Origin of the sequence: Massilia sp. BHUDP2 (genome assembly GCF_046236355.1) — a bacterium.
GTDB lineage: Bacteria > Pseudomonadota > Gammaproteobacteria > Burkholderiales > Burkholderiaceae_D > Telluria > Telluria varians.
This window is the reverse complement of the sequence record NZ_JBJUVW010000001.1, coordinates 570,720-686,062: the sequence shown is the minus strand read 5'-3', so window position 1 is coordinate 686,062 and position 115,343 is coordinate 570,720. Positions and strand designations below refer to the sequence as shown.

Annotated in this window: 87 protein-coding genes, 1 tRNA gene and 1 pseudogene (2 of these 89 cut by a window edge); 41 read left to right on the top strand and 48 right to left on the bottom strand. The window is 66.8% G+C overall.

The features are described 5' to 3' along the window. The 9 genes from ACK6C6_RS02960 to ACK6C6_RS02920 all read right to left on the bottom strand — a co-directional run. A protein-coding gene (locus ACK6C6_RS02960; protein ID WP_409265818.1) for a hypothetical protein crosses the window boundary here: on the bottom strand, nt 1–109 show its 5' portion. Its footprint begins 314 nt before the window's first position; 109 of the gene's 423 nt are visible here — the first part of the coding sequence; its start codon is at nt 107–109; the stop codon falls past the left edge of the window. After that, complete coding sequence (locus tag ACK6C6_RS02955; RefSeq protein WP_409265816.1) at nt 110–685, bottom strand: SCO family protein; 576 nt, start codon at nt 683–685, stop codon at nt 110–112. It lies immediately after the preceding gene. Beyond that, nucleotides 682–1,707, bottom strand: coding sequence for an ABC transporter substrate-binding protein (locus ACK6C6_RS02950; RefSeq protein ID WP_292039029.1), 1,026 nt, complete (start codon nt 1,705–1,707; stop codon nt 682–684). Before ACK6C6_RS02950 ends, ACK6C6_RS02955 begins: the two co-directional genes overlap by 4 nt. 70 nt (nt 1,708–1,777) lie before the next feature. Further along, complete coding sequence (locus ACK6C6_RS02945) at nt 1,778–3,640, bottom strand: glucokinase (RefSeq protein ID WP_409265815.1); 1,863 nt, start codon at nt 3,638–3,640, stop codon at nt 1,778–1,780. 223 nt (nt 3,641–3,863) lie between these two features. Then, the gene (locus tag ACK6C6_RS02940) at nt 3,864–4,880 is read right to left on the bottom strand and encodes an alpha/beta fold hydrolase (RefSeq protein WP_409265814.1); all 1,017 of its coding nucleotides are present in this window, start codon (nt 4,878–4,880) and stop codon (nt 3,864–3,866) included. A gap of 77 nt (nt 4,881–4,957) precedes the next feature. Next, a complete protein-coding gene (locus ACK6C6_RS02935; RefSeq protein ID WP_409265812.1) occupies nt 4,958–6,151 on the bottom strand; it encodes an ATP-binding protein in 1,194 nt (397 codons plus the stop codon). An 87-nt stretch (nt 6,152–6,238) separates the two neighbouring features. Further along, nucleotides 6,239–7,918 carry an alpha-amylase family glycosyl hydrolase gene (locus ACK6C6_RS02930; protein WP_409265811.1) on the bottom strand — a complete coding sequence of 560 codons (1,680 nt, stop codon included), beginning with the start codon at nt 7,916–7,918 and terminating at the stop codon, nt 6,239–6,241. A 25-nt stretch (nt 7,919–7,943) separates the two neighbouring features. Further along, nucleotides 7,944–9,587, bottom strand: coding sequence for an alpha-D-glucose phosphate-specific phosphoglucomutase (locus ACK6C6_RS02925; RefSeq protein WP_409265810.1), 1,644 nt, complete (start codon nt 9,585–9,587; stop codon nt 7,944–7,946). Between the two features lie 101 nt (nt 9,588–9,688). Continuing rightward, nucleotides 9,689–11,026 (bottom strand): MFS transporter, encoded by a 1,338-nt coding sequence (locus ACK6C6_RS02920; RefSeq protein WP_036214453.1) that lies wholly within the window; start codon nt 11,024–11,026, stop codon nt 9,689–9,691. Between the two features lie 212 nt (nt 11,027–11,238). Between ACK6C6_RS02920 and ACK6C6_RS02915 the strand changes: the two genes are divergently transcribed. Further along, the gene (locus ACK6C6_RS02915) at nt 11,239–12,105 is read left to right on the top strand and encodes an alpha/beta hydrolase (protein ID WP_409265808.1); all 867 of its coding nucleotides are present in this window, start codon (nt 11,239–11,241) and stop codon (nt 12,103–12,105) included. Between the two features lie 40 nt (nt 12,106–12,145). On the opposite strand, the gene ACK6C6_RS02910 is transcribed toward ACK6C6_RS02915, so the two are convergent. The 3 genes from ACK6C6_RS02910 to ACK6C6_RS02900 form a co-directional block, all read right to left on the bottom strand. Then, nucleotides 12,146–13,918 carry a DEAD/DEAH box helicase gene (locus ACK6C6_RS02910; RefSeq protein ID WP_409265807.1) on the bottom strand — a complete coding sequence of 591 codons (1,773 nt, stop codon included), beginning with the start codon at nt 13,916–13,918 and terminating at the stop codon, nt 12,146–12,148. Between the two features lie 156 nt (nt 13,919–14,074). Next, complete coding sequence (locus ACK6C6_RS02905) at nt 14,075–15,586, bottom strand: tryptophan halogenase family protein (protein ID WP_409265805.1); 1,512 nt, start codon at nt 15,584–15,586, stop codon at nt 14,075–14,077. An 88-nt stretch (nt 15,587–15,674) separates the two neighbouring features. After that, the gene (locus tag ACK6C6_RS02900; protein ID WP_209587627.1) at nt 15,675–18,578 is read right to left on the bottom strand and encodes a TonB-dependent receptor; all 2,904 of its coding nucleotides are present in this window, start codon (nt 18,576–18,578) and stop codon (nt 15,675–15,677) included. 555 nt (nt 18,579–19,133) lie between these two features. Here ACK6C6_RS02900 and ACK6C6_RS02895 point away from each other — a divergent pair. Both ACK6C6_RS02895 and ACK6C6_RS02890 read left to right on the top strand, forming a co-directional pair. Further along, entirely contained in the window at nt 19,134–20,996 is a 1,863-nt protein-coding gene (locus ACK6C6_RS02895) for a glycoside hydrolase family 13 protein (protein WP_409265804.1), read from the top strand. Continuing rightward, entirely contained in the window at nt 20,993–23,896 is a 2,904-nt protein-coding gene (locus ACK6C6_RS02890; RefSeq protein WP_409265803.1) for an esterase, read from the top strand. Before ACK6C6_RS02895 ends, ACK6C6_RS02890 begins: the two co-directional genes overlap by 4 nt. Here the strand turns inward: ACK6C6_RS02890 and ACK6C6_RS02885 are convergent. The 4 genes from ACK6C6_RS02885 to ACK6C6_RS02870 all read right to left on the bottom strand — a co-directional run bounded on the left by ACK6C6_RS02885 (nt 23,893) and on the right by ACK6C6_RS02870 (nt 27,397). Continuing rightward, nucleotides 23,893–24,882, bottom strand: a complete 990-nt coding sequence (locus ACK6C6_RS02885; protein ID WP_409265801.1) for a diacylglycerol/lipid kinase family protein — start codon at nt 24,880–24,882, stop codon at nt 23,893–23,895. The two genes, ACK6C6_RS02890 and ACK6C6_RS02885, sit on opposite strands and share 4 nt — an antisense overlap. A 75-nt stretch (nt 24,883–24,957) precedes the next feature. Further along, entirely contained in the window at nt 24,958–25,497 is a 540-nt protein-coding gene (locus tag ACK6C6_RS02880) for a GNAT family N-acetyltransferase (RefSeq protein ID WP_409265799.1), read from the bottom strand. Then, a complete protein-coding gene (locus tag ACK6C6_RS02875; RefSeq protein WP_409265797.1) occupies nt 25,494–26,018 on the bottom strand; it encodes a GNAT family N-acetyltransferase in 525 nt (174 codons plus the stop codon). Before ACK6C6_RS02875 ends, ACK6C6_RS02880 begins: the two co-directional genes overlap by 4 nt. A 92-nt stretch (nt 26,019–26,110) precedes the next feature. Next, a complete protein-coding gene (locus ACK6C6_RS02870) occupies nt 26,111–27,397 on the bottom strand; it encodes an amidohydrolase family protein (RefSeq protein ID WP_409265796.1) in 1,287 nt (428 codons plus the stop codon). Nucleotides 27,398–27,594: 197 nt separating this feature from the next. Here ACK6C6_RS02870 and ACK6C6_RS02865 point away from each other — a divergent pair, with 197 nt between their 5' ends. The 3 genes from ACK6C6_RS02865 to ACK6C6_RS02855 all read left to right on the top strand — a co-directional run bounded on the left by ACK6C6_RS02865 (nt 27,595) and on the right by ACK6C6_RS02855 (nt 31,959). Further along, nucleotides 27,595–28,314 (top strand): phasin family protein, encoded by a 720-nt coding sequence (locus ACK6C6_RS02865; RefSeq protein WP_409265794.1) that lies wholly within the window; start codon nt 27,595–27,597, stop codon nt 28,312–28,314. Between the two features lie 119 nt (nt 28,315–28,433). Continuing rightward, entirely contained in the window at nt 28,434–30,185 is a 1,752-nt protein-coding gene (locus ACK6C6_RS02860) for an ABC transporter ATP-binding protein (protein WP_409265793.1), read from the top strand. Next, complete coding sequence (locus ACK6C6_RS02855; RefSeq protein WP_409265792.1) at nt 30,175–31,959, top strand: ABC transporter ATP-binding protein; 1,785 nt, start codon at nt 30,175–30,177, stop codon at nt 31,957–31,959. The genes ACK6C6_RS02860 and ACK6C6_RS02855 overlap by 11 nt, the downstream gene beginning before the upstream one ends. Here ACK6C6_RS02855 and ACK6C6_RS02850 read toward each other — a convergent pair. From ACK6C6_RS02850 to ACK6C6_RS02835, 4 genes are all read right to left on the bottom strand, one after another. Continuing rightward, nucleotides 31,956–32,840 carry a hypothetical protein gene (locus ACK6C6_RS02850; protein WP_409265790.1) on the bottom strand — a complete coding sequence of 295 codons (885 nt, stop codon included), beginning with the start codon at nt 32,838–32,840 and terminating at the stop codon, nt 31,956–31,958. The genes ACK6C6_RS02855 and ACK6C6_RS02850 overlap by 4 nt on opposite strands. Before the next feature lie 44 nt (nt 32,841–32,884). Next, a complete protein-coding gene (locus ACK6C6_RS02845; protein WP_409265789.1) occupies nt 32,885–33,637 on the bottom strand; it encodes a DUF2243 domain-containing protein in 753 nt (250 codons plus the stop codon). Nucleotides 33,638–33,714: 77 nt separating this feature from the next. Then, entirely contained in the window at nt 33,715–35,268 is a 1,554-nt protein-coding gene (locus ACK6C6_RS02840; protein ID WP_409265788.1) for a hypothetical protein, read from the bottom strand. Beyond that, nucleotides 35,265–36,134: an ABC transporter ATP-binding protein gene (locus ACK6C6_RS02835; protein WP_409265786.1), complete on the bottom strand. Its 870-nt coding sequence runs from the start codon at nt 36,132–36,134 to the stop codon at nt 35,265–35,267. The genes ACK6C6_RS02840 and ACK6C6_RS02835 overlap by 4 nt, the downstream gene beginning before the upstream one ends. Nucleotides 36,135–36,368: 234 nt before the next feature. Between ACK6C6_RS02835 and ACK6C6_RS02830 the strand changes: the two genes are divergently transcribed. The 3 genes and pseudogenes from ACK6C6_RS02830 (at nt 36,369) to ACK6C6_RS02820 (ending at nt 40,098) form a co-directional block, all read left to right on the top strand. Then, a complete protein-coding gene (locus ACK6C6_RS02830) occupies nt 36,369–38,417 on the top strand; it encodes a diguanylate cyclase domain-containing protein (protein WP_409265785.1) in 2,049 nt (682 codons plus the stop codon). 112 nt (nt 38,418–38,529) lie between these two features. After that, nucleotides 38,530–39,162, top strand: a pseudogene (locus ACK6C6_RS02825) (histidine kinase dimerization/phospho-acceptor domain-containing protein); the annotation flags it as partial. A gap of 168 nt (nt 39,163–39,330) precedes the next feature. Next, nucleotides 39,331–40,098 (top strand): ATP-binding protein, encoded by a 768-nt coding sequence (locus ACK6C6_RS02820; RefSeq protein WP_409267296.1) that lies wholly within the window; start codon nt 39,331–39,333, stop codon nt 40,096–40,098. 20 nt (nt 40,099–40,118) lie between these two features. Here ACK6C6_RS02820 and ACK6C6_RS02815 read toward each other — a convergent pair whose 3' ends face one another. The 6 genes from ACK6C6_RS02815 to ACK6C6_RS02790 all read right to left on the bottom strand — a co-directional run bounded on the left by ACK6C6_RS02815 (nt 40,119) and on the right by ACK6C6_RS02790 (nt 48,479). Beyond that, complete coding sequence (locus ACK6C6_RS02815) at nt 40,119–40,415, bottom strand: hypothetical protein (RefSeq protein ID WP_229445986.1); 297 nt, start codon at nt 40,413–40,415, stop codon at nt 40,119–40,121. 80 nt (nt 40,416–40,495) lie between these two features. Beyond that, nucleotides 40,496–41,323 (bottom strand): hypothetical protein, encoded by an 828-nt coding sequence (locus tag ACK6C6_RS02810; protein ID WP_409265783.1) that lies wholly within the window; start codon nt 41,321–41,323, stop codon nt 40,496–40,498. An 8-nt stretch (nt 41,324–41,331) separates the two neighbouring features. Next, nucleotides 41,332–45,000, bottom strand: a complete 3,669-nt coding sequence (locus ACK6C6_RS02805) for a tubulin-like doman-containing protein (protein ID WP_409265782.1) — start codon at nt 44,998–45,000, stop codon at nt 41,332–41,334. Nucleotides 45,001–45,018: 18 nt separating this feature from the next. Further along, nucleotides 45,019–45,477, bottom strand: a complete 459-nt coding sequence (locus ACK6C6_RS02800) for a hypothetical protein (RefSeq protein WP_285378571.1) — start codon at nt 45,475–45,477, stop codon at nt 45,019–45,021. 36 nt (nt 45,478–45,513) lie between these two features. Next, nucleotides 45,514–47,004, bottom strand: a complete 1,491-nt coding sequence (locus ACK6C6_RS02795; protein ID WP_409265781.1) for a hypothetical protein — start codon at nt 47,002–47,004, stop codon at nt 45,514–45,516. After that, complete coding sequence (locus ACK6C6_RS02790; protein WP_409265780.1) at nt 47,001–48,479, bottom strand: hypothetical protein; 1,479 nt, start codon at nt 48,477–48,479, stop codon at nt 47,001–47,003. Before ACK6C6_RS02790 ends, ACK6C6_RS02795 begins: the two co-directional genes overlap by 4 nt. Before the next feature lie 221 nt (nt 48,480–48,700). Between ACK6C6_RS02790 and ACK6C6_RS02785 the strand changes: the two genes are divergently transcribed. From ACK6C6_RS02785 to ACK6C6_RS02775, 3 genes are all read left to right on the top strand, one after another. Next, nucleotides 48,701–49,762, top strand: coding sequence for a hypothetical protein (locus ACK6C6_RS02785; protein ID WP_409265778.1), 1,062 nt, complete (start codon nt 48,701–48,703; stop codon nt 49,760–49,762). 60 nt (nt 49,763–49,822) lie between these two features. Next, nucleotides 49,823–51,007 carry an ATP-binding protein gene (locus tag ACK6C6_RS02780; RefSeq protein WP_409265777.1) on the top strand — a complete coding sequence of 395 codons (1,185 nt, stop codon included), beginning with the start codon at nt 49,823–49,825 and terminating at the stop codon, nt 51,005–51,007. A gap of 77 nt (nt 51,008–51,084) precedes the next feature. Beyond that, a complete protein-coding gene (locus tag ACK6C6_RS02775; protein ID WP_409265776.1) occupies nt 51,085–52,515 on the top strand; it encodes a serine hydrolase domain-containing protein in 1,431 nt (476 codons plus the stop codon). Here the strand turns inward: ACK6C6_RS02775 and ACK6C6_RS02770 are convergent. Beyond that, a complete protein-coding gene (locus ACK6C6_RS02770) occupies nt 52,499–52,888 on the bottom strand; it encodes a MerR family transcriptional regulator (RefSeq protein ID WP_209587606.1) in 390 nt (129 codons plus the stop codon). The two genes, ACK6C6_RS02775 and ACK6C6_RS02770, sit on opposite strands and share 17 nt — an antisense overlap. Nucleotides 52,889–52,971: 83 nt before the next feature. Between ACK6C6_RS02770 and ACK6C6_RS02765 the strand changes: the two genes are divergently transcribed. From ACK6C6_RS02765 to ACK6C6_RS02735, 7 genes are all read left to right on the top strand, one after another. Then, complete coding sequence (locus tag ACK6C6_RS02765) at nt 52,972–53,421, top strand: hypothetical protein (protein WP_209587605.1); 450 nt, start codon at nt 52,972–52,974, stop codon at nt 53,419–53,421. After that, nucleotides 53,415–54,263, top strand: coding sequence for a phytanoyl-CoA dioxygenase family protein (locus ACK6C6_RS02760; protein WP_409265775.1), 849 nt, complete (start codon nt 53,415–53,417; stop codon nt 54,261–54,263). The genes ACK6C6_RS02765 and ACK6C6_RS02760 overlap by 7 nt, the downstream gene beginning before the upstream one ends. 129 nt (nt 54,264–54,392) lie before the next feature. Further along, nucleotides 54,393–56,762 (top strand): M1 family metallopeptidase, encoded by a 2,370-nt coding sequence (locus ACK6C6_RS02755; protein ID WP_292040235.1) that lies wholly within the window; start codon nt 54,393–54,395, stop codon nt 56,760–56,762. 83 nt (nt 56,763–56,845) lie between these two features. Then, nucleotides 56,846–59,221 (top strand): M1 family metallopeptidase, encoded by a 2,376-nt coding sequence (locus tag ACK6C6_RS02750; RefSeq protein WP_409265774.1) that lies wholly within the window; start codon nt 56,846–56,848, stop codon nt 59,219–59,221. Next, the gene (locus tag ACK6C6_RS02745) at nt 59,221–59,751 is read left to right on the top strand and encodes a DUF6702 family protein (RefSeq protein ID WP_409265772.1); all 531 of its coding nucleotides are present in this window, start codon (nt 59,221–59,223) and stop codon (nt 59,749–59,751) included. The genes ACK6C6_RS02750 and ACK6C6_RS02745 overlap by 1 nt, the downstream gene beginning before the upstream one ends. Further along, nucleotides 59,751–61,802, top strand: coding sequence for a TonB-dependent receptor (locus ACK6C6_RS02740; RefSeq protein ID WP_409265771.1), 2,052 nt, complete (start codon nt 59,751–59,753; stop codon nt 61,800–61,802). The genes ACK6C6_RS02745 and ACK6C6_RS02740 overlap by 1 nt, the downstream gene beginning before the upstream one ends. Nucleotides 61,803–61,849: 47 nt before the next feature. After that, on the top strand, nt 61,850–62,620 hold the full coding sequence (locus ACK6C6_RS02735) for a 2OG-Fe dioxygenase family protein (RefSeq protein ID WP_409265770.1): 771 nt from the start codon (nt 61,850–61,852) through the stop codon (nt 62,618–62,620). Between the two features lie 208 nt (nt 62,621–62,828). Here ACK6C6_RS02735 and ACK6C6_RS02730 read toward each other — a convergent pair whose 3' ends face one another. Continuing rightward, nucleotides 62,829–63,791, bottom strand: coding sequence for a DUF1800 family protein (locus tag ACK6C6_RS02730; RefSeq protein WP_409265769.1), 963 nt, complete (start codon nt 63,789–63,791; stop codon nt 62,829–62,831). Nucleotides 63,792–63,930: 139 nt separating this feature from the next. On the opposite strand from ACK6C6_RS02730, the gene ACK6C6_RS02725 reads away from it, so the two are divergent. Together ACK6C6_RS02725 and ACK6C6_RS02720 are read left to right on the top strand one after the other, a co-directional pair. Continuing rightward, entirely contained in the window at nt 63,931–65,115 is a 1,185-nt protein-coding gene (locus tag ACK6C6_RS02725) for an efflux RND transporter periplasmic adaptor subunit (RefSeq protein WP_409265767.1), read from the top strand. A 13-nt stretch (nt 65,116–65,128) separates the two neighbouring features. After that, a complete protein-coding gene (locus ACK6C6_RS02720) occupies nt 65,129–68,251 on the top strand; it encodes an efflux RND transporter permease subunit (protein WP_409265765.1) in 3,123 nt (1,040 codons plus the stop codon). 111 nt (nt 68,252–68,362) lie between these two features. Here the strand turns inward: ACK6C6_RS02720 and ACK6C6_RS02715 are convergent, their stop codons facing one another. Next, nucleotides 68,363–69,214: a YqjD family protein gene (locus ACK6C6_RS02715; protein WP_409265764.1), complete on the bottom strand. Its 852-nt coding sequence runs from the start codon at nt 69,212–69,214 to the stop codon at nt 68,363–68,365. Nucleotides 69,215–69,636: 422 nt separating this feature from the next. Here ACK6C6_RS02715 and ACK6C6_RS02710 point away from each other — a divergent pair, with 422 nt between their 5' ends. Both ACK6C6_RS02710 and ACK6C6_RS02705 read left to right on the top strand, forming a co-directional pair. After that, entirely contained in the window at nt 69,637–70,803 is a 1,167-nt protein-coding gene (locus tag ACK6C6_RS02710; protein WP_409265763.1) for a DUF2325 domain-containing protein, read from the top strand. 92 nt (nt 70,804–70,895) lie between these two features. Then, entirely contained in the window at nt 70,896–71,960 is a 1,065-nt protein-coding gene (locus ACK6C6_RS02705; protein WP_409265761.1) for an acyltransferase family protein, read from the top strand. A 100-nt stretch (nt 71,961–72,060) separates the two neighbouring features. On the opposite strand, the gene ACK6C6_RS02700 is transcribed toward ACK6C6_RS02705, so the two are convergent. The 3 genes from ACK6C6_RS02700 to pepN form a co-directional block, all read right to left on the bottom strand. Beyond that, nucleotides 72,061–72,136, bottom strand: a tRNA-Thr gene (locus ACK6C6_RS02700). 98 nt (nt 72,137–72,234) lie between these two features. Then, nucleotides 72,235–73,236 carry a class 1 fructose-bisphosphatase gene (locus tag ACK6C6_RS02695; protein ID WP_409265759.1) on the bottom strand — a complete coding sequence of 334 codons (1,002 nt, stop codon included), beginning with the start codon at nt 73,234–73,236 and terminating at the stop codon, nt 72,235–72,237. A gap of 29 nt (nt 73,237–73,265) precedes the next feature. After that, nucleotides 73,266–75,911: an aminopeptidase N gene (gene pepN / locus ACK6C6_RS02690; protein WP_409265758.1), complete on the bottom strand. Its 2,646-nt coding sequence runs from the start codon at nt 75,909–75,911 to the stop codon at nt 73,266–73,268. Nucleotides 75,912–76,105: 194 nt separating this feature from the next. On the opposite strand from pepN, the gene ACK6C6_RS02685 reads away from it, so the two are divergent. Beyond that, nucleotides 76,106–76,771 carry a DUF4136 domain-containing protein gene (locus ACK6C6_RS02685; protein ID WP_409265757.1) on the top strand — a complete coding sequence of 222 codons (666 nt, stop codon included), beginning with the start codon at nt 76,106–76,108 and terminating at the stop codon, nt 76,769–76,771. A 196-nt stretch (nt 76,772–76,967) separates the two neighbouring features. Then, nucleotides 76,968–77,621, top strand: coding sequence for a PEP-CTERM sorting domain-containing protein (locus ACK6C6_RS02680; protein ID WP_409265755.1), 654 nt, complete (start codon nt 76,968–76,970; stop codon nt 77,619–77,621). On the opposite strand, the gene ACK6C6_RS02675 is transcribed toward ACK6C6_RS02680, so the two are convergent. From ACK6C6_RS02675 to ACK6C6_RS02660, 4 genes are read right to left on the bottom strand one after another with little or no spacing between them, the layout of a single operon-like run. Further along, entirely contained in the window at nt 77,614–77,736 is a 123-nt protein-coding gene (locus ACK6C6_RS02675) for a hypothetical protein (protein WP_267872344.1), read from the bottom strand. The two genes, ACK6C6_RS02680 and ACK6C6_RS02675, sit on opposite strands and share 8 nt — an antisense overlap. After that, the gene (locus ACK6C6_RS02670; RefSeq protein ID WP_409265754.1) at nt 77,733–78,710 is read right to left on the bottom strand and encodes a quinone oxidoreductase family protein; all 978 of its coding nucleotides are present in this window, start codon (nt 78,708–78,710) and stop codon (nt 77,733–77,735) included. The genes ACK6C6_RS02675 and ACK6C6_RS02670 overlap by 4 nt, the downstream gene beginning before the upstream one ends. 22 nt (nt 78,711–78,732) lie before the next feature. Beyond that, nucleotides 78,733–79,113, bottom strand: coding sequence for a methylglyoxal synthase (locus ACK6C6_RS02665; RefSeq protein ID WP_409267295.1), 381 nt, complete (start codon nt 79,111–79,113; stop codon nt 78,733–78,735). Nucleotides 79,114–79,136: 23 nt separating this feature from the next. After that, nucleotides 79,137–80,057, bottom strand: a complete 921-nt coding sequence (locus ACK6C6_RS02660; protein ID WP_292040193.1) for a DMT family transporter — start codon at nt 80,055–80,057, stop codon at nt 79,137–79,139. A gap of 213 nt (nt 80,058–80,270) precedes the next feature. Here ACK6C6_RS02660 and ACK6C6_RS02655 point away from each other — a divergent pair, with 213 nt between their 5' ends. The 11 genes from ACK6C6_RS02655 (at nt 80,271) to ACK6C6_RS02605 (ending at nt 89,899) form a co-directional block, all read left to right on the top strand. After that, nucleotides 80,271–81,047, top strand: coding sequence for a DUF2182 domain-containing protein (locus tag ACK6C6_RS02655; protein WP_409265753.1), 777 nt, complete (start codon nt 80,271–80,273; stop codon nt 81,045–81,047). A gap of 112 nt (nt 81,048–81,159) precedes the next feature. Continuing rightward, nucleotides 81,160–81,885, top strand: coding sequence for a YebC/PmpR family DNA-binding transcriptional regulator (locus ACK6C6_RS02650; protein WP_036215836.1), 726 nt, complete (start codon nt 81,160–81,162; stop codon nt 81,883–81,885). Between the two features lie 79 nt (nt 81,886–81,964). Further along, nucleotides 81,965–83,230, top strand: a complete 1,266-nt coding sequence (gene purD / locus ACK6C6_RS02645) for a phosphoribosylamine--glycine ligase (protein WP_409265752.1) — start codon at nt 81,965–81,967, stop codon at nt 83,228–83,230. A gap of 58 nt (nt 83,231–83,288) precedes the next feature. Next, complete coding sequence (hemF, locus tag ACK6C6_RS02640) at nt 83,289–84,212, top strand: oxygen-dependent coproporphyrinogen oxidase (RefSeq protein ID WP_409265751.1); 924 nt, start codon at nt 83,289–83,291, stop codon at nt 84,210–84,212. Beyond that, nucleotides 84,209–84,868, top strand: coding sequence for a nicotinate-nucleotide adenylyltransferase (locus ACK6C6_RS02635; RefSeq protein WP_036215828.1), 660 nt, complete (start codon nt 84,209–84,211; stop codon nt 84,866–84,868). The genes hemF and ACK6C6_RS02635 overlap by 4 nt, the downstream gene beginning before the upstream one ends. Beyond that, complete coding sequence (gene rsfS, locus ACK6C6_RS02630) at nt 84,868–85,551, top strand: ribosome silencing factor (protein WP_409265749.1); 684 nt, start codon at nt 84,868–84,870, stop codon at nt 85,549–85,551. Before ACK6C6_RS02635 ends, rsfS begins: the two co-directional genes overlap by 1 nt. Before the next feature lie 7 nt (nt 85,552–85,558). Beyond that, nucleotides 85,559–86,029: a 23S rRNA (pseudouridine(1915)-N(3))-methyltransferase RlmH gene (gene rlmH / locus ACK6C6_RS02625; RefSeq protein ID WP_036215824.1), complete on the top strand. Its 471-nt coding sequence runs from the start codon at nt 85,559–85,561 to the stop codon at nt 86,027–86,029. Between the two features lie 13 nt (nt 86,030–86,042). Next, on the top strand, nt 86,043–86,660 hold the full coding sequence (locus ACK6C6_RS02620) for a Maf family protein (protein ID WP_409265748.1): 618 nt from the start codon (nt 86,043–86,045) through the stop codon (nt 86,658–86,660). A 95-nt stretch (nt 86,661–86,755) separates the two neighbouring features. Then, nucleotides 86,756–88,228: a ribonuclease G gene (rng, locus tag ACK6C6_RS02615; RefSeq protein ID WP_209587558.1), complete on the top strand. Its 1,473-nt coding sequence runs from the start codon at nt 86,756–86,758 to the stop codon at nt 88,226–88,228. 66 nt (nt 88,229–88,294) lie between these two features. Then, nucleotides 88,295–89,215 carry a CHAD domain-containing protein gene (locus ACK6C6_RS02610; protein WP_409265747.1) on the top strand — a complete coding sequence of 307 codons (921 nt, stop codon included), beginning with the start codon at nt 88,295–88,297 and terminating at the stop codon, nt 89,213–89,215. A 45-nt stretch (nt 89,216–89,260) separates the two neighbouring features. Continuing rightward, nucleotides 89,261–89,899: a DsbA family protein gene (locus ACK6C6_RS02605; protein ID WP_409265745.1), complete on the top strand. Its 639-nt coding sequence runs from the start codon at nt 89,261–89,263 to the stop codon at nt 89,897–89,899. Nucleotides 89,900–89,930: 31 nt separating this feature from the next. On the opposite strand, the gene ACK6C6_RS02600 is transcribed toward ACK6C6_RS02605, so the two are convergent. From ACK6C6_RS02600 to ACK6C6_RS02580, 5 genes are read right to left on the bottom strand one after another with little or no spacing between them, the layout of a single operon-like run. Next, a complete protein-coding gene (locus ACK6C6_RS02600; RefSeq protein WP_209587555.1) occupies nt 89,931–90,584 on the bottom strand; it encodes an energy-coupling factor ABC transporter ATP-binding protein in 654 nt (217 codons plus the stop codon). After that, nucleotides 90,581–91,288, bottom strand: coding sequence for an ABC transporter permease (locus tag ACK6C6_RS02595; protein WP_409265743.1), 708 nt, complete (start codon nt 91,286–91,288; stop codon nt 90,581–90,583). The genes ACK6C6_RS02600 and ACK6C6_RS02595 overlap by 4 nt, the downstream gene beginning before the upstream one ends. Then, on the bottom strand, nt 91,288–92,169 hold the full coding sequence (locus ACK6C6_RS02590) for a formate dehydrogenase accessory sulfurtransferase FdhD (RefSeq protein ID WP_409265741.1): 882 nt from the start codon (nt 92,167–92,169) through the stop codon (nt 91,288–91,290). The genes ACK6C6_RS02595 and ACK6C6_RS02590 overlap by 1 nt, the downstream gene beginning before the upstream one ends. Beyond that, a complete protein-coding gene (gene fdhF, locus ACK6C6_RS02585) occupies nt 92,166–94,967 on the bottom strand; it encodes a formate dehydrogenase subunit alpha (RefSeq protein ID WP_409265740.1) in 2,802 nt (933 codons plus the stop codon). The genes ACK6C6_RS02590 and fdhF overlap by 4 nt, the downstream gene beginning before the upstream one ends. Then, on the bottom strand, nt 94,964–96,679 hold the full coding sequence (locus tag ACK6C6_RS02580) for an NADH-ubiquinone oxidoreductase-F iron-sulfur binding region domain-containing protein (protein WP_409265739.1): 1,716 nt from the start codon (nt 96,677–96,679) through the stop codon (nt 94,964–94,966). The genes fdhF and ACK6C6_RS02580 overlap by 4 nt, the downstream gene beginning before the upstream one ends. A gap of 111 nt (nt 96,680–96,790) precedes the next feature. Between ACK6C6_RS02580 and ACK6C6_RS02575 the strand changes: the two genes are divergently transcribed. Continuing rightward, nucleotides 96,791–98,245: a class I adenylate-forming enzyme family protein gene (locus tag ACK6C6_RS02575; protein ID WP_409265737.1), complete on the top strand. Its 1,455-nt coding sequence runs from the start codon at nt 96,791–96,793 to the stop codon at nt 98,243–98,245. 104 nt (nt 98,246–98,349) lie between these two features. On the opposite strand, the gene ACK6C6_RS02570 is transcribed toward ACK6C6_RS02575, so the two are convergent. Next, on the bottom strand, nt 98,350–98,589 hold the full coding sequence (locus ACK6C6_RS02570; protein WP_409265736.1) for a hypothetical protein: 240 nt from the start codon (nt 98,587–98,589) through the stop codon (nt 98,350–98,352). Nucleotides 98,590–98,822: 233 nt separating this feature from the next. On the opposite strand from ACK6C6_RS02570, the gene ACK6C6_RS02565 reads away from it, so the two are divergent. Beyond that, the gene (locus tag ACK6C6_RS02565) at nt 98,823–101,087 is read left to right on the top strand and encodes a family 1 glycosylhydrolase (protein ID WP_409265735.1); all 2,265 of its coding nucleotides are present in this window, start codon (nt 98,823–98,825) and stop codon (nt 101,085–101,087) included. A 71-nt stretch (nt 101,088–101,158) separates the two neighbouring features. Here ACK6C6_RS02565 and msbA read toward each other — a convergent pair whose 3' ends face one another. After that, nucleotides 101,159–102,904 carry a lipid A export permease/ATP-binding protein MsbA gene (gene msbA, locus ACK6C6_RS02560; RefSeq protein WP_409265734.1) on the bottom strand — a complete coding sequence of 582 codons (1,746 nt, stop codon included), beginning with the start codon at nt 102,902–102,904 and terminating at the stop codon, nt 101,159–101,161. Beyond that, nucleotides 102,894–104,174: an O-antigen ligase gene (locus ACK6C6_RS02555; RefSeq protein ID WP_292040155.1), complete on the bottom strand. Its 1,281-nt coding sequence runs from the start codon at nt 104,172–104,174 to the stop codon at nt 102,894–102,896. Before ACK6C6_RS02555 ends, msbA begins: the two co-directional genes overlap by 11 nt. 55 nt (nt 104,175–104,229) lie before the next feature. On the opposite strand from ACK6C6_RS02555, the gene ACK6C6_RS02550 reads away from it, so the two are divergent. Beyond that, nucleotides 104,230–105,069 carry a glycosyltransferase family 2 protein gene (locus ACK6C6_RS02550; RefSeq protein WP_409265733.1) on the top strand — a complete coding sequence of 280 codons (840 nt, stop codon included), beginning with the start codon at nt 104,230–104,232 and terminating at the stop codon, nt 105,067–105,069. A 12-nt stretch (nt 105,070–105,081) separates the two neighbouring features. Here the strand turns inward: ACK6C6_RS02550 and ACK6C6_RS02545 are convergent, their stop codons facing one another. Next, the gene (locus ACK6C6_RS02545) at nt 105,082–105,654 is read right to left on the bottom strand and encodes a DUF7010 family protein (protein WP_209587547.1); all 573 of its coding nucleotides are present in this window, start codon (nt 105,652–105,654) and stop codon (nt 105,082–105,084) included. 144 nt (nt 105,655–105,798) lie between these two features. Between ACK6C6_RS02545 and ACK6C6_RS02540 the strand changes: the two genes are divergently transcribed. Beyond that, on the top strand, nt 105,799–106,872 hold the full coding sequence (locus ACK6C6_RS02540; protein WP_409265731.1) for a DUF5694 domain-containing protein: 1,074 nt from the start codon (nt 105,799–105,801) through the stop codon (nt 106,870–106,872). A gap of 95 nt (nt 106,873–106,967) precedes the next feature. Here the strand turns inward: ACK6C6_RS02540 and dnaE are convergent, their stop codons facing one another. The 3 genes from dnaE to ACK6C6_RS02525 all read right to left on the bottom strand — a co-directional run bounded on the left by dnaE (nt 106,968) and on the right by ACK6C6_RS02525 (nt 114,842). Further along, the gene (dnaE, locus tag ACK6C6_RS02535) at nt 106,968–110,465 is read right to left on the bottom strand and encodes a DNA polymerase III subunit alpha (RefSeq protein ID WP_409265729.1); all 3,498 of its coding nucleotides are present in this window, start codon (nt 110,463–110,465) and stop codon (nt 106,968–106,970) included. A 123-nt stretch (nt 110,466–110,588) separates the two neighbouring features. After that, nucleotides 110,589–113,531 carry an Ig-like domain-containing protein gene (locus ACK6C6_RS02530; protein ID WP_409265727.1) on the bottom strand — a complete coding sequence of 981 codons (2,943 nt, stop codon included), beginning with the start codon at nt 113,529–113,531 and terminating at the stop codon, nt 110,589–110,591. 177 nt (nt 113,532–113,708) lie between these two features. Then, nucleotides 113,709–114,842, bottom strand: coding sequence for an acyltransferase family protein (locus ACK6C6_RS02525; RefSeq protein WP_409265726.1), 1,134 nt, complete (start codon nt 114,840–114,842; stop codon nt 113,709–113,711). A 146-nt stretch (nt 114,843–114,988) separates the two neighbouring features. Between ACK6C6_RS02525 and ACK6C6_RS02520 the strand changes: the two genes are divergently transcribed. Then, nucleotides 114,989–115,343: the 5' end (the start) of a sulfurtransferase gene (locus tag ACK6C6_RS02520; protein ID WP_409265724.1), read on the top strand. Its footprint extends 518 nt past the window's final position; 355 of the gene's 873 nt are visible here — the first part of the coding sequence; its start codon is at nt 114,989–114,991; the stop codon falls past the right edge of the window.

Genomic DNA, 115,343 nt, shown 5'->3' with positions numbered 1-115,343 from the left:
TCTCGAACAGCTGGTCGCGCGAGGACGCCTGCAAGGGGGCGAACGCGGCCCAGGCGAAGCCCCCCGCCAGCAAGGCCACGATCAGGGCGATACCGATACGCGCCTTCATCTACTCGGCCGCCAGCACGTTCACGTCGTGCACCATCTCGTCGGCCGGACGGCCGAAGGGCATCAGCGCGCGCAGCATGCCTTTCTTGTCGATGAAATAGAGGTAGGACGAGTGTCCCATCTGGTAGCCGCTCTGCCCTGCGGGAGCGGCGAACTTGGTGGCCGTGATGCCGTAGTCCTTGCGGATCGCCGCCATCTGTTCGGGCGTGCCGGTCAGGCCGATGAAATCCTTGTCGAACTGGGCCAGGTAGGATTTGAGGCGCGCCGGCGTGTCGCGTTCCGGGTCGACCGAGATGAACACCACCTGCAGCCGGTCGGCATGCGGCCCCAGTTTCTGGCGCGCCTGGGCCAGCATGGCCAGCGAGGCCGGGCACACGGCCGGGCAATGGGTGAAGCCGAACTCCAGCACCACCACCTTGCCGCGCAGCGCGGACAGGCGGAAGTCGCTGCCGTCGGCAGCCTTCTGGGCGATTTCCGGAGCTACACGCGCCGGCGAGAAGGTACCGGACTTGAGGGCCGGCGCCGCCTGGACGGCTGCGGCGCACAGCAGCAAGGCTGCGAGCAGGACGCGCTTCACAAGGCCACCTTCACCGGTCGGATGTTCCTGACAAAACTCTCGTCCACGTACTGCTCGTAGCGTACCGGCCGCTTGAGCGTGCCGGCCTGCACCGAGAGCTGCATCAGCTCGTCGAATTCGGCACGCAGCATGCGCAGGTCGCCGTAGGTCACGCGGTCGCTCGGGTTCTGCATGACGAAGCGGATGATGTTGGGGTCCTGGTTGAAGAACTTGCGGTTCGACGCGATCAAGGCGGCCTTGTCGCGGTTGGCGGGCCCGGCGTCGAGCCAGTTGCCGGCGGCCTGCACGTAGTTCACCAGGTCCTGCACCAGCGGACGGTCGGTCCGGATGAGTTCCTCGCGCACGGTCAGCACGCAGCAGATGTAGTTGCGCCACTCGTTGCGCGTCATCGACAGCGGGCGCGCATAGCCGGCGCGCTGGGCCGCGGCGCCGAAAGGCTCGCCGGTGCAGTAGCCGTCCACGGCGCCGGCATACAGCGCGGCCGGCATGTCGGGCGGCGCCATCTCGATGATCTGCACGTCCTTGGCCGACATGCCCTCGCGCGCCAGCATCCTGCGCAGGAACAGGTAGTCGACGGCGAAACGGCTCGGGATCGCGATGCTTTTGCCGCGCAGGTCGGAGAACTTGCGGTAGGGCGAATCGGTGCGCACCATGATCACGGCGCCCGAGCGGTGCCCGAGCGAGACGATCTTCAGCGGGATGCGCCAGTCGGTCAGGTCCATGACCAGGGGTGCCAGCATGTAGGCCGCCTGGATGCGGCCCGTCATCAGGGATTCCTTGATCTCCGGCCAGCCCGAGAACTTGTTGTATTCGAAAGCGGTGAAGTGTGCATCCGGCTTGCCGTCGTTGACGGCGCGCGCCTTGCAGGCGATCGGCAGCGTCAGGTTGCAGGTGACCGGCAGGCCGCCGACCTGCAGCGGCCGGGGCGCCGGCGCTGCGCTGGCGCTCGTGCCCATGCCGGCCAGCGGCAGGGCCAGGGCGCCGCCGAGCAGCTGGCGCCGGCGCGGGGAATGCTCATGCATGGAAACGCTTCCAGAACCAAGGGGTGGCCAATTCTAGCACCATGTTGACCACGGTCAATACGTAAAGCCCTTATATATCTAAGTGCGAGATCAGGAGCCGGCGCTCGGCATCGCCGTCGCCCGCTTCGCCATTGCCGTTGTGGTTGCCGAGCGAAATGCCGACCGACATGATGTCGATCAGGAGCAGCTGCAGGATGCGCGAAATCATCGACAGGAAGGTCGTGCTGTCCTCGCTGTGATCCACCGCCAGGCAGACGGTCGACTTCTTCGCCAGCAGCGACTTGCTGCTGGTAATGGCGATGACGTCCGCCCCCGCCGCGCGTGCCGTGTCCACGGCCTCGAGCAGCTCCGGCAGCTGGCCGCCGGTGGAGATCGCGATCACCACGTCGCCCGGCCCCAGCAGGCCGGCGGCCAGCGTGAACAGGTGCGAGTCGCCGTACAGCGCGGCCGGGATGCGGAAGCGGAAGAACTTGTGCTGGCCATCCAGTGCCACCGCGCGTGCATTGCCCATCGCGTAGAACTCGACGCGGCGTGCGCGCCTCAAGAGCTCGATGGCGCGGTCGATCGCGTGCACATCTAACTGGTCGCGGAACTTCAGGATCGCCGACACCGTGTTGTCGATGACTTTCGCCGACAGGTCGTGGGTGCTGTCGCTCATGCGCACCTGGCTGTGGCGCACCGGGATGGTGCCGGTCAGGCTGCCGGCGAACTTGAGCTTGAATTCGGCCAGGCCCTGGAAGCCGAGCGAGCGGCAGAAGCGGATCACGGTCGGCTGGCTCACATCCGCCAGGCGCGCGATCTCGGCGATCGGCTCGGACAGCACCTTGCGCGGATGCTCCAGCACCAGGGCGGCCACGCGCTGCTCGGCCGGCGAGAGTTCGTGGCGCAGCTGCTGCACCCGGTCCATCAGGGTGTTGGCGCCGCTGCGGCCGCGCAGGTGCTCGGACAGGATCGCCGACACCCCGTGCAGGGCCGGGTTGGGCGTCATGATCACATAGGTGGGGATCTGGGCGATGTAGTCGGTGAAGCGGCCCTTGGCTTCGAAGCGGGCGCGGAACGGCGACGTGGCGAACCATTCGGCGATGCGCGGCACGATGCCGCCGCCGATGAAGATGCCCCCGAAAGCGCCGAGCGTCACCGCCAGGTTCGCCGCTGCGCCGCCCAGCATGCCGGCGAAGGTTTCCAGCACTTCCAGGCACAGGGCGTCCTTGTCGTCGAGCGCGCCGCTGACGATGTCGGCGGTGCTGCGCGCCGGCGCCTCGACGCCATTGCGCTTGGCCAGCGCCCGGTACATCAGTTCGATGCCGGGACCGGAGATCAGGCGCTCGTTCGACACGTGCGGCCATTCCTGCCAGGCGTGCTGCAGGATCGCGAACTCGCGTTCGTCGGCCGGGGCGAAGTTGACGTGGCCGCCCTCGCTGCCCAGGGTGACGAAACCGTCGATGGTCGGGATCACGCCCGACACGCCCAGGCCGGTGCCCGGCCCGAGCACGCCGGCCACCGCGTGGCTTTGCGGGGCGCCGCCGCCGACCTGCATCAGGTCTTTCGGCTCGAAGCCCGGCAAGGCCATCGCCAGCGCCGTGAAGTCGTTCACGATCAGGAGCGTCGACAGACCGAGGGTGCGGCGCACCTCGTCGGTCGAGAACTCCCAGTCGCGGTTGGTCATGCGGATGTAGTCGCCGCTGATCGGGTTGGCCAGGGCAAACGCAGCGTGGTTGATGCGCACCCTGCCGGTCTGGGCCAGGTACGCGTGCAGCAGCGGCACGATGCCGCTGTAGTCGTCGCAGAGCAGCACCGACACCTGGCGCAGCACGCCGGGCGCGGTCTCGAGCCCGAAACGCGCATGGGTGGCGCCGATGTCGGCGAGCAGGCGCGGACCGTCGGCGAAAGCGGCGCGGGAGGGTTTCAGTTCGGTATCGGGTTCAACAGTCATCGCGGTTCAGGGCTGGGCGGGACCTCGGCCCCGGATCGCGTTAGGATACCATTGAACGATTGGCAAGAATACGCTTGCTGCGCTACGGTTTACCGTAGGGTGGGCAGGTACCCTGCCCACGCGGCGATAGTTTGCAGCAAGATCATCGCGCCCGAGATCGGTGCCAGTAACAATCACCGCGTGGGCGGGAGACCCGCCCACCCTACGCAAAGCGACATCCGGCTTACCGAAGCAAGCCCTTCAGCAGCTCGCGGTGGAAGCGCGCCGGATCCTGCATCTGCGGCGCATGTCCCATGTCCGGGAAACTGACCAAGGTCGCCTTCGGAATGCTCTTCGCGGTCTGCTTCGCCAGTTCCGGATAATTGCCGAGCTTCGGGCGGATCTCCGCCGGCGCGGCATCCTTGCCGATCGCGGTGCTGTCCTTCAGCCCGATCAGCAGCAGCACCGGCATGGTCAAATGCGGGAACTCATACACCACCGGCTGCGTGTAGATCATGTCGTACAGCAGCGCCGAGTTCCAGGCGACGATCTGCTTGCCCGGCCCGCGGTACATCCCGGCCAGCATCTGCACCCAGGGCTCGTATTCCGGCTTCCAGGTGTTCACGTAATAGGTCGATTTCTCGTAGTTGCGAATGCGCTCGGCCGTGGTCTGCAGCTCGCGCTCGTACCACTTGTCCACGCCCAGCGAGGGAACGCCCACGGCCTTCCAGTCTTCCAGGCCGATCGGGTTGACCAGCACCAGTTGCTCGGACTGCTGCGGGTACATCAGGCCGTAGCGCACCGCCAGCATGCCGCCGGTCGAGTGGCCCATGACGATGGCGTTCTTCACACCGATCGATGCGAGCAGCGCATGCGTGTTCTGCGCCAGCTGCTGGAAGCTGTATTGGTAATGGGCGGGCTTGGTGGACTTGCAGAAGCCCACCTGGTCGGGCGCCACCACGCGGTAGCCGGCCCCGCTCAGCTCCTTGATCGTGCCTTCCCAGGTCGCGCCACAGAAGTTCTTGCCGTGCATGAGCACCACCGTGCGGCCGTTCGGCTTGGCCGGCTTGACGTCCATGTAGGCCATCTGCAGCTTCACGCCCTGCGAGGTGAATTGGTAGCGCTGGACCGGATACGGATAGTCGAAGCCTTCCAGCTCGGGGCCATAGGCCGGCTCGGCGGCAGGCTGGGCGGCGACGGGCAGCGCGAGGGTGAATGCGGCGCACAGCAGCGCGCCGGACAAGCGTGTCAGTACAGGCATGATGAGCAAGGGTGGGTTGGCGGAACGGCAAGAATAGCGGAAACACAGGACACCAACCTGACATCCGCCTTAAGGTCTCAGGGCTTGCCGGGCAGTTCCGGCTGCTCGGGCCGCTCGCGGCGGCCCTGTTCCGCGTCCGGTCGACGCAAGGGAATGCGCACCGTGAACTCGCTGCCCTTGCCCGTGCCTTCGCTGCGCACCTCGACCGTGCCCTGGTGCAGCGCGACGATCTCTTTCACCAGCGCCAGGCCGATGCCCAGTCCTGCGCCGCGGTCGGCGCGCCCGCTCTCGGCCTGGGTGAACACGTCGAAGATCTTGGGCAGCATCTCCGGCTCAATGCCCTTGCCGCTGTCCTTCAGGTAGCAGATGAAGTGGGTCTGGTCGACGGTGGCCGTCAGCCAGACGTCGCCACCCTGCGGGGTGAACTTGACCGCGTTGTTGAGCAGGTTGACGAAGACCTGCTGCATCCGGCGCGCGTCCACCTCGACCTCGATCGGCAGGGGCGGAAAGCTGCGGTGGATCGCGATCCCCTTGAACTGCGCGGCGGTGGCGCAGCCGTCCACCGCGTCGTTCAGCAGGGCCTGGTATTCGACCCGCTCGTAGTTGATGCTCATCTTTCCCGTACTGACCCGGGCGACGTCGACCAGGTCTTCGACCAGGCGTTCGAGCAGGCCGAGCTGGCGCTCCATCACCTGCAGGGGCCGCTCCATGGCGGCGGCGTCGCCCGCCTGCATGCGCATCAGCTGGACCGCCGTCTTGAGCGGCGACAGCGGATTGCGCATCTCGTGCGCGATGGTGCCCAGGAATACGTCGCGCCGGGATTCGCGTTCGCTGGACGCCTTCAGTTCGTTCTCGAGATAGCGGGTGCGCACGCGCAGGTGGGTGGCGTCGCGGAAGATCTTGACGAAGCCCGTCACCCGTCCTCCTTCGCGGTGCAGCGGCAGGCTGACGCCGCTCGACCAGAACCAGGAGCCGTCGCGCCGCATGTGCCAGCGCTCGTCCTCGCCGACCCCGACCAGGGCGGCCGTATTGGCTTCGTGCTCGTCGAGCTTGCGCTCGCGGTCTTCGGGAACGAACAGCATGGCGGTCGGCTTGCCCAGCACCTCGGGCGCGGTCCAGCCGGTGATGAACTCGGCGCCCGAGTTCCAGCCCGTGATGCGCAGCTCGGCATCGTAGAACATGATGCCGTACTGGCGGGTCTTTTCCAGCAGCAGGGTGTGCAGCGCGGCGGCGTCTTCGCGCTTCCAATACAGGGGTCCGGTGTCGGTCATGTCGACGTCAAAGCGTGATTGTCTCGGACACCATTGTATCGGGGCGCAAGCCGCGCACGGCATGGCCGTGGCGGCTTGTGGCGCGGCTCAGTCCTGCGCGATCAGGGCGACCGGCGCTGCCGCTGGGAACTGCACCTTGCCGCCAGTTACTACCGCGGTTTTGCCCGAGTACCAGTCGCGCACCGTCTGGCCGTCGTTGAACACGCCGGCGACCGAAATCGGCACCGCCTTGTCCTTCGGCAGGTCGAGCGCGACCACCACGCGGTCCGTCACGCCATCCTTTTGCCAGGTGCGCTTGAAGGTGTAGGGGCTGGAGGCCAGCATCTGGTGCACGCCGGCGCCGACGGCCGGGTGGGCGGCGCGGAAGCGGCCCAGCTTGGCCCAGTGCTCGCGTACCTCGGCCACCCGGTGGGCGCCGCGCTGTGCATTCGCTGCCAGCTCGTCCCAGTTCATGAAGGAGCGCAGCTTGGCGTCGCCTTCGGCGCCTTCGATGTTGAGCAGGCGCGCGGTCTCGTCGCCGTAGTAGATCTGGGCGGCGCCCGGCGCCAGCAGCAGCTTGTTGGCCGACTCGATCGGGCGCTGGCGCGCCGGGTCGAAGGGACTGCCGTCGTCGTGCGAGCTGAGGTAGTTCAGCACCCCGTAGCCCTTCATCGGGCCGTGCAGCGCCTTCGAGTAATCCGAGAACAGCTGTTCGTAGCCCTTGGCCGCGTCCGACTTCATGCTGAAGTTGATCATGTTGTCGAAGCCGTTGGCGAGCCAGTCGACCTTGACGCCGCCGCCCATGTCGAAGCTGCGGCCGTGGTGGATCGAATAGTTGTAGACCTCCGAGGTCATGAAGAACGGCAGGTCGCCGAGGCGCTTGGACGGGTTGGCGCGCTTCCATTCTTCATAGGCCAGGCTGGCTTCCTGCTTGAGTTCCTTCCACACGCCCGGCTCGGTGTGCTTGACGGTGTCGGCGCGGAAGCCGTCCACGCCATACTTGCGGATCCAGTCGGCATGCCACTTGATGAGATAGTAGCGCGGCGCGCGCGGGTAGCCGGTGCGCTTGAAGAAGTCGTCCAGCTCCTTCACCTCGCGCTCGTAGCGCCCTTCCTTCTTCCATTTCGCCACCAGGGCCGGCGGCAGGGCCACGTTGGCATTGCTATTGGTGAGGATGTCCGGCAGGTTGTCCACCAGCGTGCAGTCGACCGTGGTCGGCGCATCCTTGTAGGTGCACTTCGGCCCCGTGCGCACCCAGTCCTTGGGCCAGACCGGGTCCTGCGCGGTGACCGGGCCGGTATGGTTCATCACCACGTCGAGAATCACGCGGATGCCGTTCGCGTGCGCGGTCTCGACAAAGTTGCGGAAGTCCTTCTCGGTGCCCAGGTTGGCATCCACGGCGGTGAAGTCCTTGGCCCAGTAGCCGTGGAAGCCATAGGACAGGCCGGTGCCCTCGTCGGTCGGCCCATGGATCTGCTCGACCGGAGGCGTGAGCCAGATCGCGTTCACGCCGAGCTCCTTGAAGTAGCCGTCCTTGATCTTGGCCGTGATGCCGGCCAGGTCGCCGCCCATGAAACCGCGCAGCTTGGCGGCATCGGCCTTGCGGCCGTACGCCAGGTCGTTTGCCTTGTCGCCGTTGTTGAAGCGGTCCGTCAGCAGGAAGTAGACGGTGGCGTTCTCCCAGACGAAGGGCTTGCCGGCCGGCTGGCTGGCGGTGGTCTGTGCGGCTGCTTGGGTAGCGACGCCAAAGGCGAGCAGCATGGAGGCGGCAAGGACGGGAAGTTTCATGCGGGTTCCTGTGGTTGGTGGTGGGTCAGGTAATCACGGTCGGGCGCTCCCGGCCGGTGCGCTGGCGCAGTTCCGCCACGCTGTCGGCGATGGGGATCAGTTCGGAGAGAGCGTCTTGGGTATCGAGCTCGTGGCGTGCGGGGTCGGCCTCGTAGCGTTCGAGGTAGAGGCGGATGGTCGCGCCTTCGGTGCCGGTGCCGGACAGGCGGAACACGATGCGCGAGCCGTCCGCCATGATGATGCGGATGCCCTGGCGCGTCGCCACCGAACCGTCGACCGGGTCGTGGTAGACGAAATCGTCGGCCTCGGCCACGCGGAAGCTCCCCAGCGTCTGGCCGGCCAGGTCCGGCAGCTTCGCGCGCAGCGCCGCCACCAGGCTGTCGGCGGCGGCGGCGTCGACCGCCTCGTAGTCGTGGCGCGAATAGTAGTTGCGGCCGAAGCGGGCCCAGTGTTCGCGCACGATCTCGTTCACGGACGCATTTGCCGAATCCTTGCGCGCGGCCAGCAGGTTCAGCCAGAACAGCACGGCCCACAGGCCGTCCTTCTCGCGGATGTGGTGCGACCCGGTGCCGTAGCTTTCTTCGCCGCACAGCGTGACCAGGTTGGCGTCCATCAGGTTGCCGAAGTACTTCCAGCCGGTCGGGGTCTCGAAGCAGGAGATGCCCAGGCTTTCCGCGACGCGGTCGGCCGCCTGCGAAGTGGGCATGGAGCGCGCGATGCCGGTGATGCCCTTGGCGTAGCCGGGCGCCACGGTGGCGTTGGCGGCGATGATGGCCAGGCTGTCCGACGGCGTCACCGCCAGGCCACGGCCGACGATCATGTTGCGGTCGCCGTCGCCATCCGAGGCGGCGCCGAAGTCGGGCGCGTCCGGGCCATTCATGTGGTCGATCAGGTCGGCCGCGTTGACCGGGTTCGGGTCCGGGTGTCCACCACCGAAGTCCTCCAGCGGATCGCAGTTGACCACGGTGCCGGCGGGCGCGCCCAGCATGCCTTCGATGATGGCTTTGGCGTAGGGACCGGAGACCGCGTGCATGGCGTCGAAGCGCATCCGGAAACCGCGGCCGAACAGCGCGCGGATCGCCTCGAAGTCGAACAGGCGCGCCATCAGCTCGCTGTAGTCGGCCACCGGGTCGATGACCTCGACCACCATGTTCTCGAGATGGGTGCGCCCCAGCTGGTCGAGGTCGACCGCTGCGGCGTCGCTGATGCGGTAGGACCTCACCGCCTGGGTGTGGGCGAAGATCGCCTCGGTGATCTTCTCGGGCGCCGGGCCGCCGTTCTCGATGTTGTACTTGATGCCGAAGTCGCCGTCCGGGCCGCCGGGATTGTGGCTGGCCGAGAGCACGATGCCGCCGAAGGCCCCGTGCTTGCGGATCACGCAGCTCACCGCCGGGGTGGACAGGATGCCGCCGCGCCCTACCAGGCAGCGGGCGATGCCGTGGGCGGCCGCCATGCGCAGGATGGTCTGGATCGCTTCGCGGTTGAAATAGCGGCCGTCGCCGCCGACGACCAGGGTGCGCCCCGGGCCCTCGCCCAGGGTCAGGAAGATTGCTTCAACAAAATTCTCGAGGTAGCCGGCTTGCTGGAACTCGGTCACCTTCTTGCGCAGGCCCGAGGTGCCGGGCCGCTGTCCGGCGAATGGCGTGGTCGGGACGGTCTGGATGGTCATGCTTCGCTCCTGTCGTTATAACGAATTGCAACATCCACTGATGTTGATAAAACGTTACGATACGACAGGCGCGGAATCACTGGCGCAAGCCTCGCGGCGACTCAGATCGCGGCCTTGACCGGGGCTGCGCGGTCGGTCACGAACAGGGTCAGCACGGCCGCGAGCAGCATGCTGGCGCCGCCCAGCGCCACCGTCATGACGGTATGGCCGCCGAAGAAGTGCTTGGTCACGCCGCCCAGCAGCAGGCCGCTGACGATCTGCGGGATCACGACGAAGAAGTTAAACAGGCCCATGAAGTAACCCATGCGCTTGGCCGGCAGCGAGCCCGCCAGGATCGCGTAGGGCATGGTCAGGATCGAGGCCCAGGCCAGGCCGACGCCGATCATCGGCAGCATCAGCATGTTCTTGTCGGTGATCAGGACCAGGCTGGCCAGGCTCAGGCCGCCGACCGCCAGGCAGGTCGCGTGCACGGTCTTGCGGCTGGTAGCCCGCGCGAACACCGGCAGCAGGAAGGCGGCCAGCGCCGACACCCCGCTGTACACCGCGAACATCACGCCCACGAAACTGCCGGCGGCCTGGAAGTTCGAGGATTGCGCATCGGTGGTGCCCCAGACGTTGTCGGCGATCGCCGAGCCGGTATAGATCCACATCGCGAACAGCGCGATCCAGGTGAAGAACTGCACGAAGGCCAGCTGCACCATGGTCTTCGGCATCTTGGCGAAGCCGCCGAGGATCTCCTTGACGGCCACGCCAACGCTGCGGGAATGCTTGCGCTCGGCGTTGAAGGCGTCCATGTCGGGCGGCGGCAGCTCGTCGGCGCTCACCACGGTCCACAGCACGGCCAGGAAGAAGATGGCGCCGCCGGCATAGAAGGAATAGCGCACGGTCTCGGGAATCATCCCGCCCACCGCTTCGTTGGACACGCCCATCGATTCGAAGAAGACCGGCAGCAGGGAGGCGATCACCGCGCCGCAGCCGATGAAGAAGGTCTGCATTGCATAGCCCGCGGTCTGCTGCGAGGCGTCCAGCTTGTCGCCGACGAAGGCGCGGAACGGTTCCATCGAGACGTTGATGGCGGCATCCATCATCCACAGCACGGCCACGGCCATCCACAGCGCGGCGGAATTCGGCATCAGGAACAGCGCGATGGCGGCCAGCACGGCGCCGATGAAGAAGAAGGGGCGGCGGCGTCCCCATTTCGGGTGCCAGGTGTTGTCGCTCAGGTAGCCGATGATCGGCTGCACCAGGAGGCCCGTCACCGGCGCGGCCAGCCAGTACAGGGCCAGGTTGTCGGGGTCGGCGCCCAGCGTCGAAAAGATGCGGCTGGTGTTGGCATTCTGCAGTGCGAAGCCGAACTGGATGCCGAAGAAGCCGAAGCTCATGTTCCAGAGCTGCCAGAACGACAGGCGCGGCTTGATGGCCGCGGTTTGCATATCCATGTGTGTCCCCAATGACGGCCCGGACCTGAGCGGGCTCTCGTGTGATGCAGGCAGCCCACATCAGGCCGACCTACAGGTAGCTGTAGCAAAATAACATGGCGATTTCTGAGTGTCAATCGAAGAGCTGTCATAGTAGAATCGACACAACAGAGGGCGCCAGAGCGTGCACTCTGTAGTCAAACAACAGAATAATCGACCAAGGAGACTACGCCATGCCCTTGTTTCGCCCTACCCTTCTTTCCCTCCTGCTGGCCGCCGCCTTCGGCGCTTCGGCCGTCGCCGCCGACAAGCCTGCCGACAGTGCGAAAGCCTCGACCGCTTCCGCCGGCGTGAGCCTGCTGGGCGCGCCGCTCGCGATGCCGGGACTGGAACGCAAGCGCCAGCTGCGCCTCTACCTGCCGCCGGGCTATGCGAGCTCGAACAAGCGCTATCCGGTGCTGTACATGCACGACGGCCAGAATCTGTTCGACGAGGCCACCGCCTACGCGGGCGAATGGAAGGTGGACGAGACCCTGGACGCGCTGGCCCGGGAAGGCAAGCTGGAAATGATCGTGGTCGGGATCGACAACGGCCAGGACAAGCGCATGACGGAGCTGAACGCCTGGGACAACGAGCGGATCGGCAAGGGCGAAGGCCGCGCATACACCGACTTCATCGTCAACACCGTCAAGCCGATGATCGACAGGCAGTACCGCACCCTGCCCGGTCGCGAGCACACCGCGATCATGGGCAGCTCGATGGGCGGCCTGGCCTCGCACTACGCGCTGGTGCAGTACCCGCAGGTATTCAGCAAGGCGGGCGTGTTCTCGCCGGCCTACTGGACCGCGCAGCCCTCCTTCGATTTCGTGGCCGCCAAACCGGTGCCCAAGGATGCGCGCGTGTTCCTGCTGATGGGCGAAAAGGAAGGGCCGCAGATGAATGCGGACGTCAAGCGCATGGCGGAGGTGGTGAAGAAGACCGGGCATCCGGCGGCCAACACGGTCTTGAAGATCGTGCCGGGGGCGGAGCACAACGAGGCGTTCTGGGCGGGAGAGTTGCGCGAGGCGCTGTTGTGGATGTTCGCGCCGGATAAAACGTGATACACCGTGGACGGCGATGCCGTCCACGGTACGATCAATCTCAGCCCTTGCGATGCGGCTTCTTGCCCGCGTCCTTCTTGAAGAACTTCTTCTTCGGCGCCGCGGCGATCGGCGCTTCCAGCCCGTCGCGCGTCATGTTCAGCTGCTGGCCGGCCACCCACACCGTCTTGAGGTGGTCGATCAGTTCCTGCGTCATGTCGTCCGGCAGGTCGATGGTGCTGTAGTCGTCGTAGATCTCGATGCGGCCCATGTACTTGGCCGGCATGTCGGCCTCGTTGGCGATGGCGCCGACGATGTTGCCCGGCTTGACGCCGTGCTGGTGGCCGACCTCGATGCGGAAGGTCGCCATGCCCGGTTCCGCTTCGCGCACCACGCGCTCCTTCTTGAATGCCGGTTCGCGCGGTTCACGCACGGGACGCGTCGGACGGTCTTCCCACGCAACTTGCTCGCGCGGCACGAAGTCGGCGCGCTCCGGACGCGCCTCGCGGTCCGGCTTTTCCAGCAGCAGCGGCTGGTCGCCGCGCGCCAGCTTGGCCAGCGCAGCGGCGATGTCCACCGCCGGCACGTTCTGTTCGCGCTCGTACTCTTCGATCAGCGAACGGAACACTTCCAGCCCGCCTTCGGCCAGCGTGCTGGCGATCTGCTCCTTGAATTTCGCGATGCGCACGTCGTTGACCGCCTTCACGGTCGGCAGCTGCAGCGGCGCCACCGGCTGGCGCGTGGCGCGCTCGATCGCCTTCAGCAGGCCGCGTTCGCGCGGCGTGATGAACAGGATCGCCTCGCCGCTGCGGCCGGCGCGGCCGGTACGGCCGATGCGGTGGGTGTAGCTCTCCGGGTCCGAGGGCACGTCGTAGTTGACCACGTGGCTGATGCGCTCGACGTCGAGGCCGCGGGCGGCGACGTCGGTCGCCACCAGGATGTCGATCTTGCCGTTCTTGAGCTGCTCGATGGTGCGTTCGCGCGCCTGCTGGGCCATGTCGCCGTTGATGGCGACGGCGGCGAAGCCGCGTGCCTGCAGCTTGGTCGCGAGCTCTTCGGTGCCGAGCTTGGTGCGCGCGAACACGATCATGCCGTCGAAGGGTTCCGCTTCCAGGATGCGGGTCAGCGCGTCGAGCTTCTGCATGCCCGCCACCAGCCAGTAGCGCTGGGTGATGTTGGCGTTGGTGCCGGTCTTGGCGGCGACCGTGATTTCCTGCGGATCGCGCAGGTAGGTCTTGGCGATGCGCTTGATCGCCGGCGGCATGGTGGCCGAGAACAGCGTGGTCTGGCGCTCCGGCGGGGTCTGCTGCAGGATGTGCTCGACGTCGTCGATGAAGCCCATGCGCAGCATCTCGTCCGCTTCGTCCAGCACGAGCGTTTTCAGCTGGGACAGGTCGAGCGAACCCTTTTCGATGTGGTCGATCACGCGGCCCGGGGTGGCAACCACCACGTGCACGCCGCGGCGCAGGGCCGACAGCTGCGGGCCGTAGCTCTGGCCGCCGTAGATCGGCAGCACGTGGAAGCCCTTGATGTGGGCGGCGTAGCTCTGGAAGGCTTCGGCCACCTGGATCGCCAGTTCGCGCGTCGGCGCCAGCACCAGCGCCTGGGGCGTGGCCTGCTTGATGTCGATGCGCGACAGGATCGGGAGTGCGAAAGCGGCGGTCTTGCCGGTGCCGGTCTGGGCCTGCCCGAGCACGTCACGGTTGGCCAGCAGCAGCGGAATGGTCGCGGCCTGGATCGGCGATGGCGTTTCGTAGCCGACGTCCTTCAGCGCCTTCAATACGGGCGCGGAGAGGTCGAGGTCGGCAAAGTTCGGGAGGGGGGTGTCAGACATGGCAAAACTTTCAAAGTTGATACTGAAGCCGCAGTTTACTCTCTCGCGCAGCGAGGGCGGGCACTATTTGGAACGGGGCTGTTTTTTACCAAGTGGAAAAAAACGGCGGCCCCATGCGCCTTCACGCATGGGGCCGCGAATGATACAGGGTAAGCGCTACATTTTCCTGGCCGCGCACATCCTGGCAATGTAGTCGTTATGCGACGGCATGACGTCGACGCACTTGGCGATCACTTCGCGCACGCTCTCCAGGTACTCGGCAATGTCCTGGTCCGACTGCGCGTCGGCCAGCGGGTGGTAACCGTCGATCGGCATGTTCTGCCCTTCGAAGACCTGGATCCAGCCGACTTCCGAGAACAGCTCGTTGTCGACCCGGACCACGCGGCCGTGCGAGCGGTACATGGCCATCTTGTGCCGCAGCGCGTCCGGAATGGCCATGTTCGCGCACTCTTTCCAGTAGTCCGAATCGGTGCGCTGGTTCAGGTGGTAGTGCAGGATGATGAAGTCGCGGATGCGCTCGTAGTCGAAGCGCGACTGGCGGTTGTATTCATCGCGGTCGATCGCGCTCCAGCCGCGGTCCGGGAAGAAGTCGAGCAGGCGCTGGATGCCGGACTGGATCAGGTGGATGCTGGTCGACTCCAGCGGCTCGAGGAAGCCGCTGGCCAGGCCCAGGGCCACCACGTTGCGGTTCCACGCCAGCTTGCGCATGCCGGTCTGGAAGCGGATCAGGCGCGGCTCGGCCAGCGCGCGGCCGTCCAGGTTGGCCAGCAAGGTAGCCGCGGCCTCGTCGTCGCTGATGAAGCGGCTGCAGTACACGTGGCCGTTGCCGGTGCGGTGCTGCAGCGGGATGCGCCACTGCCAGCCCGACTTGTGCGCGGTCGAACGGGTATACGGCGTGATGACGGGCGCCGATTCGCAGGGCACGGCCAGCGCGCGGTCGGCCGGCAGCCAGTGGGTCCAGTCCTCGTAGCCGGTCTGCAGGGTCTGTTCGATCAGCAGGCCACGGAAGCCCGAGCAGTCGATGAACAGCTCGCCTTCCACGCGGGTGCCGTTTTCCAGCTCGACCGCGTCGATATGGCCGTCCGGCTCGCGCAGCGTCGCGCGCGTGATCTTGCCTTCGATGCGCACCACGCCGCGCGACTCCGACAGCTTGCGCAGGAATTTCGCGTACAGGCTGGCGTCGAAGTGGTAGGCGTAACCGATGTCGCGCAGCGGCGAATTCGGGACGTCGAAGCGCGGCGGCATGAACTTGTTGGCTTTCGACGCCATCCGCGTGATCGAGTATTCCTCGAGCGGCGCGGCCTTGCCCGCGCGGCGCATCTTGTTCCAGTACTGGTCGAAGGGCAGCGTGGCCAGGTCCTGGCCGAGGCGTCCGAAGCCGTGCATGTAGCGGTCGCCGAGCTTGCCCCAGTTGACGAACTCGATCCCCAGCTTGAAGCTGCCCTGGGTCTCGCGCATGAATTCGTTCTCGTCGATGCCGAGCACGCGATTGAAGCGCTGGATCATCGGGATGGTCGCTTCGCCGACGCCGACAATGCCGATCTCGTCCGATTCGACGAGGCGGATGTTGTAGCGGCCGTTGAGGACGGTGGACAGCGCGGCCGCGGTCATCCAGCCGGCGGTGCCGCCGCCGACGATGACGATGTCCTTGATTGGTTCTGTACTCATGTGCAATGCCCGGTGGGTCTGACGAACAACGACCCCTGGCGGGCGGATGCCCGGCAGGGGTCGTTACTTTACCTCAGTTCAGCTCAGCTTAGAACTTGTAGCTGGCGCCGAAGTGGTAGGTACGGCCGTAGTCGACGCGGTTGGTCGGGTTGTTCTCGTCGTCGGTGAACTCCAGGAACGGTGCGTTGTTCCAGTTCTGCGCCTGGGCGAACAGGCTCACGCCCTTCAGCCAGCCGCTCTGGATTTCGTACGACGCCTGCAGGTCGACCACGGTCTCGCCCTTGATGAAGGTCAGCTGCGCATTGTCCTGGTAGTCCGATACCTGGCCCAGGAAGCTCGAACGCTTGCGCGCCGCGGCAGCGATCTGGAAGCCGTTCTTCTCGTAGTACAGGCGCAGGTTGCTGACCTTGCGCGACAGGCCCGGCAGCGGGATGCTGACCGCGCTGCCGGTCACGTTGGCGAAGCCTTCGCGCGGCAGGTCGATGCTGCTCTTGGTATCCGAGTGGTTCAGCATCACGCCGAAGCCGTCCAGGTACTGGCTCGCCATCGAGAACGGCAGGTTGATCGCCAGCTCGTAACCGTACAGGTTGCCGCCATCGCCGTTCATCGGCTGGGTGAAGCGGCCGATGGTCCCGCCGCCCGGCGGCAGGGTGGTTTCAGGCGAAATGGTCTGCGCGAAGTCGTAGTCGCGCGCCATGCGGAAGATGTAGGTGTCGAGCTTCTTGTAGAAGACGGCAGCGCTGACATAACCCTTGTTGCCGAAGTACTTTTCGTACGACAGGTCGAAGGCCTTGGCGCGGAACGGCTTGAGCTGCGGGTTGCCGCCGCTGCTGGTCAGGACCGACACGCCCTGCTGGTTGCTGAGCGTGACGTTCTGGCCGGCGCGCAGGTCGTCCAGGTTGGCGCGCGAGACGACCTTGGCCAGGCCGACGCGGACTTTCTGGTCGCTCGCGAGGTCGAAGGACAGGTTCAGGCTAGGCAGGAAGTCCCAGTAGGTGGAGCTGTCGGTGACGCGCATGCCCGGGCAGGACGTCGGGGTATTGCCCTTGCAACGGCCGCTGTCGACCTGGTAGCCGCCACCGGTCTGGTCCGAGTAGATCGCCTGGATGCCGGCGTTACCGCGGTACGGCAGGCCGAACAATTCACCTTCCAGGTCGCCCATGGCGTAGCCGGTCCAGATGCGTTCCTTGACGTCCCACCACTTGTTCAGGATGTCGGCGTCGACCTTCGGCGCCAGTTCGTAGACCGTGCCCAGCGAACCGCGCGGATCCCACGACACCACGTTGAAGCCCGAGGCACCGGCTTGCGCCACTGCGCTGCCCGGCACGTCGGCGGCGCCGTTCGGGTTGCCGCCGATGATCATCAGGCGGCCGTCCTGGCCGGTACGCTCCTTGTCGCGCATGGTGAGGTTGAAGCCGTAGGTGGTGCCGACCACAGGCCCCCACTCGACCGCCTTCTTGGCGGACAGGCGCAGCGCCTTGACTTCGTCCTCGACGTACGGCTGGCCGAGGTAGCCGGCCTGCGGCGAGGCCGCGCCGCCCGACCAGCCCATGGTGTCGGTCAGCTTGACGGCGCCACGGTCGGCGTAGTTCAGGCCCGGGGTGTACTTCACTTCGGTGACATTGGCGCCGTTGAAGCCGGTGTAGCGCAGCGAATCCTGCTGGCCCGGCAGGGTGCCGGCGGTGGTCTCGTAGCGCGAACCCAGCTTGGTGGCCTTCGACCAGGTCAGGTCGGCCATCGTGGTCCACTCGCCGAGTTTCAGCTCGTTGTTCCAGCCGATGGTCTTCAGGTCGTCTTCCGCGCCTTCGTAGTGGTTACGCACCACGCCCTTCCAGTTGGTGATGGTGCCGCTGGTGGCGACGCCATTGGCCACGGTGGCCTGGCTCAGCACGTGCGGCAGCTCGTAGGCGCCGCCGGCATTGCCGGCCACGCCGGCTTCGAAACCGGTCTTCTTCAGGCCGGTCTCGCCTGCCGAGTAGAACACGTCGACGGTCGACTTGAAGTTCTTGTTCGGACGGTACTGCAGCGAGGCGAAGGCGCCGTCGCGGTTGTGCATGTTCTGCTCGGTGTCGTAGCCGAAGCCGTTCGGGACCTTGACGGTGGCGCCGTTGTAGCTCATGTCGGCGGTGCCCCAGGAATTGAACTTCGACTGGCCGCCGCCCATTTCCTCGTAGCGGGTAAAGCCCACTGCCACGCCGATGGTGCGGTTCGCGAACTGGTCGATGTACGACAGGGTCGCGCGCTTGCCGTCGCCTTCCGGCAGGCCGTCGCGCTGTTTCACGCCGAGGCGGCTCTTCTTGTAGCTGACGGCGACGGTGCGCTTGCCGAAGTCCAGCGGCTGCACGGTGCGCAGGTCGATGGTCGAAGCCAGGCCCTGGCCGACGACGCTGGCGTCCGGGGTCTTGTAGATGACGATGGAACCCATCAGTTCGGCCGGGAACAGGTCGAACTCAGGCGAACGGGCATTGCCGGTCGAGGCCATTTCGCGGCCGTTCAGCAGGGTGCCGTTGAAGCTCGGCGACAGGCCGCGCACCGAGATGTCCGATGCCTTGCCCGAGCTGCGGCCGCGCTGGGCCGACACGCCCGGCAGGCGCGCGATCGATTCGGCGACGCTCTGGTCCGGCAGCTTGCCGATGTCTTCGGCCGAAACGGCTTCGACGATCGAGGTGGAATTCTTCTTGATCGAAATTGCCGCTTCGATACCGCGGCGGATACCGGTCACCTGCACGGTGGCGACGCCCGGCTGGACGTTCGCGGTGGCGCCCGCAGGCGTCGGCTCGGCGGCGGTGGCTGCCTGCTCGGCCGAATTCGGCTGGGTGGCAACGCTCGAGGTGGCGCTGGTGGTCGTGGTGGTGTTGTCCTGCGCGGTCGATTGCGCGTAGGCGCTGCCCGCGAAGACGGACAGGAAGACTGCGCAGCCGGCGGCAACCGGGCTCAGCTGGAATGCAAGGCGGGCCGGCTCACCAGCGCGCTTGGTTGCGAAGATATTCATTTGTCCCCTCAATAAAGACACAATAATTTTTTCCCGAAACTACAGCGCGACAGGCAGCTGCACGCCAGCCTCAAGCAAACGTTTTTGGACGTTCTGCCAAGGATTCTGTATTAAAACTAGATGCACTGTCAACGGGAGTTGCTTGTTACTACGATAATGGCATGTTTTTCAGAAAATCGGCAGCACAGCACGTCTTTTCCGTTGTATTTGGGCTACAAGAGTGCATATAAGCCGCTGTAGTCGGACTACAAACGCACTTTTAGACAGCATCTTGGGTGAAAGATGCACCATGTCGGTGCGCGCCTGACGGCGAGAGAGTCGTAGAGAATCAAGAAAATTCTCCAAGGAAAAATTTTTTGGATGAGCGAATCTGTACTTTGACTAGATTCCGAATAGGCAATGCATTTGTGCCATGTAGTCGCTTCATAGTATTCTCGCCGCAACACAACCAAGCGCGGCGACACTCTTTCCTCCTGATTCGGCTGCAAACTGTAGTCTGACTACGCAGACGTATTCAAGCTGCATACAGGTGGCGTAGAGAAGCCCAAGAGACCCATGAAACTTTTCTTCGCCACTTTGCTGGTCGGCAGCGCCGCCCTGAGCCCCTTCGCCGCCCAGGCCCAGTCCCCTGCAATCGACCACATGGAGCCGCCGTTCTGGTGGGTCGGCATGCAGCACAAGGGATTGCAGCTGATGGTGCATGGCGAGCGTATCGCCGACCTGGAACCTTCCCTCGCCTATCCGGGCGTGCGCATCGCCTCGGTGACCCGGGTACCGAGCAGGAACTACCTGTTCATCGACCTCGAGATCGGCCAGGACGCGCGGCCGGGCAAGTTCGACATCGTGTTCAAGGGCGCTGGCCGCCAGGCCGCCTATGCCTACCAGCTGCTGGCGCGCGAGCCCGGCTCGGCGCAGCGCCAGGGTTTCACCAGCCGCGACACGATCTACCAGGTGATGCCGGACCGTTTCGCCAACGGCAATCCGGGCAACGACAGTACCCCGGGCACCCAGGAGAAGGCGAACCGCGCGAACGGCTCGGGGCGCCATGGCGGCGACATCCAGGGCATCATCGACCGCCTCGACTATATCCAGGGCATGGGTTTCACCCAGCTGTGGCCGACGCCGCTGGTCGAAAACGACATGCCGGCCTACTCCTACCATGGCTACGCCGCCACCGACCATTACCGCATCGATCCGCGCTATGGCAGCAACGAGGACTTCCGCCGCCTGTCGAACGAGGCGAAGAAGCGCGGCATCGGCCTGATCCAGGACGTGGTGCTGTCGCACATCGGCAGCGCGCACTGGTGGATGAAGGACCTGCCGACCCCGGACTGGGTCAACTACGGCGGCAAGTTCGTCCCGACCCAGCACCACCGCGTCGCCGTCCAGGACCCGTACGCCTCGAAGGAAGACGCCGACAACTTCACGCGCGGCTGGTTCGTCGAGAGCATGCCCGACCTGAACCAGTCGAACCCGCTGGTGGCGAACTACCTCATCCAGAACAACATCTGGTGGATCGAGTACGCCGGACTGGCTGGGCTGCGGATCGACACCTTCGGCTATTCGGACGGCGCCTTCCTGAGCGAATACACGCGGCGCCTGATGGCGGAATACCCAAAGCTGAACATGGTCGGCGAAGAATGGAGCAAGCTGGTGCCGGTGGTGGCGCGCTGGCAGCGCGGCAAGGACAACTTCGACGGCTATTCGGCCTCCACCCCGAGCCTGATGGACTTCCCGCTGGCCGAAGCCATGCGCACGGCACTCAGCGACAACAAGAGCGGCAACGTCTTCACCGACGTCTATGAAACGCTCTCGCTCGACTACCTGTACCCGGAACCGGGCAACCTGGTGCTGTTCGAGGCGAACCACGACGTTTCGCGTATCTGGAGCGTGGTGGGCGAAGACTTCGACCGCTACCGGATGATGATGGTGTTCCTGATGACGATGCCGCGCATCCCGCAGCTCTACACGGGCGACGAGATCCTGATGACCAGCGCCACCAGGGAACGCGACGATGCCAGCTACCGGCGCGACTTCCCCGGCGGCTGGGCCGGCGACCGGATCGATGCCTTCACCGGCAAGGGCCTCACGGCGCAGCAGCGCGCGGCCCAGGAGCTGGTGCGCAAGCTGGCCAACTGGCGCAAGGGCCAGTCCGTCATCCACCACGGCAAGCTGATGCACTACGGCCCGCGCGACAATACCTATGTCTACTTCCGCTACGACGGGGACAAGAAAGTGCTGGTCGCCTTCAACAACAACCCGAAGGAGATGGTGCTCGACACCCACCGTTTCCGTGAAATGCTGGCCGGCGTGGCGGGCGGCGTCGATGTCCTGAGCGGCAAGCGTTTCGAACTGGGCAAGGAGCTGCGCCTGCCGGCGAAGGCAAGCCTGATCCTCGAACTGGAGGCGGCACGATGAAGCGCAGCCTGCTGGCCACCGCCGCCTTCCTGGCCTGCCTGGGCGCGAGCGCACAGGACAAGGAACTGTATATCCGCGGCGCCTTCAACGGCTGGGGTACCGACAACGCCCTCGCCCACAAGGGCCAGGGCGTCTACGAAGCCGACATCCTGGTCAGTCCCGGCAACCATGCCTTCAAGGTGGGCAGCCGCGACTGGAGCGACGAGTGGGTGCTTGATGCCAACCAGAGCGTGACGGTGGCGCCGGGCACGCCCTACCGGCTGGAGACCCAGGCCGGCCCGGAAGACTATCTGTTCGTGCGCCAGACCGGCACCTACCGCTTCACGGTCGACGCCTCCAACCCGGCCGCGCCGAGCTTGCGCGTGCTGCGCCTGGAGACGCCGCAGGCGGCCAGCGCACCCGATCCGCACGCCGGTCGCGAGGCCGTCACGACGCTCGACTTCCCGACCTGGGACGGCAAGCAGGAAACTGCGCGCTTCTCCTCGCCCGATCCCGGCGCCGAGCTGCGGCGCTATGCCCACTCCACCACCCTGAGCCTGCGCGACCCGGGGCCGCAGCACAGCGAGTACGCGGAACAGCCCGGCCTGCCGCGCATCCGTACCGGCAACCTGGCCTTCGACGCCCTGTTCGCGCTGGCCGGTTCCGAAATGCGCCTGGATGCGGTCAGCCAGATCCGCGACGGCAACTACAACGGCGGCGCCGCCATTGCCTGCGAGTGCTTCGCAACCGGCGAGAAGTGGCACTACGTGTGGACGCGCGACCTGTCGTATGCGGCCGACCTGGGCCTGGCCCTGCTCGACCCGCAGCGGGTGCGCAACTCGCTCGAATTCAAGCTGTCCGGCTGGCGCAAGGGCGTGCCGATCGCGCCCCAGGTCGCGGGCAAGGGTTACGCAACTGAGGACGGTCTGCAGATCGTGCAGGACACCGGCAGCGGCGGCAGCTGGCCGGTCAGCACCGACCGCGTCACCTGGGCCTTCGCGGCCGAGGAAACCCTGCGCGCCCTGCCCGCCGCCGAGCGCGCCCCGTTCGCGCGGCGCGCGCTGCAGGCGCTCTCCAACACGATCGAGAACGACCGCATCGCCGCTTTCGACACGAAGACCGGCCTGTACCTGGGCGAGCAGTCCTTCCTCGACTGGCGCGACCAGAGCTACGCCGCGTGGATCCCGAACGAGCTGGCCTTCATGTCGACCTCGAAGTCGCTGTCGACCAACGTCGGCCACGTCCAGGCCCTGAAGCTGGCATCGACCCTGGCGCGCGAGCAAGGCGACCAGGCCCGGGCGGAGCGCTACGCCAAGTGGGCCGCCGCGCTGATCCGCGCCATCAACACCCAGCTCTGGCTGGACGATGCCGGCATGTACAGCAGCCTGACGGCCGGCCACCTCGACGGTGCGCCGCTGCACAAGTTCGACTGGCTCGGCCAGTCGCTCGCCATCATCAGCGGCGTCGCCAGCGAGGAGCGCGCGCGCTCGATCCTGGCGCGCTACCCGCATGGACCGATGGGCGCGCCGGTCATCTGGCCGCAGCAGCCGGGCATGCCGGTCTACCACAACCGCGCCCTGTGGCCTTTCGTCACGGGCTATGGACTGCGGGCGGCCACCCACGCGAAGAACGTGGCGGTGGCCGATGCGGCCTACGACTCGCTGATGCGCGGCGCGGCGCTCAACATGTCGAACATGGAGAACCTCGAGTGGCTGTCCGGCCAGCCGCTGCTGCTCGACGAACGCAATCCGAACCTGATCGGGCCGGTGATCAACTCAAGGCGCCAGCTGTGGTCCGTGGGAGCCTATCTGGGCATGGTGGTGGGCGAAGTGTTCGGGGTATCGCTCCAGGACGATGCCCTGGCCTTGCGCCCCTTCGTCACCGCCAAGCTGCGCCGCGAGATGTTCGCGGCATCGAACGAGATCGCCCTGCACGATCTGCGCCTGCACGGCAAACGCGTCGACGTACGCCTGCGGCTGCCGGCGGCAAGCCGCGAAGACGGCTACTACCTGGTCGAACAGGTCCTGGTGAATGGCCAGGCAAGCGGCGACCGCATTCCCCTTGCGCGGCTCCAGGACCGGAACCAGGTCGAGATCGTGCTCGGCCGGCTGGCGCCCGGACAGCAGGACATCCGCCGCGTGAAGGACGATCCGTACGCGGACGGCGGCGCCACCTTTGGTCCGCGCGAGCCGGCGATCGCGGCATTGAAGCGCGACGCCAAGGGCGTGACCTTGCAGATCGCGGGCGCCCCGGGGGAACAGGGCGTGAGCTACAGCGTGTACCGCGACGGCAAGCGCGTGGCCGAGGGCCTACCCGCGGGCAGCTGGCTGGATCGATCCGCGAGCGCCTTCGGCTGCTATGCGGTGGAGGCACGCGCCACCGCCAGCGGCAACCGCAGCCACCACAGCGCCCCGCGCTGCGTCGATGCGGGCATCGAGGTCGATGTCACCGATCCGCGCACCGTCTCCAACGTCAAGCTCGCTGCGCCGAATGCGCGCTTCCCGGCTCCCCGCCTGGAAGCCTGGGGCCAGCCCGGCGACCGCTTCGCCGTCGATCGCATCGCCATTCCGGCCGCCGGCAACTACCAGGTACAAGTGCGTTACCACAACGCCGCCAACCAGGTAAACCTGGGGATCAGCGGCGGCGTGAAGTGGCTGGCCGTGAAGGACGGACGCGGCAGGATCGTGGCGCAGGGCGTGGTGCAGCTGCCGCATGCGCCGCTGGCGAAGACGGATACGCCGACGGTGTATTCGACGTCGCTGGCGGCCCGCCTGGGGCGCGGCAGCTACCGCGTCGAAATGAGCGACTTCTACAATATGAGCTATCTCGACAGCAACAGCAGCTTCAGCGCGGCGGGTGGCCTCACGGGACCGTCGAACCGCTTCGACATCTATGGGGTCCGCCTGTTACGCGTGAACTAGGCGGCTTCGGCCTCACCGGGGACCGGCCGCGCTTCCTTGCGCGACGGTCCCTGCGTCATCAGGAGCAGCCGCCCTTCCAGCACGCGGAACTCGAGCGGCATCGCCATCGTCTCCACCTCGCCGTCGGCCGCGACCTTCATGCGCTTGCGGCCGTAGACCGAGGGCGTGCGCACCAGCAGGCGCTTGAAGGCGAAGGCTTCGACTTCGTCGTCGTCGCCCAGGCGCCCCAGCATGCCGCGCACCAGCAGGCGCAGCAGGCCCAGCTTGCCCATGGGCCTGGGGGCGATGCCCACCAGTTGCCCGTCCTCCACCGCCTCGATCAGGCCGTCGCGCATCCCGACCTGCTCCAGCTGCAGGCGATTGTTCCCTACAAACAAGGTCGTGGTACGCAAGCGCCGTTCCTTGCCGTCGAGCTCGAGCGTGATGCGCAGGTGGCGGTGCGGACGCAGCGCGATCTTGATGGCCGAGAAGAAGGCGACGACGCGGCTGCGCCCGTACTGGCGCTTGTCGTGCTCGCGCTCCTCGAGCAGTTTCGGGTACAGGCCGACGCTGGCGTTGACGAGGAAAATCTTGTTGTTGAGCAGGCCCACCTGCACCGGCTGCAGCTTCGCGCGCAGCAGTGCGTACACGGCTTCGGCCAGGTCTTCCGGAATGCCGTGGGTGCGGCCGAAATAGTTGAATGTTCCTTGAGGCAAGACGCCAAAGGGGCAGCCCGCCAGCACGGCTTGATGCGCCACCGTGTTGATGGTGCCGTCGCCGCCCGCCGCCACCAGGATGCCGCCTTCGGCCGTGGCGCGCGCCGCCATGCTGTGCGCCTTGGCCGTCAGCTCGGCCGGATCGTCGACCAGTTCCAGGGTGCAACTGCGCCCGGCCGAGGCCAGCACGCTTTCGATGGTCGAGCGCCGCAGGTCGGTCTCGGAATGACCGGATCCGGCGTTGAGGACGATGAAAAACGGCGCATCGGGACGTGGCTCGGTGATCGGCATCGGTGCTTCGCTTGATCGGTTGGTGGACGGATGTGCAGGCAATCCTACCACCACCGCCCCCCCGCACAAGGTGCGCTAGCGCGCGTACGGAAGGTCCATGCCGTACAGGTTCAGTTCAGGCTCGCCCGGCACCACGACCCGCGTTCCCTGAAAGCACATTCCCAGCCTGAGCAGCAGCGCGATCGAGGCCGCATTGCCGGGCGTGGTGATGGCCACCAGCCGCGGGATGCCGAGCGCGCGCGCGTGCGCGACCACGGCCCGGGCGGCTTCGAAGGCATAGCCCTGGCCGCGGTGGCGCGGCAGGAAGGCGTAGCCGAGGTCGACGTCTTCGAGCGCGTCGCGCTTGATCAGGCCGGACAGGCCGACCGGCACGGCCGCGCCCTGCGCGAGCAGCTCGACCATGTACATGGAATGGCCGCGCGTGCGCTGCATCGCCACCGGCCCGTCCTCGATCGACTTCGCCGCGGCCTCGAGGGTGCGCACGCCGCGGTCGCCGATATGCTCGATGAAGGCGGGGTCGTTGAACAGTTCCAGGAACACGGCGGCATCGCCCGGCTCCACCAGGCGCAGGCGCAGGCGTTCGGTGCGCAGGACCTCCAGCGGATGGCGGGTCACGCGTCCACCGTCGGCCAGTGGTCCGGGTCCTGCAGCAGCTGGTACATGACGTAGGCGTCCACGTAGCCGAAGCGCTTGTGGCGGTAGGCCTTGGGCAGGGTGCCGACGATCGAGAAACCGAGCTTCTTCCACAGCCGGATGGCGGCGGTATTGGTGCTCACGACGTAGTTGAACTGCATGGCAAGGTAGCCCAGGCGGCGCGCTTCAAGCAGGCTATGCTCGCCGAGCAGGCGACCGACGCCGGCCCCCTGCGCCGAGGGACTGACCATGTAGGACGCATTGGCCACGTGGTGGCCGCGCCCGGCCTGGTTCGACACCAGGCGGTACATGCCGAGCACGCGCGCGCCGCTGGTCGCGACAAAAGCCGTCACCTCGGGGCCGAGCCAGTAGGCATGGCCGTCCTCGCGCGAGGTAGCGGTGGTAAAGGGATAGGTTTCGCCGGCCGCGACGTGAGAGCAGAAGATGCTCCACATCGCATCGAAATCGTGCTCGCCGGCGGGGCGGATCTGGATGTCTTTCACGGCTGTCGGGAACAGGTACCGAACTCGAAAGCGACCTATTCTAGCCGCAAATTGTCATCGATTACACGAATCGTGCGCAGCTTTTTGAGCGATCATTTGGCAGCCTGTGGCGGCATCCGGAAATCGGTGGCGGCGGGCCGTCCGGGCAGGTGCAGGCTCACCCGGGCTGATGGCGCCTCGGCCACGACTGCGCCGCGCCGCAGCACCAGCTTGCGCGCCGCGCGCAGGCGGATCGCTTCGATCGTGGAGCCGGCGTCCAGCAGCACCAGGTCGGCCCAGCAGCCCGGCGCCAGCCCATAGCCCTCCAGGCCGAGGATGCGCGCCGGGGTCTCGGTCACCGCCAGGAAGCACTGGTGCATCGCCTCCACCCCGGTCATCTGCGCCACGTGCAGCCCCATGTGCGCCACTTCCAGCATGTCGCCGGAACCCATGCCGTACCAGGGGTCGAGCACGCAGTCGTGGCCGAAGGCGACGTCGACACCGGCCGCCAGCAGTTCCGGCACCCGGGTCATGCCGCGCCGCTTCGGGTAGGTGTCGTGGCGTCCCTGCAGGGTGATGTTGATGAGCGGATTGGCGATCGCCGCGACGCCGCTTTCCGCGATCAGGGGCAGCAGCTTGCTCACATAATAGTTGTCCATCGAGTGCATCGAGGTCAGGTGCGATCCGGCCACCAGGCCCTGCATGCCGAGGCGCCGGGTTTCGGCCGCCAGGGTCTCGATGTGGCGCGACATCGGGTCGTCGGTCTCGTCGCAGTGCATGTCCACGCGCCGGTCCTGCCCGGCCGCGAACTCGCACAGCAGGCGGATCGATTCCGCTCCGTCGGCCATGGTGCGCTCGAAGTGCGGGATGCCGCCGACCACGTCGACGCCCATCGCGATCGCGCGTTTCAGGTTGTCGAAGGCCCCTGGGCTGCGCAGCAGGCCGTCCTGGGGGAAGGCGACCAGCTGCAGGTCGAGGTAGGGCGCCACCTGCTTTTTCACCTCCAGCAGCGCCTCGACCGCCAGCAGGCGGTCGTCGCAGACGTCGACGTGGGTACGGATCGCCAGCAGGCCGCGCGCCACCGCCCAGTCGCAATAGCGCAAGGCGCGCTCGACGATCGCATCCTGCGCCAGCTGGGGTTTCAGCTCTCCCCACAGGCGGATCCCTTCCAGCAGGGTGCCGCTGCGGTTCACCCGCGGCATGCCGTAACTGAGGGTCGAATCCATGTGGAAGTGCGCATCCACGAAGGGCGGGCTGACCAGGTCGCCGCCGGCGTCGATCTCGCGCGCGCCCTGCGCCCCCAAGCGCTTTTCCACGGCCACGATGCGTTCGCCGTTGATGCCGATGTCGATGCCGTGGCTGCCGTCCGGCAGGGTGGCGTTGCGAATCACGAGATCCATGCGCTCCTCCTTATGTCCCTCCGATTGTAACGATTTCCTGGAAGACTGGACGGTCAAGCAAAATCCACACGACCTGATAATGCTGCAGCGCAAGATTTCTATAACTAAAGAATAAAATAAGTGGTTTGCAACACCGGCCATTCATGGCTACACTAGTTATATTGCAGTGCGCCATAAATGACTGACAAGGAAATCTCATGACTTCAATCAGCGACCAGTTTTCCGCAGTACGCAAGGCCCAGTTCGACGCGCAGTTCGATTTTTTCAATGCCATCGCCAGCCAGACGCTCGAGAGCGCCAGCCGCGTGGCTGCCCTCAACATGGCGGTCTCGCGTGACGCCGTCCAGCGTTCGCTCGGCGCTTCCTTCGCACTGCTGAACTCGCGCGATCCACGCGACGTGCTCAGCCTTGGCGGCCAGGCCGAGGAAGGTTTCCGCAGCCTGTTCTCCTATGGCCGCGAGCTGCTCGGCATCGCCGCCGGCGTGCGTCCGTATGCCGTGCGTCCGCAGGGCTTGTCGGCGCCACAGCCCATCGAGACCGTGGAAGTGGTCGAGCGCGGCGTCGCCGAGGTCCAGTCCGCATCGCTTGCCGCCGTCGAGTCCGTCGTCGAGGCTGCCGTTGAAGCTGCCCCTGCCGTGGAAGCCGCGCATCCGGTGGCGGCCTTCGCTCCCGTGAGCGAACCGGTCGTCGTGGCCGAGCCGGCTGCCGCGCCCGAGGCAGTAGCTGAAACGCTGGCCGCCGAGCCGGTCCCGGTCGCCGAACCGAAAGCCATCGCCAAGGCGGTCGGCAAGGGCGCGGCGCGCGCGGCCGCCGTCCCCCACCCTGCCGCTGCACCGGTGGCCGAACTGGCGACCGACGAAGGCGCCGAAGCACCGAAGCTCGTCCCCGCGCCGGCGGTGTCCAAGCGCAAGAAATAAACTTGCGGCACGGACGCGGCTGCGCCCGATTGGCAAAGCGACTACACTAGCGGGCTTCGGCCCGCTAGTCGTTTTTACGCGCCTGGATAGCGCGGGCTGCACCAATCTCAAGGAACAACATGAGTCTCGCAAGGCTGATCGGCGGTTTCGTCCGCCGTCATTGGCATGCCTATGTCTCGTCGGCCTTCATGCTGGCCGGCGTCGCCATCTGCACGGTCCTGATTCCGCGCAAGGTCGGCGCCCTGGTCGACGGCCTGGCGGCGCAAAGCCTGGACCAGGACGCGCTACTGCTCGGGCTGGCCCAGTTGCTCGGCCTGGGCGTGGCCATCTATGTGCTGCGGGTCGGCTGGCGCATCCGCTTGTATTCGGCCGCCTACAACCTCGGCGTCGAGCTGCGCACGCGCCTGTATGCGCGCCTGGCGGCGCAGGGTCCGGGCTTTTACCAGCGCCAGCGCACCGGCGACCTGATGGCGCTCGCCACCAACGACATCGACGCCATCGAGATGGCGGCCGGCGAGGCGATGCTGGCTGGCTTCGACGGCACCCTGACCCTGGTCATGGTGCTGGGCATCATGACGCTCGGCGTCGATGCGCGCCTGGCCGCCGTCGCCCTGCTGCCCTTCCCGCTGATGGCCTTCGCGTTCTGGCGCATCTCGCGCCAGGTGCACACGGCGGAAGCCGATGCGCTCAAGCGCTTCTCGGCGCTCAACGACCACGTGCAGGAATCGCTGTCGGGCGTGCGCACCCTGCGCGCCCTCGGCCTGGAAGCGAGAAGCGCCGCCCAGTTCAGCGACCTGGCGGGCAAGGCGGCCGACGCCAGCCTGAATGCCCAGCGCTGGGAAGCGGCCTACGAACCGGCGGTCGGCCTGACCCTGACCGCGGCCACCGGCCTGACCCTGGGCCTGGGCGGCTACCTGGTCTGGAACGGCGAGCTCACCGTGGGCGCGCTCACCAGCTTCTCGATGTACCTGGGCCAGCTGATCTGGCCGATGTTCGCGGCCGGCTGGGTGCTGTCGCTGATCGAGCGCGGACGCGCCGGCCTGGCGCGCCTGCAGCCGCTGCTCGACGCCCCGCTCACGGTCGAAGACAGCGGCACCTTCGAAGAGGTGGGCCGCGGCCCCTTGGTACTCGAGGGTGTCGGCTTCGCCTACGGGGACGCCGGGCGCCCTGCCCTCGACGAGGTGTCGGTGCGGGTGGAGCCGGGCCAGACCCTGGGCCTGGTGGGACCGACCGGCGCCGGCAAGTCGACCCTGCTGCGGGTGCTGCTGCGCCAGGCCACGCCGCAGCGCGGCAGCGTCACCTGGGCCGGCCACGCGCTGGAGGACTACCGGCTGGACGCCCTGCGTGCGGCCATGAGCTGGGTGCCTCAGGAATCCTTCTTGTTCTCGGCCACGATTGCCGAGAACATCGCGCTGGCCCGCCCCGGCGCCTCGCGCGCCGAGATCGAGGAAGCGGCCAAGATGGCCTCGATCCACGACGACATCCTGCGCTTCCCCTACGGCTACGACACCCCGGTGGGCGAGAAAGGCATCACCCTGTCCGGCGGCCAGCGCCAGCGCGTCGCCATCGCGCGCGCCCTGCTGGCCGACAGTGCGCTGCTGCTGCTCGACGACGCCCTGTCGGCGGTGGACACCGGCACCGAGACCCGCATCCTGGAACACCTGGACGAGCTGCGCACGGCCAGGCCCGAACGCGCCGCCATCATCGCCAGCCACCGGCTCTCGGCGGTGGCCGGGGCCGACCACATCGTGGTGCTGCGCGAAGGCCGCGTCACGGAGTCCGGCACCCACGACGAACTGCTGCTCCTGAACGGCTGGTATGCCAGCCAGTGGCGCTATCAACAACTGGAGGCCAGCATCGATGCAGAGTGATACCAACCAGGTCCCGATGCGCGCGCAGACCGCGCAGGCTGCCGGCCTGCTGCGCCGCGCCGCCGCCCCGGACCGCCGCCACCTGTACTGGGCCACGTTCTGGCTGGTCATCGCCGCCGCCCTCGAAGTGCTTGGCCCGCTGCTCGGCAAGGCGCTGATCGACGACCACCTCCTGACCCGCAACCTGGACTGGACCCGCATGTCGCTGCTGCTCGGCGGCCTGGTGGTCACCGGCTGGGCCTCGTCCTGGATCCGCTACCTGCAGCTGATCCGCCTGTCGGGCCTGGCGATGCGCTCGGTGCGGCGCCTGCGCGAATGGGTCTACGGCCACGTGCTGCGCCTGCCGATGGCCTTTTTTGATCGCGCCATCACCGGTCAGCTGGTGAGCCGCGTGACCAACGACACCGAGGCGGTCAAGACCCTGTACATCCAGGTGCTGTTCGTAATGCTCGATTCGAGCATCGTCCTGGTCGGCACCATGATCGCCATGGCCTGGCTCGACTGGCGCCTGATGCTGGTGGTGCTGGCCCTGGTGCCGGCGGTCGTCGGCATCGTCTGGCTCTACCAGCGCCTGTCGGCGCCGGCCGTCACGCGCGCGCGCGCCCTGCGCAGCGACATCAACGGCCAGATGGCGGAATCGATCGGCGGCATGAGCGTCCTGCAGGCCAGCAATGCCCAGGGCCGCTTCGGCGAGCGCTTCCTGCACACCAACCGCTCGCACCGCAAGGCGCGCCTGGCCGAACTGAAGGCCAACGCCTTCCTGCTGCGCCCGGCCCTCGATCTGCTCAACGTGGTCCTGCTGACCATCGTGATCTACGGCTTCGGCCAGCGCCAGATGAACGCGGTGGAAGTGGGCGTGCTGTATGCCTTCATCAGCTACATCGCGCGGGTGGTCGAGCCGCTGATCCAGATCACCATGCAGTTCAGCGGCCTGCAGCAGGCGGTGGTCGCCACCGCGCGCGTCTCCACCCTGCTCGACGAGGCCGGGGCGGCCGAACATGCGCAGGGGCGCGTCGGCAACGAGGCGGCGTTCGACGCGAAGGCGCCGGCGGTGCGGGTGCGCGACGTCAACTTCGCGTACGTGGAAGGCCAGCGCGTGCTGCACGAACTGTCGCTCGACATCCCGCAGGGCGCCTTCTTCGGCATCGTCGGCCACACCGGCAGCGGCAAGTCGACCCTGCTCTCGCTGCTGCTGCGCTACTACACGGCGGACGAAGGCAGCATCGAGATCGGCGGCCTGCCGCTGGCCTCGATCGGCAACGAGCGCTTCCGCAACGAGGTGGGCCTGGTGCCGCAGGATCCCTTCATCCTGGCCGCCTCCGCGCGCGAGAACATCGACATGGGACGCGGATTGCCGATGGAACGCATCGAAGCGGCGGCGCGCGCGGCCCATGCGCACGGCTTCATCGCGGCGCTGGAACAGGGCTTTGATACCCAGCTGGGCGAAGGCGGCTCGCGCCTGTCCTCGGGCCAGAAGCAGCTGCTGGCGATCGCGCGCGCGCTGGCGGGCGAGCCGCGCATCCTGCTGCTGGACGAGGCGACCTCGCGCATCGACAGCGCCACCGAACAGATCGTGCAGGAAGCGTTGGAGGAACTGCGCGGCAAGGTGACCATCATCGCGATCGCGCACCGGCTGTCGACCATCCGCGCGGCCGATCGCATCATCGTGCTGAACCACGGCCGCATCACCGAAGCCGGCTCGCACGAGGACCTGATGCGCATCGAAGGCGGCCTGTATCAGCGCCTGTATCTGCTGCAACAGATCGCGATTTAATCCCTCGGCGCCGGCACCAGGCGCCGGGCGTCGCGGCGCCGGATTTCGTCCACCACCTGGCTCGCCAGCCGGTCGAGCGCCGCGAAGTGGACGCCCAGCCCCTGCTGCAGGGCCGCCGGGACGCTGTCGGCGCACCAGCCGAGCATCATGCACAGTTCCAGGGTGCGCGGCGCGCCCGGCCCACAATCGGCGCCCAGGCGGCAAGCGACCAGCGCGCCCCCGAAAGGGACGCCGCGCGCGGTCGAATCCTGTTCGTCGCGCACCGGCACCCGTTCATGGAAGACCGGGGACACCAGCGAGGCGATGACGTCCGGGTTGCCCTGCTCGAAGGCCGCCAGCAGCATGCGCGTCCGGCCCTCGGGACCGTCCGCGGCCAGGTAGTCGAACATGCTGCCAAGGAGCGGATCGGTACTCAGGCGGAGGTTACGGGCGGCGCCCAGCTCGCGCTCGGCGTCTTCCAGGCCATCCGGGGTGAAGTCGCAGCGCCGCAGCAGTTCCTCGGCGGCGGCGCGGCGCGGCGCCGGCAGCGCGGGCAGGGTCTGTTCCAGGGCGCGGCGGCAGGTTTCCAGCACGTTCGACGCATAGAAATAGGCGCCGCTGCCGGGTTTGCGCATGGCGTCGTAGAAGAACACGCGCAGGTTGGGTGCCTGCACGAACCTGGCGTGCAGCTCGCGCCACGAGGCAGGCGCCTGCCCGGCTGCCGGAACCGGCGCGGCGGGGGCCTGCGCGGCAGCCGGCGCCGGCTCGGGCGCAGGCGCCGGCAGGGCGCGCGGCGCGGGGACGGCGACCTTGACCGGTTCCGGTGCGGGCAGGGTCAGCATCACCACGCCGGCCAGCAGGCCGGCCAGGCCGGCGCCGATGGCTAATTCACGGATGCGCATATCGCTGGCAAGGCATTGTCATTGCCGGCATGGTAGCAGCACGGCTAGATACGGCTCCAGTTGAAGCAGCCCGCCGGCACGCCCGCTCCGCTCACCAGCAGCGCGCCGTGCCGGTAGAAACCCCAGCGCCGCTCCTCAGGGACCGCGACCACCACCACGCCCATCGCCCGGTCGCTCCACACCAGGCGCGCATCGAGCGCGTCGAGCGCCGCGAACACTTCGCGCGGCCCGGCGCCGGGATGGAACACCACGGTGGCGAACCCGGTCTGCGCCGGCGGCACCAGGGCCCAGGCGCCCGCGCCCGAGGTCAGGGCCAGCAGCGCCAGCATCGCGGCCGTGCCCTGCAGGCCGGGGCCGCCGCCGTGGCGCCGCAGACGGAGGCCGAGCGCGAGCGGCGCCAGGCCGAACAGCGCCAGCCACAACAGGTCCCACAGCAGCGGATCGTCGCTGTCGACGCGGATGCGGTGGATCTGCAGCAGCCAGTGCGACAGCAAGGTGTCGACCACGTGCCAGAGGCCGAAGCCGACCAGCACCGCTCCCACCAGCGGCCAGCCCCACTGCCCTGTGCCGCGGCGGTGCAGGCGCCACAGGCCGGCCAGGCCGGCGAGCGCGATCACATACATCAGCGCATGGAACCAGCCGTCCCACAGCACCTGCATGCGCAGGTCGTCGATGCCCGGCACCAGGCTGAGCAAATGGTGCCACTGCAGGATCTGGTGCAGCAGGATGCCGTCGAAGAAGCCGCCGAGCGCAAAGCCGAGCACGGCGCCCCAGCGGAACCACGGTGTTTTCCACATCGCATCACCTCGCATCGGAACGGGACCGGGCCAAGTATAGCCGGCCCTTTCCAGGGTGCTTGCACCCTACGCAAAGCCTAGCCGCGCCGGCTCCAGGCGATGCCGGCCGCCACCGCCGCCAGCCCGGCCGCGAGGAAGCCGCCGGCCGACTGCAGGCTGGCGTTGCCATGAAAGCCCACGGCATCCATCATGGCCATGCCCTTGGTCTGGATCATCACGTAGAAGCCGAACAGGAACAGGCCGAGGAACAGGCGCGGGGTGCGGCTCAGCTGCCCGAACAGGGCGGCGCAGCCGGACAGCGCCACCAGGCCACCCAGCAGGGCGAAGGCGCGCACCGGCTCTGCGGGGCTCCAGCGCAGCGCGATCGGCCCCATGAACAGGAGGCCGAGCAGCAGCGCGGCCGCCCACTGGCGCAGGAAGCGGCGGCGGATCCCGCCCGGCACGGCGGCGCTCAGGCCCTCGCAGCCGGCGCTGCTGTCGCGCGTGGTGCTCTCGCTGCACAGGATGCCCCAGAACACCAGGGCGCCGGCCAGCAGGCCGGGCAGGACCACGCTTGGGAGCACCAGGCCGCCGATGAGGCAGACGGCGAGCGCCAGGATCGCGCTGGGCGCCGACACCAGCACCAGGGTGGCATCGGCCAGCACCTGCCCGCCCGGGCCAGGGGTGCGCGCGGCCAGGCGCATCAAGGGCGTCACCAGCCGCGCCAGCGGACGCAGCCAGCCGTCGAGCATGGCCAGGGGCGAACGGCGCCGGCGCGCCCTGCCGGCCTTGACGCGGTCCGGCGAGAAGCGGTGGAACAGCAGGACCGCCGGCAGCAGCGGCAGCAGGGCCAGCGCAGCCGACAGGAAGCGGTCGCGCACCATGGCCGTGGTCCACATCCATTGCGGCAAGGTGTGCGGCGGCAGCGCCGCATCGAAATTCATCATGCCGATGCCCAGGGCCTGCGTGTCGACCTGGCTGCGCAGGCCGTTCATGGCGTGCGCCAGGCCGGTGAAATCGAGCCAGGCCAGCGTGGACGCCGCGCCGCCCTCTTCCACCGCCGCGCCGAGCGACAGCATCGACATCCACACCACGAAATACAGCAGGTCGCCGGCCTTGCCCATGAGCGGACTCCAGCTGTCGCACAGGACGGCGCAGCTGGCGCAAAAGAAAGCCATGGGCAGCAGCAGCAAGCCATAGGTCTGCAGGTAGACCAGGACTTGTATCGGGCCTTCGCCGCGCAACAGGTGGCAGGCCAGGGTGGTGAGCATGAAAGCGCCAAGCAGCAGCACCAGCGAGCCGACCGCGCCCAGCCAGCGGCTGGCCACCAGCAGCGCGTCGCCAGCCGGGGTCGCGCCGATGACGCCGCCGATGCCGCTCCTCAGGTCTTCGCCGGTGCGCCCGCGCGCCAGGTAGAAGCCGGCAAGGCTGAACAGCAGGGCGCCCATGACGGCGCTGCCCAGCGCCAGCGCCGAACTGGTGTACAGCACGCGCGCACCGTTCACCACCAGCAGGCTGCTGCCGCTGCGGACATCGCTGATCATGGCCCAGGTGACCGCCACCACCGCCAGCACCGCCGCCAGGGTGGACAGGCGGCGCAGGCGCAGGCGCACCTCGTTGGCCGCCAGCAGCAACAAAGGGTGCGAGCTCATGCCGCCTCCGCCTGCACCGCATAGCGCTGCGCCATCAGGGCTTCTTCCAGGCTCGGTTCGGCATTGACCGCGCCCAGGCAGGGCAACTCGGGGTGGGCGATGCGCAGCAGCATGCGCCCTTCCTGGCGCTGGGCCTGCAGCACGTGCACGCGCTCGCGCAGCGCCGCATAGTCGGCGTCAAGCACGCTGGCGCTCCAGATCCGGCCGCGCGCATGCCGTAGGACCGCATCCGGCGTCTCGTGCGCCACCAGCCGGCCGGCGCGCATGATCGCCAGTTCGGTCGCGATGCTCTCCACGTCCGACACGATGTGGGTCGACAGGATCACCAGCTTGCCGAAGCCCAGCTCGGCGAGCAGGTTGCGAAAGCGCAGCCGCTCCTCCGGGTCGAGCCCGGCCGTGGGCTCGTCGACCACCAGGATGTCGGGGTCGTTCAGCAGGGCCTGGGCGATGCCCAGGCGGCGCTTCATGCCGCCGGAGAACGAGGCCGCGGGCCGGTGCGCCTGGTCGTGCAGGTTGACCAGCTCGAGCAGCCGGCGGATGCGCGCAGCGTCGCGCACGCCCTTGAGGGCCGCGAAGTACTGCATGAACTCGAACGCGCTCAGGTTCGGGTAGACGCCGAAATCCTGCGGCAGGTAGCCGAGGCGGCGCCGGATCGCGTCCGGCTTTTTCACGATGTCGCAGCCGTGGAACAGGATCTGGCCGCTGCTGGGGCGCGTCAAGGTGGCGATCATCCCCATCAGGGTCGACTTGCCGGCGCCGTTATGGCCGATCAGGCCGACCACGCCCTGGCCCAGGGACAGCGAGACGCCGTCCACCGCTTTCACGTCCTTGCCGAATTGTTTGCTTACCGCGTGCAGTTCCAGCATGTCTCCCCCTTCGCATTGTTGTTGGGGCGACTATAGGGAAGGCCTGGTGCCGGCTCCAGCCATTTGCGACAGGCGGTCGAAAACAGGGAGCGAATGCCAAATACGAATACTTCTCGTTGGCGACATCTTGTGTCGTTTTGGTGACAATTGACGAGAAATTGAATTTCTCGTTTGCAACAGGAATATAATGATGTAACACAAACGCATGTACTGCCGGTGTTCCAAAACCTTCCCATGCTCTCCCTCTTTCCCCGCTCACTGACGCATTCGCGCAGCCTCGTGCTGGCAGCGGCGCTGTGCATTGCGTCCGCGTCAGCCGCCGGCACCGGGACGGACAAGTCCGCCCCCCTGGCGCAGCGCCTGGCGGAACTCCGTGAACTCAACAAGTACGTTCCCGAACGCGCCCTGCCGCTCCTGCTCGCGATCGAGCGGGAAGGCCGTGCGGCGCCGCTGGAGGAACGCGCCGAATTCCTCAACCAGCTGGCCAATGGCTACGACAGCCTCGGCAAGCTCGGCGAAGCCACCCCCATCGCCGACGAGCTGGTGGCGCTCGGCCGCCAGCACGGCAACAAGGTGGTGCTGGCCAAGGGCTTGCTGCGCAAGGGCTACATGGCGTACCGCCGCTCGGAACTGGCGGAATCGCACCGCCTCATCTGGGAAGCCGAGCGGCTGGCCCAGGCCACCGACGACATCGACCTGAAGGTGCGGGCGAGCATTTCCTCGGGCGAGTCCTTCGCCGAGGAAGGCAACTTCCCGAAGGCGCTGGAGCGCCTGCAGGGAGCGGTGGCGCTGGCACGCAAGCATGGCGATCCGACCCAGATCGTCATGTCGCTCAATGCCTTGATCCGCCTGTACACGCAGATGCGCGCGTACGACGACGGCTTCGACGCGCTGGCCGAAGCCGTCGACGCGGCGGCAAAGACCAGGTCGCCGGGCCGCATGGCGACCGTGAGGCATGCCGAATACTTCCTCGCGGCCGCCACCGGCCAGTACGCGCGCGGCCTGAAGGCGCTGCTGGAGAGCCTGGCCATCGAGCGCAGCATCGGGGCCGATTCGATGGCCGCCTATTCGCTGGTGAACCTGTCGGACTGCTACCTGAAGCTGCACGACTACCGCAATGCGGCGCTGTATGCCGAGCAGACCGTCAGCGCGGCGCGCGCGCTGAACGACGCCGGACTGGAGGCGACCGCACGCCTGAACCTGGGCCAGGCCTACCTGGCCACCGGCCGCCTGGAGGAAGGCAAGCGCCACATCGAAGCCGGCATGGCGGCCTACGAGAACCTGGGCGACCAGCCGCAGCTGCAGGCCGTGCTGGTGGAATACGGCCAGGCGCTGGAACGCGCCGGCGACCTGGCCGGTGCGCTGCGCGCCTACCATCGCGAACGCAGGATTTCGAACGAACTGTTCGAGAAGCGCCGCCAGCGCGCCGTGCTCGACCTGCAGGAGAAATACGAGACCGAGAAGAAGCAGCGCGAGATCGAGCTGCTGCGCAGCGAGAACCAGGTCAGCCACCTGCAGCAGCGCGTCTGGTGGTTGCTGGCGGCGGTGTTCGCCCTGGCATCGGTCGTGGTCGGCCTGCTGTACCGCAAGGTGCGCCAGGCCAACGCCAAGCTCTACGAGAAGAACAAGGAACTCAAGCAGCAGAGCGTGCGCGACCCGCTGACCGGGCTGTACAACCGGCGCCACTTCCTCGACTACATGCGCACGATGCCGCAGCCGCAAGTGCACGCCCCTGCTGCCGAACAATGCGGTGCATTGTTTCTGCTGGACGCCGACCACTTCAAGCACATCAACGACACCTGGGGCCACGCGGCGGGCGACGCGGTGCTGACCGCGATTTCCGCCAGCCTGCGCGAGATCCTGCGCGAGACCGACATGATCGTGCGCTGGGGCGGCGAGGAATTCCTGGCCTTCCTGCCGTCGATCCCGCGTGCGGACCTGGACGAAGTGGCGCAGCGCATCCTGGCCGGCGTGTCGGCGGTGAGGATCGCGCACGGCGGCCAGATCCTGAGCGTGAACGTGTCGATCGGCTATGCGCCCTTCCCGCTGAGCTGCGGCGGGGTGGTGCTGCCGTGGGAACGCGCGGTCAACCTGGCGGACATGGCGCTCTACCTGGCCAAGGCGCACGGACGCAACCGCGCCTATGGCCTGCAGGGCTTCAGCGATTCGTCGCAGGTATGCGTGGAAGAGATCGAGCAGAATCTCGAACAGGCCTGGCGCAAGGGGCAGGTCAGGATGTCGACCGTGCTGGGGAGCCAGGCTGACTTGCGCGCCAGCGCCTGAATACCTGAAATGTCCCGCTGCGACGCTGCGCACGATAGATAAGCTTGTTCCAAAAAGCGCGTCGACCCTCTACACTGGCATATTGACCAGCGGGCGCGCTTGCCCTCCTCCCATGCTCGCCTCGCTCCTTTCGCCTTTCCACAGCATCGACACGACCCGCAAATCTCTGCGCTATGGTATCGCCCTCGCCCTGTTCGCCCTGGCGCTATGGGTACGGTTCCTGTTGATCGGCGTGCTGCCCGCGCGCGGATTTCCCTTCCTTTCCTTTTTCCCCGCTGTCCTGCTGGCGGCCTGGCTGACCGGACTGGGACCCGGCCTGCTGGTCGCCGCCTTGAGCACGGTCGCTGCATGGGCATTCTTCATGGGGTCTCCCGTAGCCCTGCACCTGATGCCGAAGAGCGACCTGATCGCCCTGGTGTTCTTCGCCGGGATCCTGGTCATCGATTGCATCGTCATCCACCTCATGAGCAAGGCGATGCGCCAGCTGCGTGCGAAGGGGGAAGAGCTGCGCACCAGCCAGAGCGAACTGATGGCGCGCGAAGCGGAACTGCGCGAAGCGGACCGCCAGAAGGACGTATTCCTTGCCACGCTGGCACACGAGCTGCGTAATCCGCTGGCGCCGATCCGCACGGCCGCCCAATTGATCAGCGCCTCGTCGCGCGACGCCGGGATCGGGCGCGCCGCCGCCGTCATCGATCGCCAGAGCAGACAGCTGACGCGCCTGGTCGACGATTTGCTGGACGTTTCGCGCATCCACACCAGCAAGCTGCACCTGCGCCCATCGCATATCGATTTACGCCAGGTACTGGACAGTGCGATCGAGACCTGCCAGCCCATGATCGACACCGGCCAGCATGCGTTCAGCGCCACCATCCCTGCGTTCGCGTTACCGGTCCGGGTCGACGCGGTCCGGATCGCGCAGTGCGTGTCGAACCTGCTGCACAATGCCTTCAAGTTTACCCCGCCGGGCGGACGCATCGCGCTGGCCGTCGAGTTGCGCGGCGCCGAGGCCGTACTGGTCGTCAGCGACAACGGCCGCGGTATCTCGGCCGCCATGCTGCCGCGTCTGTTTGAACTGTTCAGCCAGGAACATGCCAGCGGCATGCATGGCAACAGCGGGCTCGGGCTGGGGCTGGCGCTATCGCATCACCTGGTCGCCGCCCACGGCGGGAGCTTGACCGCCGCCAGCGATGGGGCCGGACAGGGGGCGCGTTTCGAGCTGGTTCTTCCGCTCGCCGAAGCCATCCCGGCCGCCGCGCTGTCTACCGATGCCATCCATTGCGGCCCTGCCGGCAGCCGGATCCTGATCGTCGACGACAATGTTGATTCGGCACAGATGCTGCAAGCGCTACTCGAATCCGAGGGGCATACCGTCGCGCTCGCGCATGACGGTGCGAGCGCCCTCGCCACGATCGGAGGCTGGCGGCCAGACGTCATGTTTCTCGACATTGGCTTGCCCGATATTTCGGGATACGAGGTCGCCATCCGCGCTCGCGCGTCGGGCCTGCTCGACGAACGTACGCGGCTGGTGGCGCTGACGGGTTGGAGCGACGAGATTGCGCGTGCCAGGTCGGCGGCGGCCGGGATCGAACATCACCTGAACAAACCCGTCGCGTTCGACGATGTGCTGTCGCTCCTGCCGGGCCACCACGCACATGTCGACAAGGCGGCGTTTGCCTGAGAACGACGCGGCCCGTCGGTTCAGTCAACCACGTCCTGGATCTTTTCTCCCGCGTTCTCGACCTTCTTGCCGACTTCCTCGGTAGCCCGCTTCAGGCCGCCCTTGGCGTCGCGGGTGGCATCCACGACCTTCTCGCGCGCCTCTTCGGTCGCGCGGTCGACCTTGGCCAGCTCCTGGTCCACCTGGCGCGAGACCTTCGCACCGGCCTCGTCCAGCGCCTTGCCGGCGCGCTGGGCCGGCCCCATCGCTTCTTCGTCACGGCTGCAGCCTGCCAGCGCGGCAAGCAGCAGCAGCGTGCTCAACATGCTCGTTTTCATGCTTGACTCCAGCTGTCTGCTTGCCGGCCAGCATACACCGGTGCCGAAAAACGTGGCTGACGCTTGGCTCGGGTAGCCGCTCACTCGTTGCGGGAGGGATCGGCCAGCGGGTGTTCGCGCTCGTCGACGATCTCCAGCCGCAGAGCGCGGGTCTGGTCGTCCTCGCCCCAGCGCTTGGTGAACACGGTCAGCCTGGCCAGCGCCTTGTCGTAGGCGCGCGCGCGCCGCAGTTTCTTGATCGCGCCGGTGGCGTCAAGCCAGGCCTTGGCGCGCTGCTCGGCGCGCGTGCAGTCGGCGGCCGCCTTGTTGAGCGACTGCTGCACCTGGCGCAGCTGCTCGGGCGTGGCGCGGGTGCTGCGCAGGGCGATCAGTTCGTCCTGCGCGTCCCTGGCCTTGCACTCGACGGCCAGCGCGACCGCACGGTCCATGCGCCGCTCGATGCGGCTGCCCTCCGGGCGCACCATCACCCAGATCAGCCACAGCGCCGCCAGCGCGGCGATCCACCAGCGCAGCCGGATCGGCGCACGCCGCGGTGGCTGGGCCGGCGTCGGGCCCGCTGGCGCAGCGCGGCCGACGCCGGGTGGCGGCGGAATGCCGCGTCCGGACTGCGGCTGCGATGGCGGCCGGGCCGGCCCTTGGGCCTGGGACTGCTGCGGCGCCGGGCCTGCGGCCGGGACCGGAGGCGGCGGCGCGGTCGGCGCCGGCGTCGGGGCGACCGTCGGGGCGACCGTCGGCGCGGGCGACGGTGCGGCAGTCGGCGCCGGCGCCGGCGGTTTCGCCAGCACCGGCGTCACCGGCTGCACGGCCTGCTGCGCCGTGCCGCACCATGGACAGAAATTCACCCGCCTCGGCATCAGGCGCCCGCAGTGCGGGCCGATGCAGCGGTAGACCGCGTCGTCTTGCACCATGCCATCCTTCATTCGGGATCCGGAATGCCGTCGCCGCTGGTACCCGGGACATCGTCCGGATCGGGAATCGCGTCGCCCAGCACCGCCGCCAGTTCAGGCAGCGCACCGACCGTGCTCCACTTGTCCAGCTTCGGGTTCCAGGCCATGTTCCAGGCGCGCGTCGATCCGTCGATCTCGCCCCGCGCCGCCTGGCGCGCGATCTCGTCGATGGTGAATGGGCCGCGCTGCGCGCCTTGCACGAACAGCTTGTAGCGCGGCCCGTCCGCCTGCCCCACGGCGTTTACCACCGGCGCGGCCTTGGCCAGCTCGACCGCCGCCGCGACACGTCCCTGCAGCACTACGGCCGCATGCGCGTCGCTGTGCAGGTACTGCGGCAGGATCACGCGTTTATCCACCGGCCGCTCGACTTCCCAGCTGTAGGCGTCGCTGGCGGAATCCGGCACCGCCTCGGTCCACCCCTGGATGCTGCCGAGCGCGGTCTCGATCTGGCTCGGCGACAGCGTCGGGTCGAGCGCGGCGGCGCGCCGGATCCACCCGTCGTACAGTCGGCGCGCGGTGATGTTCGGCAGCGAGGGCGACGGCAGCTGGGCGCCGGTCTCGTCCACCTCCAGGCGCGGCTCGTAGACACGCAGCTGGTAGTAGCGCATCAGGGCCGCCAGCAGCACCAGCTGGTGCGGTCCCACGTTGGCCAGGCGGTGGCGCACGGCGCCGATCACCCCGTCGCGGTAGTACGGCGGCAGCCCGTTGGAGCGGATCGCGAATTCGTTGCCGATCTGGAGCCACTCGCCCGAACCCGGCTCGACCTCGAACAGGTACTGGCCGCGCGGCTGGAAGCTGGCCTCGCGGTCGCCCAGGTCGGCCTTGCGGCGGATGACGCCGAGGGCGATCGCCTGCAGGAACCATTCGTAGTCGTCGGCCAGGCGATTCAGTTCATCCATCGAGGGCGACAGCGGATGGCGGAAGCGCGTGGCGTCGAAGTGCAGGTGGGTCGGGATCTTCGGGTTCTCGATCTGGTACGAGGCGCGCCAGGTCGGCAGGCCGCGCAGCACGGTCATCGGGTAGCCCGAGAGCTCGATGTAGCACACCGCCTTGCCGGAAATCCCGGTGTTCACGACCGATAGCAGGTCGCCATGGAAGTAGCCGGTGGGCACGGCAGCGCGCAGCTCGGCCTCCATCTTGCGCCAGGCGCTCACGTCGCCGACGCCGATGAAGCACTTGAACTGGTCGGCATTCGGCGTGAACTCGGCCGAGAAGCGCGCGTTCACCCAGGGCATGGCGCTGCGGATCCACTCGGCGAACACGCGCTGGCGTTCCTGGGGCGTCATGCTGTTCAGGCGCTCCAGCAGCGGATCGACTGGCTCCGGCTGCTCCAGCTCCTGGGTCGACAGCTGCAGCTGGGCGCGGCGGAACAGCTTGAGCAGCAGGTCGGCGCGCAGGCGCTCGTCGCCCAGCTGCGGGAACAGGCGTGCCGAACCGCCGAATTCCAGCAGCACTTCCTCGCTCCAGCTGCTCACGTCGCTGCTCAAGCGCACCGGCGGCGGCAGCGTGTCGCTGGCCAGCTTGATGTAGGTGGCGTGCTCCTGGCGCGCATCGGCGCGCAGCTGGCTGATGCGCTGGTCGGCGGCCACCAGCATGGCCGCCACCATCCGCCGGCCTTCCTGGAATTCGCCGGCGACGCCGGTCCACTGGGCATTGCCGTGCTCGTCGGGCGCCTGCGGCTCGCCCAGCCAGGCCGACATATTGCGCATCACCTCGATCGACTGGTTGGCGGCGACCGCCAGCAGGTGGAAGCGCAGGTAGTCGGCGATGTCGCGCTTGAGGTGGTTCATGACTTCGCGCGCCTGCGGCTCCTTGCCGAACATGCGGCCGGCGGCCTGCGACAGGTTGTTCAGCGATTCTTCCACCTGGCGCGTGCGCAGCGCGTCGCGGATGTCGCGGTAGCGGCGGCCGTTGCGCTCGGCATTGGCGATGTCGCGCTGCGACAGGCGCGCCTTGACCTGTTCCAGCAGCGAGAGCACGAACTCCAGGCCGCCCTGCTTGCGGTCGTCCAGCAAGGCGTACAGGCGCTCGCGCACGCGGGTCTTCTGGCGCGCCGTGACCTCGCCCGTGTGGCGCTTGATGCGGTCTTCGCTGGTCTCGGCGGTGGCGCCGGCCTCGCGGATGGCGTCGCGTTCCAGCTGCGGCAAGAGTTCGGCCACCTTCTCGCGCCATTGGCGGATGTCGTAGGAGGCCATGATGCGGTCGACTTCGAGCTGCACCTTGCTCTCGACGCGTTCGAGCAGCAGGCGCCCGTCCTTGTCGAGCAGGAGGGTGCCGGTGAGCGCATATTCCGGGAAGGGCGTCACGTCCACGGTGCCCTTGCGGAAGTCGGGGAAGATGTCGAAGGGACGCTCGGCCATGTCCATCTGCTCGCGCATGAAGCTGTCGCGTTCCGCGTCGCCGGCGCGCCGCGCATTGCCGTCGCTGCCGGCCAGGCCGAAGAAGGCCTTCACCATCAGCCCGGCCAGCTCGTAGGCGCGGATGTCGTCGCGCAGGCTTTGCTGGGTATCCAGCACGGACTGGCCGAAGGCCGAATACACCTTCGAATAGGACAGTCGCATGTCGCCGAAGCGCTGCTCGGGCACGCGCGGGTTGTAGGGGCCGAGCTTGTGCTGCTGCTGGTTGACCGCCACCGAACGCTTGCGGTTGGCGAAATCGGCCGACGCGAAATCTTCGAACAGGGTGTCGGCCACCATCTGGTACACGTCCTTCACATCCAGCGTGGCCTTGTTGGCGAGGTTGGCGGTATCGACGAAATACACGTCGTCGTAGGGCGCGCCGCGCCCGGTGATGCTGTCCGGGTCCATCCAGTGGACCTGCGCGTTCATGTCGCGCATGGCCGTCTCCAGCTCCATCAGGGTGGCGTAGGCATTGGCCTCGGTGCGTTCCTTGTTGGCCTTGGCGAAGCCGCCCGGCATCAGGAGCACCAGGTCGACCTGGCTGTCCGACACTTCCTGGCGCGCGATGGCTTTCGAGAGCCAGCCCAGGTCCAGCACGCTGCCGGCGCCGGTGCCGCCCGCGCAGGAGGCGATGACGACGATGCGGAACTTCGAGGTATCGACTTGCAGGCCGAGGCGCTGGTAGTTCTCCTTGCGCTCGATGCCGGCATTGCTGCCCAGGGAATTCAGGGCGCCCTTGATGCGTCCCCTCAGCTTAGGGTATTTGTCGAACAAATAGAGCCGTGCCAGGGCGCGGATCTGGCCCGCCCCTTTCGAGGGATCGATGCCGAGCGAACGCAGCTTTTTCGGGCGCAGCGGCATCCAGCTTTCGATCAGCGGGAAGCGCGCCAGGCTGTCGTCGGACTCGTGGTACTGCGGCAGGTCGAGCGGTTCGACCAAGCGCTCCTCGTCGGTCAGCTTCACCAGTTCGTACCAGGGATCGGTGCGCTGCGACTTGCCCTCGTCGATGACGGCATTGTTGTCCAGGTCGAAGTGCAGGAAGCGCGCCACCGGGAAGTCGGCGATCGACTCCACGCGCGTGGGATTGTGCCGGTTCCAGACCGCCGACAGGATGCGGCGGCGGATGCGCATCATGACTTCCATGCCGGTGCCGCCGGCGCCGATGAACAGCGTCGGGCGCAGGTCGACCTTTAACTCTGCCTTGGCGTTCAGGGCTGCTGGGTTGGGAAAATCTGCCATGTCGTTCTCTTTGAAGGATTACCGGCGGCCGATGAACAGGGCCGCGACCAGCGCCACCAGGCCCACCGCCACCAGGGGGCCGGTGACGGCGAAGGTCAGGAATTTGCTGGCGTTGATGATGGCCAGGACCGCGGCGGCCGACAGGAAGCCCAGGCCGACGAACAGCAGCCAGCCGGCGCTGCCCGCCGAGGAAGGCGCGACGCGCCGCACCACCAGGTGGTGCACGTAGGCGTTGCGCACGAAGAAGTACACCACCAGCAGGATCACGAACACCACGGCGCCGATCGCCAGGTCGCGCGTCGAGGTGTCGGTGGCCGGCACCGGCGCCGTGGTGGTCCCGGGCACCACCTCGACCGGGCGGCCGGCAGTGTCCGGCTGGGTCTGTGGCAGCGAGTCCTGGGGCGAAGCCGATTCTTCCGGCAGCTTGAAGCCGGGATCGGCGGGCGACGGGGCGGATGGTGTCTGGGTGCCTTGCATGGGTTTCCTTCCTTGTTATTGTTAGCGGCCTGGGTGTTATCGTCCCAAGCGCACCTGTGCGCCTTCGCGCAGGTCTGTCAACTGGTGGCCGAACAGGGTGGTCTTGAGCATCGCCACCTGGGCGCCGGCCTTGTCGTAGATCGGTTGCGTCGTGCCGGGACGGGCGCGCATGGTGCGCAGCTCATCCTCGACCGTGACCTGGGCCACGCGCGGCCTGCCATAGGCCCAGGCGGCTGCCCCGGCCGCAGCCAACAGCGCCGCCGCCAGGCCGCCCAGGGCCGCCAGCGGTCCCATGCCGTAATGGACCCGCACTTCGAGCGGCAGCACCGCGGTCGAGGCCTGCACGGTCGCGGGCGGCGTGAAGATGTCGGGCAGCGGGTCGCCCGGGAACAGGGCCGCCATGCGCTGGCGGAAATCCTGCGACAAGGCGAGGCGCTGGTTCGCCAGGTGCAGCTCGATGCGGCCCGGCAGCACATAGGCCGAGCCGGCCGACTTGAGCGCCTCCATCGACCATTTGTCGGGCAGCTGCGCCACCGGCAGCTGCATGGTCGAGCCGAGCGGCAGCGGCTTGCCCGGCGCCAGGTTTTCCACCCGGCTGCTGGCCAGCTTGATCGGACGGTCCTCGCCGGCCAGCATCGAGCGCGCGCCGAGGGTGGCCGAGACGATGGTGTACGGGTACATCGCATTCTCCAGGTTCCAACGCACGCTGGCCCTGGGAGTGCGCGCATCCGGGTCGACGTCGGCGCGCAGCGCGCCTCCGGGCGCCTGCGAGAAGGACACGCCCGGCGCATCCTCCACCTGGGCCGGCGCCAGGCGCACGGTGTCGCGGTCGAGCGGTTTCAGGCGCGCCGGCTGCTCGGTGATCACGCGGGCGATGCGGCCCGAAGCCAGCAGGCCGTCGAGCGCCCGGCTGCCCTCCTTGCCGACCGCGAAGGCATACACCATCAACCCGTTGGCCTGGTAGTGCTTGCCCTGGACCGGCATACGCAGCGGGAAGGCCACCACCTTGTCGATCGCCTGCCCCTTGTGGATCAGCTCATAGAACTCGCGATTGCGCGCGGCCGTGGCCTGGTCGTTGTTCGGGCTGTTGCGGTTATTGGTCACCAGCCAGACGATGCCCGGCTTGCCGCCGAGCGCCGTCGTGATGGCCGCCTGCACCGCTTCGCCGAGGTCGGTGTCGGCCAGCGCGCTGCTGTTCGGCTTGCGCGCGGTGTCCAGGTTCGCCAGCGCGCCACCCACGCGGCTGCGGACGGTCTTGTCGTCCGCTTTCATCGACAGCAGCGCCTTCGGTGACGGCGCGCCGGGCAGCGACTGGTTGAAGGCCGCCAGCACCAGCGCGTCGCCCGGCTGCACCACGGCGCCGGCCAGGGCGCCGACGAGCGGCTTGAACTGGCTCTTCGGGTCGCTGTAGAAGGGTTCCATCCAGCCCGAGTTCTGCACCAGGAAGACATGCGGCGTCGCCCATGCGCCCGCCATGGCAAACAGCGCCGCCAGCGCGGCAAGCAGGTGCTCGAAACGCGCCCTCATGCCGGCTCTTCCAGGCGCCAGCCGCGCATCGCATTCCAGTCCGGATGGTGCAGCCACAGGCAACCGTCGTAGACGAAAGGCACGCATTCCAGTGGACGCGACAGGCGCACCACTTCGTCGAGGATCACGTTGCGGCGGCCGATCCATTCGACCGTGGTGCGGGCGATCGTGCGCTCTTCCAGGGCATCCTCGGCGCGGCCGGTGACCTTGTGCATGCGCAGCACCAGGCCGCTCGGCTGGCTGCGGTTGTTGTTGAAGGCGCGCAGCAGCGGCAGCACCAGGGTTTCGTCCTGGTTCAGGTCTTCCACGTGTTCGCCCGACCAGGGCTCGTCGAGCACCGGGTGGCCGCGCCGGAACAGGAAATTGGCGAAGCCCAGGCGCGCGCCGTCGATCGGCGCCGTCTCCGGCCGCTCGCTGCCGAGTTCGAGGAAGGAGTAGCCCAGGCCGTCATGGCCGATGTGCCACAGGCGGCCGTCGCGGCTCTGGGTCGGCCCGCCGAAGGCCAGGCGCGGCTGCCAGCCCGGCGGCCAGGGCGTGAACAGCGGCGGCTCGCCCGGACGCCAGGCCAGCTGCCCCTGCTCGTGCAGCCAGAACAGGCGGCCGTCGTAGCCGATCGGACGCGACCACCCGCTTGCGGGAACGTCGGGACAGGCGAATTCCTCGACCGCATCAAGATCGATGCGCGCGCTCCACAGGCGTACCGCGCCGTCCGGCGCCACCAGGCAGGCGATGTGGCGGCGCATGGCGCCGGGGGCCGCAACGACCGGCGCCTGCAGCACGGGTTCGAGGCGGTAGGTTTCGCTGACAGGATTGATCCACAGGCGCTGCAAGCCCGCGTTGGTCGGCACGATGGCGACTTCGCCGCGGCGCGGCTCCAGCACCGGCAGCCATGCATAGCTGGACGCCGTGAAGGCCAGGCTGGCCGCGCCATCGTCCGGCGCCATCACGTGCCACAGGCCGGCCACCGGGTCCCAGTACTGCAGCACGCCGCGGGTGTGCGCCAGCGCCAGCAGGCGCTGCTCGGGAAAGCCGTAGTGGGCGGCGGCGAACACGCAGTAGGCGTTGGGCGGCGTCGGCATGCTCAGGTCGCAGCGGCCGGGGTGCGGCGCGGCCGGACGTTCCTCCAGGCTGTCGCCGAGCGGCAGCGAGGTGACCGGCAAGCCGTGCGGCACATGGCGCGGCAGCATGGCGTCGGCGCCCGGACCCCACCAGCCGGGCTGGCGCGAAGGCGTGCCGGGGAGGCGTTGCAAGGGCTTGCCGCAGTTGGGGCAGAAGACGAAACCTTCGGGATAGATGGGCGCGCAGCCGCAGCTGGTCGGCAGCGAGGCGCCGAGCAGGCGGGCAACGTCGGGCAGGCGGCCGGGCGCGTGGGCCTGCCAGTCGATGCGACCCAGCCCTTCGCTGGCCAGCAACGCAAACTGTCCCTGCTCGTCTTCCTGCCAGACACTGGCAGGCGTTTCCCATCGGTATGCCATTCTCGCCTTTTCACTGGAATAATTGATCAACATCTAGCCTTTTCAGGCTGTTGTTGTTGCTCAAATCATAGCGCCGGCCACTGCCGCGCGGCGCGCCGTACACGGGGTAGCACGCCCTGACACCTGAAGGATCAATAGACGAGCCAAAAACGGGCTGAAGCGCAGAACTTTTGGCCAACGTACGTATAATGGCGGCGATTTTCTGCCTATTTCCGTTCAACATGCATACGCCAGTTTCGCCAGACCTTCCCTTGCAGGACGCGCTTCCCGCGCCCGCCGTCGACGCCGCCACCGCGCACCTGCGCGACATCCTGGCGCTCGCGCTCGAACACGGCCCCGGGCAGCGGGCGCTGGTCGTCTACGACGAACGCACTCCCCTGTCGCGCGCCCTGACCGAGGCTTACCGACGCAACCTGGGCGAGGCAAGCTTCATCGACTTCGACAGCGCCACGCCGGAGTCGGTGCTGGCGTCCTTTCGCGCGATGGGGCCGAAAGACCTGGTGGTGCTGGTGCAGTCGACCAACTTCCGCCTCGACGGCTTCCGCATCCGGGTCGAGCTGTTCAAGCTGGGGCTGAAGGTGATCGAGCACGTGCACCTGTCGCGCATGCCGGGCCCGCAGTCGGAGCACTACATCGAAGCCCTGGCCTACGATCCGGCCTACTTCCGCGGCACCGGGCGTGCGCTCAAACGCCGCATCGACGCGGCGCCGCATGGGCGGGTCGAGGGCGGCGGCGAGACCCTGCATTTCAGCTCGGCCTTCGAGCCGGCCAAGCTGAACGTGGGCGACTACAGCGAGATGCACAACGTCGGCGGCCAGTTCCCGATCGGCGAAGTGTTCACCGAGGCGCTCGACCTGGAAGCGGTGCACGGCCGGGTGCAGGTGCACGTCTTCGGCGATACCAATTACCGCTCCAACCATCCGGACGTGCCGGTGACCCTGGTCGTCGAGCGCGGGCGCGTGGTCGGCACCGAGAACGCGACGCCGGCTTTCCAGGAAGTGCTGGACAAGATTACCCTTGATGAAGGCGAGGTCTGGGTGCGCGAGCTTGGCTTCGGCCTGAACCGGGCCTTCACGCGCGCGCGCCGCGTGGACGACATCGGCACTTACGAGCGCATGTGCGGCATCCACCTGTCGCTCGGCGCCAAGCACGGCGTCTACCCGAAGCCGGGCTTCAAGCGCAAGGACGCGCGCTACCACATCGACGTGTTCGCGGTGACCGACGCCGTCTACCTGGGCGAGGAGCGTGTTTACGCGGAGGAAGGATGGATTTGTAACAACTAGTTTTTCTTCGCGCCACAAGTGCTACCATGGTTCGTTTGCAATTGTTTCGTAGGGCGTTCTATGGCAGCAAATGCACTAAGCTGCGTCGATGAAATCCAGGCAATCGGCGCGGTGCCGAAGATCCTGGAAACCGTCGCCGCCATGACCGGCCTGCGCTTCGTGTGCATCGCCCACGTCACGCAGGATTCCTGGACCGCCTGCGCGGTGCTCGACAAGCTCGAATTCGGGCTCAAGCCCGGCGACCCGCTCGATGTCACCACCACCTTGTGCGAGGAAGTGCGCGATACCGGCGCCGCCGTGATCATCGACCACGTACGCGAAAGCGCGCAGTACTGCGAGCACCACACCCCGCGCATCTACGGCTTCCAGAGCTACTTCTCGATTCCGGTATTCCGTCCCGACGGCCAGTATTTCGGCACCCTGTGCGGACTCGATCCGGAACCTGCCCGGCTTACCGATGCCGTCACGGTCTCGACCCTGCAGTTGTTCGCCGAACTGATCGCCAAGCAGCTGGAAGGAGAACGCTCGCTGGGCGAAGCACGCGCCGCCCTGCTGGACGAACGCGAGACGGCCGAGCTGCGCGAGCAGTTCATCGCCGTGCTCGGGCACGACCTGCGCACCCCGCTCGGCTCCGTGCTGTCGGGCACCGAGATCCTGTTGCTGAAGCACCAGGATCCGTCCACCCGCCAAGTGGTCGAACGCATCCGCCGCAGCACCCGGCGCATGGCGGCCCTGGTCGAAGACGTGGTCGACTTCACGCGCGGCCGCATGGGCGGCGGCATCGCGCTCGACCTGCGCATGGTGAAGGGCGCCGACCTGCGCCTGTACGACGTGGTGGACGAACTGTCCGGCGTCTACCCGGAGCGCACCATCGACACCGCGATCCAGCCCGGCATGTCGCTGCACTGCGACCCGGAGCGGCTGGCGCAGCTGCTGTCCAACCTGCTGAAGAACGCCCTGGTGCACGGCAGCGCGCATCATCCCGTGTTCGTGGTTGCCCACGTGCGCGAGGGCCGCTTCACGCTGCGCGTCACCAACGGCGGGCCTGACCTGAGCCCCGCCGTCATCGCCCAGCTCCTGAAACCCTACTGGCGCGCGGCCTCGCGCGCCGGCAGCGAAGGCCTGGGACTCGGCCTGTACATCGTCGACCAGATCGCGCGCGGCCATGGCGGCACGATCGAGGTCGGATCGAGCGCCGGATCGACCTCGTTCACCTTCACGATGCCGGCGGAAGCCCGGGCTTGAGAAGGCGCTTGCGCCGCCTGCCGTATTTACCGATACTGTTGCTGATGAGGTAACTCGACAACAGTCAAGGAGACGGCATGGACGCAAGGTGGATGGTGCGCGGATTCGCGCCATTGGGTATGAGCATGCTGGCGTGCTTGCCTGCACAGGCACAGGACGCGGAGTCCATCGCGCGCATCGAACGCGGCCTGCGTCCCGCCGTGGCGATCCAGGGCGCGAAACTCGAGACCCGTACGCTGGCCGCCGAGATGGCGCGCCTGAACGTGCCGGGCGTGAGCGTCGCCGTCATCCGCGGCGGCAAGATCGCCTGGGCCAAGGGCTATGGCGTGACGCACGCGAACGGCGCCCCGGTCACCCCGCAGACCCTGTTCCAGGCCGCCTCGATCAGCAAACCAGTGGCGGCCATGGCGGCCCTGAAGATGGTCGAAGCGGGCCAGCTCGAGCTCGACGCCGACATCAACACCGTGCTCACCAGCTGGAAACTGCCGCCGGGACCGGCCAAGCGCCCGGCTAGCTTGCGCCAGCTGCTGTCGCACACGGCCGGCACCACGGTCTCGGGCTTCCGCGGCTATGCGGCCGGCGCCCAGGTGCCGACGCTGCAGCAGGTCCTGGAAGGCGCAGCGCCGGCGAACAGCGGGCCGGTACGCATCGAAGGCATGCCTGGCGACGCCTGGAATTATTCGGGCGGCGGCTACACCGTGGTCCAGCAGGCCATGATCGACCGTTCCGGCCGGCCCTTCGACGCGCTGATGGAAGAGACGGTCCTCAAGCCGCTCGGCATGAGCGACAGCAGCTTCGCCCAGCCGCTGCCCGGTGCCTTGCTGGCCCGCGCCGCCCTGCCCCACTCCGAGAACGGCAAGCCCACGGCGGGCGGCGCCCACACCTATCCCGAGCTGGCGGCCGCCGGCATGTGGACGACACCGACCGACCTTGCGAAGTTCGCGCTTGCGCTGCAGCGCGGCGCGGCCGGCGCCGACGGCGTGCTGTCCCCGACCATGACGCGCACGATGCTGCGTCCGGTGATGAACAACTATGCGCTCGGCCTGCAAATCGACGGCAAGGCGCCGCAGCACGCTTTTTCCCACGGCGGCAGCAACATGGGCTACCAGAACACGCTGTACGCCTACGTCGCGCGCGGCGACGGTGCGGTGGTGATGACCAACGGCGATGGCGGAGCCCAGCTGGCGCAGTCCGTCATCCGCGCCGTCGCGGCCGAGTACCGCTGGCCGACCTACCAGACCGTGATGCGCAAGGCGATCGCGCTGCCGGCGGCAACGCGGGCCAAGCTGGCCGGGCGCTACGAGATCAAGGACCTGGGCGGCTTCGAGATCGCCGAGCGCGAGGGCAAGCTGATGGTGGCGCTGCGCGAGAACCAGTGGGAACCGCTGTATGCCGAATCGGCGCGCAAGCTGTTCGTGCTGTCGCGCGAGCTCGAGCTGCACATGGAAAACCAGGGCGGCCGCCTGGTCAGCGGTTCGTTCAACGTGGCATTCAAGCGGGTTCGCTGAGCTTGTCCATGGCCGGATTGCGCAGCGGGCAGGCATCGAGCGGCTCGGCCAGGCGTTGCGCCAGCCCTGCCCGCAGTTCGGCCAGGCCCGCGATACGCGCGTCGATGTCCGCCAGCTTGCGCGCCAGGGCGGCGCGCAGCTCGGCGCCGGAGCTGGCCGGGTCGCTCAACAGGGGCATGCCGGCCTCGATCTCGGCCAGCGTGAAGCCGAGCGACTGGGCGGTGCGCAGGTAGCACAGCCACTCGACCGCCTCCGGCGGATAGTCGCGGTAGCCATTCTCGCGCCGACGCGCCGTCAACAGGCCGCGCGCCTCGTAGAAGCGCAGCGCGTCGCGGCTCAGGCCCGTGGCTGCGGCCAGTTCTCCAATCTGCATGGCTCGTTTCCGAAAAATCGCTTGACCCTCGAGTGTACTCCAGGCTTGAGGATGGGGACTTCGTTATCCCAAGGAGCCCTGCCATGTTGCTTTCCCTCGCCGCCAACCGCCGCATCGTGCGCGCCAGCGCCATCTACGACCTGTTGCTCACGGCCGCCTTTGCCACGCCGTGGACCTTCGCCCTCGCCCACGGCCAGATCTCGTCCTTGAACCTGGCGCTGGGCGGCGCAGCACTGCCCGGCTTTACGCCTTTCCATATGCTGTTTGCCTGCCTGATGGGCAGCGTGGTGCTGGTGTGGTCGCTCCTGCGCATCCTCGAGCCGACGCAGCGTCTGGGACGCTTCGACGGCGTCGCGCGTTTCCTGTTCTCGCTGTGGATGGCCTGGTGCCTGGCGCTGACTGGTGCGCCGGTGCTGTGGCTGTTCGTGGTGCCCGAATTCGCCTGGGGCGTGGTGCAGTGGTGGCCGGTCCGTGGACAGAGAGACGGGCAGCGCTACAATGGCGTTTTGTCCCGGACTTCCCAAGCATGCTGACCACCGAACAGCGCGACCAGTACGGGCGCGACGGCTTCCTCGTCATCCCCGATTTCAAGAGCATCGAAGACATCGCCGCCCTGCGCCGCCGTGCCGAGCAAATCGTCGACGCCTTCGATCCAAGCGAATCGCGCGCAATCTTCACGACCAAGGACCAGGCCCGCGCCAGCGACGCCTGGTTCCTTGGCTCGGACAACACGGTGCGCTGCTTCTTCGAAGAGGAAGCCTTCGGCCCCGGCGGCCAGCTGCGCCAGGCCAAGGCGCTCTCGATCAACAAGATCGGCCACGCCATGCACGACCTCGACCCGGTCTTCGACGCCTTCACGCGCGACCCGAAGCTGGCCGCCGTGGCGCGCGGACTGGGCCTCGAGCAAGCGCAGGTATGGCAATCCATGTATATCTTCAAGCAGCCCGGCATCGGCGGCGAGGTGCGCTGGCACCAGGACGCCACCTTCTTCGACAGCGACCCGATCACCGTGACCACCTTCTGGTTCGCGCTGGAAGATGCGACCGTGGACAACGGCTGCCTGTGGGCCGAGCCGGGCGGCCATCGCGGTCCGTTGCGCGAGCGTTTCCTGCGTAACGGCAATACCATCACGATGGAAAAGCTGGACAGCACGCCATGGCCGAATGACAGCACGGCGGTCCCGCTGGAGGCGAAAGCCGGCACCTTGGTCTGCTTCCACGGCCTGCTGCCGCACTACAGCGCCCCGAACCGGTCGCCGGTGTCGCGCCACGCATTCACCCTGCATGCCACCGATGCCCGCTCCGCCTACTCGCCGCGCAACTGGATCCAGCGCGGGGACGATTTCCCCGTGCGCAGCTTCGATCTGCACGAATAAGACACAGTTTCGGCCCGGGTGGGGATGCATATGCATCATGTATCAGCTTTTTTACAAATCCACTGAGCAATTGATAATTGGTAAAGCTAGAATAGTTTTTCCTATACCAATGATAATTCCAGGGGAAATATGATACGTCTGCCCATCGGACTAGCCGCGCTGTGCCTCAGTGCCACCGTTTTCGCCGCGCCGCCTTTCGACGACAAATTCCGCCAGCTCGACGAATTGCTGCCGACGCCGGGCGCCGTGCGCACCGCGTCGGGCGCGCCGGGCCACGCTTACTGGCAGCAGCGCGCCGACTACACGATGCGCGCCACGCTCGACGAGAACAAGCGTTCGCTCACCGGCTCGGGCACCATCACGTACCACAACAACTCCCCTGACACGCTGAAGTACCTCTGGCTGCAGCTGGACGAGAACATCTACAAGCCGGATTCGGCTGCCCGCAGCACCGCCACCCTGCCCTCGCGCGAAGCCTGGCAGGCGCGCGGCAACGACGGCGTGAAGTTCGACGCCCTGCGCACCCTGTTCACCGCGCGCGATTTCGACGGCGGCTTCAAGGTCGCCAACGTGCGCGACAGCGGCGGCCGTGCGCTGAAGTACACCATCAACGGCACCATGATGCGCATCGACCTGCCGCAGCCGCTCAAGCCGGGTTCGCGCGTGTCGTTCAGCCTCGACTGGAACTACAACATCAACGAGCAGAAGGTGCTCGGCGGCCGTTCTGGCTACGAGAAGTTCGACGACGGCAACGACCTGTACGAGATCGCCCTGTGGTTCCCGCGCATGGCGGCCTACTACGACGTCTACGGCTGGCAGCACAAGCAGTTCCTGGGTTCGGGCGAGTTCACGCTGGAATTCGGCGACTACGACGTGCGCATCACCGTCCCGGCCGACCACATCGTGGCGTCCACCGGCGAACTGCAGAACCCGAACGAGGTCCTGACCGCCACCCAGCGCCAGCGCCTGCAGCAGGCCAAGACCGCCAAGAAGCCGGTCATCATCGTGACCCAGGCCGAAGCCGAAGCCGCCGAGAAGGGCCGCGCCACCAACACCAAGACCTGGCATTTCAAGGCCAAGAACGTGCGCGACTTCGCGTTCGCGTCGAGCCGCAAGTTCATCTGGGATGCCCAGGGCATCAAGTCGGGCAACACCGACGTGATGGCGATGTCCTACTATCCGAAGGAAGGCAACCCGCTGTGGGAGCGCTACTCGACCCACGCGATCATCCACACCATCGAACAGTACAACAAGTATTCCTTCGACTATCCGTACCCGGTCTCGATTTCCGTGAACGGCCCGGTGGGCGGCATGGAATACCCGATGATCACCTTCAACGGTCCGCGTCCGGTCAAGGACAAGAAGACCGGCGAGCTGACCTACTCGAAACGCACCAAGTATGGCCTGATCGGCGTGATCATCCACGAAGTCGGCCACAACTACTTCCCGATGATCGTCAACTCGGACGAGCGCCAGTGGACCTGGATGGACGAGGGCATCAACTCCTTCGTGCAGTCGCTGGCCCAGGAAGCCTGGGAAGAAGAATGGGATGAGATGCGCGGCCATCCGCGCACGATCGTTCCCTATATGCGCTCCCAGAACCAGGTGCCGATCATGACCAACTCGGAGTCGCTGCTCCAGTTCGGCAACAACGCCTACGCCAAGCCGGCCGCTGCGCTGAACGTGCTGCGCGAGACCATCCTCGGCCGCGAGCTGTTCGACTTCGCCTTCAAGGAATATGCCGAGCGCTGGAAGTTCAAGCGCCCGACCCCGGCCGACTTCTTCCGTACCATGGAAGACGCTTCGGGCACGGACCTCGACTGGTTCTGGCGCGGCTGGTTCTACACCACCGACGCGGTCGACATCAGCGTGGACGGCATCACCGAGTACACCGTGAGCAGCAAGGATCCGGAAGTCGAGAAGGCCTGGGCGCGTGCACGCAAGCAGGAAGAACCGATCTCGATCACCGACCAGCGCAACAAGGGCATGGAGCGCCGTGTCGACCGCTTCCCCGAGCTGAAGGACTTCTACAACGAGAACGACGACTTCACCGTCACCAACAAGGACCGCAACAAGTTCAACGAGACCATGGCTGGCCTCGAGGACTGGGAAAAGGCCCTGCTCAAGGAAGGCAAGCGCCTGTACCTGGTGGACTTCTCGAACAAGGGTGGCCTGGTGATGCCGCTGATCGTGGAAATCACGACCCAGAGCGGGAAAAAATACATCGAGCGTATCCCGGCCGAAGTGTGGCGTTACTCGCCGAAGAAGATCACCAAGCTGTTCGTCACCGACGAGCCGATCGTGAGCCTGGTGCAGGACCCGTACTGGGAGACCGCCGACATCGACGTGAGCAACAACGCGTGGCCGGCCAAGGCAGTGCCGTCGCGCCTGGAACTGTTCAAGTCTGAGCGTGAGCCGGCGAACAACCTGATGCGTGACTTCAACACCAAGCTGGCCCCGCCGAAGGCGGCAGGCCAAGAGGCGCCGAAGGCCGAGTAACACGCTGTCGACCCGTCATCACCGGCAGGGCTGCGCGCCCTGCCGTTTCTTTATAGAGCAAGCGCATTAATATTCAATCACGCATGAAAATGAAACAACTGCAGGCCGTGATCGCCACCCTGTTCCTGGCCAGCGCCGCCCACGCCGCGCCGGCCTTCGATGACAAGTTCCGCCAGCTCGACGAACTGCTGCCGACCGCCACCGACACCCGCACCGCCTCCGGCGCCCCGGGCCACCGCTACTGGCAGCAGCGCGCCGACTACCGCCTGCGCGCGACGCTCGACGAAGACAAGCGCGCCGTCACCGGTTCCGGCACCGTCACCTATTACAACAATTCGCCGGACACGCTGTCCTACCTGTGGGTACAGCTGGACCAGAACATGTTCCGCGCCGATTCGGACAACCGCCGCATCTCCACCCTGCCCTCGCGCGAAGCCTGGCAGGCGCGTGGCAACGACGGCGTCAAGTTCGACACCTTGCGGTCCACCCTCGCACAACGAGGCTTCGAGGGCGGCATCCAGGTCACCAGCCTGACCGGCAGCGATGGCCGCGCCTTGCGCCACACGGTCAACAAGACCATGATGCGCATCGACCTGCCGCAGCCGCTCAAGCCGGGCGCACGCGTGTCCTTCAACATGGCCTGGACCTTCAACATCCCCGAAGCGAACGTCGTCGGCCGCCGTACCGGCTTCGAAAAATTCGACGACGGCAACGACATCTACCTGACTGCCCAGTGGTTCCCGCGCATGGCGGCCTACTACGACGTCAAGGGCTGGCAGAACAAGCAGTACATGGGCGACGGCGAATTCACGCTGGAGTTCGGCGACTACGACGTGCAGCTGACCGTCCCGGCCGACCACGTGGTCGCCTCCACCGGCGAGCTGCAGAACGCGAACGCGGTCCTGAGCGCCGTCCAGCGCCAGCGCCTGGAGCAGGCCCGCAGCGCCAGGAAACCGGTCGTCATCATCACCCAGGCGGAAGCGGAAGCCGCCGAGAAGGGCCGCTCGAAGGCGACCAAGACCTGGCATTTCAAGGCCAAGGACGTGCGCGATTTCGCCTTTGCGTCGAGCCGCAAGTTCATCTGGGACGCCCAGGCGATCAAGAGCGGCAACAAGGACGTGCTGGCGATGTCCTACTATCCGAAGGAAGGCAACCCGCTGTGGGAGCGCTACTCGACGGCCGCCGTGATCCACACCATCGAGCAGTACAACAAGTATTCCTTCGACTATCCCTACCCGACCGCGATCTCGGTGAACGGCTCGATCGGCGGCATGGAATACCCGATGATCTCGTTCAACGCCGGCCGCCCGGTGAAGGACAAGAAGACCGGCGAACTCACCTATGCGAAGAGCACCAAGTACGGCCTGATCAGCGTGATCATCCATGAAGTGGGCCACAACTACTTCCCGATGATCGTCAACTCCGACGAGCGCCAGTGGACCTGGATGGACGAGGGCATGAACAGCTTCCTGCAGTTCCTGGCCGAGGAAGCCTGGGAAGACAACTACCCGTCGCGCCGCGGCGAAGCGCGCAACATCGTCGACTACATGCGCAGCACCAACCAGGTGCCGATCATGACCAATGCCGAATCGACCATCCAGCGCGGCAACAACGCCTACGCCAAGCCGGCCGCCGCGCTGAACATCCTGCGCGAGACCATCCTGGGCCGCGAATTGTTCGACTTCGCCTTCAAGGAGTTCTCTGAGCGCTGGAAGTTCAAGCGTCCGACCCCGGCCGACTTTTTCCGAACCATGGAAGACGCTTCCGGCACGGACCTCGACTGGTTCTGGCGCGGCTGGTTCTACACCACCGACGCGGTCGACATCAGCGTGGACGGCGTCACCGAGTACACCGTGAGCAGCAAGGATCCGGAAGTCGAGAAGGCCTGGGCGCGTGCACGCAAGCAGGAAGAACCGATCTCGATCACCGACCAGCGCAACAAGGGCATGGAGCGCCGTGTCGACCGCTTCCCCGAGCTGAAGGACTTCTACAACGAGAACGACGACTTCACCGTCACCAGCAAGGACCGCAACAAGTTCAACGAGACCATGGCTGGCCTCGAGGACTGGGAAAAGGCCCTGCTCAAGGAAGGCAAGCGCCTGTACCTGGTGGACTTCTCGAACAAGGGTGGCCTGGTGATGCCGCTGATCGTGGAAATCACGACCCAGAGCGGGAAAAAATACATCGAGCGTATCCCGGCCGAAGTGTGGCGTTACTCGCCGAAGAAGATCACCAAGCTGTTCGTCACCGACGAGCCGATCGTGAGCCTGGTGCAGGACCCGTACTGGGAGACCGCCGACATCGACGTGAGCAACAACGCGTGGCCGGCCAAGGCAGTGCCGTCGCGCCTGGAACTGTTCAAGACCGAGCGCGATCCGGCAACGGGCAACCTGATGCGCGATGCGAAAACCAGGCTGGCGCCGGTCAAAACGCCTGACGCGGCAAAGAAAGCCGAGTAATGATGATGTTTCGCCTGAAGCCTGCCTTCAAGGCGCTGTTCGCCGCCGCCCTGCTGTTTCTCAGCACGGCGGCGGGCGCGCACCGCTTCCACATGGGGATCACCGAGGTCGCGTTCAATCCGCGCACCGGCAGCACGGAGATCGTCCATACCTACATGGCGCACGACGTCGAGGCGCTCCTGATGAACCTGTACGGACGACAGTTCGACCTGGGCGATCCGGAAGACCAGGTGGTGCTGCGCAAGTATGTCGAAGAGCGCTTTTTCCTCAAAGGCGAGGACAAGGCGCGCCTGCCGGTGCGCTGGATCGGCATGACCGCCGATTCGCAGAGCGTGGTCATCTACCAGGAACTGGAGAACGCGCCGCTGTCGAAGACCGCCGCGATCCACCAGGGCGTACTGATGGACTTCCTGCCCGACCAGGTCAATACCGTCAACCTCAACAACGCAGGCGCGATCCGCTCGCTGACTTTCACCCAGGCCGCCATGGAACAACCAACCCAGCAGCCAACGCAAGAGAAACAACCCTGATGCTTCGTTCCAACCGTACCGTGCTTGCCGGCGCCATCGCCGCGCTGTTCCTCCATGTCCCGGCCCTGGCCGACGACTTCGTCCTGCAGCGCGTCCTCGTCGAAGGCTCGCGCACCAGCCAGATCGGCATGACCGATTCGGCCAGCTCCGGCACCGTCGGCGCCAAGGACCTGGCCAACCGCACCGTGTACCGCCCCGGCGAGCTGCTGGAAGCCACGCCCGGCCTGATCGCCAGCCAGCACAGCGGCGAAGGCAAGGCCAACCAGTTCTACCTGCGCGGCTTCAACCTGGACCATGGCACCGACTTGGCCACCTGGGTGGACGGGATGCCGGTCAACCAGCGCAGCCATGCGCATGGCCAGGGCTGGACCGACCTGAACTTCCTGATCCCGGAGATCGTCACCCGCCTCGACTACCGCAAGGGTCCCTACTCGGCCACGGACGGCGACTTCGCTTCGGCCGGCAAGGCCTCGATCGCCTATGCCAACCGCCTGGTGTCGCCGCTGGCCGCCGTGACCGTCGGCCAGGACGCGTACGCACGCACGGTGCTGGCCGCCTCGCCCGAGCTGGCCGGCGGCAACCTGCTGTACGCGCTGGAACTGATGAAGAACGACGGCCCGTGGACGCGGCCGGACGGCTACCGCAAGATCAATGCAGTGCTGCGCTACAGCCGCGGCTATACCAACAACGGCTGGACCGTCACCGCCATGCACTACCGCGGTCACTGGAACGCCACCGACCAGATCCCGCTGCGTGCCGTCGCCGGCGGCCAGCTGGGACGTTTCGACACCATCGACCTGAGCGACGGCGGCGAGGCCGAGCGCAGCAGCCTGTCGGGCAGCTGGCGCCGCACCACCCAGGACACGGCCAGCAGCCTGAGCGCCTACGCGATCCGCAACAAGGGCGAGCTGTATTCGAACTTCACCTATTTTCTGAACGATGCGGTGAACGGCGACCAGTTCGCCCAGCCGGACCGCCGCGTGACCACGGGCCTGGACGGCAGCCACACCTGGCACGCGTACAAGCAGGGGGACATCGCCTCGGACATGACCGTCGGCTTCCAGCTCCAGAACGACAACATCTTCAACGGCTTGTACGACACCCGCGCGCGCCGGCGCATCGCGACCACGCGCGAAGACCACATTGTCGAGGGTAGCGCCGCCGTCTACCTGGAAAACGCCACGATGTGGAGCAAGGCGCTGCGCACCGTGGTGGGCCTGCGCGCCAATGCCTACCGCTTCAGCGTCGACGGCGATCGGCTTGAGAATGCCGGCCGCGCCCGCGACAAGCTCGTCACGCCCACGCTGAGCGTGGCCTATGGGCCGTGGTCGCACACCGAGCTGTATTTCAACTATGGTCACGGCTTCCACAGCAACGACGCGCGCGGCACCGTGGCGACCGTCGATCCGAAGACGCTGGATCCGGTGGACCGCACCCCGGGCCTGGTGCGCTCGCGCGGCGTGGAACTGGGCCTGCGCACGGTGGCGATCCCGAAGACCGAGACCACGGTGTCGGTGTACCGCCTGGACTTCGATTCCGAGCTGACCTACATCGGCGACGCCGGCAATACCGAGGCGGGCGATCCGAGCCGCCGCTACGGCGTCGAGCTGTCGAACAGCGTGCGCGCCAACAAGTGGCTGACGCTGAACTTCGACGCGGCCTACGCACGGGCGCGCTCGCGCGGCGGCAACCCGGACGGGGACCGGATTCCGGGTGCGGTGGAAGGCGTGGCCCAGGCCGGCCTGACCGTCGACCGCGCGGGTCCGTGGTCGGGCGCCCTGCGCCTGCGCTACTTCGGCCCGCGTCCGCTGATCGAGGACGACAGCGTACGCTCGCGCCCCAGCCTGACGCTCAACGGCCGCGTAGGCTACCGCCTCGGCAAGGACATGCGCATCGAGCTGGAAGGCTTCAATCTGACCAACCGGCGCGATTCGGCGATCGACTACTACTACGCTTCGCGCCTGCCGAACGAGACGGAAGCCGTCGACGACATCCACTTCCACCCGATCGAGCCGCGCTCCTTCCGACTCAGCTTCACGAAGAACTGGTAATTGCTCGTGGTCATGCTAGTCGCATTGAAACCTGCTACGCTAACTGGATGACTACACGTGAACTACCCTATACCGCTCCGTCGCAGCTGACGGAAGCCATCCGCAGCGAGGGCTATGCCCTCCTGCGTCCGCAAGATGTCGCGCGCCTGGCCGGCTGCTCGCTCGACGAGCTGCAGTCGCTGGTGCCGAGCTGGGACCGGCTCGAACTCGACAACTACCTCAAGGACGGCGGCCGCTACCGGCGCCGCCGCCATTCCTGCTTCATACATGAGGAAGAAAGCCGCGACGACGCCGGCCACGCGCTGGTGCAGGTACCGCACCGGCCGCACTGGCAGCCGGTCGAGTACAACGCCCTGCACGGCGGCATGCACCGCCTGTTCGAACCGGTCGAGACGGCGACCATCGCGAACCCGGCCTGGGGCCGCCTGCTGCGTGCATTGGGCGACGTCTGCTCCAGCGTGCGCGGACGCCAGACCTGGTACGTGGAAGCGCACCAGTTCCGCATCGATACCGCCGACGGCATCGGTCGCCCGACGCCGGAAGGCGCACACCGTGACGGCGTCGATTTCGTCGCCGTCATCCTGATCCAGCGCACCGGCATCAAGGGCGGGGAAACCCGGGTCTTCGAGGCCGATGGACCGGCAGGCAAGCGCTTCACGATGCTGGAGCCGTGGACCCTGCTGCTGCTCGACGATGCGGCCGTCATCCATGAGTCGACGCCGATCCAGCCACTGGGCGAGCATGGGCACCGCGATACCCTGGTGCTGACCTGGCGCGCCGGGTCCTTCCAGGGCGCCGACGTGGCGCAGACCGACTGAAGGCACAAAAAAAGCGCCCGCGAACCTTGCGGCTGGCGGGCGATAATCCAATTTTCGGAGAAAACTGGAGGAGACGGTTCCAATATAACGCGATTTATTGTGCAGTGCAATACCGTAGAATTACGTAATCAAAATTCGACGGGAAGCGTTTCCAGAAATAGACGTTTTCCTCTATTTTGTTGCGCTGCGCAATACTCGCTTCCCGGTATCAATAACGTAGAAATTTCTGGTCGAGCAGGAGCGTTCGCAAGCGCTCGGGCTGCGCCGGCTGGCTGCGAGCCGCCGCCATCGCGGCGGCCGAGGGCGTCGGCGCCGCCATCAGCACCGGCCCTGGCTGGGCTATCGTTCCCTGTGACACCTCGCCGGCGACGCCGGCACGCAGTGGCGGCGCCGACGACGCGTACTCGTGCGGCTGCACCGGCGCCAGCGCCAGCCTTCCAGTTGCCAGACGCTCCACGAATTCGGCACGGTCTGCATCCGACAGCGGTGCACGCACGAAGGCCATCAGAGGCGCCACATTGTCCACCACCAGGCCGGATGCCCGGACTGCCGAGGCCACGAAGCGGAACCCGTCCTTCTCCATGCTGTTCCACTGCGACGGCGCCAGGAATTCCGGACTGGTCAAGAGCTGGCGCAGCACCGCGCGCTGGTCTCCGCCCGTGGCCTTCCACACCCGCCAGGTCGCCCCTTGCAGGCTGACGGAGGGAGCGGAGACGAAATGCCGCAGCAGCGCTTCCATCGCAGCCCGTTCGCTGTTCTTCCCGCGCGCATGCTCCCCGATTGCCGCGCGCAGGTCGGCATAGCGGCCCAGCACGTGCGGACGCAGTGCCGCGTCTGCGGCCTCTTCTTTCTTGAAGTAGTCGAGCCAGAAGCGCACCAGCACTGCTTCCAGCTGGCGCGGGCTGGCGATGGCGCGCAGCAGCGCCGCTTCGGGCACGGGCAGCGTGCGCAGGCGCGCCTCCAGGCGCGGCGGCATCGGCGGCGGCACCAGCTGGCCGTCTACCCAGGCCTGCACACCGAGTGCACGCACCCGCGCCACCTCGCCCGGCGCTGGGCCGTAGCCCAGGCGGTTCAGCAGGTGCTGCGCCAGCCCGTCGTCGAGCGGGGCGGCAGGCTGCGCATGGGCCACGCCACCCACGAGCAGGCAAAACAACAGGATGAGGACTCGCATTCCGACTTTATATACCCACACAGGCTCTCTTGCTGCGCCGTTTGGTAAGTCTTTGTAAGAACGTAAACATACGAATCAGCCCGCACCGGATTGCAATTTTGCTACACTTAACAGCTTGAACCAAAGCCGATTGAAGAAGATGCCAACCCTCCGCCGTCTGCCCCAGAATATCCCCGTTCCGCTGCTGGCCATTGCCGGCGCAACGCTCTGTTTTGCCCTCGCGCTGGCCGTGCCGAAGCGCGCCACCGCCAAGGACGAGAAGCCGGCCGCGCCAACGCCCGCGCTCACCGTGACCACCGGCCAGCCGTCCACCACCACCCTACCGGTGGGCTTGACCGCCAACGGCAGCGTCGCCGCCTGGCAGGAAGCGGTCATCGGCAGCGAATCGAACGGCCTGCGCCTGAGCGAAGTGCGGGTGAACGTGGGAGACGTGGTCAAGAAGGGCGAGACCCTGGCCGTGTTCGCCAGCGAGACCGTGCGCGCCGACGTCGAGCAGGCGCGCGCCGCGCTGCAGGAAGCCCAGGCCAACGCCAGCGCCGCCAAGCTTGATGCCGACCGGGCGCGCGCCCTGCGCAGCTCCGGCGCGCTGAGCGAACAGCAGGTCACCCAGCTCCTGACCGCCGAACGGACTGCCGCCGCGCGCGTGAGCGCCGCCCGGGCAACGCTGGCCCAGCAGGAACTGCGCCTGCGCCAGGCCACCGTGGTCGCGCCGGACAGCGGCATCATCTCGAGCCGCAGCGCCACCGTCGGCGCCGTCACCGGCCCAGGCACGGAGCTGTTCCGCATGATCCGCCAGGGCCGCCTCGAATGGCGCGCCGAAGTCACGTCGAATGACCTGGGCCGCATCAAGCCCGGCATGCGCGCGGCGGTGCGCGCTGCCAGCGGCAGCGAGATCGTCGGCAAGGTGCGCACCGTGGCCCCGACCGTCGACCCGCAGACCCGCCTGGCGCTGGTCTACGTCGACCTGCCGCCTTCGCTGTCGAGCAATGCGCCGCTCAAGGCCGGCATGTTCGCCAGCGGCCGCTTCGAACTGGGCGCCACCAGCGCCCTCACCGTGCCGCAGCAGGCAGTGGCGGTGCGCGACGGCTTCAGCTACGTGTTCCGCCTGAACGGCGACAACCGCGTGAGCCAGTTGAAGGTCAGCACCGGCCGTCGCCTGGGCGACCGCGTCGAGATCGTGGGCGGGCTGGCCGCAGGCACCCCGATCGTCATCAGCGGCGCCGGTTTCCTGAACGACGGCGATCTGGTGCGCAATGTAGCGCCGCCGGCCGCACCGGCGAAGGCGGCGCCGGCTTCGGCGCCGCGCCAGACCGCGGCGCGCTGAGCGGAGCATTCTCATGAACTTTTCCGCTTTATCGATCCGCAACCCGATCCCGGCGATCATGCTGTTCGTCCTGCTCACGGTGGCGGGGCTGCTGGCCTTCAAGGCCAGCAAGATCCAGGACTTCCCGGACATCGAACTGCCGATCGTGACCGTCGCCGCCACGCTGGAAGGCGCGGCGCCGGCCCAGCTCGAGACCGAGGTGGCGCGCAAGATCGAGGATTCGGTCGCCACCCTGCAGGGTGTCAAGAACATCTACACCAAGGTGCTGGACGGCGTGGCCACCATCACCATCGAATTCATCCTGGAGAAGGACCTGTCCGACGCGGTCAACGACGTGCGCGACGCGGTGGCGCGGGTGCGCGCCGACCTGCCGCCCGAGATGCGCGAGCCGAGCGTGACCAAGGCGGCCACCGCCGGCCGCGTGGTCGCCACCTTCACGGCCGAAGCGAGCAAGACGGCCGGCAGCGCCATGGACGACCAGGAACTGAGCTGGTTCGTCGACAACGACGTGGCCAAGCGCCTGCTGAGCGTGCCGGGCCTGGGCGCGGTCAAGCGGGTGGGCGGCGTGACCCGCGAAGTCCGGGTCGAGCTCGACGACCAGCGCATGGCGGCGCTGCGGGTCTCGGCGCTGGATATCTCGCGCCAGCTGCGCAACGTGCAGCGGGAAGCGCCGGGCGGACGCGGCGACGTCAGCGGCGCCGAGCAGTCGGTGCGCACCATCGCCACCGTGCAGTCGGCGCAGGAACTGGCGCAGATGGATATTCCGCTGCCGGACGGCCGCCACGTGAAACTCGGGCAGGTCGCCACGGTCCTTGATACCGTGGCCGAGCCGCGCTCGATCGCCGAGCAGGACGGCCGCAAGGTGGTCGGCTTCGAGGTGTTCCGCACCCGCGGCGCGGGCGAGGTGGACGTGGCCGAAGGCGCGCGCGCCGCGGTGGCCCAGCTGCAGAAGGAAAACCCGAGCGTGGTGCTGCGTGAGGTGATCGACAACTCGGGACCGGTGCAGGAAAACTTCGACGCCTCGATGGAGATGCTGTACGAAGGCGCGGTGCTGGCGGTGCTGGTGGTGTGGTGGTTCCTGCGCGACTGGCGCGCCACCCTGGTGGCCGCGGCCGCGCTGCCGCTGTCGGTCATCCCGGCCTTCCTCGGCCAATACCTGTTCGGCTACACGCTCAACATGGTGACCCTGCTGTCGCTGGCGCTCGTCATCGGCGTGCTGGTGGACGATGCGATCGTCGAGATCGAGAACATCTCGCGCCACCTGCGCATGGGGAAAACCCCGATGCAGGCGGCGCTGGAAGCGGCCGACGAAATCGGCATGGCGGTCATCGCCACCACCTTCGCCCTGGTCGCGGTGTTCCTGCCGACCGCCTTCATGGGCGGCATTCCGGGCAAGTTCTTCAAGCAGTTCGGCTGGACCGCGGTGATCGCGATCCTGGCCTCGCTGGTCGTGGCGCGCCTGCTCACGCCGATGATGGCGGCCTACATCCTCAAGCCGTCCAAGCACCACGGCGAAGAGAAGGACGGCCCGCTGATGCGGCGCTACATGACGGCCATGCAGTGGTGCCTGCGCCACCGCATGGCGACCGCGATCGGCGCCGCTGTCTTCTTCTTCGGCTCGATCGCGCTGGTGCCGCTGCTGCCGACCGGCTTCGTGCCGCCGGCCGACCGCTCGCAGACCATGGTGACGGTGGAACTGCCGCCTGGTTCGACCCTGGCCGAAACCCACGCCATCGCCGAGCAGGCGCGCCTGGCGGCCATGCAGGTCGAGGGCGTCAAGGGCATCTTCAGCTCGATCGGCGGCGGTTCCAGCGGCGACGCCTTTGCCCCGGGCGCGGCGGCGGAAGCGCGCCGCGCCGTGCTGACCGTGACCACCGTCGACCGCCACGACCGCGACGTGGGACTGTCCGAGATCGAGCGCGCACTGCGGGTCAAGATGTCGCAGATCCCGGGCGCGCGCTTCAACGTCGGCGCCCCCGACACCGGCACCAAGCTGCAGCTGGTGCTGCGCAGCGAAAACCCGGAGCTCCTGACCACGACAGCGCGCCAGGCCGAGCGTGAACTGCGCACCCTGCAAGGCATCGGCAACGTCAGTTCCAGCGCCTCGCTGGTGCGGCCCGAGATCATCGTGCGCCCGGACTTCGCGCGCGCGGCCGACCTCGGCGTGACGGCCGCCGCCATCGGCGAGACGGTGCGCGTGGCCACCGCCGGCGACTACGACATCTCGCTGTCCAAGATGAACCTGGATGAGCGCCAGGTGCCGATCCGCGTCAAGCTGCCGGACGCGGTGCGCGCCGACCTCGATGCGCTGGGCCGCCTGACCGTGCCCGGCGCGCGCGGACCGGTGCTGCTGGCCAACGTCGCCACCATCACGGTGGAAAGCGGCCCGGCCGAGATCAACCGCCTGAACCGCACCCGCAACGTGACCCTCGACGTCGAGCTGCAGGGCCGCTCGCTGGGCGAGGTCAATGCCGAGGCGCGCGCCCTGCCCGTGTTCCAGAAGCTCCCGCCGGGCGTGCAGATCGCGGAACTGGGCGACGCCCAGGAAATGCAGGCGCTGTTCGCCAGCTTCGGCGTGGCGATGCTGATCGGCGTGCTGTGCATCTACGGCGTGCTGGTGCTGCTGTTTAACGACTTCATGCAGCCGGTGACCATCCTGGCCGCGCTGCCGCTGTCGATCGGCGGCGCCTTCGTGGCTCTGCTGCTTACGCAGAACGCGCTGTCGATGCCGACCATGATCGGCCTGATCATGCTGATGGGGATCGTGACCAAGAACTCGATCCTGCTGGTCGACTATGCGATCCTGGCGCGCGAAGCGGGCATGAACCGCTTCGACGCCCTGGTCGACGCCTGCCACAAGCGTTCGCGCCCGATCGTGATGACCACCATCGCCATGGGCGCCGGCATGATGCCGCTGGCGCTGGGTCTCTCGGGCGACCCCAGCTTCCGCTCGCCGATGGCGGTCGCCGTGATCGGCGGCCTGATCACCTCGACCTTGCTGAGCCTGCTGGTGGTGCCGGCGGTGTTCACTTATGTGGATGACTTCGAGCACTTCATGAAGCGCCAGATGGGACGGATGCGCCGCAAGCAGGTGGCGGCGCCGGTGAAGGAGCCTGCGTCGGATCCAGTGAAATGAGGCCCATACCTAGAGGGGAATCCAGTCCATTAGACGGGATTCCCCCCTACGAAAATAAAAACCCCGGCAAGCCGAAGCCTGCCGGGGTTTTTCATTGATGGCTTGCGCCGATCAGTCGCGATAGTAGCGGTATTCGCGACGCTCGGTGGTGTCGCTGCTGCTCAGCAGCTTGGCCAGCAGGAAGCCGACGCCAGCCGCGACCAGCAGGGCGGTGCCCGGGTTGGTCTTGACGTACTCGGTGCTCTTGGTCGAGTAGTTCTGGTAGGTCTCGCCCAGCTGGCCCTTGCGCTGGCCCAGGCTTTCCGAGGCGCCGCTCAGCATGCCGCTCAGGCGATCGACGCCGGCGTGTGCGGTGCTGACCAGGCGGTCGACCAGCGGCTGCGCGCCTTGTGCGAGCTGGTCGATTTTCTCGTGCGCCTTGTCCGGGGTGATGTTCGACATGGCAGCCTTGATGCCGCCCTGCGACTGGTCACCGCCCGAGGTCGAACCCGACGATTGTGCGCTGGCGCCGCCCATGCTGCCGCTGCTGCTGGCGGTGGTGCTGGCGCTGCTGCCGGTGGTGCTGCCCGAGGTGCTGCCGCTCGAGCCCAGGGCGCTGTTGCCGCCGGTCGAGCTGCCCAGGCTGCCGCTGCTGCCGGCTGCGCTGGAACCCGACGAGCCGCTCTGCTGGCTGCTGGAGCTGGAGCTCGAGCTGCCCAGGTTGCCCGAGCTCTGCGAGCCGCTCTGCATGCTGCCCGCGTTGCTGGTGCCGCCGACGGCGCCGCTGCTGCTGCCGGTAGCCGGCTTGGCGCTGCTTGGCGAGGCGTTGGCGCTGCCGAGGCTGCCCGACGAACCGCTCTGGCTGCTGCCCGAAGCGCTGCTACCCTGGTTCAGGCCGGAAGTCTGGCTTTTACCAATGCTCGAACCTGCACCCTCGCGGCTTGCGTCGCTGCCTTTTCCCTCGGTAGATTTCTGATTATCCATGATGTATCCCTCGTAAAAATGTAGACCAACGCGATTAGACCGATACCCGACTATCACCACATTCTTCCTCGATTCCGCCTCAAACGGCGCGAGGGACGACGATTGACTGCGCTATCTCAAGACAGAACTTTGTTTCTTGCTCCAGGCCCATTCTCGTGAATCGAGACCCGAAGCCAGCGCAAAAGTTCCGCCATTAGCGCAGACGTCCTCGTCGCTGCGTGAGCGGTCGCCTGTGGCGGTCCGAAAACGCGCGCAGTATCGGACACTGCGTCGCGATACAAAAAATACAACAGCCGTGCTCCCGGGACCGTGCGTTGCCTAACAGAGCCGTGCCATCCACGGGGAGGAGGCGAATCCGCTTGCCTTCCACCTCATCTACGTTATCATATGAATGATAATCATTCTCATTTAAAGGAGAAAGCATGTGCGACAAACACGCTCCGCAGGCCGCCGACGCATCGCAAGGGGGATCGCGCCGCCGCCGCGTCTGGGAACTCAGTCAGGCCAGCCACTGCCCGCTGATCGGTGTCGCCCTGCCGCTGCCTGCCTTGCGCAAGCTGGTGGAACGGGTCACGGGCGGCCGGCTGCTGCACGACGACTACGACATCCACGTCGGCGCGGTCAGCGAGTGCGCCCTGCGCAATCCGCTGTCGGAAGCGCTGCAGAAGGAGCTGGAGCGGCGCTACGCCGCCGACGTCGCCCGCTTCCGCTCGGCCAGGACCACGCAGGAAGTGGGCGCACTGTGGGCGCAGGCGGTCGACGCCGGCAAGGTGCCGGGCGCGTTCTGGGCCGCCCTGAGCCATGCGCGCTGCACGCCCGCACTTGAACAGCAGATGTGCCGCGACATCCACATGGTGCAGCACCAGGCCGGCGCGTGCGCCCGTGCCGACATCGACAAGGTCCAGGCCCTGGCGGCCGAGCATGCCCGCCTGGTGCGCGAACTGGCCCGGACGCAGGGCCGCTGCCAGGCGCTGTTGCAGGAGAAGAGCGCGCAGGCCGGACGCTACGAGCAGCAGCTGATGGCCGCGCGCGCCGCGCTGATCGCGAAGGACACCGACATCCACCAGTTGCGCTCCGAACTGGCCCGGCTGCAGGCGGAGGTGCCGGAGCTGGAGACGCGCCAGCGGCTCGCGAATCGCGTGGCACAGATGGAAGAACGGGAAGCGGCGCTGCGGGCCCAGGTGGCCGCATTGAAAGCGGCACGCAATGCGCCCCCGGATGCACCGGCGCCGGCGGGCGAAGCGCCTGCGGACATGCCGGCCGTGCCGACCGAAGTCCCGGTGCGGCTGGTGAACCGCAGCGTGCTGTGCGTGGGCGGGCGCAGCGGCAGCGTGCCGGTTTACCGCAACGTGATCGAGCGCGTCGGCGCCCAGTTCGCGCACCATGACGGCGGCCTGGAAGACAGCGCCGGCCAGCTCGATGCCAGCCTGGCGGCGGCCGACCTGGTGATCTGCCAGACCGGCTGCATCAGCCACCATGCCTACTGGCGGGTGAAGGACCATTGCAAGCGCACGGGCAAGCGCTGCATTTTTGTCGACAACCCGAGCGTGTCGAGCCTGGTGCGCGGGCTGCAGGAGGCAGCCGTCTGATCCGTGACGCGGCCGTTCAATCGCGCGACTTTCCTAAAAGTAAACTGGTAAACTTTTAGTATTTACATTTTACAAACTAGATTGAAGGTCTGATGACGGCACAAAAACTCGTATCTGATCGCATTGCCATGCTCAGGTATCTCATGATCGTCGGCGTAGTTATCCTGCATACCCCACCTTACGTGCCCATCACCGAGATCGGTCCGGGAATCTTCGACTTCATCAAGGCATTTTTCCAGAACGCCGCATTTCGGGCCACGGTACCAGTCCTGACGCTCATTTCCGGCTATCTCCTGTTCCGCTCCGGACTTGACCAGGACTGGAGGCGATTGTTCAACAAGAAGGCACGCACGATCGTCCTGCCCTTCTTCGTGTTCAACCTGCTCGTGCTGGCTGGCGCCCTTGCAGCCCAGCATCTGCTTGGTCTTCGCATGAGCTATCAGCTCCTTCCTTTCGATACGCGAACCTGGCTTGATGCCGCCTTCGGAATTTCCGCATCGCCGATCAACTACCCGCTTAACTTCCTGCGCGACCTGATTGTCCTGATGGTATGCGCGCCTCTGCTGGGTTTCATCCTGCGCAACTGGGCCTGGCCCGGATTCGCGGCGGTGTTTCTCATCTTTTTCAATAATCTGGACGGAACGCTGATCCTGCGCGAGGTCATGCCGATCATGTTCTACCTCGGCGGCATGGCGGCGACACGCAACTGGAACCTGCTGGCCCTGGACCGCTACGCCCTTCCCTGCCTGGGACTGCTCGTTGTCCTGTGCGCGTGCGTGGTTCACTTCCAGGTCGGTAACACCACCTATTTCCGCTTCGTCGCCCCTTTCCTCATCTGGTCCGCGGCTGCGCTGCTGCACGATACCCGGCCGGGCCGCTGGCTGCAGTCCCAAAGCAAAGCCAGCTTTTTCATCTTCCTGGCCCATGCGCCTTTGCTGCTGGTGTCGTCGGTGGCGTACCAGAAGCTCGGTCACGACATACCTTACCCACTCTACTGGATTGCGACACCCGTGCTGATCGTCGCCATCCTGAGCCTGGCCTACCACACGTTCATGCGCATCTGCCCGCGCCTGTTCGCACCCTTGATCGGGGCCCAGCCGCCGGGCGTGCGCAGCACGGCGCCGCCGATCGGCGCCCCTGCACGCGTGTCACCCTGATCCGCAAGCCGGACGGAGCCTGGATGCAGGCTTCGCCTGGATGGGATATGCGAGACGCCAAAGCAAAAGGGCCACCCTGTTGGGTGGCCCTTTCATGTCCTGGTGCCGCTGACCGGAATCGAACTGGTGACCTTCGCATTACGAATGCGCTGCTCTACCGACTGAGCTACAGCGGCTCTACGCGGGCAATCCCGACGAAGAGCCGTATTCTAGCAAACAACTCCGGCAACTTGCTAGTCCGGCTCGGCAATTTCAGACAGTTATTGCCAAAAAATCACTCCGCGTGATAACGGGTGACCAGTTCGACCTCACTCTTCGAACCGAGGAACACCGGCACGCGCTGGTGCAGCTTGGTCGGCTGAATGTCCATGATGCGCTGCTTGCCGTCGGTGGCCGCGCCGCCGGCCTGCTCGACGATCATGGCCATCGGGTTGGCCTCGTACATCAGGCGCAGCTTGCCGGGCGAGGAGGGATCGCGCATGTCGGCCGGGTACATGAAGATGCCGCCGCGGTTCAGGATGCGGTGCACGTCGGCCACCATCGAGGCGATCCAGCGCATGTTGAAGTCCTTGCCGCGCGCGCCGGTGGAGCCCGCGAGCATTTCGTCCACGTAGCGCTGCACCGGCGCATGCCAGTGGCGCTTGTTCGACATGTTGATCGCGAACTCCTTGGTAGTTTCCGGGATCTGCATGTCGCTCTGGGTCAGCACCCAGGAACCCATTTCGCGGTCCAGGGTGAAGCACTGCACGCCGTTGCCCGTGGTGAGCACCAGCATGGTCTGCGGGCCGTAGACGGCGTAGCCGGCCGCGACCTGCTGGGCGCCCGGCTGCAGGAAGTCCTGCTCGGTCGGTTCCGTCATGCCTTCCGGCGCCTTCAGCACCGAGAAGATGGTGCCGATCGAGACGTTGACGTCGATGTTGGACGAGCCGTCCAGCGGGTCGAACAGCAGCAGGAACTCGCCCTTCGGGTAGCGGCTCGGGATCAGGCGGATGGTTTCCATCTCTTCCGAGGCCATCGCGGCCAGGTGGCCGCCCCACTCGTTCGCCTCGAGCAGGATCTCGTTCGAGATCACGTCGAGCTTCTTCTGCACTTCGCCCTGGATGTTCTCGGTGTCGGCGCTGCCCAGCACCTCGCCGAGCGCACCCTTGCTGACCGAATAGCTGATGCGCTTGCAGGCGCGCGCCACGACCTCGATCAGGAGGCGCAGTTCGGCATTGATGTTCTGGTGGAGGCGCTGCTCCTCGACCAGGTACTGCGTCAGACTTACGCGTTTCATGGACTTCCTTTGGTTTGGTTTAAATTCTTTTAATTGGCAAGTGCCTTGGTGACGATCTCGCGCACGTCGTTCGACAGCCGCTGCTGCCCCGCTACCTGCTGCAGCGCCGTCTTCATGTGCTGCTGCAGTTCCGGCGTATAGCGGCGCCAGCGGTCCATGGCGCGCGCCAGGCGGGCGGCGACCTGGGGGTTGAGGGCGTCGAGCAGGGTCACGTGCTCGGCCCAGAACAGGTAGCCGCTGCCGTTCGGGGCGTGGAACTCGACCGGGTTGTTCATGCAATAGGTCGCGACCAGGCTGCGCGCGCGGTTCGGGTTGCGCAGGTTGAAGGCCGGATGGCGCATCAGCTCGCGCACCTTGGCGATGTCGGTGGTCGGCGCCGCGGCCTGCATGGCGAACCACTTGTCGACCACCAGGGCCTCGCCCTGGAACTCGTCGTAGAAGCGTGCCAGCTCGGCTTCCGCTTGCGGCGCCCGGGCATGGATCAGGGCGCTGAGGGCGGCGGCCCGGTCGGTCATGTTGTCGGCGCCCTGGCACTGGCGCAGCGCCAGCGCGATGGTCTCGTCGTCCGGCGCCGCGTTCAGGTAGGACAGCGCCAGGTTCTTGAGGGCGCGCTTGCCGGCGGACTGCGCATCCGGGCTGTAGGGGCCAGGGGTCTGGTTGGCCTCGTACTGGGCCAGCAGTTCGCCCCGCAGGCGCGCGCCGATGTTGGCGCGCATGAACTGGCGCGCCATGTGCACGGCCAGCGGATCGACGGTGTCGAGCTGTTCGGCGATCATGGTTTCGGTCGGCAGCAGCAACGCCTGTTCGCGGAAGGCCGGGTCGAGCGACTCGTCGGTCAGCATCTTGCGCATCGCCTCGATGAAGGTGTCGTCCAGGCTCAGGCGGCTGGACACCGGCGCCTCGCCGGTGAGCTTGAGCAGGCGGCCCATCGCCAGGCGCTGTCCGGCTTCCCAGCGGTTGACCGGATCGCTGTCGTGGCTGAACAGGTGCAGCAGCTCGCTGTCGCTGTAGCCGTGCTGCAGGATCACCGGCGCCGAGAAGTCGCGCAGGACCGAAGGGGTCGGCTGCTCTTTCACACCGGTGAACACGAAGGTCTGCTCGTTTTCCGTCAGTTCGAGCACGGTGGTGGTGCCCAGCTCCTTGCCGTCCAGCGTCAGCGGCATGTCATTGCCCTCGCGGTCGAGCAGGCCGATGGCCACCGGGATGTGGAAGGGACGCTTTTCCGGCTGGCCCGGGGTCGGCGGGCAGGACTGGAACAGCGTGATGCCGTAGGTCTGCGCGCCTTCGTCGTAGCGCGCCTCGAAGCGCAGCACCGGGGTGCCGGCCTGGTCGTACCAGCGCTCGAACTGCGTCAGGTCGCGGCCATTGGCGTCGGCCATCGCCTTGCGGAAGTCGTCGCAGGTGACGGCCTGCTCGTCATGACGCTGGAAGTACAGGTCCATGCCCTTGCGGAAGCCTTCGCGGCCCAGCAGGGTCTGGTACATGCGCACCACTTCGGCGCCCTTCTCGTACACGGTAACGGTATAAAAATTGTTGATCTCGACAAAGGAGTCCGGGCGTACCGGGTGGGCCATCGGTCCGGCGTCCTCCGGGAACTGGGCTTGGCGCAGGGTGCGCACCTGGTCGATGCGGGTGACGGCGCGGCCGGTCTCGGTGCCGATCATGTCGGCGGTGAATTCCTGGTCGCGGAACACCGTCAGGCCTTCCTTGAGCGAGAGCTGGAACCAGTCGCGGCAGGTGACGCGGTTGCCGGTCCAGTTGTGGAAGTACTCGTGCGCCACCACCGCCTCGATGCCCTGGAAGTCGCTGTCGGTGGCCACGCGCGGGTTGGCCAGCACGAACTTGGTGTTGAAGATGTTCAGGCCCTTGTTCTCCATCGCGCCCATGTTGAAATCGCTGGTGGCGACGATCATGAAGCGGTCGAGGTCGAGTTCCAGCCCGTAGCGCTCCTCGTCCCAGCGGATGCTGTGCTTGAGCGACTGCATCGCGTAGTCGGTCTTGTCGAGGTTGCCCTCTTCGACCCACACCTGCAGCAGGGCGTCGCGGCCGTCGGCCAGGCGGAAGGTCTCTTCCTGGCAGACCAGGCGCGCGGCGACCAGCGCGAACAGGTAGGACGGCTTCTTGAACGGGTCTTCCCACTTGGCGTAGTGGCGGCCGTCGCCCAGCTCGCCTTCTTCCAGCAGGTTGCCGTTGGAGAGCAGCACCGGATAGCGTTCCTTGTCGGCGCGCAGCATGACCGTGTACTTCGCCATCACGTCCGGGCGGTCCGGGAAATAGGTGATGCGGCGGAAGCCTTCGGCCTCGCACTGGGTGAAGAAGTTGCCGTTCGAGGTGTACAGGCCGCTCAGCGTGGTGTTCTGCTCCGGCACGCAGACGGTCTCGATCTCGAGGGTGGCTTCTTCGGGCGCGTTCGGGATGGTGAGCATGTTGCCGTTGATCGCGTAGTCGCGGTCTTCCAGCTGCCGGCCGTTCAGGCGCAGCGCCACCAGTTCGATGTCCTCCCCGTAGAGTTCGATCTCGCGCTGGGCGCTGTCGGGGTTGCGGCGCACCGTCATGCGGTTGGCGACCACGGTGCGGGCGGGGTCGAGGTCGAAGCCAAGCTCAACTGTTTCCACCAGGTAGCTCGGCGGGGTATAGTCACTCCGGTAAATCGTCTGGGGCGTATCGGTGCGCATAGGAAGTCCGCAAAAGGCAGGTTGGGATGCTGGCTGAAGTGCTTATTTTACCAACAAGATTTTCGGCTGGCCGCTACGTTGCGGTATGTATCGGAATGTGCATGCAGTAACCGCGTGTAAATTAATTCACCTAGTTGCTGAACAGAAGATAATCTAGAGGATAGGAAAAGTCCGTATTCACGAGGGAGAAAGCAATGAAACGCCTGATGATCGCCGCCGGAGCGGCGCTCACGATGCTGCTGACCGGGTGCGCCACCACGATCCGCAGCGATGTCACCACCTTTCACCAGTGGCCGGCACAGATCGAGGACAAGAGCTATGTGTTCGAGGCGCCGCCGGTAGCCGACGACACGCTGGAATACCGCGCCTACCAGGACCTGGTGCGCGGCCAGCTGGCGCGCCTGGGCTTCCGCGATGCCGCAGGCGGCAAGCCGGCGCTGACGGTATCGATGCGCTTCACCACCACCGACGTGCCGGTGCGCGTGGTCGAGCCGATCACGCCCTTCGCCCACCCGTTCGCCTCACCGTTCTACCGCCCCTACTACCATCCGGCGCGGCGTTTAGGCTACCGCGGCCTGCACCGTCCGTACTGGGGCGGGTTCTACAGCAGCCCGTTCTACGATCCGTTCTGGAGCCCGGCCTACCAGGTCTCGATCGAGCACCGCTACCGCCGCGAACTGCAGGTCGGGATCAAGTCGGCCAGCGACGGCAAGCGCCTGTTCGACGTCACCGTGCACAACATGAGCCGCGAGCTGTCGACGCCGGCGCTGATGCCGGCCCTGGTGCAGAGCGCCTTCGAAGGCTTCCCGGGGCCGTCGGGCGTGGCGCGCAGGGTGGAACTGAAGCAGCAAAACGGCTGACATGCCAGCTACAGACAAGGACGGGGCCGCAAGGCCCCGTCCTTTTTCCGGTCGGGCACACGGCGCCGGATGTCGGTTTTCTTTACACTTTTGGGAATGAATATTTCTTAGCCACACTAAGCCATTGATGCCATTGATATTTTCCTGCTGGCATATTTATTGCTTTTATTCATTATTCCAAAGCTAAGGAAGACCGATGAAACTTTCCCCCATCCGCAGTGCCGTGTCCGCTGTGCTGTTCTGCTTCGGCCTGCATGCCCATGCTGCCGTCATCGTCACGGATTCGACGTATGGCGTCGCCGATGGAAACATTCTTCTCCGCAACTTTGACGTTACCCGGCACGGCGACATCCAGGACCTGAACGTCCTGATCGAGTTTTCCAAATGCGACGATCCACGCATCGGCGCGGCCGGCAGCGCCTGCATCGGCACGGGTAACTCGTTCAACAGCGAAATGATCTTCCGCCTGATTGGCCCGAAAGGTACCGTGGTCAACCTGGTCAACGCCGGCACCTACACCGGCTCGCGGCCGGGCAGCGGCCGCATCAGCGTCAACTTCGACGACGAAGCCGCCACGGCGGTCGGCGGCGTGGCGACCGCCGGCAGCTTCCGCCCGGTCAAGCAGCTGTCCGCCTTCGATGGCACCGACATGTTCGGCACCTGGACCCTGCAGATCCAGGACCTGGCCGTCGGCGATCCGCTCGAATATTTCTCGTCGCGCCTGGAGTTCAACGCGAATGCTGCCGAGACCGATCCGGCACCGGTGCCCGAACCGGCGTCGCTCGGGCTCCTGGGCCTCGGCCTGTTGGGCTTGAGCGCCGCGCGCCGCCGCAAGCAGCCGGTCAGCTGAAGTAGGCTTCCGAGCCGAAGGTGAGCGCCACGACCAGCACCAGCGCGAACGCCAGCACGATCAAGAGGCGCCCGAACTTCGGCGCGCCGCTTTCTTCCTTGTCCGACTCCCTCATGGCAGCAGCACCGTCGAGCCGGTCGTGCGGCGCCCTTCCAGCGCCCGGTGCGCCTCGGCTGCATCCGCCAGCTTGAAGCGCTGCTTGACCTCGATTCTGATCTTCCCGCTTTCCACCATCTCGAACAATTCGGCCGCCATCGCCTCGAGCGCAGGCCGGGTGGCGGCATAGGCAAACAGCGTGGGACGCGTGATGTAGAGCGAGCCGCGCGAGGCCAGTTCGGAAAGCGCGAAGGGCGGCACCGCGCCGGACGCATTGCCGAAGCTGACCATCAGGCCGCGCGGCTGCAGGCAGTCGAGCGAACGGATGAAGGTGTCCTTGCCGACCGAGTCGTAGACCACCGGCACCCTGGCGCCCTGGGTAATCTCCAGCACGCGCTGCACCACGTCCTCGGTGTTGTAGTTGATGACGTGGGCCGCCCCGTGGGCGCGCGCCAGTTCCGCCTTTTCCTCGGAGCCGACGGTGCCGATCAGGTGCACGCCGAGCGACTTCGCCCACTGGCAGGCGATCAGCCCGACGCCGCCCGCCGCCGCATGGAACAGGATGGTCTGGCCGGGCTGCAGCTGGTAGGTCTGGCGGAACAGGTATTGCACCGTCAGGCCCTGCAGCATCATGGCGGCGCCAGTCTCGAAGGAAATCGCATCCGGCAGGCGCACCAGCATGTTGGCCGGCATGACGCGCGCCTCGCTGTAGGCGCCCGCCGGGCCGCCGGCATAGGCGACACGGTCGCCCGGCCGAACGTGGGTGACGCCCTCGCCCACCGCTTCAACCACGCCGGCGCCTTCCTGGCCCAGGCCGGACGGCAGGGCCAGCTTGTACAGGCCGCTGCGGTAATAGGTATCGATGTAGTTCAGGCCGATGGCATGGTGGCGCACGCGCGCCTCGCCCGGGCCGGGATCGCCGACTTCGACGTCCACGTATTCGAGCACTTCGGGGCCACCCAGGGTGGCGATGCGGATGGCTTTGACCGGCATGGGATTCTCCAAGTGCGGTTCGCTAGGCGCGGGCGCGCATCAGTTGCGACAGCACCAGGCGCGCCGTCGAGACGTTGGTGGCGCAGGCGATGTCGTGCACGTCGCAGGCGCGTACCAGGGCGTTGATGTCGGGTTCGTGCGGCTGCGGCGTCATCGGGTCGCGCAGGAAGATCACGCAGTCGATCTCGCCCTGCACCAGCTGGGCGCCGATCTGCAGGTCGCCGCCGACCGGTCCCGAATGCTTGCGCTCGACCGTGAGTCCGAGCTCGTTGGCCAGGCGCCCGCCGGTGGTGCCGGTGGCCGAGAGCGTGCAGCCCTTGAGGAAGTCAAGGTACTCCCTGGCCAGGGTGATCATGTCGTCCTTCTTCCTGTCGTGCGCGATCAGTGCAATGCGTGGCTTCAACTGCGATGGCTTGGTCATTGTCGTCATTTTTTCAGCGAGAGAGAATAGATCCCCACCAGCACGAGACCGGTGCCGGCCAGCTGCACGCCGGTTACCGGCTCGCCGAGGATCAGCGCGCCGAGGAACAGCGTCGATACCGGACCGATCATCCCGGCCTGCGAGGCGGTCGCGGCGCCGATGCGCTGGACCGCGGCCATGGTCATGAACACGGGGAAGATCGTACAGAATACCCCATTCACCAGCGAGAGCCAGTAAACCTCCGCCGGCTGCACCAGCATGCTCGCCGGGCGCAGCAGGAAGAACTGGGCGATGCAGGCCGCACTCGACACGCACATCGCGTAGGCTACCAGGCGCAGCGAGCCGATACGCCTGACCATCTCGCCGGTGCCGAGCAGGTAGACGGCATACGAGATCGCCGAGCCCAGCACCAGCAGCGAACCAAGGATGGTGCTGCCCGAACCGCCGGCAAGGTCGTGCACGAACACCAGCACGATGCCGCAATAGGCCAGCCCCAGCGCCGCCCATTCCGCTCCCTTGACGCGCCGCTTGAAGATCATCACGTTCGCCAGCAGTACGAAGGTCGGGGTCAGGAACAGGATCAGGCGCTCGAGCCCCACCGAGATGTGCTGCAGGCCGAGGAAGTCGAGGTAGCTCGACAGGTAGTAGCCGAGCAGTCCCAGCACGACGATGCGCCAGCGATCCTGCTTCGACAGTGGCGGCTGGGTCCGCATCTTCCAGAGCGCAACGGCGGCGAACACCGGAAGCGAAAACAGCATTCTGAACGCGATCAAAGTGACTGCATCGATGTGGTAGCGATACAGCAGTTTGGCCACGATGGCCTTCGTGGAAAACAGGACGGCGCCTGCGACGGCGATCGACAGGCCGGCGACGAGGGCGGCGCGTGGTAAAGGAGCAGCAGGGTTGGCGGGGACGCTTTCGTTCATCCGACGATTGTACGGGGCTTCGGCCGGGTTCGCTGGAGGCGGGGTGGACGGCGCCCAAGAACGCGGCCGCTGCGGCGCTGTCGAACAGCGCACATCAACCATATCGAGGGGAGACCGCATGACGAACTCGTCAAACCATCGCCGGGACCGGCACCGACCGGACGCAAGCTTCGTGCACGCAGCCGCCTTGCCTGCCCAGCGCGGGAGCCACCAATGAGCCTGTCCGGCATCGACGAACGCCTCGGGCGCCCGGTTGCGCTCGGCCTGGCCTGGATGGTCCTGCTCGCCTGCGCCAGCCTCGCCCCGTTCGTCTTCCAGGGCGGGGCCTTGCCCCTGCCCCTTTCCCTGGCCGGCGCCCCTGCCCTGCCCCCGCCGGCGCCGCTGCGCGCCGCCGAACTGATGCTGCTGTTCGCGATGTGGACCGGCCTGTGCGTGGCCCTGATGCTGCCGGCCGCAGCGGGCGCGCTGTTCGTCTACCTGCGCGTCGCGCGCCGCCGCGCAGGCGTGCGCTGGCCGCGCCTGGCAACCGCCCTGTTCGCCACCGGCTGCCTGCTGGCCTGGACCGGTTTCGCGGCGCTGCTCACCCTGCTGCACTGGGCCCTGCACGACGCCGGCTGGCTCGACGCCAGCTTGGGAACGCCCCAGCCGGCTCTGGGCCTTGCGCTGGTCGCCGCCGGGGCCTGGCAGTGGACCCCCGCCAAGCACGCCTGCCTGCAGCACTGCCGGGTGCCACTGGCGGGCGTGCTGGTCGACTGGCGCGGCGGCGCGCTGGGCGCGTTGTGGCAGGGCGCGGAACACGGGCGCACCTGCCTCGGCTGCTGCTGGCTGCTGGTCCTGCTGCTGCTGGGCGGCGGTCCGGGCAATCCCGCCCTGGTCGCGGCGGCGGGATTGCTGGTGCTGGCCGAACTGCGGCTCGAGGAAGGCCCGCTGGCCGGCTGCGTGGCCGGGGCGGCGATGGTGGCCGGCGGCACCTGGTTGTTGTTTCCATGACAGTTTGCTCACCAGCCTGGGCGATTTTGCAGGGGGGGCCTATGCTAAAATGTCGGCCACTCTTGCATACAGGAACCCCGCAGGTTCCCTTACCGTCTAAGGAACTTTGGAAATGGCTGGACACAGCAAATGGGCCAACATCAAGCATAAGAAAGCCGCTACCGACGCCAAGCGCGGCAAGATCTGGACGCGCCTGATCAAGGAGATCACCGTGGCCGCGCGCATGGGCGGCAGCGACGTCAACTCGAATCCGCGCCTGCGCCTGGCGGTCGAGAAGGCGGCCGACGCCAACATGCCGAAGGATAACGTCACCCGCGCGATCCAGCGCGGCGCCGGCGAACTCGAAGGCGTCAACTACGAAGAGATCCGCTACGAAGGCTACGGCATCGGCGGCGCCGCGATCATCGTCGACTGCCTGACCGACAACCGCGTGCGTACCGTGGCCGAAGTGCGCCACGCCTTCAACAAGTACGGCGGCAACATGGGCACCGAGGGTTCGGTGGCCTTCATGTTCAAGCACGTCGGCCAGTTCCAGTTCGCGCCGGGCGTGGACGAGGACAAGCTGATGGAAGCCGCACTCGAAGCCGGCGCCGACGACGTGATGCAGGACGAGGAAGGCGGCTTCGAAGTGCTGTGCGACCCGTTCGCCTATGCCGGCGTGAAGGAAGCGCTGGAAAAGGCCGGCTTCAAGGCCGAGGTCTCGGAAGTCATCATGAAGCCGGACAACGAGACCGTGCTGACCGGCGAAGACGCCGTCAAGATGCAGAAAATCCTCGACGCGCTGGAAAACCTGGACGACGTCCAGGATGTCTACACCAACGCTGTCATCGACGAGTAAGCAGCAGCCGTCAAACTGTCGAAAACCGGCTGGCGCGCCAGCCGGATCCCCCGTAGCAACCAAGTAGGAACGCGCCCGTATGAAAATCCTCGTAGTCGGCTCTGGCGGCCGTGAACACGCCCTGTCCTGGAAACTGGCCCAATCGGAGCGTGTCCAGACCGTCTTCGTCGCCCCGGGCAACGGCGGCACTGCCCTCGACGCTCGCCTGGTGACCGTCGAGATCACCGATCCTGCGGCCCTGGCCGACTTCGTCGTGGCCGAAGGCATCGCCCTGACCCTGGTCGGTCCGGAAGCGCCGCTGGCCGCCGGCATCGTCAACCTGTTCCGCACCCGCGGCCTGAAGATCTTCGGACCGACGAAAGAAGCGGCGCAGCTGGAAAGCTCGAAGGACTTCGCCAAGGCCTTCATGCAGCGCCACGGCATCCCGACCGCGAAATACCAGAGCTTCTCGGATGCGGCCCAGGCGCACGCCTACGTCGACGCCAACGGCGCCCCGATCGTCATCAAGGCCGACGGCCTGGCGGCCGGCAAGGGCGTGGTGGTGGCGATGAGCCTGGACGAAGCGCACGCCGCGGTCGACCACATGCTGTCCGATAACGCCTTCGGCGACGCCGGCGCCCGCATCGTGATCGAGGAATTTCTGGCCGGCGAGGAAGCCAGCTTCATCGTCATGTGCGACGGCAAGAACGTGCTGCCGCTGGCAACCAGCCAGGACCACAAGCGCCTGAAGGACGCGGACGAAGGCCCGAACACCGGCGGCATGGGCGCCTATTCCCCTGCCCCGATCGTGACCCCGTCGATGCACGCGCGCGTGATGCGCGAGATCATCAACCCGACCATCCAGGGCATGGCCAAGGACGGCATCGTCTTCACCGGCTTCCTGTACGCCGGCCTGATGATCGACGCCGAAGGCAACCCGCGCACACTGGAATTCAACTGCCGCATGGGCGACCCGGAAACGCAGCCGATCATGGCGCGCCTGAAGAGCGATTTCGCCACCGTGCTGGACCACGCCTGCAACGGCAGCCTGGATGCGGTCGAGCTGGAATGGGACCGCCGCACCGCGGTGGGCGTCGTGATGGCCGCCGCGGGCTATCCGGACAGCCCGCGCAAGGGCGACGTCATCGACGGCATCCCGGCCGAAACCCCGGAATGCGTCACCTTCCATGCCGGCACCCAACTGGTGGCCGGCAGCCTGCAGACCAGCGGCGGACGCGTACTGTGCGTGGTCGGCCTGGGCGACAGCGTCAAGATGGCGCAGAAGCAGGCCTACGAGACGGTGGAGAAGATCCATTTCAACGGCGCGCAATACCGCCGCGACATCGGCTGGCGCGGCCTGAAATAAGACCAGCGCCGGGGGCAGGTGTACAATCTGCCCATTTTTCGCCGCCCACCCTGAACGCATGACCATCCTAGACCCGTCCGCCATCAAGACCTGGCTGCTCGAGCTCCAGTCCCGCATCGTCGGCGCCCTGGAAGACATCGACGGCAAACCCTTCCTGGTCGATACCTGGGAGCGCCCGGAAGGCGGCGGCGGCATCTCGCGCCTGATCGAAGAAGGCAATGTGTTCGAGCGCGGCGGCTGCAACTTCTCGCACGTCACCGGCGCCAGCCTGCCGCCCTCGGCCATGGCCGCGCGTCCGGAACTGGCGGGCCGGGCCTGGGAAGCGATGGGCGTGTCGCTGGTGCTGCACCCGCGCAACCCCTACGCCCCGACCGTGCACATGAACGTGCGCTTCTTCGAAGCCACGGCTGAAGGAAAAGACCCGGTCTGGTGGTTCGGCGGCGGCATGGACCTGACGCCCTACTACGGCAACCAGGACGATGCGCGCCACTTCCATCAGGTCTGCCACGACGCATTGGCGCCCTACGGCGCCGACCTGCACCCGCGCTTCAAGAAGTGGTGCGACGAGTACTTCTACCTGAAGCACCGCAAGGAGCCGCGCGGCGTGGGCGGCATCTTCTTCGACGACTTCAACGAAACCGGTTTCGACGATGCGTTCGCGATGGTGCGCAAGGTCGGCGACGGTTTCCTCGATGCCTACCTGCCGATCCTGCAGGCGCGCAAGGACACGCCCTACGGCGAGCGCGAACGCGACTTCCAGGCCTACCGCCGCGGACGCTATGTCGAGTTCAACCTGGTGTGGGACCGCGGCACCCTGTTCGGCCTGCAGTCGGGCGGCCGCACCGAGGCGATCCTGATGTCGATGCCGCCGATCGTGAAATGGCGCTACGACTGGCACCCGGAACCGGGCAGCCCGGAAGCGGCCTTGTATACCGACTTCCTCGTCCACCGCGACTGGCTGGCAGCGGGACCACATTCGTGAGTCAATGCATTGCCCTGCTGGGTGGCAGCTTCGACCCGGTACACCACGGCCACGTCGCGCTGGCCGCGCTGTTTGCCGAACTCCTTCAGCCGGACCAGCTGCGCATCCTGCCTGCGCGGCCGTGGCAGAAGAGCGCCCTGCAGGCCAGCGATTCCCAGCGCATCGAGATGCTCGAACTGGCTTTCGGAGGCCAAGCGTTCGCCGTCACGATCGACCTGCAGGAAATCGAACGCGGCAGCGCCACCTACACCGTCGAGACCCTGCGCGGGCTGCGCGCCGAACTCGGCGAGGACGCCTCGATCGTCTTCCTGATGGGCGCCGACCAGCTGCAGAAGCTCGACACCTGGCGCGACTGGAAGGAACTGTTCACGCTCGCGAACCTGGGCGTGGCGGCACGCCCGGGCTATGAACTGGACCAGGACAAGCTGCCCCCTGGCGTGGCGTCGGCACTCGCGGGACGGCTGGCGACACCCGCGGAAGTGCGCGCCACGCCGCATGGCAAGGTTTGCCTGGCTCACACTTTGGCGGTTGATATTTCCGCCACCCAAGTCCGAAACACCTTGCGGACCGGCGCGGACCGAGGCACCGACCTTGGCGCGCTCGTTCCGCCGCAAGTGCTAGACTATATTCAACAACATAACTTATATAAAAGCTAATGGATATCAAGAAACTGCAAACCCTCGTCGTTGACGCCCTCGAAGACGTCAAGGGCCAGGAGATCGTCCTATTCGACACGACGCACCTGACCAGCCTGTTCGACCGCATCGCGGTCGTCTCGGGCACCTCGAACCGCCAGACCAAGGCACTGGCCGCTTCGGTACGCGACAAGGTCAAGGCAGCAGGCGGCGACGTGGTCGGCATGGAAGGCGAAGACACCGGCGAATGGGTGCTGGTCGACCTGGGCGACATGATCGTCCACATCATGCAGCCGGCCATCCGCCAGTACTACCGCCTGGAAGAAATCTGGGGCGAGAAGCCGGTCAAGCTGGGCGCGGCCAAGCGCAAGTCGACGCCGGAAGCGGCCGAAGCAGCCGAATCCAAACCGAAGTCGAAGCACCTGGCCGCCAACAAGGACGAGCCGGAAGCCAAGCCGGTCAACGAGCGCAAGCCTGCCGCGCGCAAGGCCGCTGCCGCCAAGACCACCACCGCCGCCAAGAAGCCGGCCGCCAAGAAGGTCCCGACCGGCAAGACCGTGAAGGTCGCACCGAGCAAGAGCGAAGTCGCCGCCGTCGAAGCCACCAAGGCCAAGCCGCCGAAGCGTACCCCGAAGGCCGCAGCCCCTGCCGACGCAGAGCCGGTGAAAAAAGTGATCCGCCGCGTGAAGAAGGCCGCCGAGTAAGCCTTTTATGCAGCTGATCATTGCCGCGGTCGGGCACAAGATGCCGGCCTGGATCGAATCCGGGTTCGGCGAATACACGAAGCGCATGCCGCCCGAGCTGCGCATCGTGCTCAAGGAAATCAAGCCGGTCGAGCGCTCCGGCAGCAAGACCGCCGCCACCGCGATGGCGCTCGAGCGCGAGCGCATCGAGGCCGTCCTGCCGAAAGGCGTGCGCATCATCGCGCTGGACGAGCGCGGCAAGGACCTGACCAGCGTCGGCCTGTCCCGGATGCTGGAGAACTGGCAGCAGGACGGACGCGATACCGCCTTCCTGATCGGCGGCGCCGACGGGCTCGATCCCGAACTGAAGGCGCGCGCCGAAGGCATGATCCGCATCTCCAGCATGACGCTGCCGCACGGAATCGTGCGCGTCATGCTGGCGGAACAGTTGTACCGTGCCTGGTCCATCACCCAGAACCACCCGTACCATCGCGTCTGAATCCGCGCCATCCATGAAACCCACCGACAAGAAAATCTACCTCGCCTCGAAGAGCCCGCGCAGGCGCGAACTGCTGCGCCAGGTCGGCGTGGAATTCGAGCTGCTGATGCTGCGCAGCGACCCGGCGCGCGGCGTGGACGTCAGCGAAGACGTGCTACCCGGCGAAGACCCGCACGCCTATGTGGCGCGCGTGGCCAAGGAGAAAGGCGCGTTCGCCTGGAACATGCTGCAGATGCGCCGCCAGCCGCTGCGTCCCATCCTGACTGCCGACACCACCGTCACCATCGACGGCGAGATCCTCGGCAAGCCGGCCGACAACAAGGAAGCCGTGGCCATGCTCGAGCGCCTGTCCGGCCGCACCCACCAGGTGCTGACCTCGGTGGCGGTCCATGCCGAGCGCGTGGCGGAACAGGTCACCCAGGTGTCGAACGTACGCTTCGCTACGCTCAGTCCGGCCCAGATCCGGGCCTATTGCGCCACACCGGAACCCTACGACAAGGCGGGCGGCTACGGCATCCAGGGCCTGGCCGCGCTGTTCGTCGAGCATATCGAAGGCAGCCATTCGGGGATCATGGGCCTGCCGATCTTCGAGACGGCCCAGCTTCTCCGCAAAGCCGGCTACAACGTCTGACCGTCCGCTTATCCGTGGGCCGGCGGCGAACCGCCTGCCTACGAATTACGCCGCCCGTGTATGATGTCGCTCTGAACAATACTGCACGGCCGGCCATGAACGAAGATATCCTCATCAACATCACCCCGCAGGAAACGCGCGTGGCGCTGATCCTGCAGGGCGCTGTGCAGGAACTGCACATCGAGCGCACCCTCACGCGCGGGTTGGCGGGGAATGTCTATCTCGGCAAGGTCGTGCGCGTCCTGCCGGGCATGCAGTCGGCCTTCATTGACATCGGCCTGGAACGCGCGGCCTTCCTGCACGTCGCCGATATCTGGGAAGCGCGCAACCACGAAGGCCCCAACGGGGCCCTGGCCGCGCCCACGCCGATCGAGAAGCTGCTGTTCGACGGCCAGGTGCTGACCGTGCAGGTCATCAAGGACCCGATCGGCACCAAGGGCGCGCGCCTGTCGACCCAGATCTCGATCGCCGGCCGCATGCTGGTCTACCTGCCGCAGGACCATCACATCGGTATCTCGCAGAAGATCGAGAAGGAAGCCGACCGCGAACACCTGCGCACCCGCCTCGCGAACATGCTGCCGAAGGAAGAGAAAGGCGGCTACATCGTGCGCACCCAGGCCGAGGAAGCCTCGGACGCCGACCTGGCGGCCGACGTCGACTACCTGCGCAAGACCTGGGCCGCGGTTCAGCAGGGCGCGCGCACCCGGCCGCCCACTTCCCTGCTCTACCAGGACCTGAACCTGGCCCAGCGCGTGCTGCGCGACTTCGTGCACGACGAGACCGCGACCATCCAGGTGGACTCGCGCGAGAATTACAACATGCTGGTCGAGTTCGCGCAGGTCTACACGCCGAGCGTGCTGTCGCGCCTGACCCACTACACCGGCGAGCGTCCGCTGTTCGATCTCTACGGCGTGGAGGAAGAAATCCTGCGCGCGCTGGGCCGCCGCGTCGACCTGAAGAGCGGCGGCTACCTGATCGTCGACCAGACCGAGGCGATGACCACCATCGACGTCAACACCGGCGGCTACGTCGGCGGACGCAACTTCGCCGACACCATCTTCAAGACCAACCTGGAAGCGGCCCACGCCATTGCGCGCCAGCTGCGCCTGCGCAACCTGGGCGGCATCATCATCCTCGACTTCATCGACATGGAGAACAACGAGCACCGCAACGCCGTGCTCGCGGAACTCAAGAAGACCCTGGCGCGCGACCGCACCAAGGTCTCGGTGAGCGGCTTCTCGGCCCTCGGCCTGGTCGAGATGACCCGCAAGCGCACCCGCGAATCGCTGGCCCACATCCTGTGCGAGCCCTGCCCGGCCTGCGCTGGCCGCGGGCAAGTGAAAACCTCGCGCACGATCTGCTACGAGATCCTGCGCGAGCTGCTGCGCGAAGCCAAGCAGTTCAATCCGCGCGAGTTCCGCATCGTCGCCTCGCAGGAAGTGGTCGACCTGTTCCTGGAAGAGGAATCGCAGCACCTGGCCATGCTGGGGGACTTCATCGGCAAGCGCATTTCCTTGCAGGTAGAAAAGGGTTATCACCAGGAACAATACGACGTGATCCTGATGTAACAATCGGGCGGCTGCCAAACTCGAGGCGGGTATGATGTGCTCCACATGAGCACATCAGGGCGCCCGATGAACACCGAAACCACAGTAAAGCTGGTAAAAGACGAGGCCCCGGCGCCGGTGAAGGCCGCGCGGGTGCGCCTGAAGCGCAAGATGCGCATGGAAGACGCGCTGCAATGCATCGGCCTGAACTGCATGGCGCAGATCGAGGCCAACGTTCCCGGCGTGCTGGCGCAGGACCTCGAGAGCCTGCACCAGATGCGCGTCGGCCTGCGCCGCCTGCGCGCCCTGCTCGACATGTTCCGCGAACTGGCGCCGCTGCCGCCCGAACTCCGGGAAGAGCTCGACTGGCTGGCGAGCGAACTGGGCGCCACGCGCGACTGGGACGTACTGGCCGGCACCACCCTCCTGACGATCAACGGCATCGCTACCCACGCCCTGCAGGCGGCTGCGCAGGACCATGCGCGCGCCCTGCACAAGAACCTGCTGCCCACCCTGCATTCGGAGCGTTATACCCAGCTGATGCTGCAGATGAACGGCTGGCTGCACGGCCGCCAGTGGCGCCCTGGCGCCGGCCTGCCGCAGGACGACCCGCTGGCCCGGCCGGCCCTGGACGGCCTGGTGCCGCTAATCCGCAAGGCGCAAAAGCGCCTGCGTAGGCGCATAGAAGCGCTCGATGAAAACGATGCACCGGCCCGGCACCGGGTGCGCATCGCCGCCAAGAAGGCGCGCTATGCGGCCGAATTCTTCCGTGACCTGCTGCCGAAAAAGGAGGTCAAGGGCTATATCAAGTGCCTCTCCAGCGTGCAGGACCGGCTCGGCCACCTGAACGACCTGGCGGTGGCAAGCCGGCTGCTGCCCGAGCTCGAAAACCACGGACACGCGCACGATGGCGCGTATGCGCGCGGCTGGGTTGGCGGAGCTGCATCAGCCTCTGTCCACGGCCTGCGCGAGGCGCTCGACAAGGTCGCGCGCCTGAAGCTCGCGTAAGCATGCCGCGCGCGGCGCTGGCCGGCCGCGGTGTAGCATGGGTCCATGAACCCATCTGCCCCCATCCGCATCGACGTCTGGAGCGACTACGTCTGCCCCTTCTGCTACCTCGAGCTGCCGCCGATCCGGCGCCTGCAGGAGCAGTACCAAGGGCAAGTCGAGGTGGTCTGGCGCGCCTTCGAGCTGCGCCCGGATCCCAAGCCCACGCTCGACCCGGACGGCGAATACCTGCACACGACCTGGAACCGTTCGGTGTATCCGATGGCGGCCGAGCGCGGCATGACGCTCAAGCTGCCGCCGGTGCAGCCGCGCAGCCGCCTGGCTTTCGAGGCCGTCGCCCACGCCCGCGAACAGGGCCGCTTCGACCCCATGCACGAGGCGCTGTTCCGCGCCTTCTTCGAGGACGGCCGCGACATCGGCGATGTTGCCGTGCTGGCCGACATTGGCGCCGAAAGCGGTGTCGAGCGGCAGAGCCTGCTCGAGGCGCTGGAGAGCGGCCGCCATACCGCCGCAGTGCACGCGGACCAGCAGCTGGCCTATTCGCTCGGCGTGGCCGGCGTGCCGATCATGGTGTTCCGCCCGGCAGGCGCCGGCTGGGAACAGGCTTTCGGGGTGCGCGGCGCCGTGCCCTACGAGACGATGGAATCGGCGCTCAGGCAGGCCTTGGGAGAATCAGCCGGCTAGCTGCCGCGCAGGGACCGGGGCCCGGCGGGTGTCAGCGGTATTCGAGGCGCCCGTCGCGCAGCTTCAGGCGGTGGATGCCGGGCAGCCCGATCAGGTCGCGGTCGTGGCAGGCCATCACCACGCTGCTGCCCTGCTCGAGCAAGGTGGGGATCAGCTCGATGACCTGCTCGCGCGCCGGGCCGTCGAGGTTGGCCGTGGGTTCGTCGAGCAGCAGCAGGCGCGGCTGCAGCACCCTGGCCCGGGCCAGGGCCACGCGCTGCTTCTCTCCGCCGGACAGGCGTGCAGGATCGGTGTCGCGCAGGTGCGCCACGCCGGCCCAGGCCATCGCGTCCTCGACCATGGGCGCCACGCTGCGCCGGCTCTCGCCGCGCGCCAGCAGGCCGTAGGCGATGTTGTGGGCGACGCTGGTCGAGAACATGATCGGGTGCTGGTGCACGAACACGATCGCGCGCCGCAGCGCTTGCGGATAAGGATGCAGCGGCATGCTGCGGCCATCGAAGTCGACCGTGCAGGCGTCAACGCGTTCCAGGCCGGCGAGCATGCGCAGCAGCGTCGACTTGCCGGCCCCGTTCACGCCGGTCAGCACGTAGGCCGTTCCCGCCTCGATGGCCAGCTGCTCGATCTCGAACAGCGTGCGCTCGCCGTGGCGCTTGCGCAGGCCGTGCAGGGTCAGCAGCGGGTTCACCGGCCTCCTCCCGCCGTGTGGGCTTCGCCCTGCAGCAGCACCAGCGCGCCGTTCATCAGGAGTGCCAGCGAGACCAGCACGATGCCCAGCGCGATCCCCTGCGCGAACTCGCCCTTGCTGGTTTCCAGCGCGATGGCGGTGGTGATGGTGCGCGTCTGCCCTTCGATGTTCCCGCCTACCATCAGCGCGCAGCCGACTTCCGAGATCACGCGGCCGAAGCCGCTGATGACGGCGGCCATCACGCCGTAGCGCGCCTCGTGCAGCACCGTGACCATCACGCGCCAGCGCGAAGCGCCATGGGCGATCGCCGTCTCGGCATAGCGCGGGTCGGCCGCCTGCACCGCCGCCAGAGTAAACGCCAGCAGCACCGGCAGCCCGATCACCATCTGGCCGAGGATCACGCCTTCCTGGGTGAACAGCCATTCGAGACCGCCCATCGGGCCGCGCCGCGACAACAGCAGGTAGAGCAGCAGGCCGATCAGGACGGTGGGCAGCGACAGCGCGGCCTGGGCCAGCCAGATGGCGATGCGCCGTCCCGGGAAGCGGTGCATGGCGATGACGTAGCCGAGGAAGACCGCCGGCGGGGCCGCCAGCAGCAACCCGAGGATGCTGGTCTTGAGCGAGACCCAGACGATGCGCCATAGCGCCTCGTCGCCGCTGAACAGCAGCGCGAAGGCGTGCATCGTTGCGTCCAGCAGGGACATCAGGCGTGCTTTGGCGCGTGGAATGGTGCGTTGAGCGGCTCGAGCAACTCCGGCTCGAACACCAGGCGCTCGTGCCCGGCCAGCAGCAGGAAATGCTTGCCCGAGCAGCGCGCCAGCAGCGACATGCCGACCCGCTGCGCCACCATGTGGCCCATCTGGGTAGTGCCGGAGCGCGACAGCAGGAAAGGAATGCCCATCTGGGCGCCCTTGATTACCATCTCGGAGGTCAGGCGCCCGGTGGTGTAGAACACCTTGTCCCCTCCCTCGAGGCCGTCGAGCCACATCAGGCCGGCGATGGCGTCCACCGCGTTGTGGCGGCCGACGTCTTCGACGAAGTACAGCAATTCCCCATCGTGCGAGAACAGCGCGCAGCCGTGCACCGACCCGGCCTGCTTGTAGACCGACTGCTGGGTGCGAATCAGCTCGACGATGCGGTAGACGACCGACTGCGGCAGGCGCGCGTCGATCGGGAGCGTGATCTGGTCGACCTCGTCCATCAGCCCGCCGAACACCGAACCCTGCCCGCAGCCCGTGGTGACGACTTTCTTCGCGGTGCGTTCCTCGATATCAAGAATGCCGTTGCGGGTCACGACCGCCACCGCATCGACCGACCAGTCGACCTGGATCGAGACGATGTCCTCGAGCGTGCGCACCAGGCGCTGGTTGCGCAGGTAGCCCAGGGTCAGGGCTTCGGGCGCGCCGCCCAGGGTCATCAGGGTGACGATCTCGCGCTTGTCCACGTACACGGTGAGCGGGCGCTCGGCGGGAATGTGGATGCTGGAGGGGCGGCCGCGTTCGTCCACGGCCGTGACCTCCTGCGTCAGGCAGGCGTGCGCCTCGGACAGGACAGGACGATAACGGGGCAAGTCAGGGCAGTTCATGTTGCCAATTGTGCCATGCCCGCCAATATTTGGCCGCCACCGTAGCTTCCCTGCGGCGCGACTTCGCCGCCGGGCGTCACCTTGATGGCACAATACTTGAACTCCGGAATCTTTCCAAACGGATCAAGAGCCGCATTGGTCAGGCGGTTGATCGCCGCTTCGTAATAACAGAAGGGCACGAAGATCGCGCCCACCGGCGAACTGTCGTCGGCACGTGCGTACAGGACCACTTCGCCGCGGCGCGAGCTGATCGTGATGGGCTGGCCCGGCTGGATGCCCATACGTTCCAGATCGAGCGGATGCACCAGCGCCACCGGATCGGGCTCGATCGCATCGAGCACCGTGGCGCGCCGCGTCATGCTGCCGGTATGCCAGTGCTCGAGCTGGCGGCCCGTGATCAGGACCATCGGGTAGTCGCTATCGGGCCGCTCGTCGGCCGGGATGATGTCGGCCGGGACGAAACGCGCCCTGCCGCCTTCGCGCGGGAACAGCTCGGTGAACACCACCGGCTGGCCCACGTCGCCTTCGTTCATGCAGGGATAGACCACCGCGCCTTCCTGCTGCAGGCGTTCCCAGGTGATGCCGCCGATGCTGGCCATGGTGTGGCGCATCTCGTCGAACACGTCCGACACGTGGCCATAGTTCCAGCTCAGGCCCAGGCGCTTCGCCATCTGCTGGATGATCCACAGGTCCTGTTTCGCCTCGCCCGGCGGGTCGATTGCCTGGCGGCCCAGCTGGACCAGGCGGTCGGTATTGGTGAAGGTGCCGGTCTTTTCCGGAAAGGCGGATGCCGGCAGGATCACGTCGGCCAGGTAGGCCGTCTCGGTCAGGAAGATGTCCTGCACCACCAGGTGCTCGAGCGCGGCCAGCGCGGCGCGCGCATGGTTGGCGTCGGGGTCGGACATGGCCGGGTTCTCGCCCATGATGTACATGCCGCGGATCTGGCCGGCATCGATGGCATCCATGATCTCGACCACGGTCAGGCCCGGCTTCGGGTCGAGGGTGGCGCCCCAGGCCTGCTCGAAGCGCGCACGCGCCGCCGGGTTGTCGACGCGCTGGTAGTCCGGCAGCATTATCGGGATCAGGCCGGCGTCGGACGCTCCCTGCACGTTGTTCTGGCCGCGCAGCGGATGCAGGCCGGTGCCGGGACGGCCGATCTGGCCGGTCATGAGCGACAGCGCGATCAGGCAGCGTGCGTTATCCGTGCCGTGCACGTGCTGCGACACGCCCATGCCCCACAGGATCATTGAACCCTGCGAGGTGGCGTACAGGCGCGCCACGTAGCGGATGGTCTCGGCATCGATGCCGCAGATCGGCGCCATCGCCTCCGGGCTGTACTCGGCCACATTGGCTTCGAGCTCGGCATAGCCGATGGTGCGACTGGCGATGAAGTCCTGGTCGACCAGCTTTTCGCTGACGATCACGTGCATCATCGCATTGAGCAGCGCGACGTCGGTGTCCGGCTTGAACTGCAGGTAGCGGTGCGCGTGCCGCGCCAGCTCCGAACGGCGCGGATCCATCACGATGAGTTTCGCCCCGGCCTGGACCGCATTCTTGATCCAGGTCGCGGCAACCGGGTGGTTGACGGTCGGATTGGCGCCGATGATGACGATCACCTCGGCGCGCGTCACGTCCATCACCGGGTTCGACACCGCGCCCGAGCCGATCCCTTCCAGCAGGGCCGACACCGACGAGGCGTGGCACAGGCGGGTGCAGTGGTCGACGTTGTTGGTACCGAAACCCGTGCGCACCAGCTTCTGGAACAGGTAGGCTTCCTCGTTGCTGCCCTTGGCCGAGCCGAAGCCGGCCAGGGCCGCGCCACCGTGCGCATCGCGGATGCCCGCCAGCCTGCCGCCGGCAAGCAGGAGGGCTTCTTCCCAGCTCGCTTCGCGGAACACCTCCAGCACGCGCTCCGGGTCCATGGTGAAGTCGCCCGACTTGGGCACGCCTTCGCGGCGGATCAGCGGGCGGGTCAAGCGGTGCGGATGGTGTGCATAGTCGAAGCCGTAGCGGCCCTTGACGCACAGGCGGCCCAGGTTGGCCGGGCCGTTGCGTCCTTCGACGTAGAGAATCTTGTTGTCCTTGACGTTATAGGTCAGCTGGCAGCCGACGCCGCAGTATGGGCAGACCGAATCGACCTGCCTGTCGGGAATGTCGAGGGCCACCCCGCGCGCCGGCATCAGGGCGCCGGTCGGGCAGGCCTGCACGCATTCGCCGCAGGCCACGCAGGTGCTTGCGCCAAGAGGGTCGTCCTGGTCGAACACGATCCTGGTCTCTTGCCCGCGGAAGGCCAGGCCGATCACATCGTTGACTTGCTCGTCGCGGCAGGCGCGCACGCAGCGCGTGCACTGGATGCAGGCATCCAGGTTGACGGTGATGGCGGCATGGGTCGCGTCACGCTGCGGTTGGCGGCGGCTTGGCGTGAAACGCGGCTTCTCGATGCCGAGCTTTTCCGCCCACAGGTCGACTTCGTTCCTGCGGGTGTACTCGGCCTCGGGCATGTCGGACAACAAGAGCTCGAGCACCATCTTCTGGGCGGCCAGTGCGCGCGGACTGTCGGTCGTGACCTTCATACCGGCGCTCGGATGGCGGCAGCACGAAGGCGCGAGCACGCGCTCGCCGTCGATCTCGACCATGCAGGAGCGGCAGTTGCCGACCGCCTCCAGGCCTTCCTTGTAGCACAGCCGCGGTATATCGACGCCTTCGCGCGCCGCGACCTCGATCAGGGTTTCCTGCGGCAGAGCCTCGACCTCGCGGCCGTTCAGCGCAAAGCGCACGGTGGGGATGCTGGCGTTCATGCGCCCTCCAGTTCATGCGGGAAGTAGCGGATCACGCAATCGAAGGGATTCGGCGCCGCCTGCCCCAGGCCGCAGATCGAGGCATCGCGCATCACTTGCGACAGTTCGCCCAGCAATGGCGTATCCCAGCGTGGCTGGTCCATCAGCGCCAGCGCCTTGGCGGTGCCGCTGCGGCAGGGCGTGCACTGGCCGCAGGACTCGTGTTTGAAGAAGGCCAGCAGATTGCGCGCCGCCGCCACCGCGCTGTCGTGCTGCGACAGCACGATCACCGCCGCCGAACCGATGAAGCAGCCGTAGGCTTGCAGGGTGTCGAAGTCGAGCGGGATCGCATTCATCGAGGCCGGCAGGATGCCGCCCGAGGCGCCGCCCGGCAGGTAGGCATACAGGCGGTGCCCTTCCATCATGCCGCCGCAATACTCGTCGATCAGCTCCTGCACCGTGATGCCGGCCGGGGCCAGCTTGACGCCCGGCTCGCGCACCCGCCCCGAGACCGAGAACGAGCGCAGCCCCTGCCGCCCGTTGCGGCCTTGCCCTGCGAACCAGGCCGCGCCGTTCTCGAGGATGGCGCGCACCCAGTACAGCGTCTCGAAGTTGTGGACCAGGGTCGGCCGGTCGAACAGTCCCTGCTGGGCCACGTAGGGAGGACGCAGGCGCGGCATGCCGCGCTTGCCTTCTATCGATTCGATCATCGCCGACTCTTCGCCGCAGATGTAGGCGCCGGCGCCGCGGCGCACATGCACCTGCGGCAGTCCCTCGCCCGGCGGCGCCGCGAACAGGCGCTTCAGCTCATGGTCGAGGATGGCGCGGCAGCCGTGGTATTCGTCGCGCAGGTAGATGTAGACCGCCTCGACGCCGGCCGCCCAGGCCGCCACCAGCATGCCCTCCAGGAAGCGGTGCGGGTCGCGTTCGAGATAGTACCGGTCCTTGAAGGTGCCGGGCTCGCCTTCATCGAGGTTCACGGCCATCAGGCGCGGGCCGGGTTGCTCGCGCACCAGGCGCCACTTGCGCCCGGCCGGAAAACCCGCGCCGCCCAGGCCGCGCAGGCCGGACGCCTCCATCTCCTTGAGGACATCGTCGACCTGACGCCGGCCCGCCATGCAGTCGGCCAGCAGGCGGTAGCCGCCCGCTTCGCGGTAGTCCTGGTACGCCAGCCAGGGCTCCGGCTGGTGCCGCACTTGTCCTGTGGCGACCTTCCCCAGCACCGCGTCGAGCGTCGCCTGCGGCACCGGGTGCTGGCCGACCACGGCCGCGGGCGCCTGTTCGCAGCGGCCGATGCAGGGCGTCGGGAGCACGCGTACTTCGGCGCCGAGCAGCGCCGGCAGGCGCGCCAGCAACTCGTTCGAGCCCGCCATCGCGCAGGACAGGCTGTCGCACACGCGCACCGTCAATGCGGGCGGGGCAGCCTCGCCCTCGCGCAGCACGTCGAAGTGGTGGTAGAAGGTGGCGACCTCGAAGACCTCGGCCTGGGCCATGCGCAGCTCCTGCGCCAGCGCGGCCAGGTGGGCGGCCGGCAGCGCCTTCAGGCCGTCCTGCAGCAGGTGCAGGCATTCGATGAGCAGGTCGCGGCGGCGCGGCATGCCGCCAAGGAGCGCCTGCACCTCGCGCAAGGCCTGCGGGTCGACCTGGCGGCCCTTGGGCGCCTCGCGCTTGCGCTGGCGGCTGGCGCCCCCGCTGTCGCCAATGCGGGCGATCGGAATGATGGGGTGGTTCATGTGGACATCCCTGTTGTGGTCCGGATCTGTCGCCGGTTGCAATGAGTATAAACCCGGCGGCGCACGGTGGAACGCTTGCCTGGCGTGCGCGGCAGGGGTATAAAGCCGCCCATGATCGATCCCGCCGCCCTGCCCTCCCGTATTTCCGACCTCGTCCGCATCCATGCCGCACGGTCACCGCAAGCCCCAGCGCTCGCCGAAGGCGGACAGCGGTGGACTTATGCCGAACTGGAACGCGAAACGGATCGCTACGCCGCCCTGCTGCGCGCGCTGGGCGTACGCCCCGGCGACCGCGTCATGCTGGTGAGCGAGAACTGCATGGCCCAGGTGGCCCTGCTGTTCGCCGTCGCCAGCCTCGACGCCTGGAGCGTGAACGTCAATGCCCGCCTGAGCGAGGGCGAACTGGCCGCGATCCGCGCCCACAGCACGCCGCGCCGGGTGCTCTACACCACGGCGGCATCGAACGATGCGCTGGCCCATGCCAGGTGCGACGGCGCGGCGGCATGCGGCGAGCTGATGGCCGGGCCGCTCGACCCCGCCGCCCTGCCGGAGCCGGTGTCTCCCGGCGGCGCCCAGGTGGCGGCTCTGGTCTATACCACCGGCACCACCGGCCATCCCAAGGGCGTCATGCTGACCCATGCCAACCTGCTGTTCGTCGCCGCCACTTCGAGCCTTCTGCGCGGCCTGCAGCCTTCCGACCATGCCAGCGGCGTGCTGCCGATCTCGCACGTGTATGGACTCAGCTCGGTCATGCTCGGCACGTTGTACGCGGGCGCCTGCCTGCACCTGATGCCGCGTTTTTCCGCCGAGGCGCTGCTGGCGCAAATCCGTGCGGGCGAGCTGAGCATCGTGCAGGGTGTCCCGGCCATGTATGCGCGCCTGCTGGCGCTCGCTGCGGGCGAACCGGTCCGGTCGCGCTTGCGCTTCTGCTACGCCGGCGGTTCGCCGCTGGATCCGGCCCTCAAGCGCGAGGTCGAGCGCGTGTTCGGGCTGCCCCTGCACAACGGCTACGGCCTGACCGAGAGCGGTCCGACCGTTTCGCAAACGCGCCTGGACGCCCCGCGCGGCGACACCTCGGTGGGCCATCCGATTCCCGGGGTCGAGGTGCGCATCGACGCGGCGACGGGCGAGCTGTGGGTGCGCGGGCCGAACGTGATGGCGGGCTACTACCGCGATCCGGCCCAAACCGGCGCCACCCTGCATCCCGGCGGCTGGCTGGCCACCGGCGACGTCGCGACCCGGGGCGAGGACGGCGCGCTCTTCATTGCCGGTCGCCTGAAGGAACTCATCATCCGTTCGGGTTTCAACGTCTATCCGCTGGAAGTGGAAACCGCCCTCAACAGCCATCCGGCCGTGCTGCAGTCGGCGGTGGTCGGCCGCGCCGCGGGCGGCGGCGAGGAAGAGGTGGTGGCCTTCGTGGAGGCTGCGGGAGAGGTCGATGCGCAAGCGCTGCAGGACTGGCTGCGCACGCGCCTGGCGCCCTACAAGCGGCCGTCGCGCATCGTGTTCATGGATGCGCTGCCGGCAGCGCCGAGCGGCAAGATATTGAAGAGCCGGCTTTCGTAGGGTGGGCAGGTTCCCTGCCCACGCGGTGATCGCTATCGGCTCCGATTTCGTGCTCGATGATCTTGCTGCTAACTATCGCCGCGTGGGCGGGAAACCCGCCCACCCTACCGGCGCCGCTTCTTCCAGTTGTAGTCCGGCCCCGTCACGTCCACGCCCGGATGGCCGACCAGGTCCGGATGCTCGGACGACATCGTGATGAAGCGCACGCCCTCCCCCTCGCGCTGGCGCGTGCGCAGCACTTCCATGTACTGCATCGCCTCCACCATGGCCGTGGTCTCGAACAGCTTCTGGTGCGGCGTGCATTTGTCGGCTTCGACGATTGTCCAGTACACCATGTACATCATGTTCTCCTTGTATGGGCATATTGTCGCCGCTCCGAGCCCCGTGCGGCGCACTGGTCGCTACGTTCTGGCGCCTCCAGAAATTTCCAGTTAGCAGAAGTTAGAGCCCGAAACGCGTATTTTTCCCACAAATGTAGGACTGGTCCGAAATGTCCTTTTTATGTGGGCTAGTTCACACAACTCGTCGCATGCGGCCATTAGGCTTTAGGCTGTCTTCACAAACAGCGGGTCATAACATGAACACACCGATGGTTTCCCAGCCGGACCACACCCCTGATCTCGAGCTCTGGGGAGGGCTCGAATGCACGGTCAACCGCGTGCGCGACAATTACTTCAGCCAGATGGAGCGCAACGGCCACGCCGAGCGCCTGCAGGACATCGACCGTTTTGCCTCCTTGGGCATCAAGGCCATCCGCTATCCGGTGCTGTGGGAGCGCACCGCGCCCGATGGCATCGAGTCCGCCGACTGGTCATGGTCCGACGAACGCCTGCCGGCCCTGCAGCAGCTGGGCGTCACGCCCATCGTCGGCCTCCTTCACCATGGCAGCGGACCACGCGACACCAGCCTGGTCGATCCCGCCTTCCCCGAAAAGCTCGCCGAGTACGCCGGCGCGGTAGCCCGTCGCTACCCCTGGGCCGAGTACTACACCCCGGTCAACGAACCTTTGACCACGGCGCGCTTTTCCGGTCTGGCAGGCGTCTGGTACCCACACGGCAGCGATGAATCCACCTTCATCCGCGCCCTGATCAACGAGTGCCGCGCCACCGTGCTGGCGATGCGCGCGATCCGCGAAGTCAACCCGGACGCCAAGCTGGTCGCGACCGACGACCTGTCCAAGACCTACGGCACGCCAGAGATGCAGGAAGTGGTCAGCTTCTTCAACGAACGCCGCTGGCTGGGCTGGGACCTGCTGTGCGGGAAGGTCGACCAACACCACGCGCTGTGGAACTACCTGCTGGAGTCGAACGCCACCGCGGAAGAGCTGCTCTGGTTCCGCGACAACCCCTGCTTGCCCGACATCATCGGCGTCAACTACTATGCTACCAGCGAGCGCTGGCTCGACCACCGTCCGGAGCGCTATCCGGAGAACCGGCGGCATGTCTACCGCGGCATCCCGCACGCCGACATCGAGACGCCGCGCGCGCTGGCCACGCCGACGCCGGGCATCGGACCGCTCTTGATGGAAACCTGGGAACGCTACGGCCTGCCGATCGCCATCACCGAAGCGCACATCGACGCCAACCGCGAAGACCAGATGCGCTGGCTGCTCGAGATCTGGAACGCGGCGCGCAGCGCCCGCCAGCAGGGCGCCGACGTGCGCGCGGTGACGGTCTGGGCCCTCCTCGGCTCCTACGACTGGAACTGCCTGGTCACCGAGTGCCGCGGCTACTACGAACCGGGCCCGTTCGACGTGCGCGGCGGCGAACCGCGCCCGACGGCGGTGGCCACCCTGATGCGCGAACTGTCCAGCGGACGTCCCTTGAGCAACCCGGTGCTGCAGGGCGAAGGCTGGTGGCGCCGCCCGGGCCGCTTCTTCTGCAAGCCGGTGGCGACCCGCACCGCGGTGGCCGACATCGCGATCCGCAGCCAGTTCAAGTCGAACGTGGTGCAGCCGATCCTGATCACCGGCGCCACCGGCACCCTGGGCTCTGCCTACGCGCGCATCTGCAAGAACCGCAACCTGGCCTTCCACGTGCTGACGCGCCAGGAGATGGACATCACCGATCCGGCCTCGGTGGAGGCGGCGATCCAGCGCTACAAGCCGTGGGCGATCATCAATGCGGGCGGCTACGTGCGCGTGGATGAGGCCGAGGGCGATTCCGAACGCTGCATGCGCGAGAACACGCTGGGCGCGACGATCCTGGCGCTGGCCTGCATCCGCCACCAGCTGCGCTTCATGACCTTCTCCACCGACCTGGTCTTCGACGGCACCAAGGGCGCGCCCTATGTCGAGTCGGACGCCCTCAATCCGCTCGGCGTGTACGGCCGCAGCAAGATGGAGGCCGAGCAGCGCGTGCTGGACGCCGACCCGCAGGCCCTGGTAATCCGCACCAGCGCCTTCTTCGGGCCCTGGGACCGGCACAACTTCGTCACGCAGGCACTCAATGCGCTCGAAGCCGGCCAGCCCTTCCAGGCCGCGGGCGACATGGTGGTCTCGCCGACCTACGTGCCGGACCTGGTCAACGTCTCGCTCGACCTCCTGATCGACCGCGAGCGCGGCGTCTGGCACCTGACCAATGCCGAGGCGCTCACCTGGGCCGAACTGGCCAAGCGCGCCTGCGAAGCGGCGGGCGTGGATCACGCCAGGCTGGAAGTGGTATCGAGCGAGGCCTGCGGCCACTTGGCGCGCCGGCCGGAATACAGCGCCCTGTCGAGCGAGCGGGCCATGATGCTGCCGTCGCTGGACGATGCGCTGCGCCGGTATGTGGAAGCGGTGCAGGACCGGGCGCATGGGCGCGATGCGGAAGTGCCGGGTGAAGCGGCGCATTACGCCAGCTGAGGTTTTAACGTCAAAAACAACTTGGGTCCCGGCCTTCGCCGGGACCCAATTTTGTATGCGTTACCAGTAGCTTACGAACTCGCCTCGTCGGCCGCCACGAACTGCAGCCGGTACAGATTCGCATACATCCCGTTCGCATCGAGCAATTCCGCATGCGTCCCCTGCTCGACGATGCGGCCGTGTTCCATCACCACGATCCGGTCGGCGCGCTCGATGGTCGAGAGCCGGTGCGCGATCACGATGGTGGTGCGTCCCGACATCAAGGTCTCCAGCGCCGCCTGCACCGCGCGCTCGGACTCGTTGTCGAGCGCCGAGGTGGCTTCGTCCAGGATCAGGATCGGCGCATCCTTGTAGATCGCGCGCGCGATCGCCACGCGCTGGCGCTGGCCGCCCGACAGGCGCATGCCGTTCTCGCCGATCCGCGTCTCCACGCCGTCTTCCAGCTTGGCCACCACGTCCGTCAGGTGCGCGGCCCTGACCGCCGCCGCCAGGCGTTCGTAGTCGATCTTCTCCGCGCCGTAGGCAATGTTGGCCGCCAGCGTGTCGTCGAACAGCACCACGTTCTGGCTCACCATCGCCAGCTGCGCGCGCAGGCTGGCCAGCTTGACGTCCGGGTAAGGCACGCCGTCGAGCAGCAGGCGCCCGCCTTCCGGATCGTAGAAACGCGTCACCAGGTTGACGAAAGTGGACTTGCCGCCGCCCGACACGCCCACCAGCGCCACCGTCTGGCCCGGCTGCACGTCCAGCGTAACCTCGCTCAGGGCCTGGCTGGCCGCGTTCGGATAGCGGAACGAGACGTTCTCGAAACGCAGGTGGCCTCTCGCCCGGCCCAGCTCCTGCGTGCCGGTATCGCGCTCGGCCGGGGAGTCGATCAGGCCGAACACCGTCTCGGCCGCCGCGATCCCGCGCTGCATCGGGCCGTTGACCTCGGCCAGCGACTTCATGGGCGTCAGCAGCATCAGCATCATGGTCACGAACTGGACGAACTCGCCCTGGGTCATGTTGGCCTGGATCGCCAGCACCACCACCAGCGACAGCGCCATCGAGGTGGCGATCTGGGTCACCGGGGTGGTGGCCGCAAACGCGACCGTCATGCGCTGCGAGAAGCCGCGCAGCGCCTCGCTGCGCGCATGGAAGCGCGTGCGCTCGTAGCGCTCGCCCGAGAACACCCGGATCACCTGGTGGCCGCGCGTGGCTTCTTCCACCACCTGGGTCAGCTCGGCCGTCACGCGCAGGTTCTCGCGGTTCAGGCGGCGCAGGCGGCCGGTGGTGGTGCGCACGATCACGGCGGTCAGCGGGATCACGATGATCGCCACCAGGGTCAGCTTCCAGTTCAGGTAGAGCAGCGTGCCGAGCAGGCCGATCACGACCAGGGTATCGCGCACGCAGGCCACGAACACCGACTGCAGCATGTCCACCACCTGGCGCACCTCGTTCACCACGACATTGATGATCTTGCCGGTCGACTCTTCATGGAAGCGCGCCACCGGCAGCCTGAGCACGCGGTCGAACACCATCGCGCGCAGGTCGTTCAGCACGCGGCTGGTGACCCAGTTGTTCAGGTAGGCGGTCGAGAAGGTGCCGATGCCGCGCAGGATGAAGATCGACACCAGCACGCCGGGAATCCACCACAGGCTGAACGGCACCTTCTCCTCGAAGCCGAGGTCGATCAAGAGCTGCAGGGCCTTGCCGAGCAGCGGCTGGGTGGCGGCGGTGAGCGCCATCGACAGCAGCGCCAGCCAGGCCCGCGTCTGGTAGGGCTTGACCACCGCCAGCAGGCGTTTGATGATGACCTTGTTTTCCAATTTATTGTCCACGTTGTGTTTCCATACCGGCCTGCGCGTCGGCTTTCGCGGTCAGGCAGAAGCCCATCAGGAGAGCCACCATGAGCACGTAGAACATGGTGCCCTTCAAGGACCAGAAGATGACTTCGGTGAGACCGAAGCCGAAATAAGCGAGCACCACCAGCATGCCCGCCAGGGCTGGGGCGAACTGGGGCATCCCGCGGCGCGAGCCGCCTCCGATGGCGCGCGCGAAGAACGCGAAAGGCGCGGCCAGGATGCCGGCATACGCGAGCAGCCCGAACACGCCGCCGGTCGCCTGCGCCTGCAGGATATCGTTGTGCAGGTGGTGGCCGAACTCGAGGATCACGTCCTGGACCTTGCCCTGCTGCGCCAGCTCGCGCAGCCCGGCGCGTACGCCCTCGGGGGTACGCCCGAACCAGGGTTCTTCCGCGATCAGGTAGCGGGCGCCCTTCCATAGCTCGAGGCGGATGCCGACGTTCGAGAAGGCGCTGCCGCCGTCGAGCCATATCTGGACGTCGTGCATGCCTTGGTCCATCCGTTCCTGCACGCCGAAGGCGGGAATGAAGAAGGTCGAGGCGAACAGCGCGAAGCTGCCGACCAGCAGCAGGCGCACGCGCCGGCTTTGCAGCAGGCGCGCGTAGGTCAGGAACAGGATAGCCGCCAGCACCAGCGCGATCCAGCCGCCGCGGGTGCCGCTGATGACCGTCGCGCCCAGGCCGGCCAGTGCGCCGAGCGCCGGGAAGATCGCCTTGCGGGTGCTGTGGCGGTAGTCGATGGCGGCCGCCAGCGCCACCAGCGCCAGGCACAAGGCGATATCGCCAAAGGTGATCGAATTGAGCCAACCGCCCGGGCGGTAGATATCGAGCACGAAGCGCTGCCAAGCGATGAAGGGCAGTGCGCCCAGGGCGCCGAGGATCACGCCCCACCACAGCCAGGCGCGCGCGGGACGCGCCAGCACCACCAGCATGAGGGCGCTGAATCCCAGGAGCATGCGCGAGGGCTTGTCGAGGTAGCTCCAGTCGGCCTCCGGACGCGCCAGCACGAAGGCCAGCGCCAGCAGGAAGTAATAGCCGAAGGCCGCCAGCACCCAGCGGATCTCGCGCCAATGCGGCGCCATCGCGGCCCACGCCTTGCGCGGCACACACAGCAGTGCGAGCACGAAGACGAGACTGGAAAAGCCGATGCCGGACGGGGTAATGAGGCTGAGGAAAGGGAACAGGAAAACCAGGAAGCCGATCCAACGCTGCATCGGCACCCCGATTTTCGTCTGATTATTGTTCATTCATGTTCTTGTGGGATACTCTTGCCAAGCTTGAGCACGTGTTAATTGGACTTCCATGCAGCAAACCCCGACCATCTCTGTCGTGATCACCACATACAACCGCCCGGACGCACTCGCAGCGGTCGTGGAGGCCTGTTTCATGCAGGATGACAAGAATTTTGAAATCATTATCGCTGATGACGGCTCGACTGCCAACACGCGGGACACCGTCGCCGCTCTGGCAGCGCGCTCGCCCGTGCCGCTCAAGCACGTGTGGCAGCCGGACCAAGGCTTCCGCGCCGCGATGGCGCGCAACCGCGGCACGCTGGCGGCAACCGGCAACTATATCATCTTCCTGGACGGCGACTGCGTGCCGCAGCGCGACTTCATCCGGCGCCACCGGCAGCTGGCGCGGCCGGGCTTCCTGGTCGCCGGCAGCCGCATCCTCCTGAGCCAGGCGCTGACCGAACGCGTCTTGCGCGAACGCATCGACGTGGCCGGCATGCCCCTGCTGGACCGCCTGCGCTGCCGCCTGCGCGGCGACATGAACAAGGTGCTGCAGACGATGCTGCGCTGGCCCGACCTCGGCCGGGTACGGCGCCGGTTCAGCTGGCGCCGCATCAAGAGCTGCAACCTGGCCGTCTGGCGCGCGGACCTGGAGAAGGTCAACGGTTTCGACGAGAGTTTCGTGGGCTGGGGCCACGAGGATGCCGACCTGGTACTGCGCCTGTTCCATGCCGGCGTGCTGCGCAAGGACGGCGCCCTGGCCACCGAGGTGCTGCACCTGTGGCACCGGGAAGCCAGGCGCGACGAGGAATCGAGCAACCGCAAGGTGGTGCTGGAGCGGGCTGCGACCAGGACGGTCCAGGCGGTGCGCGGACTGCGCGAGCACCGGGAGCCCGCGTCCCGGGCATGAGAGCGGCCCTCGTCAGGCACCCATGCTATCTACTGCAGCCGCCGGGACGGCGAGCGCACTGCGGCGCATGCGCATTTCGGCGATCGTGAGCGCATAGGCCGCGACGACCACCGCCGCCGATGCGCTGACGGAGTGGGCGGGAAACGCAAACCAGACCGCGACCAGGCCGGCCGAGCGCAGGATCGCATGGCGATAGCCGAGTGGATGGCCGATGATCCAGGAATAGACCATCCAGTGCAGCCCGAGTGCGATGCCGAGACTGAGCGGGACGAACTCGGGTGCCCGCATCAGCAGAGGAATGTGTACTGCCCACAGCAGGTTGACCATCAGGACGCAGACGCCCATCAACTTGGCCAGCGGATTGGCATTTTCCAGCAACTGTTCACCACGCAGCCTGGCAATCGCCATCGCCAGCGGAAAGATCGCACCGGTCGCGAACACCAGCGACAGGATGGCGGCCTTCGGCGGCAGGAGTATCCCCAGGACGCCCACGATGCACCAGACCAGCATGCCGGCAATCGGCAAGGACATGGAGCCCTTGGAACGCTCGTCGAAATCCGCGCGAAGTTGAGTCAGTGTCTGCATGGCCAGGGTCCCCGTTATATTGTTGTACATACACAAATATAGCATGACCGATGCCCTGCGTGTTCGAGGCATGCATAGATTGATCTTGCGAAAATTGCATGCCATGATCGTCCGATCTTCCCATTCCCGAGAAAGGAAATCGACGTGCGTCAGATATATGCATTGCTCCTTGCAACAGTGTTTTCCGGCGCCGCCAGCGCGCAGGCTTACCAGCCCGATTTCGCTCCCGCCACCATGAAGGGCCCGGCCAAGGGTCCCGCGAACGAAGTGATGGTGCTCGGTTCGCCCCACCTGTCCTATTTCCCGAAGAGCTTCGATCCGGCCACCCTGCGCGGCCTCGAGGACCGGCTGGCCGCCTGGAAGCCGGATGCGATCAGCATCGAGGCGCTGTCGGGGGCGCAGTGCGATCATGTGCGCCGCTATCCCGGCCGCTACAAGGACACGGTCGCGAGCTACTGCTGGGATCCGGCGCCGGCCCGGCTGGCGACCGGCCTCGACGTGCCCGAAGCGACTGCCCAGGCCGAACAGCTGCTGGCGTCCTGGCCCACGAATCCCTCGGGCAGCCAGCGCCGCCGCCTGGCGGCCGTGTTCCTTGCGGGCAGCGAGCGCGCCTCGGCGCTCGTGCAGTGGCTGCGCCTGCCGGAGGCCGAGCGGCGCGCGGGCGACGGGCTCGACGGCCCGCTGGTGGAACTGCTGGACAAGCTGAAGGACCGGCGCGACGAAAGCTACCTGATCGCCGCCCGCCTGGCCGCGCGCCTGGGGCACGAACGGGTGGTCGCGATGGACGACCACACGGCCGACCGCATGATCGCGGATGAAGCAGGCTGGGGCGCGGCCATCAAGAAGGCGTGGGACAACCCGGCGGTGACGCAGCGCCGCAAGACCAACGAGGCGCTGCAGGAAAAACTGGCCACGCCGGAAGACCTGCTGGCGCTGTACCGCTCCTATAACAGGCCGGAAGAGATGCGCCTCGCGTTCGCCGGCGATTTCGGTGCGGCGCTCGAAGAGCCGTCGGCGCCGCGCTTCGGGCGCCAGTACGTGGGCTATTGGGAGACCCGCAACCTGCGCATGGCGGCGAATATCCGCGACGCGCTGACGCCGCGGCCGGGAAGCAGGATGCTGGTGGTCGTGGGGGCCTCGCACAAGGGCTACCTGGAAGCCTACCTGCACCAGATGCACGACGTACGGGTGGTGGATACGGCGGTGGTATTGCGGTAAGACACAGTTGTAGGGTGGGCGGCTCCACCCGGCGCTAAAGCTGCGGCTGCATCCTGTCGTCAGGTGGAGCCGCCCACCCTACGAAGACAGATGGATCAGTACTCGACCGCCACGTCCTTCGCCCCCAGCGTCAACTCCAGCTGCTGCTTGAGCGTGTCCGACGGCGCCACGCGCCAGTCGTCCCCGAGCTGCAGGATGGCCTCCACGCCCTGCGGCTTGATGCGCAGGCTGACCGGCATGCCGTCCTGCATGCGGTGCGGCTGCAGGACCTCGGCCAGCTTGGCCGGGTTCAGGTCGCAAGGCACGTCCATCTCCAGCTTGAAGCCGTACTGGATGCGCGCCGCGGCGATGTCGTAGACCTTCTCGGCCGTGATGCGCAGGCCGCCGTTGAAGCGGTCTTCCGATACCTTGCCGACCACCAGCAGGAATTCGTCTTCCTTGAAGATGTTCTTGTTCTGCTCCAGCAGCTCGCTGTAGATGGTCACCTCGACCACGCCGGTCTTGTCGTCCAGCGCCACGATCAGGATCTTGCCGCGCTGGGTCATCTGGGTGCGCACCCCGGTGATCACGCCGCACAGCATGCGCGGGTCGCGCGAGGGCTCCAGGTCCTTCAGCTTGGTCTTGGCGAAACGCCGCACCTCGGCCGCGTAGGAATCGAACATGTGGCCCGACAGGTAGTAGCCGAGCGCGATCTTCTCTTCGGCCAGCTTCTGACGGTCGGTCCACGGGGTCGCCTTGACGTATTCCGGCGGCGCCACCAGGTCGGAATCGTCGCCGCCGAACAGGCTGACCTGGTTGGCGGCGGCGGCGGCCTGGCCGGCCGCTTCCATGGCGAAGCCGACCGAAGCCAGCAGGACTGCGCGGTCGACGCCGAAGCCGTCCATGGCGCCGGCGCGGATCAGCGATTCGATGGTGCGGCGGTTGATCTGCTTGCGGTCCACGCGCATGCAGAAGTCGAACAGGTCCTTGAACTTGCCGCCTTCGGTACGGGCGGCGATGATCGCCTCGATCGCGCCCTGCCCCGCGCCCTTCACGCCGCCCAGGCCGTAGCGGATGTTCGAGACCTGCTTGCCGGTCACGGAACGCGGCTGGCCTTCCGGAGTGAAGCGGAAGTGCGACTCGTTGACGTCCGGCGGCAGGATGGTCAGCTTGCAGACGTCGATCGCGTCCTCGACCAGGATCTTGATCTTCTCGGTGTCTTCCATCGCCAGCGACATGTTGGCTGCCATGAACGCGGCGGTGTGGTGCACCTTCAAATACGCCGTGTGATAGGACAGCAGCGCATAGGCGGCCGCGTGCGACTTGTTGAAGCCGTAGCCCGCGAACTTCTCCATCAGGTCGAAGATCTCGTCGGCCTTTTCCTGGCTCAATCCGTCCTTGGCGGCGCCGGCGCGGAAGATGGCGCGGTGCTCGGCCATCTCCTCGGCCTTCTTCTTGCCCATCGCGCGGCGCAGCATGTCCGCGCCGCCCAGCGAGTAGCCGCCGACGATCTGCGCCATCTGCATGACCTGCTCCTGATAGACCATGATGCCGTAGGTCTCGGACAGGATCGATTCGGTGCGCGGATCCGGGTAGTCGAACTTCTCGCCGTGCTTGCGCTTGCAGAAGTCGGGAATCAGGTCCATCGGGCCCGGACGGTACAAGGCGACGAGCGCGATGATGTCCTCGAAGCGGTCGGGACGCGCATCCTTGAGCATGCCCTGCATGCCGCGCGATTCAAGCTGGAAGATCGCGACGGTCTTGGCTTCGGACAGCAATTTATAGGACGGCCGGTCGGTCAGCGGCAGGGTCTCGAGGTTGAAGTCGGCGTCGGCCGGGTCGAGCGCGCGGATGTAGTTCACCGCGCGGTCCAGGATGGTCAAGGTCGTCAGGCCCAGGAAGTCGAACTTCACCAGGCCGACGGCCTCCACGTCGTCCTTGTCGTACTGCGACACGACGCCGGCGTCGCCGCCCTGGGTGTACAGCGGGCAGAAGTCGGTGAGCTTACCCGGCGCGATCAGCACGCCACCCGCGTGCATGCCGATGCCGCGGGTGATGCCCTCGACCTGCTGGGCGAGATCCAGCAGCTGCTTGACCTCTTCCTCGTTCTCGAGGCGCTCCTTGAGCAGCGGTTCCTCTTCGATCGCCTCGGCGATCGAGACCGGTTTGCCCGGCTTGAACGGAATCAGCTTGGAGATGCCGTCGCAGAAGTTGTAGCCGAAGTCGAGCACGCGGCCGACGTCGCGGATCGCGCCCTTGGCCGCCATGGTGCCGAAGGTGGCGATCTGCGAGACCGCGTCGCGGCCGTACAAGTCCTTGACGTGCTGGATCACCAGTTCGCGCTTTTCCTGGCAGAAGTCGATGTCGAAGTCGGGCATCGAGACGCGTTCCGGATTCAGGAAGCGCTCGAACAGCAGGTTGTACTTCAGCGGATCCAGGTCGGTGATCTTGAGCGCATACGCGACCAGCGAGCCCGCACCCGAGCCGCGGCCCGGGCCGATCGGCACGCCGTTGTTCTTGCCCCACTGGATGAACTCCGCCACGATCAGGAAGTAGCCCGGGAACTTCATCTTGATGATGGTCTGGTTCTCGAACTCGAGGCGCGCTTCGTAGCGCGGGCGCTCCTTCTCGCGCTGCTCCTCGTTCGGATACAGCTGCACCAGGCGCTCTTCCAGGCCCTTTTTCGTCTCGGAGACCAGGAAGTCGTCGATGCTCATCCCGTCCGGGGTCGGGAAGTCCGGCAGCTGGGGTTTGCCCAGCGTGAGGGTGACGTTGCAGCGCTTGGCGATCTCCACCGAGTTGGCGAGCGCGCCCGGCAGGTCGGCGAACAGTTCCGCCATCTCGGCCTGCGACTTGAAGCACATCTCTTCGTTGAAGCGGCGCACGCGCTTGGCGTTGGCCAGCATTTCGCCTTCGGCGATGCAGACGCGCGCTTCGTGGGCGATGAATTCGTCCTTGTTCAGGAACTGCACCGGGTGGGTCGCCACCACCGGCAGGCCGAGGCGCCCGGCCAGGGCCACCGAGTGGCGCACGCCCTGCTCCTGGTTGGGCTGGCCGGCGCGCTGGATCTCGATGTAGAAGTGGCCCGGGAACATGCGCGCCCAGCGCTGGGCCGCGCGTTCGGCGCGCTCGATGTCGCCCTGGTCGATGGCCTGGCCGACGTCGCCGAAGCAGGCGCCCGACAGCACGATCAGGGCATTGGATTGGTCCGCCTCCGGCTCCAGCGTCGAGGCGGACGTGGCCAGCGCTTCCAGCCATTCGACGCGGATCTCGGCGCGGCCCTTGTATTGATTGGTGAGCCAGGCCTTCGAGAGCAGGTCGCACAGCTGCAGGTAGCCGGTGCGGTTCTTGGCCAGGATCAGGAGGCGCGACGGCTTGTCGCGGTTCTCGTCGTTGGTGATCCAGGCGTCGACGCCGACGATCGGCTTGATCCCCTTCCCGCGCGCCGCTTTGTAGAAGCGCACCAGGCAGAACATGTTGGCCAGGTCGGTCACGGCCAGCGCCGGCTGCTGGTCCTTCGCGCAGGCCCCCACGATGTCGTCGATGCGCACGAGGCCATCGACGATCGAGTATTCGGAGTGGACGCGGAGGTGGGTAAAGATGGGGGAAGTCATCGTGCCATTTTACCTCGCCGGGGGATTCCCATCTAGCACGGAGCCGGCTGATCGTTGCTTCCAGGCACCCACAATGTAAAACGCCCGATGCGCTGCATCGGGCGTTGCCGGCGGCTCAGGCGCTTACGGGCGCTTGATCGAGAACTGCGGGTCGCGGCCCTGGCAAACGAAGTCCATCGACGAGTTGTTCGAGCCGGTGTATTGATAGGTCCACTGCCCGCTCGCCTTGGTCGTCGTCCAGTTGTTGGAGCCGCCGTTGGCCACGGCGATGCTGCCGCAATCCTCGTTCCCGCTCGGGTAGCGGTTGCAGGCCCGGACCGTGACGCGGCCGCCGCAACTGTTCGCGTACACCACCTTCATGGTCTTGTCGGCGCTGAAGGTCGGCGTGGCGGCCAGGCACTCCGGCACATGGCGCGGCACGAAGCAGCCGTCCTTGTCCGGCGAGCCGCCGCCCGGGGTCGGATTCGGCGTGGGCGTCGGAGTCGGCGTCGGGTTCGGCGTCGGCGTGGGATTCGGGGTCGGGCTCGGGGTCGGGTCCGGATGCGGCACGAACGGCGCCGCCGAGGTGCGGAAGCTCCAGCTGAAGTCGCTCGACAGCGGGGTGCCGCTGCTTGAGCGTACGCCGGTGGTCAGGGTCGCCTGGTACCAGGACGACGTCGCCAGGGAGCTCGGACGGAAACGCACCTGGTCGGCCAGCACCTGGAAGGTGCCCGGTACCTGGGCATTGCTGGCCAGGTCGATCAGCCTGAAGGTATTGGCGTTGATCGAGTTCGGGTCGACCTGGGTCCCCAGGTTGAAGACGACCGAGACGTAGGAGCTGGTCGGCACGTCGGTCAGTCCCGATGGCGGCGTGACGGTAAAGTCGCCGCGCACGCCGAAATAGATGGCCGTGCTGGCCACCGGCAGCGGCAGGCCGCCCGTGCTCTTGAGCTGGTTGGTCAGCGTGATGGTGTAGGTGTCCGGCGCGAAGCCGGTGGTCGCGGTCGTGGTGAAGGTGATAGTGCGGCCCGAGACGCGGACTTCGCCCGGGATCTTCTGGTTCATCGATTCGCGGGTCACGTAGAAGGCGGTGCTCGAGACGGTGCTCGGGTTGACGTCCTTGTCGAAGCTGACCGTCACGCTGCGCGCGACGCTGGCGCCAAAGGCCGGCGCGCTGCGCAGCGTGCCCTGGTGCAGCGGGCTGCTGTCGACCAGGTTCAGCCAGTTCGCCGACGAGGTGCCGGAGCTGCAAACGTTGCCCACCAGTTTCAGCGGCTGCGGACAGATCGAGGGCGCCGGGCCGGTGTAGGGCGGCGTCGGGGCCGGATTCGGGTTCGGCGCCGGGGTCGGGCTTGGATTCGGGTTGCTGGTCGAGCCCGAGGGCACGCAGTTACCGTAGCTCAGCACCTGTCCTGCCGGGCAGCTGGTGGCGACCACGCACACGCCGTTCTGCGCGGTGCCGACCGAGCAGCTGGCGGTGGTCGTGAACGACCACGAGAACGGCGCATCGAGCGTGGCGCCGGAGGCGGCCTGCAGGCCCGGCAGCAGGGTGACGGTATAGCGGGTGTTCGGGCGCAGTTGCAGGCTTTCCGCCTGCCCTTGCGGCCAGCCATAGCTCCAGACGTTGTCGCTGACCTGCTCCATGCGGCCCGAAATCGCCGGCGAGATCGTGATCTTGCCGCTATTGAGGTGGGAAGTCGACAGCAGCGGCATGTTGAAGCCGGCCATCAGGCGCGTGAGGGTGCCGACGTTGGTCGCGCCATTCGGCGGATCGACCGACACCACGGCCAGCTTCGGCACGCAGGCGTTATTGGCGAGCACTTCGCCGGCCCTGCAGGCCGCGGCCGGCAGCTTGTAGACGATGCCGCGCTGGATCAGCGGCAGCACCCGGTCCTTGTTCTCCTTCGATTCCGAGAACGCGGTCATCACCGCCGTGCGCGTGACCGCGCCGGTGTTCAGGTGGCCGAGGTAGAAGGCCACGCCGGCCGCGTCGGGCAGGCGCTGCAGCACGTTCTGGTACACGCGCTCGACGAAGGCCTTGTTGTCCAGGGCGCCGTACAGGCTCTGGAATTCCTGGCTGCCGACAAAGCCGGCGGCGACCGTGTCGAGCGACAGCGGCGCCTTCTCGGCCAGGTCGATCCAGTAGCCCAGGCCTTCGACGTCGGGCTGGCGGTTGAAGGCGGCCTGGTAGATGCGGTACACCTGGCCGGGCACGCCGTCCAGGTCGAGCGCCACGGTCGCGTCCAGGAACTGGAGGCGCTTGGTGCCCGCGATCGGGCTCTGGGTGCGGCCGGCGCTGTCCGTGATCAGGATCTGGTTGTTGGCCGACAGCGTGATGTTGTAGGCGCTGCGGTTGGCCGGGAAACTCATCGACGGCGGCGCGCTGGGCGCCGGTGCGGGCGCCGGGGCCGGCGCCGGCGGCACGACCGCGACCAGGCTGGCTTCGTCGAGGAAGAAGTGGCTGACGCCGGCGCCGTCGCTGGTGCCGGTAAAGCGCAGGCGGATGGTCTTGCCCTTGTAGGCGACCAGGTCGACTTCGGGGCTCTGGATCCAGGAGGTATTCAGCACCGCATTGCTGTGCGTGGCCACGGTCTGCAGGACGCGGCCGTTCGCCGGATCGACGACCTCGACCGTGACCTTGTCGGCGCCCGGCGCCGGATTGGTGTCGCTGGCGATCATGCCGTACCAGTAGCGCAGGGTCGCGGCGGTGGCGCCGGCCGGGATGGCGACGTCCTGGTAGACGACGTCGTTGGCATTGTTATAGCCGAGCAGGTAAGCGAAGCCGGTGCCTTGGTACGAGTACTCGGCATCCATGCTCAGCACCTCGGCCGTGGCCTGCCAGCCGAAGCTGCCCTCAAAGCCGGGGTTGGCCAGCAGCTGGGTGGTCGGGAAGCCCGTCGCCGCTCCGCCTCCGCGCATGCTGCCCACGCCGGGCGTATTGCCGACGGGGCTGTCCACGCCCCGGGTGTGGCCAAAGCGGCCGGCCAGCTCGGAGCGGTCGGCCTTGATGTCGGCGGGATCGCCGGCATTGCACCCCGCCAGCAGGAGGGAGAGCGCGAATGCCGCGCCACGGGAGAAGGAGGTCATCGAAAGTGGCCTTTAAAAAATTCGACAGTGCTTAATTGAACAGCAAAGGCGGATTTTAATTTGAGGCAACTTCCATTGCAGCAAGAAATAACAAGTCTGGCGACTTGCTAAACGCATTTACAACATAGTGTTAAATAAACGAAGCTTCGTCGAAAAAGATGTGACATTTTCGGTCACTCAGGCAGCCCCTTCCGCCGGCGCCGCCGACGGCAGCTTGCCGCGGGCACCGTAGTTGCGGCGCATGCGCAGGAAGGGTTCCTCGACGATGTGGTAGCTCAGGGTCGACAGCGCCCAGGTGGCGCCATAGGCCACTGCCAGCATGATGGCGGCGTCGACCCAGACATTGCCGGTCGGCGCGACCAGGCCGATGCGGGCGGCAAAGATGTGCAGCAGGCCCATGTGCAGCAGGTAGAACGAGAAGCTGATCTTGCCGCCCTGGCTCAGCGCGCGTTCAACCGGCGTCGGCAGGCGCGGCCCGAAGGAAACCCAGGCCAGGATCAGCGCGGCCCACCCGAGGCTTTCCAGCAGCGACCACCAGATCCAGAACGAGGATCTCGGCGTGGCGCCGAAGGGCGCGAGGCGGTGCATCAGGGCGGTGTCCCACAGCACCAGGGCGACGCTGGCGACCAGCAGCAGCGGGGCGAAGCGCGCCAGCGGGGCGCGCCAGCGGGCGTGCAGCATGGCCGCCGCCATGCCGATCAGGAACTGGTCGAAGCGGCCGACCCAGGTGCTGAAATACATCAGCGTGCTGTTGTCGTTAACCGTATAAGCCGCGACCTTGAAGAAGGCCATCAGCACCAGCCAGCCGCCCAGGTAGACCACGCCGCGTTCGATGCTGAAGCGCGCCAGGAAGGGGAAGACCATGTAGAACAGGAATTCCAGCGAGATGGTCCAGGCGGCGCCGGTGATCACCGTGCCGGAGGTCGGCGCCAGGCCGAGGTTGGAGGCGAACAGGTAGAGCAGGTCTTGGGGCGCGAACTTGTCGCGGCCGATCGAGGTGGCGACCAGGAAGATGACGAGGTAGAGCGGCAGGATGCGCAGCACGCGGTTGCGCAGAAAGTCGCGGTAGACGATCTCGCGCCCGGCCCCGTGCTGGTGCAGGGCGATCTGCATGAACAGGAAGCCCGACAGCGTGAAGAACAGGCCGACGCCGGTATGCCCTTCCGTGATCAGGGCTGTCCAGGGGCCGGCAAGGCGCATGCCGCCGTTGCCGGCATATTCGAGGTGGAAATGGAACAGGAAAACCAGGGTGGCGGCGAGCCAGCGCAGCTGGTCGATGCGCGGGTTGTACTGGATGTTCAGGGAATGCATGGAGAGACCGGCTGGCGCGCGGCTTGTTGTTCTAATTCTTCTATTCTAATGTGAAAACCCGAGCCATTCCCTCTGGAATTGCCGCTTCAAGCAGCAGCTGCCTTATAATAGCCGGCTGTCTTCACCAAGTCCCAGCGTCAGCAGCCATGTACGTCAATATCGCCGCCTACAAATTCGTCACCCTCGACAATCTCGAAGAACTGCGCCCGCAATACCAGGCGCTGTGCAACGAACTCGGCCTGAAAGGCACGGTCCTGCTGACGCCGGAAGGCATCAACATGTTCCTGTCGGGTACGCGCGAGCACATCGACCAGTACCTCGCCTGGGTGCGCAGCGACGCTAGATTAGCTGACCTCGAGTGGAAGGAAAGCCTGTCGCTTGAGCAGTCGCACAAGCGCATGCTGGTGAAGATCAAGAAGGAAATCATCACGATGCGCATGCCGCTCATCAAGCCGGAACTCGGCCGCGCGCCGTCGGTCGATCCGAAAACGCTCAAGCGCT

Coding starts and splice junctions, on each gene's coding strand:
- ACK6C6_RS02950 (WP_292039029.1), bottom strand. CDS start 1,707: ATGCATGAGCATTCCCCGCGCCGGCGCCAGCTGCTCGGCGGCGCCCTG.
- ACK6C6_RS02945 (WP_409265815.1), bottom strand. CDS start 3,640: ATGACTGTTGAACCCGATACCGAACTGAAACCCTCCCGCGCCGCTTTC.
- ACK6C6_RS02940 (WP_409265814.1), bottom strand. CDS start 4,880: ATGCCTGTACTGACACGCTTGTCCGGCGCGCTGCTGTGCGCCGCATTC.
- ACK6C6_RS02935 (WP_409265812.1), bottom strand. CDS start 6,151: ATGACCGACACCGGACCCCTGTATTGGAAGCGCGAAGACGCCGCCGCG.
- ACK6C6_RS02930 (WP_409265811.1), bottom strand. CDS start 7,918: ATGAAACTTCCCGTCCTTGCCGCCTCCATGCTGCTCGCCTTTGGCGTC.
- ACK6C6_RS02925 (WP_409265810.1), bottom strand. CDS start 9,587: ATGACCATCCAGACCGTCCCGACCACGCCATTCGCCGGACAGCGGCCC.
- ACK6C6_RS02920 (WP_036214453.1), bottom strand. CDS start 11,026: ATGGATATGCAAACCGCGGCCATCAAGCCGCGCCTGTCGTTCTGGCAG.
- ACK6C6_RS02915 (WP_409265808.1), top strand. CDS start 11,239: ATGCCCTTGTTTCGCCCTACCCTTCTTTCCCTCCTGCTGGCCGCCGCC.
- ACK6C6_RS02910 (WP_409265807.1), bottom strand. CDS start 13,918: ATGTCTGACACCCCCCTCCCGAACTTTGCCGACCTCGACCTCTCCGCG.
- ACK6C6_RS02905 (WP_409265805.1), bottom strand. CDS start 15,586: ATGAGTACAGAACCAATCAAGGACATCGTCATCGTCGGCGGCGGCACC.
- ACK6C6_RS02900 (WP_209587627.1), bottom strand. CDS start 18,578: ATGAATATCTTCGCAACCAAGCGCGCTGGTGAGCCGGCCCGCCTTGCA.
- ACK6C6_RS02895 (WP_409265804.1), top strand. CDS start 19,134: ATGAAACTTTTCTTCGCCACTTTGCTGGTCGGCAGCGCCGCCCTGAGC.
- ACK6C6_RS02890 (WP_409265803.1), top strand. CDS start 20,993: ATGAAGCGCAGCCTGCTGGCCACCGCCGCCTTCCTGGCCTGCCTGGGC.
- ACK6C6_RS02885 (WP_409265801.1), bottom strand. CDS start 24,882: ATGCCGATCACCGAGCCACGTCCCGATGCGCCGTTTTTCATCGTCCTC.
- ACK6C6_RS02870 (WP_409265796.1), bottom strand. CDS start 27,397: ATGGATCTCGTGATTCGCAACGCCACCCTGCCGGACGGCAGCCACGGC.
- ACK6C6_RS02865 (WP_409265794.1), top strand. CDS start 27,595: ATGACTTCAATCAGCGACCAGTTTTCCGCAGTACGCAAGGCCCAGTTC.
- ACK6C6_RS02860 (WP_409265793.1), top strand. CDS start 28,434: ATGAGTCTCGCAAGGCTGATCGGCGGTTTCGTCCGCCGTCATTGGCAT.
- ACK6C6_RS02855 (WP_409265792.1), top strand. CDS start 30,175: ATGCAGAGTGATACCAACCAGGTCCCGATGCGCGCGCAGACCGCGCAG.
- ACK6C6_RS02850 (WP_409265790.1), bottom strand. CDS start 32,840: ATGCGCATCCGTGAATTAGCCATCGGCGCCGGCCTGGCCGGCCTGCTG.
- ACK6C6_RS02845 (WP_409265789.1), bottom strand. CDS start 33,637: ATGTGGAAAACACCGTGGTTCCGCTGGGGCGCCGTGCTCGGCTTTGCG.
- ACK6C6_RS02840 (WP_409265788.1), bottom strand. CDS start 35,268: ATGAGCTCGCACCCTTTGTTGCTGCTGGCGGCCAACGAGGTGCGCCTG.
- ACK6C6_RS02835 (WP_409265786.1), bottom strand. CDS start 36,134: ATGCTGGAACTGCACGCGGTAAGCAAACAATTCGGCAAGGACGTGAAA.
- ACK6C6_RS02830 (WP_409265785.1), top strand. CDS start 36,369: ATGCTCTCCCTCTTTCCCCGCTCACTGACGCATTCGCGCAGCCTCGTG.
- ACK6C6_RS02815 (WP_229445986.1), bottom strand. CDS start 40,415: ATGAAAACGAGCATGTTGAGCACGCTGCTGCTGCTTGCCGCGCTGGCA.
- ACK6C6_RS02810 (WP_409265783.1), bottom strand. CDS start 41,323: ATGGTGCAAGACGACGCGGTCTACCGCTGCATCGGCCCGCACTGCGGG.
- ACK6C6_RS02805 (WP_409265782.1), bottom strand. CDS start 45,000: ATGGCAGATTTTCCCAACCCAGCAGCCCTGAACGCCAAGGCAGAGTTA.
- ACK6C6_RS02800 (WP_285378571.1), bottom strand. CDS start 45,477: ATGCAAGGCACCCAGACACCATCCGCCCCGTCGCCCGCCGATCCCGGC.
- ACK6C6_RS02795 (WP_409265781.1), bottom strand. CDS start 47,004: ATGAGGGCGCGTTTCGAGCACCTGCTTGCCGCGCTGGCGGCGCTGTTT.
- ACK6C6_RS02790 (WP_409265780.1), bottom strand. CDS start 48,479: ATGGCATACCGATGGGAAACGCCTGCCAGTGTCTGGCAGGAAGACGAG.
- ACK6C6_RS02785 (WP_409265778.1), top strand. CDS start 48,701: ATGCATACGCCAGTTTCGCCAGACCTTCCCTTGCAGGACGCGCTTCCC.
- ACK6C6_RS02780 (WP_409265777.1), top strand. CDS start 49,823: ATGGCAGCAAATGCACTAAGCTGCGTCGATGAAATCCAGGCAATCGGC.
- ACK6C6_RS02775 (WP_409265776.1), top strand. CDS start 51,085: ATGGACGCAAGGTGGATGGTGCGCGGATTCGCGCCATTGGGTATGAGC.
- ACK6C6_RS02770 (WP_209587606.1), bottom strand. CDS start 52,888: ATGCAGATTGGAGAACTGGCCGCAGCCACGGGCCTGAGCCGCGACGCG.
- ACK6C6_RS02765 (WP_209587605.1), top strand. CDS start 52,972: ATGTTGCTTTCCCTCGCCGCCAACCGCCGCATCGTGCGCGCCAGCGCC.
- ACK6C6_RS02760 (WP_409265775.1), top strand. CDS start 53,415: ATGCTGACCACCGAACAGCGCGACCAGTACGGGCGCGACGGCTTCCTC.
- ACK6C6_RS02755 (WP_292040235.1), top strand. CDS start 54,393: ATGATACGTCTGCCCATCGGACTAGCCGCGCTGTGCCTCAGTGCCACC.
- ACK6C6_RS02750 (WP_409265774.1), top strand. CDS start 56,846: ATGAAAATGAAACAACTGCAGGCCGTGATCGCCACCCTGTTCCTGGCC.
- ACK6C6_RS02745 (WP_409265772.1), top strand. CDS start 59,221: ATGATGATGTTTCGCCTGAAGCCTGCCTTCAAGGCGCTGTTCGCCGCC.
- ACK6C6_RS02740 (WP_409265771.1), top strand. CDS start 59,751: ATGCTTCGTTCCAACCGTACCGTGCTTGCCGGCGCCATCGCCGCGCTG.
- ACK6C6_RS02735 (WP_409265770.1), top strand. CDS start 61,850: ATGACTACACGTGAACTACCCTATACCGCTCCGTCGCAGCTGACGGAA.
- ACK6C6_RS02730 (WP_409265769.1), bottom strand. CDS start 63,791: ATGCGAGTCCTCATCCTGTTGTTTTGCCTGCTCGTGGGTGGCGTGGCC.
- ACK6C6_RS02725 (WP_409265767.1), top strand. CDS start 63,931: ATGCCAACCCTCCGCCGTCTGCCCCAGAATATCCCCGTTCCGCTGCTG.
- ACK6C6_RS02720 (WP_409265765.1), top strand. CDS start 65,129: ATGAACTTTTCCGCTTTATCGATCCGCAACCCGATCCCGGCGATCATG.
- ACK6C6_RS02715 (WP_409265764.1), bottom strand. CDS start 69,214: ATGGATAATCAGAAATCTACCGAGGGAAAAGGCAGCGACGCAAGCCGC.
- ACK6C6_RS02710 (WP_409265763.1), top strand. CDS start 69,637: ATGTGCGACAAACACGCTCCGCAGGCCGCCGACGCATCGCAAGGGGGA.
- ACK6C6_RS02705 (WP_409265761.1), top strand. CDS start 70,896: ATGACGGCACAAAAACTCGTATCTGATCGCATTGCCATGCTCAGGTAT.
- ACK6C6_RS02695 (WP_409265759.1), bottom strand. CDS start 73,236: ATGAAACGCGTAAGTCTGACGCAGTACCTGGTCGAGGAGCAGCGCCTC.
- pepN (WP_409265758.1), bottom strand. CDS start 75,911: ATGCGCACCGATACGCCCCAGACGATTTACCGGAGTGACTATACCCCG.
- ACK6C6_RS02685 (WP_409265757.1), top strand. CDS start 76,106: ATGAAACGCCTGATGATCGCCGCCGGAGCGGCGCTCACGATGCTGCTG.
- ACK6C6_RS02680 (WP_409265755.1), top strand. CDS start 76,968: ATGAAACTTTCCCCCATCCGCAGTGCCGTGTCCGCTGTGCTGTTCTGC.
- ACK6C6_RS02675 (WP_267872344.1), bottom strand. CDS start 77,736: ATGAGGGAGTCGGACAAGGAAGAAAGCGGCGCGCCGAAGTTCGGGCGC.
- ACK6C6_RS02670 (WP_409265754.1), bottom strand. CDS start 78,710: ATGCCGGTCAAAGCCATCCGCATCGCCACCCTGGGTGGCCCCGAAGTG.
- ACK6C6_RS02660 (WP_292040193.1), bottom strand. CDS start 80,057: ATGAACGAAAGCGTCCCCGCCAACCCTGCTGCTCCTTTACCACGCGCC.
- ACK6C6_RS02655 (WP_409265753.1), top strand. CDS start 80,271: ATGAGCCTGTCCGGCATCGACGAACGCCTCGGGCGCCCGGTTGCGCTC.
- ACK6C6_RS02650 (WP_036215836.1), top strand. CDS start 81,160: ATGGCTGGACACAGCAAATGGGCCAACATCAAGCATAAGAAAGCCGCT.
- purD (WP_409265752.1), top strand. CDS start 81,965: ATGAAAATCCTCGTAGTCGGCTCTGGCGGCCGTGAACACGCCCTGTCC.
- hemF (WP_409265751.1), top strand. CDS start 83,289: ATGACCATCCTAGACCCGTCCGCCATCAAGACCTGGCTGCTCGAGCTC.
- rsfS (WP_409265749.1), top strand. CDS start 84,868: ATGGATATCAAGAAACTGCAAACCCTCGTCGTTGACGCCCTCGAAGAC.
- rlmH (WP_036215824.1), top strand. CDS start 85,559: ATGCAGCTGATCATTGCCGCGGTCGGGCACAAGATGCCGGCCTGGATC.
- ACK6C6_RS02620 (WP_409265748.1), top strand. CDS start 86,043: ATGAAACCCACCGACAAGAAAATCTACCTCGCCTCGAAGAGCCCGCGC.
- rng (WP_209587558.1), top strand. CDS start 86,756: ATGAACGAAGATATCCTCATCAACATCACCCCGCAGGAAACGCGCGTG.
- ACK6C6_RS02610 (WP_409265747.1), top strand. CDS start 88,295: ATGAACACCGAAACCACAGTAAAGCTGGTAAAAGACGAGGCCCCGGCG.
- ACK6C6_RS02605 (WP_409265745.1), top strand. CDS start 89,261: ATGAACCCATCTGCCCCCATCCGCATCGACGTCTGGAGCGACTACGTC.
- ACK6C6_RS02595 (WP_409265743.1), bottom strand. CDS start 91,288: ATGTCCCTGCTGGACGCAACGATGCACGCCTTCGCGCTGCTGTTCAGC.
- ACK6C6_RS02590 (WP_409265741.1), bottom strand. CDS start 92,169: ATGAACTGCCCTGACTTGCCCCGTTATCGTCCTGTCCTGTCCGAGGCG.
- fdhF (WP_409265740.1), bottom strand. CDS start 94,967: ATGAACGCCAGCATCCCCACCGTGCGCTTTGCGCTGAACGGCCGCGAG.
- ACK6C6_RS02580 (WP_409265739.1), bottom strand. CDS start 96,679: ATGAACCACCCCATCATTCCGATCGCCCGCATTGGCGACAGCGGGGGC.
- ACK6C6_RS02575 (WP_409265737.1), top strand. CDS start 96,791: ATGATCGATCCCGCCGCCCTGCCCTCCCGTATTTCCGACCTCGTCCGC.
- ACK6C6_RS02570 (WP_409265736.1), bottom strand. CDS start 98,589: ATGATGTACATGGTGTACTGGACAATCGTCGAAGCCGACAAATGCACG.
- ACK6C6_RS02565 (WP_409265735.1), top strand. CDS start 98,823: ATGAACACACCGATGGTTTCCCAGCCGGACCACACCCCTGATCTCGAG.
- ACK6C6_RS02555 (WP_292040155.1), bottom strand. CDS start 104,174: ATGAACAATAATCAGACGAAAATCGGGGTGCCGATGCAGCGTTGGATC.
- ACK6C6_RS02550 (WP_409265733.1), top strand. CDS start 104,230: ATGCAGCAAACCCCGACCATCTCTGTCGTGATCACCACATACAACCGC.
- ACK6C6_RS02545 (WP_209587547.1), bottom strand. CDS start 105,654: ATGCAGACACTGACTCAACTTCGCGCGGATTTCGACGAGCGTTCCAAG.
- dnaE (WP_409265729.1), bottom strand. CDS start 110,465: ATGACTTCCCCCATCTTTACCCACCTCCGCGTCCACTCCGAATACTCG.
- ACK6C6_RS02530 (WP_409265727.1), bottom strand. CDS start 113,531: ATGACCTCCTTCTCCCGTGGCGCGGCATTCGCGCTCTCCCTCCTGCTG.
- ACK6C6_RS02525 (WP_409265726.1), bottom strand. CDS start 114,842: ATGCATTCCCTGAACATCCAGTACAACCCGCGCATCGACCAGCTGCGC.